Origin of the sequence: Flavobacterium sp. N2820 (genome assembly GCF_025947285.1) — a bacterium.
GTDB lineage: Bacteria > Bacteroidota > Bacteroidia > Flavobacteriales > Flavobacteriaceae > Flavobacterium.
This window is the reverse complement of the sequence record NZ_CP110008.1, coordinates 2,174,417-2,289,759: the sequence shown is the minus strand read 5'-3', so window position 1 is coordinate 2,289,759 and position 115,343 is coordinate 2,174,417. Positions and strand designations below refer to the sequence as shown.

Here is a 115,343-nt window from a genome sequence, read left to right as displayed (position 1 = left end):
TCGGTAAACGCAAAAGACAAAGTGGTTTTTCCAAATGCGCAAAATTTTGGGGCTTTAGAAGTTTTAGAATCGTATCCAATTGATACTATAAAAAACAATTCACAATACGAATTGATTAAAAAATATGGGTTAACCCAGTTTGATTCGGGCCGCTATTTGATTCCAAAATTAATCGTAAAAATCAACCAAAAAGATTTTCAAACCGATTCACTTTCCATCGTGGTAAACAATGTAAAAGTCGATACCACAAAACAGCAAATGTATGACATCAAAGACATTATTGCTACCGAAGAAGAACCAAGCAGCGAATGGTGGAAATTGTTGGTTTTACTAGCTTTGATAATTGCTTCAGGTTTTGCATCTTACTTCATTATTAAAAAATTACAAAAAGGGAAAGTAAAAGAAGAAGAGTTTTTTGCGTCACCTATTGAAAAAGCGATTGCTTATCTTCAAAATTTAGACAAAAAACAATTGGTTCAAAAAGGCGATGTAAAAGAATATTATTCTGAAATGACCGATATTGCTCGAACGTATATTGAAGAATCAATTCATATTCCAGCCATGGAAAGCACATCAAGCGAGTTAATGAATTCGTTGAAAAAAGCCATTTCAGACAAAAAAATGTTTGTAAGTCGTGAAGAATTGGACAAATTTCGTCAGGTTTTAGAAAATTCTGATTTAGTAAAATTTGCCAAATCAAAACCATTACAATTTGAAATCGAAAAAGACAAAAGTATTGTTGACAAATTCTTATTAATCGTTGACAAAGCATTACCAAGAACAGAAGAGCAAGCCGAAGCACTTTTTGCAGAAGAAGTAAGAAGAAAAGAGTTGAAGAAACAAAAATTCATGCGAACCGCAATTTCAGTCGGAATTGCTGTTGTTTTATTTGTAATTTCAGTCGGAATTTTTGCTTATACTTTTGGATTAGATTATTTAAAAGAGCATCACATTGGTTACACAACCGAAGAATTATTAGAAAAAGAATGGATTACTTCAGAATATGGTGAACCTGCAATTGTGATTGAAACGCCAAAGGTTTTGAAACGAAATAACGACGAAAAAATTCAAAATAACCTTCCTGAAAACGTAAAATCAACCAATAAATTTATCTACGGAAGCATTATTGATGATTTTTCGATTGTGTTAGTAACAACAGCTTTTAAAGACACTACAAAAATCGACTTAGAAGTTGCCTTAGAACATGATTTGAAAGAATTAGAGCGTTTTGGCGCTAAAAATATCATTGTAAAAACAGTTGATTTTGAAAACGTAAAAGGTCTTTCAGGTAAAAAATCATACGGAAGCTTTACCGCTTTTAATGAGATTACAAAAGAAGATCAAAAAATGAGCTACGAAATAGTGGTTTTTGCTCAAGCGGGTGGCGCACAAGAATTTTTCTTAACTTATAAGGAAGATGATGAACATGCGAAACAAATTATGGAGAAAATCCAGAATTCAATTGAACTAAGAAAAGCGAAACAATAATGGGAAAAGTAACCTTTTTAAATCCAGAATTTTTGTGGCTGTTTTTGGTTTTACCACTAGCAATGGCATGGTTATTTTATAAACGTAATCAGCTTTCGGCAACATTAAAAATGAGTTCTTTGGAGCCATTTAAACAAAATCGCACTTTTTTAGCCAAAGTAAAACCGTTTTTGAACATTTTACGATTAATCGCTTTGAGCTCTATCATCATTGCATTGGCACGACCAAGAAGTGTTGATGTAACGTCAAAATCAAAAACCACTAAAGGAATTGACATCGTAATGGCAATTGATGTTTCGAGTAGTATGCTGGCCAATGATTTAAAACCAAACCGATTACAGGCCTTGAAAAAAGTAGCTACTACTTTTATTCAAGATCGAATAAACGATAGAATTGGTTTAGTAGTTTATGCTGGCGAAAGCTATACAAGAACTCCTGTAACTTCTGATAAAGCCATCATTTTGCAATCATTAAAAACGGTAGAATATGACGATTCAATTATTGCCGATGGAACCGGAATTGGCGTTGGTTTAGCCACTGCAATTAATCGAATAAAAGACAGCAAGGCAAAAAGTAGAATCATTATTTTATTGACTGACGGTGTCAACAATTCGGGAACAATTGATCCTAGAACAGCTGCCGAAATTGCTAAAGAATATGGAATTAAAGTATATACGATTGGAATTGGAACCAACGGAAAAGCAATGTTTCCTGTAGCAAAAGACGCCAACGGAAAATTAGTTTTTAGAATGATGCCTGTAGAAATTGATGAAAAATTGATGCAAGAAATTGCAAAAAAGACCGATGCAAAATATTTTAGAGCCACATCAAATCAAAAATTACAAGCCATTTATAATGAAATCAATAAGTTAGAAACTACCGAAATTGACGAGAAAAAATTCTATAATTACGACGAAAAGTATAAAATTTTTGTACTCATTGCTTTTGGCTTGTTAGGAATTGAAATCTTGTTGCGAAATACAGTCTTTAGAGGAATCGTTTAGAAAAAGAAAAAATGTTTGAATTAGAAAGCCCAAAATATTTTTATTTAGCAGCACTCATTCCAATTGTAGTGGCACTTTTTCTGTTCAATTTATTTTGGAAAAGAAAAAAGCAAGCTGCTTTTGCCGATTTGGAATTGTTTAAAAAATTAAGTCCCGAAAAATCAACGTTTAAACCGGTTTTAAAATTGATTATTTTACTTTTGGCATTGGCTTGTGTGATAATTGCTTTGGTAAACCCAAAAATGGGAACCAAAATGGAAACCGTAAAACGACAAGGAATCGATATTGTTTTTGCGATTGATATTTCAAAAAGTATGTTAGCCGAAGACGTGGCGCCAAATCGTTTAGAAAAAACCAAGCAATTGGTTTCGCAAATTATCAACCAATTAGGAAATGACCGTGTTGGAATCGTAGGTTATGCTGGAAGTGCGTATCCTGTTTTACCAATGACTACCGATTATAGCATTGCCAAGATGTACTTGCAAAGTATGAATACAAATATGGTTTCTTCACAAGGAACGGCTTTTAACGATGCAATTAAACTTTCGGTGGATTATTTTGACATAAAAGACACAAGTAAATTGATTATTTTGGTTTCCGATGGAGAAGATCATGGCGACGGAGCTGATGAAGCAATTGAAATGGCACAAGAAAAAGGCGTTCGTATTTTAACCATTGGTGTGGGAACAGAAAAAGGCGCTTTAATTCCTTTAAAAGATGATAGAGGAAACATTTCGTCCTATAAAAAAGACCAAAACGGAGAAAACGTCATCACAAAATTATATCCAGAAGTTTTACAAAATATTGCGAATAAAACCAAGTCAAAATATATTATTGGTTCGTCTACAAAAGAAGTAGTTGAAGAAGTAAAAAAATCATTTGATAAAATAGAAAAATCTGAATTTGAATCACAACAAATTGCCGATTTTGAATCGCAATATCAATGGTTTTTAGGTTTAGGATTTTTATTGCTTTTAGTAGATATTTTTCTGTTGGAGAAAAAAACGAATTGGGTGCAAAAGTTGAATTTATTTAACGAAAAAAAACATGAATAAGATAGTTTACATAGTTGTTTTATTGATAAGCGGCGTTCTTTTTAGCCAAGAAAAAGATAAAAACCTGTACAACGGAAATCAATCTTTTGTACAAAAAAGCTATACTAGCGCAGAAGCGGATTATCGGGTAACTGAATCGAAAAAATCGCCTAAAAAAGCCATTGCAGGATACAATTTAGGAAATAGTATTTACCGACAAAATCAGCCTGGAGAAGCACAAATTAAATACATACAAGCTTTAGAATCAGCAAAATCTAAAACCGAAAAGCATCGTATTTATCATAATTTAGGCAATACGTTTATGTTGGATAAAAATTATGTAGCAGCTGCTGAAGCCTATAAAAATGCGTTACGGAATAATCCGCTAGATGAAGAAACGCGTTACAATTATGCTTTAGCAAAAAAGAAGAACAAAGAAAAGCCGGCAAAAGGAGACAACGACAAAAATAAAGGAGGGCAAAACGAGAAAAATCCACAGCCAGAAAACAATAAAAAAGACAAAGGAAACGATAAAAAAGAGCAAGATAAAAACAAAGGCGAAGACAAAAAAGAAGACGAAGACAAAAAAGACGATAAAAACGAATCGCCAAAACCAAGTGGTGCCGATAAACAACGCATCGACAATATTTTAGATGCCGTTAACAATGCCGAAAAGAAAATTCAGGACAAAGTGAATGAGAAGAAAGTAAAGCCTCGCGCAACTACAAATGAAAAAGATTGGTAATCAATGAAAAAAATAATTTTAGGGATAATCATTTTTATGTCGGTTTCTGTTTCTGCTCAAGTAAAATTTGAAGCATTAACCGATAGAGATACCTATGGTTTAAACGAACCATTTCAATTGGTTTTTTCTATAAACAATGAAGGAGACAATTTTCAACCACCAAAAATTCCAAATTTCAAAGTTGAAGGTCCAATTATCAATAAAGGATATGAAGACGAAACGCAATATATAAATGGGAGAACAACCTATAAAAGAAAAATATTTACTAAGCTAATTTTCTTTTTAACACCAACTAAAAAGGGAACGTTTACTATTGGTCCAGCATCCATCGAATATGACGGCGCGGTTTACAAATCGCAACCTATAAAAATCAAAATTACCGATCCAATTCAAAAGCCAAGTTATCCTGGTCAAAACCCAAGACAACAAAACTATAATTTTGGAGAAGGAATTCATTTAGTTGGCGAACTTTCTACCAAAAATCCCTATGTCAATGAGCCTGTAACGGTAGTTTACAAATTGTATTTTCCATATAATAGTTCGGTTTCCAATTTCAGAAACTTTCAAGCACCAAAATATGAAGATTTTTGGAGTCAATATATTGATATCAAACAACTTCGTGCCGAGAAAGGTAAATTTAATGGTAAAGATTACAGCATGGTCGTGTTACGAAAAGTGATTCTATATCCATTAGAAGCTGGAGCCAAAAAAATCGAACCGTTTAAAATTGATATTGACGCTGAGGTGCCAACTGGAAGAAGCGACTTTTTTGGAAGATTAGAAATGACTGCTCTCGAAAAATCACTTTCAACGGGTATTCAAACCATCAACGTAAAACCGTTACCAGAGAAGGATAAGCCAGCTGGTTTTACAGGAGCTGTTGGTGATTTTGATTTTAAAGTAACCCCTTCAAAAACCACTTTAAAAGCTGGGGAATCATTGGATTTAGAAGTGAGTGTTTCGGGTAAAGGAAATTTAAAATTGTTTACTTTGCCAAAACCAATTGTACCAAGTGCTTTAGAAATGTACGATCCAGCACACAATGAAAATGTACAAACACCTGTAACAGGAATGATTGGTAAAATTTCCGATAAATACACCATAATTCCACAGTTTAAAGGAAAATATACGATTAAACCTATCGCGTTTTCATATTATGATTTGGCAAGTAAATCATATAAAACGATCACGTCAAAAGAAATTATTATTGATGTAGCAGAAGGCGATGGAACTGTAGTTTCAAACAAAGAAAACGCAAATAAACAAGCCATTCAGAAAAAAGAAGTATTCCAATACAATAAGCTAAAAACCGAATTTGTTTCTACTGCTCAAGAAGATTTTTTAGGTTCAGGATTGTTTTATGGATTGTTAATCGCGCCTTTACTATTAATTCCCGCGGTGATTTTACTTCGTAAACAAAAAGAAGCTAAAGATGCTGATGCTTTTGGGAATAGAGTAAGAAGAAACAACAAATTAGTGAAGAAATATTTGCTAGAAGCCAAAAAACAAATGGGCGACAAAGTGCCGTTTTATATGGCAATGGAGAAAGCGTTACACAATTTCTTAAAAGCCAAATTGCATATCGAAACAGTGGAGATGAGCAAAGACAACATCATTGAATTGTTACAACAAAGAAATGCTTCTGAAACGAGCATTAATCAGTTTATGGAATTAATGAACGATTGCGAATTTGCACGATATGCACCAGCAACAGACACCGCCATGAACAACGATTTCGACAGAGCGATTACTATTATTTCTGAACTTGAAAAACAATTGAAATAATGAAAAATAAGATTATACTATTCCTTTTGTTTTTGGTTTCATTTGCTAATGCAAGCGAATCAATTGACGCTACATTCAAAAAAGCAAACGATTTGTACAATAAAGGCGATTATGAACAAGCGGTTCAATCATTCGAAAGCATTGTAAAACAAGGCAACGCATCGGCTGATTTGTATTTTAACATTGGTAATTGTTATTACAAATTAGGAAAAGTAGCGCCATCCATTTACAATTACGAAAAAGCATTGCTTTTAAACCCAGAGGACGAAGCCATTCAAACCAATCTATCATTTGCCCAAAAAATGGCTATAGACGACATTAAAATCGTTCCAGAAGTCGGTTTTAAGAAAATGGTAAAAGAATTCACAAGCACTTTTCATTATGACACTTGGGCTTGGATGGCTGTATTTATTGCTTTCCTGAGTTTACTTTCGTTTTTAGGGTATTATTTTGGAAATACGGTGTTGCTAAAACGCACCTTTTTCAGTTTATTTCTGCTGTTTTTAATCGGAATTGGTGTAACTGTTTTTTCTGCCTTTTTACAAAAGAAATATGATGCGAATTACAATCCAGCCATCGTTTTTGCAGAAGCAACAACTTTGAAAGCCGAACCAAAAAACAGTTCTGAAGATGTAGTAACGCTTCACGAAGGCACAAAAGTTTTCGTCTTAGAAGAATTAGGCAACTGGAAACAAGTAGAACTAACCGACAAAACCAAAGCGTGGATTGACAAAAAAGCGATTAGGGAAGTGAAGAAGTAGTATTCAGTGTTCAGTTATTAGTGTTCAGAATTTAATAGGCTTCTGAAGCTTTTACTGCTCACTTGCAACTTCCGATTTCAAACTATCATACCAACCTTCAATTGTAGGGTAAATCGCTTTTGAAATGTTCTGAATTGGATTATAAAAAATCGAATTTTCTTGTGTTTCTTTTGAAAGCAGCATGTTATTGATGTTGATTTTTTCAAAAATAAAAAGCACGACACTCAATGCTAAAATTGTTTTCAATACGCTAAAAACCACACCAGCAAATTTGTTAATCCAACCTAAAAAAGCAAAATCGACTAATTTGGTTAAAATTTTTGCACTCAAGTGAATGCCAATTACCACCACTATAAACGTAATGATAAAAGCGGTTATTTCAATGTATTTTGGATTCCATGAAGGGACAAATTCACTAAATACACTGCCAATTAAGCTCGAAAATTTAATTGCAACATAAATTCCTAAAATCAAAGCTACAAACGAAGCAACTTCAACAAAAAGGCCGTTTTTCAGTCCTTTATAAACCGCAAAACCCAATAAAACCGCAAAAACAATATCAATAAAACTCATGCAAAAAGAAAATAGATGAAAGAATAAAGAACAAAGACGATAGAATGCGTAAAAAACAAAACCATCGATTATCTTTGCAAAACTAATATAGAAAGTTGGGAATAGTCTTTTTTCTTTTCTCTTTTTTCTTTCATCTATATAAAATGTCTAGAGACGAACAATTAAAACAGCGTTGGGAAAGCGTTGTCAATATATTATCAGAAAAATTTTCAGGCGGAGAAGACCTTGATTTAGAAGGAATTATCTACCTAATTGGTGTGCAAGAATTGGGAAAAATTCATGCTACTTTCAAAAAAGATGAAAAAGTAAACCTGATGCACATTGCCATTTGCCGTTTGTTAGAACCTTATGGGTACTACGAGTTTGAGTATTTTGATAACGAAGGTTGGCCGCATTATAAAGTAAAAGAAGAATTGCCACCACTAAAAGCAGGCGAGCAAGCCGTGTTAATGAAAGAAGCAATTGTAGGCTACTTTTTAGAGAAAGAATTGATTGATTAAAACTAATTACTAATCACTTTTCACTAATCACTAAAAATAACTAAATTTGCATTTTACAAAACGAGCGATGACAGAAACGATTAAAGCCCACATTGAAGAAGTAAAAGCTTTTCAAACCGATAATAAAGAACAATTAGAAGCCTTCCGAATCAAGTATTTGGGAAGTAAAGGCTTGTTGAAAGACTTTTTTGCCGAATTCAAAAATGTTCCAAACGAACAAAAGAAAGAATTTGGACAAGTAATCAACGAATTGAAAACTTCAGCGGAAGAAAAGGTAAAAAATATTCAAGATGCTTTAGAAAATAAAGAAGAAGCAAAAGGAATTTATGACGATACAACGCGTCCTGGAGAAGCGATGAACATTGGTTCGCGCCATCCTATTTCGATTGTAAAAAACCAAATGATTGATATTTTTTCAACCATTGGTTTCAACGTGTCCGAAGGTCCAGAAATCGAAGACGATTGGCACAATTTTACTGCATTAAATTTACCAGAATATCATCCGGCAAGAGATATGCAGGATACGTTTTTCATTCAAACCAATCCTGATGTTTTATTGCGTACGCACACTTCATCAGTACAAGTGCGTTATATGGAAAACAACAAACCGCCGATTCGTACGATTTCTCCAGGAAGAGTATTTCGTAACGAGGCAGTTTCTTCGCGTTCGCACTGTATTTTTCATCAAGTGGAAGGTTTGTATATTGACAAAGACGTTTCGTTTGCCGATTTAAAACAGACGTTGTTGTATTTCACCAAAGAAATGTTCGGAAAATCGAAAATTCGTTTACGTCCGTCGTATTTTCCATTTACAGAACCAAGTGCTGAAATCGATATTTATTGGGGCTTAAAAACCGAAACCGATTACAGAATTACCAAAGGAACGGGTTGGTTAGAAATTGGTGGTTGCGGAATGGTAGATCCAAACGTATTGAAAAACTGCGGTATCAATCCAGACGAACACACCGGTTTTGCTTTCGGAATGGGAGTAGAGCGTATAGCAATGTTGTTGTACCAAATTGGTGATATCCGTATGTTTTATGAAAACGACGTTCGTTTCTTAGAGCAATTCAAATCGAGTATATAATTAAGTTAAAGTTTTAATAATTAATTCTTTAATCTTACTACTATTTCAATGAAAAAAGACATTATCATCCCAAAAGTAGCAAACGTTCACATTGTAGCTTTTCAAGAATGGAACGACGATTTTATGGAGAATTCTTGGTATGCTTATTTAATAAACGATACCGATGATTTGCTAGAAATGGCTATGGTAGTTTCACGCGCTTACGGTTTAATCAATGGCGAAGAACGCAAAACAGGAACATTCCGTCATGCGTTTGCTAAAGTTGAACCAAGAACCGCCGTTAAAGTTGAATTGTTAGAAAACAATGTTTTGCAATTGAATAACGAATTCATGTTGTCATACTTCGCAAACGGTCAATTATTCGATAAAACCTTTGTTTTTAGAACCAATTCCATCAACGAAAAAGCTACTGCCGATTTACCAATTATCAACAAAAGAGGCGTTTTTGCGAATTAGATTTTAAATATGGCTTCTGAAATACCAACAATTAGACAAACAGCTTGGATATCGGTAATTCCACAATTTTTATTTATGGGATTATTATTGCTTGTATTTCATCAAATTTCTCCTAAAAATGCTGTTTTATATGGAGCCATAACTTATTTATCTATAAGTTATTTTTTAAGATTTTTTATTCCTAAAAGTCATAGAAAAGGATTGTCTTTGTATAAAGAAAATCAATTTTTAGAAGGAATTGATTCATTTCAAAAAAGCTATAATTTTTTCGACCAAAATGAGTATTTGGATAAATATCGCTATTTATTATTGTTGAGTTCTTCAAAAATGGGGTATAAAGAAATGGCTTTAAACAATATTGCCTTTGGTTATAGTCAAATTGGAGATGGGAAAAATGCTAAAGAATATTACGAAAGATTACTTACTGAATTTCCAAATAATTCAATAGCCAAGGCAGCTATAAAAATGATTAATTCTGCTGAAAAATCAGAGTGAAAGATTAATTTCTGTATTTTTTTTCAACACATAGAAACATAGATTTATTTACTAAATGTTGAGGTATTTCATTTTTACATAGTCAACATAAGAAACTTTTATGAACTCATATATACAAAGAACTTTTCACACTTTCTTATATGACTTATATGTTTAAAATCAACCAAAAACAGCTTTATCCTTACAACAATTAGAAAATATTTTTACCTTTAAGAAATTTTTCATCCCAACAACATGAAACCATTTCTTATTGCTTTAGCTTTTTTAACTACTGTTTTTTCACAAGCCCAAGATTTCGCCAAACACGTTAACCCATTTATTGGAACAGGCGGTCACGGACACACATTTCCAGGCGCTACCGTGCCTTACGGAATGGTGCAACTTTCTCCTGATACGAGAATTGATGGGAGTTGGGATGGCTGTGGCGGGTATCATTATTCCGATAATTTGATTTACGGATTTTCTCACACGCATTTGAACGGAACCGGTGTTTCAGATTATGGTGATATCATGTTGATGCCAACTATGGGTGAGCCTTCGTTTGATAATAAAGTGTATTCTTCTACTTTTTCGCATACCAATGAAAAAGCTTCCGCTGGATTTTACTCCGTGAAATTAGACAAACACAATATCGATGTGCGTTTAACCACCTCAACACGTGTTGGTTTTCATGAATATACGTTTCATGAAAAGGGATTAGCCAATATTATTTTAGATTTGAATCATCGTGATAAATTGTTGGAAGGAAGAATTCGAGTAATTGATGATAAAACAATTGAAGTCTTACGAAGAAGTGAAGCTTGGGCAAGAGATCAATATGTGTATGCCCGAATTGAGTTCAATGTTCCAATGAAAATAAACAAAAATCAAGCTAATAGCCTTAAAAATAAAAATTATTATTCTGAGAAAGTACTGGCATTAAGTTTCTCAAAACAAGTCAAAAATGGTGAAAAAATTCTCGTAAAAGTATCGCTTTCACCAACGAGTTATGAAGGTGCGAAACTAAACAGTTCTGAAATTAAACATTGGGATTTTGATAAAGTACATCAAGCAGCCATCGCCCTTTGGAACAAAGAATTATCAAAAATTGAAGTCACTTCTAATGATAAAGACAAGTTAGCCATTTTCTACACGGCTTTGTATCACACGATGATGCAACCGAACATTGCACAAGATTTAGACGGAAAATACCGCGGTAGAGACAACAAAATTCATGTTGCGGAAGGATTTGATTATTACACGGTTTTTTCGTTGTGGGACACGTTTAGAGGTGCGCATCCATTGTATACTTTAATCGATAAAAAACGAACTGCCGATTACATTAACACCTTCATCAAACAATACGAACAAGGTGGTAGATTACCGGTTTGGGAATTGGCTTCCAATGAAACTGATTGTATGATTGGCTATCATTCTGTTTCCGTAATTGCAGATGCAATGGTAAAAGGAATTAAAGGTTTTGATTACGGAAAAGCCTTTGAAGCCAGTAAAGCTTCTGCCATGCGTGATGTGTTAGGTTTGGATGCGTACAAGAAAAACGGATTTATTTCGATTGACGACGAACACGAAAGTGTTTCCAAAACCTTAGAATATGCTTATGACGATTGGTGTATAGCTCAAATGGCGCAACTTTTAAACAAGCAAGAAGATTACCACTATTTCATGAAACGTTCTCAAAACTGGAAAAATATTTTCGATTGGGAAACCGGTTTTATGCGTCCAAAGAAAAATGGCGGTTGGGACAAACCATTTGATCCAAGAGAAGTCAACAATAATTTCACCGAAGGAAATGCTTGGCAATACACGTTTTTCGTGCCACAAGATATTGAAGGAATGATTGATGCTTATGGTGGACCTGAAAAATTTGAAGCCAAATTAGACGAAATGTTCAACAGCGAAAGCAAAACTACTGGAAGAGAACAAGTCGATGTAACCGGTTTAATTGGACAATATGCACACGGAAACGAACCAAGTCACCACATGGCGTACTTGTACAATTATGTGGGGAAACCAGAAAAAACGAATGAAAAAGTCAAGTTTATTTTAGATAATTTTTACACCAATACGCCAGATGGTTTAATTGGAAATGAAGACTGTGGACAGATGAGCGCTTGGTATGTGTTGAGCGTTATGAGTGAATATCCAGTTTGTCCAGGAAGTGTTATTCATCATTATGAAAACGATTTATATTTTGATAAAATAGTTGTAAACCTTGAAACTGGTGAGAAGGCTGTAATTAACGAAGAACAGAGAAAAATCAACAAACAAAAAGCGATTCAACAAGAGAAAGAAATCGTATCTTTTGAAGAAATTGATTGGGATTTAGGTTATGTTGTTAAAGATATCATAGAAGTTCCTGTAATTGTATCTGAAAGTAAATCATTCAAGGATAAATTATTAATTAGCTTTAATTCTTATCCAAATTATAGAGATGAAAAAATTAAATATCGTATAGTTGATAGTTCGCAAACAGGGGTTTTTAATGAGTATAAAGAACCTTTTTATATTTATTCAAGTTGTAAAATAGATTTTTATAAAGAATTAAATTTTGATAACTCTCTTTATAAAAGCAACACCATTTCCGCAACCTTTTTCAAAAAACCAAACAATTACAGCATCAATATCAAATCGGTTTACAATCCACAATATCATGCGGGTGGTCCAGAAGGCTTGTTAGATGGTATTTTAGGAACCGAGAACTGGAGAAAAGGCGATTGGCAAGGCTATCAAAGTCAGGATTTTGAAGCGGTAGCCGATTTAAAAGAAGTGAAAAATGTTACTGAAATTTCAGCACGTTTTTTACAAGACCAACGTTCGTGGATATTAATGCCAACGAAAGTCGATTATTATGTTTCGGATGACAATGTGAATTTTACTTATTTTGGTTCGGTAAACAATACCTTAGATCCAAAAGTAGAAGAAAATACGATTCTAAATTTCACTTCAAACGAAACCAAAGGCAAAAAAGCTCGTTACGTAAAAGTAATCGCCAAAAATTTCGGTAAATTACCAGAATGGCATCAAGGAGCTGGTGGTGATGCGTTTATTTTTGTGGATGAGATTATGATAAAGTAAAGCTTAATAAAAAAGGTTGTCTTAGCGGACAACCTTTTTTTATTTGATATATGTTTTGAAATTAATCCTTATCAGGAAACAACAAAGAAGCTACTACAGACAAGATTAACACACTTCCAACAACCATTAAAGAATAAGAAGTTTCTATGTGGTAAAACGGCGCTACAATCATTTTTACACCGATAAATGCCAAGATAAATGCTAATCCATATTTCAGTTTACTGAACATGTACATAAAGTTCGCCAGTAAGAAGTACAACGAACGCAATCCTAGAATCGCAAAAATATTTGACGTGTATAAAATAAAGGGGTCATCTGGTGCGATAGCAAAAATGGCCGGAATACTGTCTACCGCAAATAATAAATCAGTAAACTCAACAATTGCAACTACAACAAAAAGGGGAGTAGCCATTTTAATTCCGTTTTGAATGGTGAAAAATTTATCGCCATCAAAATTTGGGCTTACTTTAAAAAACTTATGTACAAATTTTGAACCAGCACTTTTACTGAAATCTTTACTTCCATCATCCTCTTCACTACTGAACCCAGATTTGATTCCCGCAACAATTAGAATAATTCCGAAAATGGTTAGTAAATAGTTGATTTTTACTACTTGACCGAACAATTCCATTTCGGGTAAATAGGTATAATTCAGCAACCAAACTCCGGTAAAAATAAAGATAGCTCTAAAAACAAGTGCACCAATTACACCCCAGAATAATACTTTATGTTGGGCTTCTTTTGCGACATTGAAATAGCCAAAAACCAAGATAAATACAAATAAATTATCCACCGATAGTGCCTTTTCAATCCAATAAGCGCCTTGAAATTGCATGAATTTTTCGGCACCCATATAATGATAAATAATTGCACTGAATCCCATAGCCAACGAAATCCAAACGGCCGACCAAAGTGCCGCTTCACGATTAGAAACTACGTGTCCTTTTTTGTTTAAAACGCCTAAATCAAGAATTAGCATTGCTAAAATAGTAATAGTAAATGCTGTTATAATTCCCGGATGATTGATAAGATTGTCCATATTTTTTTAATTATTTGGCGAAAATACTATTTCTATTTTACACCAAGGAAAAAGAGGTTATTTAATTGTAAATCAATGTTTTACAAAAGTTTGTTTTTTATAAAAAAAGATGTAAATAATTGAAAATCAAAAATTTACATCTTAATTTTTTATAAACGAGAAAAATTAAAAATTAATTCAATTCATCTGTTAATTCTTTAAAAACTGCTTTTGCGTCTTTATTTTCGTACAAAATTTTATAAACAGCATCAATAATTGGCGTATCAGCTCCATATTCTTGGTTGAGTTTGTAAGCACTTTTTACCGCATAATATCCTTCAGCAACCATGCTCATTTCCATTTGTGCTGATTTTACCGTGTAGCCTTTTCCAATCATGTTTCCAAACATTCTATTGCGAGAAAATACCGAATATCCTGTAACTAATAAGTCGCCCAAATAAGCTGAATTATTAATGTTTCGTTTCATTTTATGCACTTTACGAATAAATTTCTTCATTTCGCGAATGCCATTACTCATTAAAACCGCTTGAAAATTATCGCCATAGCCTAAGCCATGAGCAATACCAGCTGCGATAGCATAAATATTTTTTAAAACTGCGGCATATTCCGTTCCAATTATGTCATCAGTTGTTTTTGCTTTGATGTAATGCGAACTCAGATTTTTGGCCACATATTTGGCTTTTTTTCTATCGCTACAAGCAATGGTTAGATACGATAAACGCTCCATAGCTACTTCTTCAGCATGACATGGACCCGTAATTACGCCAATATTTTCAAAAGGAATATCGTATTTGGTATGAAAATGTTCCCCAACAATTAAACTGGATTCAGGAACAATTCCTTTAATGGCTGAAAAAATGATTTTTCCTTCTAAACTTTCGGTTAAACTTTCTAATTCTTTACTCAAAAAAGCAGAAGGAACCACAAAAATTAAATAATCAGCATAAGCCACAGCTTCGTTGATGTCATTTGTAAGGTGTAATTTGCTTGTGTCAAAAGTTACAGAACTCAAATAATTTGGGTTGTGCTTTTGGTGTTTTAAATGTTCAATAGCATAAGTACTTCGCATGTACCACGCAATTTCATCTTGATTTTCACAAAGCATTTTCGCAATTGCAGTTGCCCAACTTCCTCCTCCTATAACTGCAAATTTTGGCTTTTTTTCCATTTTACGATTTGATTTAGAATCATCAAAAATAGGTATTTAAAAAGGATTTACAAAAAACGTTTGCGAAACTCTTTTTTCAACTTGATTTATATCCAAAGTTCACTAATTAACACGAATAAATTTCAAGTAAAATTTAGTAAGTTTTATAGAAAAACTAAACTTTAAAGTTGAAAAAAACAGTGTTATTTAGTGAAATTTGTATAGTTTAATAGCTCATTTCTACGATTGCTTTTACTTTTTCTATGGTGATATTTTGCTTTTCTCCCAACACTTTCCAACCTCTTTCTTCAAATCGGTTGGCAATAAATTGGGCTGTATTTTCATAATTTTCTGTGTTTTCAGATAATTTGGTTTTCATGCCCATTTTATGGAAGAATTCAACTGTTTTTTCGATTGCTTTTTCAGCAATTTCTTCCGTTGAATTACCTTGGATGTTCCAAACACGTTGACCATATTGTGCTAATTTGTCTTTTTTGGTGTCAAACATTACTCTGTATAAATTTGGGCCAATGATTGCCAACGTTCTTGCATGGTCAATTTCATATAAAGCGGTTAATTCATGTCCAATCATATGTGTTGCCCAATCGGAAGGAACACCTTTTTGAATCAATCCATTCAATGCCATTGTTGCACTCCAAACAAAGTTGGAAGCCAATTTATAATCATTTGGATTTTCAACTACATCGGGACCAATTTCAATTAGTGTTTGCAAAATACTTTCGGCAATTCTATCTTGCAAAAAGGCATCGTGTTTGTAGGTTAGATATTGTTCCATTACATGTGTAAAAGCATCAACAACGCCATTTTGTAATTGTTTTTTTGGTAATGAGGTAATGACTAATGGATCTACAATTGAAAAAACGGGAAATAACGCACTTCCGCCTAAAGTTAATTTTTCTTGTGTTGCTTCAATCGTAACTACCGCACCCGAATTCATTTCAGAACCTGTTGCTGGTAAGGTTAAAACCGTTCCAAAAGGAATTACTTTGGCAACATCTTTAAACAAAATTCTTTTTTTAAGTATATCAGCTGCATCACCTTCAAAATTTACGGCTGCAGATATAAATTTTACACCATCAATAACACTTCCGCCACCAACAGCTATAATAAATCCGATTTTTTCTGTACGAATAATTTCAACAGCTTTCATTAAGGTTTCAAAACGTGGATTCGGTTCGATACCACCAAATTCTATAACTTCATTTGTAAGAAATTGTGCATTTAAAGCTGTTTTTACTTGGTTATAAACGCCGTTTTTAAAGATACTTCCTCCGCCATAAGCAATAAGGATTTTAGTGTTTGATGGCACCAACTCGGTAAGTTTTTCAATTTGTCCTTTACCAAAGACATAATTTACTGGATTGTATAGTTCGAAATTTAGCATAACATTTTTTTTAGAATTACAAAGTTACGCAATGTGTTAAGGAACAAATGGTAAAGTAATGTTAAGGTGCTAAATTATATTTTAATAATTTTTGTTTTTCTAAAGCTTTGCTTAATTCAATAATTAATTGATCAAATGGTAAATTAGGGTTTTTATTGATAACAAAAACATCATATTTATTGGATGAAGCTTCTGTATATGTAAGTTTTGAGTTTTTAGAAGTTGCATTATAATAGACGGAAAGCGTTTTAGAAACAGCATCAATACTAAAGTTTTTCACATAGATTACGGTATCATTTTGAGGAACAATTTTTATTGTTTTATCAAAATTAAAGAATGATTTTTTTGCCAATATAAGGGTAATATTTTTTGATTTTATTTCTGTTTTTTCTTCAACATTAGCACACGAAAAAAGGAAAAAACAAACGGCGAGTATCGAATAAATTTTCATAAAAATTTTTTTAAATCGCCACCGAAAATAGAAATTATTTATTGATAAAACAAGTTGTGTTTTACTTGATTATGCCATTTTTTCGATATGAAATCTTTCTAATGTGTACGAATTTTTAACCTAATGCGTAACTGATTTTTTAACTCATTGATATTTTTTTTTAACACATCACTTATAATTACTCGCTTTGTAATACATCTATTTATTTTCGCGCACAAATTAAGTAAATACAGCACAAATTACACAAATTCAGGGTTTTAGATTAAAGTTGGTTTTACACTTATTCTGAAAATCATTACAGTTATTCTCGCATTGTTGTAACTGTTAATTATGGTAGTAGCATTACTATATTACAGAATACATTTGTTAAAATTTTAAAAAATCGAATTCCCTAATTAGAAAAAAAATAAACGAAAATGACCTTTTAATAAATAATGCTTTAAGTAAGTAATAGAATGTCATCAAAAAAACAATACCCCTGTTCAACACTAAAAAGTTTCCCCTAAAATCATCAAGGTTTCTTTTTCCAAAAATAAGGGATTATGATAATGTTACAAATAAAAAAACTCTCACAAAATTAAATTACAACTATGAAACAAATTTTCAAAATTCTCTTTTTGTTGTTATACATCAGTATACAAGCGCAAGAGAAAAATGGCAAGCAAGCTGATAGTAAAGCTTACATTGTTACAGATTCAAATTCAACTTTATCAAGTTCTGACTTAAAGTTGAGTTCGGGATTAAATCAACCCATAAAGTATGATGGAAATTTCGAAAGTTTAAATCCATCTGTAATTTCTCAGATTTCTGAAATTAAATTTGAAAATAGAAATTTAATACATCTTTTAACAGATAAGAATAATGATTTTTATTTATTTAATCTATCCGTTTTAGAAGATAGTTTTGAAAGAATTTATTTTTTTAAAGGTATTGTTAAATTAAACTTTTTTATTCAAATCGACCATGGACTACCTTCAAATGTAGCATGGATTATTTCTGAAAATAAAAATAAAATCACTTACTCACAGATAGAAAAATTAATTACAGAAACTAAAGCAGTTTCTATAAAGATGAGTAAATCTGAAAAAGAGAATTGGTTATCAAATAAATCAAATTAAGAAGATGAAAAGAAAAATTATTTTATTAATAATCTTGTTTTTTGCATTTAAAAACAATTACGCACAAACAGCATTGTGTGCATCTACTTCAACAAGTTTTGGTTATGAAAGAGTAAATTCTGTTACGTTAAATGGTGTTTATTTTCAAGGGAACACCACTTATACTGGCCCAGGATATTATGATTATTCTAGTACACCTATGCCAATATTACAGGCTGGAACTATTGTGCCATTGAGTGTGGTTGTTCAAACAAATGGACCTTACCAGCAATACGTAAAGTTGTGGATTGATTTTAATAATAATGGGAATTTAGAAGATGCTGGTGAGTTAGTATTTGATCAAAATTATGTTGTAAATAATACAACATATACTTTTTCAGGAAATATAACTGTACCGCCTGGAGCATTTAATGGCCCTGTTAGAATGCGATTGATTATGCAGTATAGTGCTTCACCTCAATTGTGTGGTAATTATCCTTATGGTAATACATTTGATTTTGGTACATCTGTTCAAGGTGGAGTTGATCCTATACAGCTAACAGTTAATAAAACAGGTACTGGAAATGTTGTGAGTAACCCTTCAGGAATTAATACAGCAACAAATTTAAATTTTGCTAATTTTGGAGAAAACACAAATGTAACTTTAACTGCAACACCTATTGCTCCTCAAACTTTTATAGGTTGGTCTGGTGATGCTTCGGGAAGTACAAATCCCTTAACAGTTACTATAGATCAAGCAAAAACAATTACTGCTAATTTTGCTCAGAATTCACCACCACAACTGTCTAGCCTTAGTGCTTCTAATGTATCTTTTACATCAGCGACTTTAAATGCTAATGTTACAAGTGAGGGAAGTACAACTGTAACAAGTAGGGGTTTTTATTATGGATTAACTCCAAACCCAACATCTAATAATACTATAATTACTGGAACTACAGGTGCTATGTCAACAAATTTGACAGGACTTTTACCAGGAACAGTATATTATTTTAGAGCTTACGCAACAAATTCGATTGGAACTACAAATATTGGTGATGGTACATTTACAACATTACCCCCTTGTTCTTCATTAGTAGCTAGTGCGGTTTCACAAACAAATGTTTCGTGTAATGGAGGGACAAACGGTTCTGCTACAGTAAGTGCCTCAGGTACTACTGCGCCTTATTCATATTCGTGGTCACCATCTGGCGGAACTGCAGCAACAGCTTCAGGTTTATCCGCAGGAACATATACAGTTACTGTAACCGATGCCAACGGGTGTACAGCTACACAAAATTTTACCATAACACAACCAACAGCCATATCATTAACTGCTAATACACAAACGAGTGTTTCTTGTAATGGAGGTTCAAATGGGGCTGCTTCAGTTTCTGTTTCTGGCGGAACTGCAGGTTACACATATAATTGGACACCAGGCAACCCAACCGGTGATGGTACAGCTTCTGTAACCGGCTTAACATCAGGCACATGGACTTGTACAGTTACAGATGCCAACGGTTGTACAGCTACACAAAACTTTATCATAACACAGCCAGCTACTTTAGCTTTAACTGCTGCATCTCAAACCAATGTGGCTTGTAATGGAGGAGCAACAGGAGCTGCAAGTGTTAATACACCTACAGGAGGTACAGGGCCTTACAGTTATAATTGGACACCAGGTAACCCAACAGGTGATGGAACAGCTTCAATAACTGGATTAGTGGCAGGCACGTATACATGTACGGTAACCGATGCAAATTCTTGTACGGCGACTGTTAACTTTACTATAACTCAACCACCTGCTTTAGTATTGACTGCGGCATCTCAAACAAATGTTTCTTGTAACGGAGGTTCAAATGGAGCTGCAAGTGTTAATACAGCAACAGGTGGAGCAGGCTCTTATACCTATAATTGGACACCAGGAAATCCATCTGGAGACGGAACAGTTTCTGTAACTGGATTAACAGCAGGTACTTGGACTTGTACCGTCACAGATGCAAACGGATGTACAACTTCAAAAAATTTCACGGTAACACAGCCAACAGCTATATCATTAACTACTAATTCACAAACGAATGTTTCGTGTAATGGAGGTTCAAATGGAGCAGCAAGTATTAATACACCAACAGGAGGCACAGGCTCTTATACATATAATTGGACACCAGGTAACCCAACGGGTGATGGAACAGCTTCAGTTACGGGATTAACTGCTGGTACTTGGACATGTACAGTTACAGATGCTAACGGATGTACAGCGACACGAAACTTTACTATAACACAACCAACAGCTTTGGCATTGACAGCGGCTTCACAAACCAATATATCATGTAATGGTGGATCAAATGGAGCAGCTAGTGTAAATGCAGCAACAGGTGGAGCTGGAGGATATACATATAACTGGACACCAGGCAACCCAACAGGGGACGGAACAGTTTCTGTTTCTGGCTTAACGGCTGGTACTTGGACATGTACAGTTACCGATGCTAACGGATGTACAACTTCACAAAATTTCACAGTAACACAACCTACAGCTTTAGTGGTTGCATCAAATTCACAAACTCAAGAATCATGTCCTGGAGCTAATAATGCAACAGCTTCTGTTACTATTTCTGGCGGCAATGGTGCATACACCTATTCTTGGTTACCTTCTGTTAGTACTACTGCTTCTGCTACAGGATTAACTGCAGGTACTTACACTGTAACGGTTACAGATGCTAATGGTTGTGAAATTTCTAAAGTATTCACAATAACTGCAATTCCAGACCCAAATATTTCATACGCTCAAAGTACTTACACGCTATTCTCTGGAAATGCAATTACTCCTATTACACCTTCTAATTCAGGAGGTGCTGTAACTTCATGGACAATTTCTCCAGCGTTACCTGTAGGATTAACTATTAATGCAAGTACAGGTATAATTTCTGGAGCACCAACAAATGGTTTTAACAATACTACTTATACTATTACCGGGACTAACGGTTCATGTATTGATTCTACAACTTTAGAATTAAATGCTTTAACGTGTTATGGTTTTAATGCAGGTGATATGATTTTAAGAGGAAATGCCTCTATATCAGGTAGTGATGTGACTTTAACTTCAGCTACAGGAAATCAATTTGGTGCATTATGGAGCACTGACCGTTTAGATTTAACCAAAGATTTCAGAGTAAAATCTCAATTATATTTTGGAAATAGTGATGCAGGAGCAGATGGATTGGCTTTCGTAATTCAACCATTAAGTAGTAACGAAGGTTCTGCAGGTGGAGGTATTGGATATGCAGGCATTAACCCTTCTATTGCAGTTGAGTTTGATACTTATTATAACCCCCCAGGAGACCCTTATTCAAATGACCACATGGGCATAATGACTAATGGGGATACTAGTAATCATTCAAGTTATGCTAGCGCTATTGACCTTGGAAATATTGAAGACAATAACTGGCATGATTTTGAAGTGAGTTGGACAGCTAGCACAAATAATTTAAAAGTATATTACGATGGAAGCTTAAGATATAACCAAACTATTGATATTGTTAATAATATTTTTAGCGGTAATCAAAATGCTTATTTTGGATTTACTGCGGCTACTGGTGGTTCAGTAAACACACATGCTGTTAGATTAGTAGAAAGTTGTTTAACTAGAATATTAAATATACCTCCAACTGTAACTTCTATTAATAATTTTAACAGTTGTTTCAATCAAACAACTCCATCTACATCATTTACAATTAGCGATGATACAACTCCTATTGCCAATATCACCGTAACCGCTACTTCGTCAAATACAGCTTTAGTTCCTAATAATCAAATTACAATTACGGGTGTTGGTGCTACTAAAGATATCACCTTAACTCCTGTTACTGGACAATTTGGAACAACAACAATTACAGTATTAGTAGAGGACCAAGAAGGATTAACTGTTACTGAAACTTTCACGGTAACAATTGATGATGTAGTTGTACCTACAGTTGTTACACAAAACGCTACTGTTCAACTTGATGCAAGTGGGAATGCTAGTATTACTACTACAATGATTGATAATGGTTCTTCTGATAATTGTGACATTGATACAATTACTTTAGATATCACTACATTCAATTGCTCAAATGTTGGTAACAACACAGTAATTTTAACAGTTACAGATGTTAAAGGAAACTCTAACTCTAATACTGCCATAGTAACTGTTGAAGATAATATTGTTCCAACTGTAATAGCTCAAGATATAACTATAACTTTAGATAGTTCTGGTCAAGCTGTTATCACTTCAAGTATGATTAATAATGGTAGTTTTGATAATTGTAACATCGCTTCAATTTCAGTATCTCAAACTAATTTTGATTGTACAAATTTAGGTGCTAATACAGTAACATTAACTGTAACCGATGTTAATGGAAATTCAAATACTGCATCAGCTACAGTAACAGTTATAGATACGACTAACCCAGTTGCTATTGCGCAAAATATTACTTTGCCTTTAGATGCTAATGGACAACTTGTTATTACTCCTGCTCAAATAGATAATGGTTCTTATGATAATTGCGATTTTACATTATCAGTAGCGCCAAATTCATTTAGTTCTGTTAATGTTGGAGATAATACAGTAATTTTTGTAATTGCTGATGCATCAGGTAATTCTCATTATACTACTGCTACAGTAACAATTTTAGATACTATTGACCCTATCGTTATAACTCAGAATATAACTGTGAACTTAGATAGTAATGGTTCTGTAAGTATAACTCCAAGTCAGGTAAACAATGGGTCTACTGACAATGTACAAATTGCAAGCATGAGTGTATCTACTAATTCTTTTACATGTAGTGAATTAGGTGCTAATGTTGTAACATTAACAATAACAGATACTTCAGGCAATTCAGCATCAGAAATAGCAACAGTTACTGTTGCTGATGTAATTTTACCTACAATTTCTGCTCCTGCAGCAGTTAACACAACTACAAATACAGCTTGTACTGCAACCTCAGTTGTATTAGGCACACCAGTAACGAATGATAATTGTGCGGTAGCAAGTGTAACCAACGATGCACCAGTAGCGTTCCCATTAGGAACTACTACGGTAACATGGACGGTAGTTGATGCTTCAGGTAATGTAGCCACAGCCACACAATTAGTAACCATAACAGATACTATTTTACCAAGTATTACAGCTCCATCAGCTATTACAATCGACACGAATGATGATTGTTATGCAATTAATGTAGCATTAGGTACTCCGGTAACAAGTGACAACTGTTCAGTGGTAAGTGTAACCAATGATGCACCAGCATCTTTCCCAATCGGCGCTACTACAGTAACGTGGACGGTTGTTGATGGATCGGGTAATGTATCAACGGCTACACAAGTAGTAACGGTTGAGGACAACCAATTGCCTACTATTGTAGCTCCAATTGCAATCAACACGACTACAAACACAGGATGTACCGCAACAGGATTAGTATTAGGTAATCCAGTAACAACAGATAATTGTTCTGTAGTTAGTGTAACCAACGATGCACCAGTAGCGTTCCCATTAGGAGCTACTACGGTAACATGGACGGTAGTTGATGCTTCAGGTAATGTAGCTACAGCGACACAAATAATTACGGTAAGTGATATGACTTTACCTACCATTACTGCTCCAGTAGCTGTAAGTGAGGTATTGACAAGTGGATGTACTTTAACAGGTGTTGTATTAGGCACACCAGTAACGAATGATAATTGTGCGGTAGCAAGTGTAACCAACGATGCACCAGTAGCGTTCCCATTAGGAACTACTACGGTAACATGGACGGTAGTTGATGCTTCAGGTAATGTAGCCACAGCCACACAATTAGTAACCATAACAGATACTATTTTACCAAGTATTACAGCTCCATCAGCTATTACAATCGACACGAATGATGATTGTTATGCAATTAATGTAGCATTAGGTACTCCGGTAACAAGTGACAACTGTTCAGTGGTAAGTGTAACCAATGATGCACCAGCATCTTTCCCAATCGGCGCTACTACAGTAACGTGGACGGTTGTTGATGGATCGGGTAATGTATCAACGGCTACACAAGTAGTAACGGTTGAGGACAACCAATTGCCTACTATTGTAGCTCCAATTGCAATCAACACGACTACAAACACAGGATGTACCGCAACAGGATTAGTATTAGGTAATCCAGTAACAACAGATAATTGTTCTGTAGTTAGTGTAACCAACGATGCACCAGTAGCGTTCCCATTAGGAGCTACTACGGTAACATGGACGGTAGTTGATGCTTCAGGTAATGTAGCCACAGCGACACAAATAATTACGGTAAGCGATATGACTTTACCTACCATTACTGCTCCAGTAGCTGTAAGTGAGGTATTGACAAGTGGATGTACTTTAACAGGTGTTGTATTAGGCACACCAGTAACAAATGATAATTGTTCGGTAGCAAGTGTAACCAACGATGCACCAGTAGCGTTCCCATTAGGAACTACTACGGTAACATGGACGGTAGTTGATGCTTCAGGTAATGTAGCCACAGCCACACAATTAGTAACCATAACAGATACTATTTTACCAAGTATTACAGCTCCATCAGCTATTACAATCGACACGAATGATGATTGTTATGCGATTAATGTAGCATTAGGTACTCCGGTAACAAGCGACAACTGTTCAGTGGTAAGTGTAACCAATGATGCACCAGCATCTTTCCCAATCGGCGCTACTACAGTAACGTGGACGGTTGTTGATGGATCGGGTAATGTATCAACGGCTACACAAGTAGTAACGGTTGAGGACAACCAATTGCCTACTATTGTAGCTCCAATTGCAATCAACACGACTACAAACACAGGATGTACCGCAACAGGATTAGTATTAGGTAATCCAGTAACAACAGATAATTGTTCTGTAGTTAGTGTAACCAACGATGCACCAGTAGCGTTCCCATTAGGAGCTACTACGGTAACATGGACGGTAGTTGATGCTTCAGGTAATGTAGCTACAGCGACACAAATAATTACGGTAAGCGATATGACTTTACCTACCATTACTGCTCCAGTAGCTGTAAGTGAGGTATTGACAAGTGGATGTACTTTAACAGGTGTTGTATTAGGCACACCAGTAACAAATGATAATTGTGCGGTAGCAAGTGTAACCAACGATGCACCAGTAGCGTTCCCATTAGGAACTACTACGGTAACATGGACGGTAGTTGATGCTTCAGGTAATGTAGCTACAGCCACACAATTAGTAACCATAACAGATACTATTTTACCAAGTATTACAGCTCCATCAGCTATTACAATCGACACGAATGATGATTGTTATGCAATTAATGTAGCATTAGGTACTCCGGTAACAAGCGACAACTGTTCAGTGGTAAGTGTAACCAATGATGCACCAGCATCTTTCCCAATCGGCGCTACTACAGTAACGTGGACGGTTGTTGATGGATCGGGTAATGTATCAACGGCTACACAAGTAGTAACGGTTGAGGACAACCAATTGCCTACTATTGTAGCTCCAATTGCAATCAACACGACTACAAACACAGGATGTACCGCAACAGGATTAGTATTAGGTAATCCAGTAACAACAGATAATTGTTCCGTAGTTAGTGTAACCAACGATGCACCAGTAGCGTTCCCATTAGGAGCTACTACGGTAACATGGACGGTAGTTGATGCTTCAGGTAATGTAGCTACAGCGACACAAATAATTACGGTAAGCGATATGACTTTACCTACCATTACTGCTCCAGTAGCTGTAAGTGAGGTATTGACAAGTGGATGTACTTTAACAGGTGTTGTATTAGGCACACCAGTAACAAATGATAATTGTGCGGTAGCAAGTGTAACCAACGATGCACCAGTAGCGTTCCCATTAGGAACTACTACGGTAACATGGACGGTAGTTGATGCTTCAGGTAATGTAGCTACAGCCACACAATTAGTAACCATAACAGATACTATTTTACCAAGTATTACAGCTCCATCAGCTATTACAATCGACACGAATGATGATTGTTATGCAATTAATGTAGCATTAGGTACTCCGGTAACAAGTGACAACTGTTCAGTGGTAAGTGTAACCAATGATGCACCAGCATCTTTCCCAATCGGCGCTACTACAGTAACGTGGACGGTTGTTGATGGATCGGGTAATGTATCAACGGCTACACAAGTAGTAACGGTTGAGGACAACCAATTGCCTACTATTGTAGCTCCAATTGCAATCAACACGACTACAAACACAGGATGTACCGCAACAGGATTAGTATTAGGTAATCCAGTAACAACAGATAATTGTTCTGTAGTTAGTGTAACCAACGATGCACCAGTAGCGTTCCCATTAGGAGCTACTACGGTAACATGGACGGTAGTTGATGCTTCAGGTAATGTAGCTACAGCGACACAAATAATTACGGTAAGTGATATGACTTTACCTACCATTACTGCTCCAGTAGCTGTAAGTGAGGTATTGACAAGTGGATGTACTTTAACAGGTGTTGTATTAGGCACACCAGTAACGAATGATAATTGTGCGGTAGCAAGTGTAACCAACGATGCACCAGTAGCGTTCCCATTAGGAACTACTACGGTAACATGGACGGTAGTTGATGCTTCAGGTAATGTAGCCACAGCCACACAATTAGTAACCATAACAGATACTATTTTACCAAGTATTACAGCTCCATCAGCTATTACAATCGACACGAATGATGATTGTTATGCAATTAATGTAGCATTAGGTACTCCGGTAACAAGTGACAACTGTTCAGTGGTAAGTGTAACCAATGATGCACCAGCATCTTTCCCAATCGGCGCTACTACAGTAACGTGGACGGTTGTTGATGGATCGGGTAATGTATCAACGGCTACACAAGTAGTAACGGTTGAGGACAACCAATTGCCTACTATTGTAGCTCCAATTGCAATCAACACGACTACAAACACAGGATGTACCGCAACAGGATTAGTATTAGGTAATCCAGTAACAACAGATAATTGTTCTGTAGTTAGTGTAACCAACGATGCACCAGTAGCGTTCCCATTAGGAGCTACTACGGTAACATGGACGGTAGTTGATGCTTCAGGTAATGTAGCTACAGCGACACAAATAATTACGGTAAGTGATATGACTTTACCTACCATTACTGCTCCAGTAGCTGTAAGTGAGGTATTGACAAGTGGATGTACTTTAACAGGTGTTGTATTAGGCACACCAGTAACGAATGATAATTGTGCGGTAGCAAGTGTAACCAACGATGCACCAGTAGCGTTCCCATTAGGAACTACTACGGTAACATGGACGGTAGTTGATGCTTCAGGTAATGTAGCCACAGCCACACAATTAGTAACCATAACAGATACTATTTTACCAAGTATTACAGCTCCATCAGCTATTACAATCGACACGAATGATGATTGTTATGCAATTAATGTAGCATTAGGTACTCCGGTAACAAGTGACAACTGTTCAGTGGTAAGTGTAACCAATGATGCACCAGCATCTTTCCCAATCGGCGCTACTACAGTAACGTGGACGGTTGTTGATGGATCGGGTAATGTATCAACGGCTACACAAGTAGTAACGGTTGAGGACAACCAATTGCCTACTATTGTAGCTCCAATTGCAATCAACACGACTACAAACACAGGATGTACCGCAACAGGATTAGTATTAGGTAATCCAGTAACAACAGATAATTGTTCTGTAGTTAGTGTAACCAACGATGCACCAGTAGCGTTCCCATTAGGAGCTACTACGGTAACATGGACGGTAGTTGATGCTTCAGGTAATGTAGCTACAGCGACACAAATAATTACGGTAAGTGATATGACTTTACCTACCATTACTGCTCCAGTAGCTGTAAGTGAGGTATTGACAAGTGGATGTACTTTAACAGGTGTTGTATTAGGCACACCAGTAACGAATGATAATTGTGCGGTAGCAAGTGTAACCAACGATGCACCAGTAGCGTTCCCATTAGGAACTACTACGGTAACATGGACGGTAGTTGATGCTTCAGGTAATGTAGCCACAGCCACACAATTAGTAACCATAACAGATACTATTTTACCAAGTATTACAGCTCCATCAGCTATTACAATCGACACGAATGATGATTGTTATGCAATTAATGTAGCATTAGGTACTCCGGTAACAAGTGACAACTGTTCAGTGGTAAGTGTAACCAATGATGCACCAGCATCTTTCCCAATCGGCGCTACTACAGTAACGTGGACGGTTGTTGATGGATCGGGTAATGTATCAACGGCTACACAAGTAGTAACGGTTGAGGACAACCAATTGCCTACTATTGTAGCTCCAATTGCAATCAACACGACTACAAACACAGGATGTACCGCAACAGGATTAGTATTAGGTAATCCAGTAACAACAGATAATTGTTCTGTAGTTAGTGTAACCAACGATGCACCAGTAGCGTTCCCATTAGGAGCTACTACGGTAACATGGACGGTAGTTGATGCTTCAGGTAATGTAGCTACAGCGACACAAATAATTACGGTAAGCGATATGACTTTACCTACCATTACTGCTCCAGTAGCTGTAAGTGAGGTATTGACAAGTGGATGTACTTTAACAGGTGTTGTATTAGGCACACCAGTAACAAATGATAATTGTGCGGTAGCAAGTGTAACCAACGATGCACCAGTAGCGTTCCCATTAGGAACTACTACGGTAACATGGACGGTAGTTGATGCTTCAGGTAATGTAGCTACAGCCACACAATTAGTAACCATAACAGATACTATTTTACCAAGTATTACAGCTCCATCAGCTATTACAATCGACACGAATGATGATTGTTATGCAATTAATGTAGCATTAGGTACTCCGGTAACAAGCGACAACTGTTCAGTGGTAAGTGTAACCAATGATGCACCAGCATCTTTCCCAATCGGCGCTACTACAGTAACGTGGACGGTTGTTGATGGATCGGGTAATGTATCAACGGCTACACAAGTAGTAACGGTTGAGGACAACCAATTGCCTACTATTGTAGCTCCAATTGCAATCAACACGACTACAAACACAGGATGTACCGCAACAGGATTAGTATTAGGTAATCCAGTAACAACAGATAATTGTTCCGTAGTTAGTGTAACCAACGATGCACCAGTAGCGTTCCCATTAGGAGCTACTACGGTAACATGGACGGTAGTTGATGCTTCAGGTAATGTAGCTACAGCGACACAAATAATTACGGTAAGCGATATGACTTTACCTACCATTACTGCTCCAGTAGCTGTAAGTGAGGTATTGACAAGTGGATGTACTTTAACAGGTGTTGTATTAGGCACACCAGTAACGAATGATAATTGTGCGGTAGCAAGTGTAACCAACGATGCACCAGTAGCGTTCCCATTAGGAACTACTACGGTAACATGGACGGTAGTTGATGCTTCAGGTAATGTAGCCACAGCCACACAATTAGTAACCATAACAGATACTATTTTACCAAGTATTACAGCTCCATCAGCTATTACAATCGACACGAATGATGATTGTTATGCAATTAATGTAGCATTAGGTACTCCGGTAACAAGTGACAACTGTTCAGTGGTAAGTGTAACCAATGATGCACCAGCATCTTTCCCAATCGGCGCTACTACAGTAACGTGGACGGTTGTTGATGGATCGGGTAATGTATCAACGGCTACACAAGTAGTAACGGTTGAGGACAACCAATTGCCTACTATTGTAGCTCCAATTGCAATCAACACGACTACAAACACAGGATGTACCGCAACAGGATTAGTATTAGGTAATCCAGTAACAACAGATAATTGTTCTGTAGTTAGTGTAACCAACGATGCACCAGTAGCGTTCCCATTAGGAGCTACTACGGTAACATGGACGGTAGTTGATGCTTCAGGTAATGTAGCTACAGCGACACAAATAATTACGGTAAGTGATATGACTTTACCTACCATTACTGCTCCAGTAGCTGTAAGTGAGGTATTGACAAGTGGATGTACTTTAACAGGTGTTGTATTAGGCACACCAGTAACGAATGATAATTGTGCGGTAGCAAGTGTAACCAACGATGCACCAGTAGCGTTCCCATTAGGAACTACTACGGTAACATGGACGGTAGTTGATGCTTCAGGTAATGTAGCCACAGCCACACAATTAGTAACCATAACAGATACTATTTTACCAAGTATTACAGCTCCATCAGCTATTACAATCGACACGAATGATGATTGTTATGCGATTAATGTAGCATTAGGTACTCCGGTAACAAGTGACAACTGTTCAGTGGTAAGTGTAACCAATGATGCACCAGCATCTTTCCCAATCGGCGCTACTACAGTAACGTGGACGGTTGTTGATGGATCGGGTAATGTATCAACGGCTACACAAGTAGTAACGGTTGAGGACAACCAATTGCCTACTATTGTAGCTCCAATTGCAATCAACACGACTACAAACACAGGATGTACCGCAACAGGATTAGTATTAGGTAATCCAGTAACAACAGATAATTGTTCCGTAGTTAGTGTAACCAACGATGCACCAGTAGCGTTCCCATTAGGAGCTACTACGGTAACATGGACGGTAGTTGATGCTTCAGGTAATGTAGCCACAGCGACACAAATAATTACGGTAAGTGATATGACTTTACCTACCATTACTGCTCCAGTAGCTGTAAGTGAGGTATTGACAAGTGGATGTACTTTAACAGGTGTTGTATTAGGCACACCAGTAACAAATGATAATTGTGCGGTAGCAAGTGTAACCAACGACGCACCAGTAGCGTTCCCATTAGGAACTACTACGGTAACATGGACGGTAGTTGATGCTTCAGGTAATGTAGCCACAGCCACACAATTAGTAACCATAACAGATACTATTTTACCAAGTATTACAGCTCCATTAGCTGTAACATGGCCTGCAAATATTGGATGTTATGCTGTTAATGTAGTATTAGGTGCTCCGGTAACAAGTGACAACTGTTCAGTGGTAAGTGTAACTAATGATGCATTAGTTGTTTATCCAGTTGGAACAACAGTAGTAACGTGGACGGTTGTTGATGGATCGGGTAATGTATCAACGGCTACACAAGTTGTAACAATTATCGATGCTACTTTGCCTACTATTGTAGCTCCAATTGCAATCAACACGACTACAAACACAGGATGTACCGCAACAGGATTAGTATTAGGTAATCCAGTAACAACAGATAATTGTTCTGTAGTTAGTGTAACCAACGATGCACCAGTAGCGTTCCCACTAGGAGCTACTACGGTAACATGGACGGTAGTTGATGCTTCAGGTAATGTAGCCACAGCGACACAAGTAATTACGGTAAGCGATATGACTTTACCTACTATTACCGCTCCAGTAGCAATTAATACAACAACAAACACAGGATGTACTGCTACGGGAATTGTATTAGGTAGTCCAATAACAAATGATAATTGTGCGGTAGCAAGTGTAACCAACGATGCACCAGTAGCGTTCCCATTAGGAACTACTACGGTAACATGGACGGTAGTTGATGCTTCAGGTAATGTAGCTACAGCCACACAATTAGTAACCATAACAGATACTATTTTACCAAGTATTACTGCACCAGCAGTAGTGACTATGCCTACAAATAACGGTTGTTATGCTGTTAATGTAGCATTAGGTACTCCGGTAACAAGCGACAACTGTTCAGTGGTAAGTGTAACCAATGATGCACCAACATCATTCCCGTTAGGTAATACAATAGTTACTTGGACGGTAGTTGATGGATCGGGTAATGTTGCAACGACTACACAATTGGTAACAATCATTGATATTTCATTACCAACAATAGTAGCGCCATATACGATATACACGACTACAAATACTGGATGTACAACAACAGGATTGTTTTTAGGTACTCCAGTAACAAATGATAATTGTTCGGTAGCAAGTGTAACTAATAACGCTCCAGTAGCGTTCCCATTAGGAACTACTACGGTAACTTGGACAGTAGTTGACGGTTCTGGAAATATAGCAACTGCCACTCAAATAGTAACAGTTACAGACGCAACATTGCCTACTGTTTTAACTCAAGCAATTACGGTAGCATTGAATGCTAATGGTCAAGCAAGTATTACTGCAGTAAACGTTAACAACGGTTCATTTGATAATTGCGGAGTAGCAACATTAAGTGTTAGTCCATCAACATTTACTTGTGCTAACGTTGGCGTAAATACGGTTACTTTAACTGTAACAGACGTTAATGGAAATGTAGCTACAAACACTGCTTTAGTGACAGTTGTAGATTTGATTTCACCAATTGTTCTAACACAAAACATAACCATTACATTAGATGATTATGGCGATGCATCAATAACAGCAGATATGATTGATAACGGTTCGTTTGATAATTGTGGAATAGCTAGTATTACTGTAAATGTAGAAGACTTTAATTGTAATGATTTAGGTTCAAATACTGTAATTTTAACCGTAACAGATGTTAATGGAAATGTAGCAACAGGAACGGCAACAGTAACAGTGATTTCTACTGCAGGTGATAACGACAATGATGGTATGAATGATAATTGTGATGATGACGATGATAATGATGGTATTATTGACGAAGACGATAATTGTCAATTTGAATACAATCCAAACCAAGCAGACAATGATGATGATGGATTAGGAGATGTTTGTGATGAAGATGATGATAACGATGGTGTGTTTGATGTATTTGATAATTGTCCGTTTGTTTATAATCCAGAGCAAGAAGATAGGGATAATGATGGAATTGGAGATGTTTGTGATACCATTGAAATTAATATTTCTGATGCGATTACTCCAAATGGAGATGGAATTAACGATACTTGGATGATTTATAACATTGAAAACCATCCAAAAAATAATGTAAGAGTTTATAGTCGTTGGGGTGATTTAGTTTTTGAAGCTAGAAATTATCAAAACGAATGGGATGGACATTATAAAAATCGTACACAATCACTTCCTGATGGCGGTTCATATTATTACCAAGTTGACTTGGATGGCAATGGAACAGTGGACTATGATGGATGGTTATATATCTCAAGAAAATAAGTTATCACATTTAGGAAATGAAAAATATGAAAAAAACAATTATTCTAATAGGCTTACTGCTTTTAACAAGCAGTAGCCTTTTAGCTCAGCAAGAAAGTTTAATTACATTCTATAGAAATCATCTAAACCTAGTAAATCCTGCATATGTAGGAGTAGGAGAATCGACAAGTTTTCAGTCAACAATTAGACAACAATGGACAGGTATTGCAGAAGCCCCTTCTACTCAGGCTGTGTCATTAACCACACCAATTGGCAGCAAAAACCTTGCTTTAGGTATTTCATTTATACAAGACAAAGTATTTATAGAAAAGCAATCTTTTGTAGCAATAGATTTCTCATATAAAGTAAAACTTTCAAGTGCATTAGACTTGCATATGGGGATAAAAGCTGGAGGAAATAACTATGAGGTAAATACAAAGGGCTTAGAAACTTATAATGTTGTTATGGATCCAAGTTTGGAGCCAATCTCTAGATTCAATCCAAACATTGGTGTAGGTTTTTATTTAAAACATGATAAATATTATATTTCGTTATCAACACCAAAAATGTTGAATACGGAGCGTGCTAAAAATGAAAATGGTTATGCTACAGTAGCAACTGATAGAGTGCATTATTACCTATCAAGTGGTTATAATTTCACATTGAGCCCTATGGTTGAGTTAGTACCTTCTTTTATGGTTCGATATGTAAATGGAGCACCATTTTCAACAGATTTTACAGCAACTACAATTGTTAATAAAACTATTCATTTAGGAGCAACTTACCGTACAGATAAATCGGTAGCAGGTATGGCACAGTTTGATGTTAGTAAAAAAATGACCTTAGGATATGCATATGAATATAGTTTAAGAAGCGAACTTTTAGGCAGAGCTAATGGTTCTAATGAATTCTTTATACGTTTTAGATTTAGATAAATAATATAATATTCTAAATTTTTATAAAAAAAGACCCACTATTTAGTGGGTCTTTTTTTATACAATGCTAATTACTTTTTATAAAAGTTATTATGCTCCACATATTCCCAAACTTTATTCGGTAACATAGGAACTACATTTTTACTATTTTTAATGCTTTCGCGAATAAATGTTGAAGACAATTCTATAACAGGTGCACCTACACGATGAATTTTACGATGATTCACAAATTGCGCATCGATTTCTCCTGAATTTAGTCGCGGATAGACATAAATATCATGGTTTTGAAGAATGATTTCGTAGTTTTTCCACTTATGTAGCGAGTTCAAATTATCTTCACCCATGATTAATGAAAATTCATGTTTTGGGAATTTTTCTTGTAAATGCGCTAAGGTATTTACGGTATAATTTGGTTGCGGTAATTTGAATTCGATATCCGAAGGTTGGATTTTCGGATAATCTTCGGTTGCCAAATGCACCATGTGCAAACGATGATAATCATCTAACAACGAACTTTTCTGTTTGTGTGGATTATGAGGTGTAACGACCATCCAAATTTGATCCAAATCAGCATGCTCTGCCATGTGATTGGCAATAATTAAATGCCCAATGTGAATGGGATTAAACGTTCCGAAATACAATCCGATTTTCATAATTATTTCTTGTACAGACGCGATTAATCGCGTCTGTACGGTTTATTTATTTATAAAATCCTTTACCAATTTGTATGCATCTTCTTTGGCCACATCTAAATCATAATTTTTGATGATGGTGTCAAATTGTGGTGCGGTTGCTAATTCCACAGATGCTTTTGCAATACGCATGTTGATTTTGTCTTCGCTTTCAGTAGAACGTTGTTTTAAACGACGTTTTAATTCGTCAACACTTGGTGGTTTTACAAAAACAGCTAAGGTTTCGTTTGGAAATTTGCTTTTGATACGCAATCCGCCCGCAACGTCAATATCAAAAATTACGTGTTTTCCTAAAGCCCAGATGCGTTCTACTTCGGCTTTTAAAGTGCCGTAGAAATTATCGGTGTACACTTCTTCCCATTCTACAAAATCTTCCGCTTTAATATGCTTTTTGAATTCGTCCCAAGAAATAAAATAATAATCTTTTCCGTGTACTTCTTCACCACGTGGTTCACGCGTGGTACACGAAATCGAAAATTCTAAATTCAAATCGGGTTGGGCTAATAAATGTCTTACTATAGTGGTTTTTCCTGAACCTGATGGCGCAGAGAATACTAATAATTTTCCGTTGGTCATTGTGTTGTGTTATTGATGTTCTGTCACCCTGAACTTGTTCTAGGGTCTTAATTTTTAGATTCTGAAACAAGTTCAGAATGACAAAAAATTATAAAACGTTTAATACTTGCTCCTTAATCTTTTCCAATTCATCTTTCATCATTACTACCAATTTTTGCATTTCGGTATGGTTGGATTTTGAACCCATTGTATTGATTTCTCTTCCCATTTCTTGGGTGATGAAACCTAATTTTCTTCCGTTGGCTTCTGTTCCGTTTAAGGTTTCTAAGAAATAGTTCAAATGGTTACCCAAACGCACTTTTTCTTCGGTAATATCGTATTTTTCTAGATAAAAAATCAATTCTTGCTCGAAACGATTTTCATCAACATTTACTTTTAATTCGTCTAAAGCAGTACGTAAACGAGTTTTTACGGTTTCAACGCGTTCAGCATCGTAAGAAACCGCTTCGTTCATTAAATTATTGATGTTTGAAATACGCAATTGGAATTCTTTTTCTAATGAAGCACCTTCGTCTTTTCTAAAATTCGCGATGTTTTCCAAGGCTTCATCAATCACGGTTTGGATTTGTTTCCATTCGTTTTCATCAATTTCGTCGCGCTCGGTTTTTAATGCGTCGGGCATACGAACAGCCATTTTCATTAATTCCGTTTCATCAGCAGTTGGAATAACCGCTTTCATTTGGTTGATATATCCTTTTACAATCGGCACATTTATTTTTGAAGTCGTTTCTTCGCCTGTAACTTCCACATAAAGCGAAAAATCTACTTTTCCACGCTCTAAACGTTGCGAAATTTGATTGCGTAAACCCAATTCCATTTCACGAAAAACCGATGGCATACGTGTATTTAAGTCTAAACCTTTACTGTTTAGCGATTTGATTTCTACGGTAATTTTTTTGGTTGGTAATTGCAAAGAAGCTTTCCCAAAACCTGTCATGGAGTGTATCATATTGTTATAAAATGTCTTCAAAGATATGAAAAAGTTTTCAGTCACAGTCGCAGTTTTCAGTCCTATACTGTGACTGACAAACGAGACTACCTACTTTTTCTGGGTAACCAAATAAACTCCAACAAATATTAGCACAGCCGAAATCAATTTTATCAAAGTCAAATCGTCTTTTCCTAAACTTACGGCAAAAATAGTAGCAAAAAGCGGTTGTAAATAAATGAAAACTGCTACAGTTGTAGGTTTTAATTCTCGCATCGAAACTAAATTTAGTAAATAGGTTAAGAAGGTTGAAAACACGACTACAAAAGCAATTTTCCAGAAAATAGCAGTTGGTAAATGAGCAAAATCTACGGCTTGAAATTCGTTCCAACCAAAAGGTAATACCATCAAGAAACCAAAAGTATAAATCCATTTTACAAAGGTAAATGCGTTGTATTTATCCATTAATTTCTTCACAATAATCAAGTAAAATCCATACGAAACGGCATTGATGAACACTAATAAATTTCCTAATGATGCATTAGGAGCATTGACCATTGATTTTCCATAGAGAATTAATGTTGTTGTTCCAGCTAAACCTAAAATAATTCCTATAACTTTTCGGTTTTCCATGCGTTCCTTCATAATGAAAGCCGATAAAACCAGCACTATCATTGGAGTGGTTACCATTAAAACGGCTCCCATAATGGGCGAAGTGTAACTTAATCCTTTGAAAAAAGTTAGCATGTTTAAAGCTACTCCAAAAAAGGCTGCTGCAATAATTCTAGGAAAATCTTCTTTAGCAATTTTTTCTTTGGGTCCAAAAAATGAAATTAACCAAAATAATAGAACAGAACCACCAACGCGCATCACGATAAATCCGAATGCATCAACGTATTTAGGCATTACATCTTTAGCAATTGTAAAGGTTACACCGTAAATGATGGAAACTAAGGTAGCGGCAAATAACGCCCAACTTCTTTTAGACACTTTGAAGAGCTTTCGTTAATTTAAGGACATTGGGTTGCGTGTTTCCAATAAAAATTTCATTATTAAAAAGAACAACAGGACGACTCAAAAATGTGTAATGTTCTAAAAGGTATTTTTTGTAATCGGCTTCGGTTAGATTTTTATCTTTTAATCCTAATGATTTATATAATTGTGCTTTTTTACTAAAAAGTGCTTCGTAGCTTCCTGAAAGTTGGTACATTTCTTCCAAATCGCTTTCTGAGATTGGATTTTGACGAATATCAATAAATGTTAACTGATTAGAATTTGGCAACGATTTGATGATTTTTCGGCACGTATCACACGAAGCCAAGTAATATATTTTGTTCATTTTATTAGTTTTTCATTTTCTGGCACAAAAATACAGCCTTTTGAATTCTAAAAATCAGTAATTTTATAAAAAATTAAGCCATGGAAGCAACTTTTAGAATTTGGGAAACCAGTAGAAGTATTTATTTAAAATTTTTAGAGAATTATTCATTAGAGCAATTGAATACAATTCCAGTAGGAATGAGCAATAATTTGATTTGGAATATGGGTCACGTTTTGGTTTCACAGCAAAAATTAGTGTATGCCTTATCAGGATTACCGATGCATATTTCGGATTCACTTTTTGAGAAATATCAAAATGGTTCTCGACCAGATGGAAAAACTACGCAAGCCGAGGTTGATGAAATTAAGAAGTTACTTTTAGAAATGATTGAAAAAACCAAATCTGATTTTGAAGCAAGAATTTTCAAAGAATTTCATCCATATCAGACAAAAACAGGGTTTTATTTAGGAACATTAAAAGAAGCAATGGAATTCAACAATTATCACGAAGGGATTCATCTAGGAATTATGATGTCGATAAAAAAATTTCTATAAAAAATCCCGAGTTTCAATAGATTTTGAAACTCGGGAAAACACTACATGAACAAATTCTTAGGAGGCAATAGATTCTTCTTTTTCACGATTTAATTTTATATAACTTCCAAGATTTTCGATGTGTAATCTTCTTGCGTTTCTTTGTATGAAGAAGCGTTTTACTCTTAATTTGTATAAATCATAAAAGATAACTACGACCAAGACAACACTTACAGCGTAAAACATTTTGAAACCAAGATACATGTAGGTAAATCCGGCTAAAATAGCACCAAACAAATAAGAACCAGCAATTGATAATAATAATTTTGCTTTTCCTTTTAAGGCTTCATTATTTCGATATTCTGCTTTAGTAAACATGGAAAATAAAATACCTAAATCGGTTGTTGTACCTGTTAAATGGGTGGTTTTTACAGTAAAATTAGAAATACTTGCAGTTAATCCGTTTTGTAATCCCATGGCAAACAACATTAGAGCTAAAAGGGTTTCCGTTTCGGTTAAGGTTTCTTTGTAATAGAATTGACCATAGATGCCCACAGCAACCAAACAAATGATTTCTAAAATTAAAGGTAAAGCGTGTGCCAAATAAGCGTTTTTTTGGTTAAAATGAATTACCATTAAATTAGATACAAAACTGCCAAAAAAGAATAAGAAAATCCACGAAAAGACCACAGCAATTTGGTAAAAGTTTCCCTTTACAATTTCTGAAGCTAAAATAGCGTAATGCCCTGTTACATTAGAGGAAAAGGAAAAAAACAATAACAGCGAGCCGATATTTACCATTCCAGCAGTAAATGCGGTAAGCGTTCCTAGTTTTATATTGTCTGATAGTGATCGACTGTTACTATATTTTCTCAGCATAATTATTCGTTTTAACAAAGGTTAATCTTGCAATTCCTCTGGTGTGTGTATCGGTATCAAAGTTTAGCACCAATTTGTTGTTTGAAAGTTCTGTCAAATTATAGTGTTCTACATTTTGATTGTCGTATTTTATTTCTAAAATATTTCCTCGCCCTTTCATGCTCCACGACACTTCTTTTTTATACCCGTTTCCTTCTAAAATTAGTTTTCCATTGGGATAGAATTTCCATTTTTCGGCCTTGTGAATTACTAAATTTTCACCTATTAAGTCTTTTACATAATTTGAAATTGTTGTAAAATCTTTTGTAGTGGTTTCGTTAATGTCTGCTTTTTCATATTCCCAAGTAAGTTCGCTCCATTCCCCTTCAATTTCTAATTCAGGATTTTTTGACATATGTATTAAGGTCGTAAAAAGCACAATTCCCAATCCCAAAAAAAACAAGTATTGGATCCATATTGTTTTCATATCGTTGTTTTTATCCCACCGAAACCTGATTAAAAAACACTTCCGCTAATTTTCCTTTTTCTGGAATATTTAACTGATTTGCAATTTCAATAGTTGTATTTTCGGCTTTACATTTGTTGAAATAACGACTAAAATCAAAACTTTTTGACGTATTAAATTTTAGTTTGTAGTTGGAGTTAATTATTTGATTAATTTCATTTCCTTCGATGAAATTATTAAAAGCAGCTTGGTTGCTTCCAGTGAAAAAATCAATTTTTATTGCATTTATTTGAGAATCGAATTTATTTTTAATGACTTCAAATGCTTCAATAAAAGCGTCATTTGCTAAATCTTGAAGTTGTTTGTTTTTCGAAAAAAAAAGTAAATCTCGAATGGAATCGCCAATATTGATTCCATGTACAAGAATAATATGGTATTGATTATTTGGATTTTGGTTTAAGAATGTTTTTAAAATGTTTAATGATTGAATTGTAAAATCTGTCGGAATTAAAACTGTTTTTTTCATAGCTTCATTTTTTCTATTTGTTACAATACAAAATTAGAAGCGTGAAATTAGAAGTAAATAAAACTGAGATTAGAATGCAATTAAAATAAGAAGATTGAGATTAAAATCAGATTAGAAAAGCTTAATTTTTAGTTAATTATCTTAAAAAAATTAAAACTCTCAACTGATTTCAGGTTGCCAAACAGGAAGTGTAATTTGAACAGTTGTTCCTTTGTTTTCGATTGAATTTACTAGCAAAGTTCCTTTGTGCATTCTAATGATGTTTCGGGTAAGAGGAAGTCCAATTCCATATCCTTCAAAATTTTTAGTATTAGTTGCTCTAAAAAACGGATCATAAATGTATTTGATTTCGTTTTCTGGAATCCCAATTCCATTATCTTTAATTACAATATAAACAAAGTCATCTGAAGCGCCAATTGACACGGTAACCATTTCAAAGTTTGAGTATTTACAGCCATTGTTGATAATGTTGCTCAATGCCAAGTGGAGTAATTGAACATTTCCGTTTACTTTAAGTTTCATAGGATTTTCGGGAAGTAATTCCATATCCAAGTAAATTTTACTTTTCGGATTTAAACTTTCAAGGTTTTCTTTAACATCCCAAAGTAATTGATCAATTCGAACTTTATCAAATTTTTGTACTTTTCCATTAAAACCCGTTTGTGCCAAGAACAATAAAGCTTTGGTTTTGTTGTCTAATTTATCAGCTTCTTGAAGAATAATTTTCAATGTTTCCACATATTCTTCATTCGCTCTTGGTTTGGTTAAAACAACATCAGCTTCGCCAATAATGGCAGTTAAAGGCGTTCTTAATTCGTGCGAAGCGTTGCTAATAAAGTTGTTTTGTGTTTCAAAGGAAGTTTCAATTCGGTCGAGCATGTTGTTAAAAGTTCTTGCTAATTCATTTAATTCATCACTTCTATTGCTATCATTTAATCTAAGGTGTAAATTTTCGGAACTAATTTCTTTTACTTGTTCTGTAATTTCAGAAATGGGTTTAAAAATATTTTTAGAAAAGTATAATGCGATATAAAGGATTAAAATAATAGAAGCCAAAATAGCAAATAATAAAGTTCGGATTAAATTATCGGCTTGATTGATTTCGAAGTAATTTTCAGCAGCAGTAATTACAATATAATCTCCAGAAATAGATTGGTATCGAATTCCTTTGTATAAATATTTTTCTGAGACAAATTCTGCACTACGATTATTAATTACCGATTCAAAAAACGAAGCGGGAATTCCAATTTTTTGTACTTGTTCAGTTAAATTTAACGAATTATCTATGGGAATAAAAAAGTCTTTTTCATGAGGTAATTTTTCCGGCGAATTTGGATCTGATTTTGTAATTTTTTCGTCCAAACGTTCTTTTGCCACTTTATAGGCTCGGGCTTCCAATAATTTAAAAAAATTCTTTTCGGAATAATTTGAAACCGAGAAATAAATAAAAATACTAAACAAAAAGATAACTATTAAAAAAGGAATTAATAGCAATAAAACGGTTCTCGATTGTTTTTTTAAATTGGCTATAATCATTTAGTTTTCTTTTAAAACATATCCCATTCCAATTACAGTATGGATTACTTTTTCGTTGACATTAGTATCTATTTTTTTTCTTAAATAATTTACGTACACATCTACCACATTGGTGCCTAAATCAAAATCAACTCCCCAAACGGCTTCTAAAATGTTGGTTCTAGAAAGCACTCTGTTTTTATTTTGTAAAAAGTAAAAAAGCAACTTGTATTCGGTTGTTGTTAACGAAATTTCATCCATATTTTTAGTGACTTTTTTTGTGTAATCGTTTAATACAATATCACTAAAGGAGTAAATGTATTCTTGTTGGATGTTTTGCTCTTTATTTTGTGGATTTTTGTCTGCTGTTCTTCGCAATAAAGATTTTATTCTAGCTACTAATTCAATAAATTTAAAAGGTTTTACTAAATAGTCGTCTGCACCGCTTTCTAAACCAAGTACAATATTTTCTGAAGTTCCTAATGCGGTTAAAAATAAAATGGGCACTTTTTTATTTTCTTTTCTGATGTTTTTACATACTTCAAGTCCATTCATTTCGGGCAGCATAATGTCCAAAATGATAAAATCAAAAACATTGGTAAGCGCAAGCTGAAGTCCAGTTTTACCATCAAAAGCAACACTTACTTCGTAACCTTCTTCTGTTAATCCTTTTTTAATAAATGAAACAACATGCGCCTCATCTTCAACAACTAATATTTTTTTCATGAATAGTTATGGTAAAATGTAAAAACTTCAATTTTTTGCCTAGTAAATTATTAAAGTCTTGCTAAACTTCTTCGCAAATTAAATAAAATCGTTTAAACTTAATACCTTTGTAACTTAAATTTAAGAAAATGAAATTCAATACTAAAACCATACATGGTGGGCAACATCATGAAAAAGTAACCGGAGCAGTAATGCCACCAGTGTTTCAAACTTCGACTTATGTGCAAAGTAGTCCTGGAAAACCAATTGGGGATTATGAATACAGTAGAGCAGCAAACCCAACAAGAACTGCTTTAGAAGAGGCTTTAGCAAGCATTGAAAACGGAGCAAGAGGTTTGGCTTTTTCTTCCGGATTAGCAGCAACAGACTGTTTGTTGCGACTGTTCAAAGCGGGTGACGAAATCATAGCAATGGACGATTTATATGGAGGAACATATAGATTGTTTACAAGACTATACAAAGATAGTGGTATCAAATTTCATTTTGTAGATATGAATGATTTGGAAAAATTCCAATCGTTAATCAATGAAAATACAAAATTGGTTTGGGTAGAAACACCAACTAATCCATTAATGAAATTAGCGGATATTGCTGCTATTGCACAAATTGCTAAAAAGCATAGCATTTTGTTTGCAGTTGATAATACTTTCGCAACACCTTATTTGCAAAAACCATTAGATTTAGGTGCTGATATTGTAATGCATTCAGCTACAAAATATTTAGGAGGACATTCAGATGTTATTGCGGGTGCTTTAATTATCAAAGACAAAGCATTAGGCGAAGAATTACATTTCAAACAATTTGCAACGGGTGCAACATTAGGGCCAATGGATTCTTTCTTGGTTCTAAGAGGAATAAAAACATTGCATTTGCGTGTACAACGTCATTGTGAAAATGGTGAAAAAGTAGCAGCATATTTAGATAATCATTCATTAGTAGAAAGAGTATATTATCCTGGATTAACTTCGCATCCGTTTCATGAAATTGCAAAAAAACAAATGAGCGGTTTTGGTGGAATGGTAACGTTTACTTTTAAATCAGGTAAAAAAGAAGACGCCATTAAATTTTTAGAAAATTTAAAAGTATTTACATTAGCAGAATCATTAGGAGGAGTTGAATCATTAGCCAATCATCCTGCATTAATGACACACGCTTCTATTCCAGAAGACAAAAGAAAAGAAGTGGGCATTTCAGATGATTTGGTGCGTTTGAGTGTTGGAATTGAAGATATTGAAGATTTATTGGCTGATTTAGAACAAGCCTTTAAATTATAGTAATAACAAAAACAAAAAATCCCGAATCATACGATTCGGGATTTTTTTATGTTGTAAAATAGGTGTTAATCTAAATAATATATGTAGCCAAAATGCAACCAAGCGTTCCAATCATTTGCTTTATTTTCTGTATAAACTTCTGGATCAGGATTTAAACCATCAACCCAGTCAGAAAAATAATATTGCCATCTTAATTCAACAAATAAGTCGGACAATTCAGTTAATTTATAGCGAGTACCAACACTAGATACTACAGACCAAGCACTACCACCTTCATCAGACCAAGCACCATAATATTTAACGGGAGTTGAAATAGGAGTATCCATTGGACCTAATTCTGAATATGTTCCATTTTGAAAGAAAGTATAATGTGCACCTAAGCCAATAAAAGGAGCCCATTTGCCATTAGAAGCAGTAAATTCACGAATACTCAATGGATAGTATTCCAATTGCATACCGATATCGGTTACTTTTGCTTCACCTCTCATCGCTTTCAATTGATTTCCTGTGATAGAATTTTTATCAACCCATTTTCCAAAATGCTGTAACTGAGTGCTATTATAAGAAAGTTCTGAGCGAACTTTAAAATGGTCATTAAAATAAGTTTCGGGGGTGTAACAATTACATTCTGCTCTGTAGGCAAAATTCATATAGTGTACTAAACCAACTGCAAATCCAGTGTTTCCTGCGTTAGTTTCAAAATCATGTCTTACTCCAAAATCAGATTGCATTGCAACACCTCCAACAAATGCACCAACTTCATGCGAGAAACCAAACTGGGCAGTCATAGTGAAATTAGCTCCTAAAAGCAAAATTAGTAGGGATTTAATTTTTTTAGTCATTGCTAAATTTTTTCCATTATCTGACAAATATATAAAAACTAAGTTCACTTCAAAAAAAAAACTATTTTTTCTTCTTTAAATAATTGTCAATTATTGCTTTAAAAAATTTATTTTTCACACTCATTATAAAGTTTTATTAAAAATATAACAAGTAATATTTAAAATGTATATTTGTAACGTGAACGAAAACGTTTGCATTAAAACTAAAACTAAAGAATAAAATTAATTTTTTAAAATTGATTTCAACACAAGATGGAACAAAAAATTAATGATTTTATGGCGCAAGTAGCGGCCAAAAATCCAAACGAACCAGAGTTTTTACAAGCTGTAAAAGAATTTGCAGAAACAGTTATCCCTTTCATAGCTGACAATAAAAAATATGATGGAAAAAATTTATTGTTAAGAATTGCAGAACCAGAAAGAGCTGTTATTTTTAGAGTGCCTTGGGTAGATGATAAAGGAGAAATTCAAGTTAATAGAGGTTTTCGTATTCAAATGAACTCTGCTATTGGTCCATACAAAGGAGGAATTCGTTTTCATAACACTGTAAACTTATCTGTTTTAAAGTTTTTAGCTTTTGAACAAGTTTTCAAAAATAGTTTAACAACACTACCAATGGGTGGTGGAAAAGGAGGGTCTGATTTTGATCCGCAAGGAAAATCTGACGGCGAGGTAATGCGTTTTTGTCAATCATTTATGACAGAATTATGTCGTCATATTGGTCCAGATTTAGATGTGCCTGCTGGAGATATTGGTGTAGGAGCAAGAGAAATTGGTTACATGTTTGGTCAATATAAAAGAATTAGAAACGAATTTACAGGAGTTTTAACTGGTAAAGGTTTGGCTTATGGAGGTTCGCTAATTCGTCCTGAAGCTACAGGTTATGGAGTAGTATATTTTACAGAGCAAATGTTGAAAACTAAAGGAGAAAAAATCGCTGGTAAAACAGTTGCTATTTCTGGTTTCGGTAACGTTGCTTGGGGAGTTGCTTTAAAAGTTAACGAATTAGGAGGAAAATTAGTTACAATTTCTGGTCCTGATGGATATATTTATGATGCAGACGGAATTTCAGGCGATAAAATCGATTTCATGTTAGACATGAGAGCAAGTGGAGACAACAGAGCTGAAGCTTATGTTGAAAAATATCCTACGGCTGTTTTTCATAGAGGAAAAAGTCCTTGGGAAGCTAAAGTAGATATTGCCATTCCATGTGCAACACAAAATGAGTTACATGAAGAAGATGCTAAAAAGTTAATTGCAAATGGAGTAATGTGTGTTACTGAAGCAGCTAATATGCCTTGTACACTGGATGCTATTAAACAATTTTTAGATGCAAAAGTATTATTTGCTCCAGGAAAAGCAGCAAATGCTGGTGGAGTAGCAGCTTCTGGATTAGAAATGACACAAAATTCAATTCGTTTAAATTGGACAAGTGAAGAAGTGGATATGCGTTTAAAAGATATTATGGTTGGAATTCACAGCCAATGTAAAAAATATGGAACAGACGCAGATGGTTATGTAAACTATGTTAAAGGAGCAAATATTGCTGGTTTCGTAAAAGTAGCCGATGCTATGTTGGCACAAGGCGTAGTTTAATAATTTAAATATAATTTAAAAGCTCTTTCATTAATTTGAAAGAGCTTTTTTTGTTTCTCAACATATCAAAAGTAAAATTAATGCGTTTATACTATATTTGTATTAAATATTTCAAATGAAAAAATCGTTTTATATTGCTATTTTCTTTTTAACCCAATTGTTATTTGCACAGCAAAATAATCAAATGTGGAAAGGCTATTTTTCTTACAACGAAATCGTCGATGTAGAGAGTGCTTCTGGAAAAGTATTTGCAGCTACTCAAAATGGTATTTTTTCAAAAATAATAGCTTCATCAGATTTAACTATATACAATTCAGTAACAGGTTTTAAGCCAGAATCGATAACTACAATACATCATTCAGATGCTTTCAATAAAACAATTGCGGGAAATTCAAACGGATTGCTTTTAATAATCAATGGAGATGGTTCGGTCACAACAAAAGTTGATGTTATTGAAGATGTTCCCGTTCCTCCAAATAAAAAGAAAATAAACGATTTTTATGAGCATAATGGTAGATTGTATATTGCTACTGATTACGGAATTTCTGTCTTAGATTTAGCAACTTCTGAATTCATAATAACCTATTTTATTGGAACCTCTGGCGAAGAAACGCAAGTGCTACAAACTACTGTTTTGGGGGATGAAATTTATGCAGTAACAAGAGATTTTGGAATAAGAAAAGGGAATTTAACCAATCCTAATTTGTTTGATTTTAGTCAATGGCAAAGTTTTGATACTGGTTTTTGGTCTGGAATAATTACAATTGATAATCAATTGGTTGCAATGAATAATAATGCACGAACTTATCGTTACAACGGAACAGCATTTCAAGAAATTTTAAATCACATTCAGCCGGGATTAAAATTAAAAACTAACGGAACTGAGGTAATTGTTACTACTCAAAATCATGTTTATGTGTTGAGTCAAACATTTTCTCAATTAGCACATATTACCAATATCCCAGATTATTCTGTGAATTTTACAGCAGCAACAGTTGTGGATAATTTTATTTTCTTGGGCACAGAAAAAAATGGTTTGTTTTCAACACTACTATCAAACCCAACAACATTTGAAAATTTATCACCAAACGGACCTATTCGAAATTATATTTTTAGAGTAAAAAAAGCCACAAATTTTTTATGGGCAGTTTATGGAGACTATAGCTTACAATACAACCCTTACGCTTTGGATGAATTTGGTATAAGTAAATATTCTGACAACAATGGTTGGGAAATAATTCCTTATGATGATTTGTTTCAAGCAAAATCAATTTCTGACTTGGTAATAAATCCAAACAATCAAAACCAAGTATATGCAACCTCTTATTTTTCAGGATTATTAAAAATTGAAGGCGAAAATATTGAACTTTTCAATCAAGCAAATACAGGGCCAAATGGGTTAGAATCATTAGTGCTTTCTCCACCCAATCCATCATACATTGATGTTAGGATAAATAGTCCGGCTTTTGATAAAGACGGTAATTTGTGGGTAACAAATGCTTTTGTAGAAAAGGCAATTAAAGTTTTAAGAACAAATGGTCAATGGCAATCTTATAGTTTAGCAGGTGTTGCTCCAACTGTAGCTACCGGAAGATACGGTCCTATGGCTATTGATAAGAACAAAACAAAATGGGTTCCGTCTATCAACGACGGTTTGATTGCTTTTAATGAAGAATATAACAATAAATTCATAGTTTTAAATTCAACAGTTGGAAACTTACCTAGTAATGATGTAAGATGTGTAGCAATTGATAACAGAAATCAACTTTGGATAGGTACTTTTTCAGGATTAAGAGTTATTTCAAGTGTAGATCGTTTTATTTCTGAAACAGAATTGACCTCCAATTCAATTATTATTCAAGAAGGTGATTTAGCTCAAGAATTATTTTTTCAACAAACTATTTTAGATATAGCTGTTGATGGTGCCAATAGAAAATGGGTGTCCATAGCTGATGGTGGTGTGTTTTTAGTTTCAGCAAATGGGCAACAAACAGTTTTTCAGTTTACCAAAAACAATTCTCCTTTACCTAGTGACAATATTAATGACATAGAAATTGATGGTGTTACAGGCGAAGTTTTTTTTGCTACAGATAAAGGAATGGTTTCGTTTTTAGGAACTTCGACCAAACCTAGCGATAGTTTAGGTGATGTTTTTGTGTATCCAAATCCAGTACGACCAGAATTTTTAGGAACCGTTAAAATTAGCGGATTAACTGATAAAGCCAATGTAAAAATTACCGATATAGAAGGAAATTTAGTTTATGAAACCACTTCATCTGGAGGAACTATCGAATGGGATACTAAAGCTTTTGGAAAACACAAAGTTGCCTCTGGAGTTTATATGGTTTTTGTTGTGTCTGAAGATGGATTAGATTCTACTGTAAAAAAAATAATGATTATTAGATAAGTGTGAATTGTGAATTTCAACACAATTACCATTCAGCATTAAAATGTTAGTAAAAACCAAAGCCATCGTTCTTTCTTCCCTAAAGTTTCAAGAAAAAAGCTTGATAGTAAAGTGTTTTACGGAATCAGATGGTTTAAAAAGTTATTTTGTGCAAAGTGCCTATTCTAACAAAAAAGCGAATCAAAAAATCGCTTATTTTCAGCCATTAACTATTATTGAAATCGAAGCCAATCACAAAAATAAAGGCACACTCGAACATTTTAAAGAAATTCGATTAGCACACAGCTATTATTCCATAAATACAGACATTGTTAAAAGCACGATTGTAATTTTTCTCTCCGAAATTTTGCATCACGCGATCAAAGAAGAAGAAAAAAATCAAAACTTATTTTCTTTTTTAGAGACGGCTTTACTTTGGTTAGACACGCACGATGAAATGACAAACTTTCATCTAATTTTAATGATGGAAGTAACAAAATACCTAGGTTTTTATCCAGATGTAACGGAAATTGATTTTCCTTTTTTTGATACTAAAGAAGGATATTTTACACCATTTCAAAGTGTAAATTCCTTAACCGAACACGAAACGCATTTGTTTAAAAAACTATTAGAATTAAAATTTGATGCCGACCAAAAAGTATTTGCTGGAATTGAACGCCAAATATTATTAAAAATCCTCCTAGATTTTTACACATTACATCTTGATGGCTTCAAAAAACCAAAATCGTTAGAAGTTTTAAAAGAAGTTTTTTCCTAACGATTAACTTTTGCCTTATACCTTTTGCCTTTTACCTTTAAATCATTACTTTCGCAAATTGATTTAAGAAAGCGACAAAATGAGTACAAAATTTACTGAATACAAAGGACTTGACTTGCCAACAGTAGCATCAGAAGTTCTTGATTTTTGGAAGAAAAATAACGTCTTTGAACAATCTGTATCTTCTCGTGAAGGAGCTACACCTTACGTGTTTTTTGAAGGGCCACCATCAGCTAATGGTTTGCCGGGAATTCATCACGTAATGGCGCGTGCGATTAAAGATATTTTTTGTCGTTATAAAACTCAAAAAGGCTATCAAGTTAAGCGTAAAGCGGGCTGGGACACCCACGGTTTACCTGTAGAATTAGGTACCGAAAAAGAATTAGGCATCACCAAAGAAGACATCGGAAAAACCATTTCAGTTACCGAATACAACGAAGCGTGTAAAAGAACCGTTATGCGTTACACAGACGTTTGGAACGATTTGACTGAAAAAATGGGGTATTGGGTAGATATGGAAGATCCATATGTGACGTACAAATCCAAATACATGGAAACCGTTTGGTGGTTGCTAAAACAAATTTACAATAAAGATTTACTATACAAAGGATACACCATTCAGCCCTATTCTCCAAAAGCAGGAACAGGTTTGTCTTCGCATGAAGTAAATCAGCCAGGTTCATACCGTGATGTTACAGATACTACGATAGTTGCGCAATTCAAAGCAAAAGAGGAAACATTACCTAGCTTTTTACAAGGTTTTGGAACGGTTCATTTCTTGGCTTGGACGACAACTCCTTGGACGTTGCCATCAAATACAGCATTGACTGTTGGCCCAAAAATCGATTATGTTTTAGTTAGAACATTCAATCAATATACTTTTGAAGCGGTGAATGTAGTTTTGGCTAAGAATTTAGTTGGAAAACAATTTGGTGGAAAGTATTTTGTTGCGGAATCAGAAGCTGATTTTGCAAATTATAAATCGGACGATAAAAAGATTCCATATCAAATTTTAGCCGAAACAAAAGGCTCTGATTTAGTAGGAATTCGTTACGAACAATTATTACCATTAGCCTTACCGTATCAAAATCGAGAAAATGCGTTTAGAGTAATTTCAGGAGATTTCGTAACTACGGAAGATGGAACTGGAATTGTACACACCGCACCAACATTTGGAGCAGATGATGCAAAAGTGGCTAAAGAAGCAACTCCAGAAGTACCACCAATGTTGGTTTTAGACGAAAACGAAAATCCAGTACCATTGGTTGATTTACAAGGAAGATTCATCCAAGGTTTAGGAGCTTTTTCAGGTAAATACGTTAAAAACGAATATTATAACGATGGTGAAGCGCCAGAACGCTCTGCTGATGTAGAAATTGCTATTCAATTAAAAGAAGAAAATAAGGCGTTCAAAGTCGAAAAATACGTACACAGTTATCCACATTGTTGGAGAACCGATAAACCAATTTTATATTATCCATTAGATTCTTGGTTCATTAAAGTAACCGAAATCAAAGATAGAATGTTCGATTTGAACGAAACCATCAACTGGAAACCAAAAGCAACGGGAGAAGGTCGTTTCGGAAATTGGTTGAAAAATGCTAACGATTGGAATTTATCGCGTTCAAGATATTGGGGAATTCCATTGCCAATTTGGAGAAGTGAAGACGGAACCGAAGAAATGTTGGTTGGTTCAGTTGAAGAATTGTATAACGAAATCGAAAAATCAATCGCAGCAGGTTTCCAAACAGAAAATCCGTACAAAGGATTCAAAATTGGTGACATGAGCGAATCCAACTACGATTTAGTGGATTTACATAAAAATGTAGTGGATAACATCGTTTTAGTTTCTCCATCAGGAAAACCAATGAAACGTGAAACAGATTTGATTGACGTTTGGTTCGATTCAGGCGCAATGCCTTATGCTCAATGGCATTATCCATTTGAAAATAAAGATTTAATCGACGAAAACAAAGCCTTTCCAGCTGATTTTATTGCAGAAGGTGTGGATCAAACGCGAGGTTGGTTTTATACTTTACACGCTATTGGAACATTAGTTTTTGATAAAATTGCTTATAAAAATGTAGTTTCAAATGGATTAGTTTTGGACAAAAACGGACAGAAAATGTCGAAACGTTTAGGAAATGCGGTGGATCCATTTACCACTTTGGCTGAATTCGGTCCAGATGCTACACGTTGGTACATGATTTCCAATGCAAACCCTTGGGATAACTTAAAATTTGATATCGAAGGTGTTGCGGAAGTTCGTAGAAAATTCTTTGGAACGTTATATAATACGTATTCGTTCTTTTCGTTATATGCTAATATTGATGGATTTACTTATTCTGAAGCAGAAGTTCCATTACAAGAAAGACCAGAAATCGACCGCTGGATTTTATCTGAATTAAACACATTGATTCAAGTAGTAGATGAAGCCTACGCCGATTATGAACCAACAAAAGCAGCAAGAGCAATTTCTGATTTCGTTCAGGAAAACTTAAGCAACTGGTACGTTCGTTTGTGTAGAAGAAGATTCTGGAAAGGCGAATATGCACAAGATAAAATCGCGGCTTATCAAACACTTTATACCTGTTTGTTGACTGTTTCTAAACTTGGGGCACCAATTGCACCGTTTTTCATGGATAAACTTTACAGAGATTTAACGTTAGCAACATCGTCAGAAAATTACGACAGTGTACATTTGGCGCAGTTTCCAGTTTCGGTTGAAAACTTTGTTGATAAGTCATTAGAGAGCAAAATGTTGAAAGCACAAACAGTTTCATCGTTGGTTTTATCGCTGCGTAAAAAGGAAATGATTAAAGTGCGTCAACCGTTGCAAAAGGTTATGATTCCTGTACTTGACGCTAATCAACGTGCTGAAATCGAGGCAGTTTCTGACCTAATTAAAGCAGAGGTAAACGTAAAAGAAATTGAACTTTTAGACGATGCTTCGGGTATTTTAGTGAAGCAAATTAAGCCTAATTTTAAAACACTTGGTCCGCGTTTTGGTAAAGATATGGGATTGATTTCCAAAGAGATACAAGGTTTTGGACAAGAAGAAATTGCGAAATTAGAGCGTGACAGCGAGTTGGTTATTGATATTGCAGGAAAAAGTATAACTTTATCATTAGATGATGTTGAGATTTCTTCGCAAGATATTGAAGGTTGGTTGGTCGCAAATTCTAACGGAATTACCGTTGCTTTAGACATTACCATCTCTGAAGAATTGAGAAAAGAAGGTATAGCGAGAGAGTTAGTCAATCGTATTCAGAACATTAGAAAAGATTCAGGATTTGAAGTTACGGATAAGATTGTTGTAAAGATGGAAAAAAATCCACAGTTAGAGGAAGCCGTTTTAGCCAATTCAGCGTATATTAAATCAGAAACGTTAACACAATCATTGATTTTTGAAGAAAAAATCGAAAATGGTATAGAAATTGAGTTTGATGATATTAAAACAAGTATATTAATTTCAAAATAAGAGCTGAAAGGTTTTTAAAAGTCGTATAATTATAAAAATATTGAAATTATGGTAGATGAGCAAATTAGATATTCAGACGCTGATTTGGCTGAATTCAAAGCGTTAATTCAGGCTAAATTAGAAAAAGCTAAAGGTGATTTAGAGCTTATTAAAAGCGCTTATATGAATGACTTAAATAATGGAACTGATGATACATCACCAACGTTTAAAGCATTTGAAGAAGGCAGTGAAACAATGAGTAAAGAAGCCAATTCACAATTAGCTATTCGTCAGGAAAAATTTATTAGAGATTTAAAAAATGCCTTAATTCGTATCGAAAACAAAACCTATGGTTTGTGTAAAGTTACAGGCAAATTAATAAGTAAAGAGCGTTTAAAAATCGTTCCTCATGCAACTATGAGCATCGAAGCAAAAAACTTGCAACGTTAATCTTTTTACAAAATTTTACTAACGCTCCCTTTGGAGCGTTTTTTATTTGATAAAAACCACTATTTTTGCCAAAAATAATTGTAAATGTCTCTCAAAAAAGCCTATTTGTTAATCATTAGTATTTTGCTAATTGATCAAATTTCGAAAATTTATATCAAAACTAATTTCTACATTAATGAAGAAGTTAAAGTTTTTGAATGGTTTCGTATTCATTTCATCGAAAATGAAGGCATGGCTTGGGGCGCAGAAATTCCGGGAACATATGGTAAGTTAATCTTAACTTTGTTCAGAATTGTTGCCGTTGGTGGTATTGCATGGTGGTTGTGGGATTCGGTTAGAAAAAACAGTTCTAATTTCCTTATTGTAGCGATTGCATTAATTTTTACAGGTGCTTTGGGAAACATCATCGATTCGGTTTTTTATGGTGTAATTTTTAACGATAGTTACAATCAAGTAGCAACAGCGTTTTCAAACGACCCATATGGCACTTGGTTTCACGGCGAAGTCGTAGATATGTTTTATTTTCCAATATGGGAAGGTAATTTACCGTCTTGGTTACCAATTTGGGGTGGAAAGCATTTTACATTTTTCAATGCGATTTTCAACGTAGCCGATGTAGCAATTTCAACTGGTGTTGGGATTTTGATTGTATTTAATAAAAGAGCTTTTGGCGAAAGTCATATTATGGCAAAATAATTAAAAACGAAAAACTTCTTCAGGCGTCACACAAAAATCCAATTTCACATCCTTCACGGAAACACCGTCAATTTTTTCTTCTGGAGGAAAGAAGGATAATCCAATTTTAATCGTTTCGGGCTTGCATTTGCTTAAAAAGTTATCGTAAAAGCCTTTTCCATACCCAACACGATTTCCTTGTGTGTCGTAAGCTAAAAGTGGCACAAAAACCACATCAATTTTTGCATCAGGCACTTCTAAACCATCAACGGGTTCAGGAACGTTGTAGCTGTTTTTTTTGATTTTAGTATTATCCGTCAATAAAAAATGCGTCATGCCTACAGTAGCAAATTCGCACTTCGAAATAACGATTTCTTTATCTTTTCCCGCTAAAATTTGAAGAATATATTCGGTATTGATTTCTTTTTGTTCCTCAATTGTTAAAAACAAATGATAATACAATTTGTCCCAAATATTCATTCGCAACAATTGGTTCGCAATCGCCAAACTTTTGTCTTCGATTTCCTCTTGAGAAAGTTGTTTTCTTGCTTCTTTGCTCTTTTTTCTTGCTTCTTTTTTATCCATTTACAGACGCTTTCAATTCGTCTATAAATTTAGTCAAATGTTCTACTTCTACGTGGTCCATTAACACAATTTTGTACCATTTGTTGTTTACATTGTGTTGTTGAGGTACTAAATCATATTTTTCAGCAATTTCTTCTGGAATGGATTCCGCATGAATAGTGACGATATTCATAAACGGTTCACGGAAATATTGGATGTTTAAATGGTCTAATTCGTTACATAAAAATTGCGTTCGCATTTGTAAAACACTTACTTTTTCAAACCAACCATAAGCACCATATGTGAATAAAATCATCCAAACGGCAACGGCATTCGCTCCAGAACGACTTCCGCAAAGGGTTAAATCCATTCCTTCTACATATTCTGCTTCTTTGGTTAATACGTTTTCGATTAAACCTTTTCGGCAAATAAAAATTCCAGTTCCATACGGTGCTTGCAACATTTTATGAGCATCAATTGTAATGGAGCTGATTTTTGGATTACTAAAGTTTATCACCGATTTTTGATTGCTAAACGGATACACAAATCCGCCATAAGCACCATCAATATGTAAGCGATAAGTAACGTTGTGTTGCTCTAATACCGAAATATAATCATCGGGGTTATCAACTGAGCCAAACATGGTTGTTCCCATATTTGAAACTGCAATGAAGTATTTTTTACCTTTATTTTTAGCTTCCGAAATGATTTTGTCTAATGCATTTACATCGATTTCACGATTTTCAAAGCCAACAGGAATTTTCAACCAATCAATTTGTAATAAATTCGAAGCTTTCGGAATAGAATAATGCGTGTCTTCTGATGCTAAAATGGCAATTTCGTTTAGTTTTGCATCAAAATTATGCATGAATTCATTTCTAAAAACCCAAATCGCTTGAATATTTGCTTCCGTTCCACCAGGCGCAATGTAGCCATCAAATTCGTTTTCTGTAGCTTTAAAAATATCAACTGCGATTACGTTTAAAACTTCACGCTCAATTTCTTGTGTGCCATAAAAAGCCTTTTCGGAAGTACCAAAAGTGTGACATCCAATGTTATTTGGATTGGCAACATAGGTTTGAAGTGTTGGCGCATCTTTTAAAAATGGCGCATCATCATAAAAAACGCGTCCGTCTAACTTTGATGCAGGATAGCCCAAAGAGGCATCTTTAGAAAAGTTGACGTTTCCTTTTAAAGCAAATTGTATTTTTTGTTTTCGTTCTTCTTGCGTAAGTTTTTTCCAAAATTGCATACCTAAAAATTTTAGCGAAAATACGCCGAGCCAAATCAATAAAATATGACAATTGTTAGCTTTTATGCTAAATGTGTAGAAATATGAAAAATAGCATCACCTTGATAGATAATTGGAGCATCGTTTACATTAATAATATACCCTTCATGAGGTGCTTTTACTTTATGTTCGATTTTTCCATAAGGGTCAGAAATAGTAGCCAATAATTCCCCTTTTTTGACAAAACTACCAATCGTAGTTAAACCATGAAACATGCCCGAATATTTTGCTCTAATCCAATTTGATTTTTCGATATAAATGGTTTTCTTTTTCGGAATACTCGTTTTTTTTCTCGGATTTAGCATTTCTAAATGCTCTAAAAAACGTTTTGTTCCTTCCACGGCTTCTTCAGTAACTTGAAGATTTAGGTCTAATGATTTCCCACCTTCAAAAAGCAACATTTTGACATCTAATTTATCGCAAGAATTTCGAAACGAACCCGTAATATTTTTTGAATAAAGGGTAAAAGGCGCATTAAAAACATCAGAAAGTTCTTTTAATTCTAGATTTTCAGGAACAATTCTAATTTGTGGGGCATTAAAACGACTGGCACCACCTGCATGAAAATCAATTGCATAATCCACGTGTGGAATAATATCTTTCAAAATATAATAAGCAAATCTACTCGCCAAAGAACCTGTTTTGCTTCCCGGAAACACTCGATTCAAATCGCGACCATCTGGAAATTCACGTGTTTGATTCACAAATCCAAAAACATTAATAATGGGAATACAAATAATGGTTCCGCGTTTGGGTTTATTGATTTTTTGAATGATTAACTGACGCACAATTTCGGTACCGTTGATTTCATCGCCGTGTAAACAAGCGGTAAATAAAACCGTTGGGCCATCTAATTTTGAACGTTCCACAATAACCGGAATTTTCAATTTTGTCATGGTGTGCAATTTGGCAATTTCCATGTTAATGGTTTTGCTTTCTCCAGCTAAAATGGTCTCTTTAAGGATTACAAGTGGTTTTTTGGCGGTCATTTTTTAAAATCTAAAGTGTTAAAAATACGAAAAGTTCAAGAACAAGGGCAAGTTCAAGATCAAAAAACATTATTTTTTGGAGTATAGATTCGAAAAATTCGGAAAATAGTTGTGTGCTTTGTGCATTCTTTGCGTCTTGAAGCTTCGGGATTAGTGGTTAAAACTTTAAGAATTCAAAGACAAATCTATTATCTTTGTTCTTTTATCTCTTTTTTAAAAAATGCAAACACCATTAGAACTTCAAATCCAAACTTTACCCGATAATCCAGGGGTGTATCAATATTATGATAAAGATGGGAAAATTCTATATGTTGGAAAAGCGAAAAACTTAAAAAAACGCGTTCAATCGTATTTTACTAAGAATCATGATAATTATAAAACATCCGTTTTAGTTAAGAAAATTGTTGCCATAAAACACATTGTTGTTCCTACAGAAACCGATGCGTTATTGTTGGAAAACAATTTGATAAAAAAACTACAACCACGTTATAATGTGTTGCTTCGCGATGATAAAACGTATCCGTGGATTTGTATCAAAAATGAACGATTCCCTAGGATATTTTCTACTAGAAAAATGATTAAAGATGGTTCGGAATATTTTGGACCGTATACCAGTTTTAAAACCGTTCACACAATTCTAGATTTAATCAAAGAATTGTATCCACTTCGAACATGTAATTATGATTTATCAAAAACAAATATCGATTCGGGAAAATTTAAAGTGTGTTTAGAATATCATATTGGAAATTGCAAAGGGCCTTGCGAAGGTTTTGAGTCGTTAGAAAATTACCAAAATCAGATTGAAAAAATTCGTCAAATTTTAAAAGGAAATTTCAAAGAAAGTTTAAAAGATTTCAAGAAATTGATGACCGATTTGGCAATAGATATGAAGTTTGAAGAAGCGCAAAAAATCAAAGAAAAAATCGAGGTTTTAGAAAATTATCAATCGCGTTCCACAATTTTGAATCCTAAAATTTCGAATTTGGACGTGTTTTCAATTATTTCTGATGAAACAATGGCGTATGTGAACTTTTTACAAATTTCGCATGGAGCAATCGTTCGTTCGCATACATTGGAATTAAAGAAAAAATTAGACGAAACCAACGAAGAATTGTTAGAATTAGCCGTAGTTGAGTTACGCGAACGTTTTCATTTAAATGCGCGAGAAATTGTAGTTCCATTTGCAATTGATTTGGGCGAAAATATTAAAGTTACTGTTCCACAATTAGGCGATAAAAAGCAAATTTTAGAATTATCAGAACGTAACGCAAAATATTACCGATTAGACCAATTAAAGCAAATTCAAATCGTTGATCCAGAGCGACACACCAATCGCATCATGGCACAAATGCAAAAAGATTTGCGTTTGTCAGTAGAACCAAGACATATTGAATGTTTTGATAATTCAAATATTCAAGGAACTAATCCTGTAGCGGCTTGTGTGGTGTTTAAAGATGGAAAGCCAAGTAAGAAAGATTACCGTCATTTTAATATTAAAACTGTTGAAGGACCAAATGATTTTGCCTCAATGGAAGAAGTAGTGTATCGAAGATATAAACGAATGTTAGATGAAAATCAGCCATTGCCTCAATTGATTATTATTGATGGAGGAAAGGGGCAATTATCATCAGCATTAAAAAGCATTGATGATTTAGGTTTACGAGGCAAAATTGCCATTATCGGAATTGCAAAACGTTTGGAAGAATTGTTTTATCCAGGTGATTCTGCACCATTGTATTTAGATAAAAAATCGGAAACCTTGAAGGTAATTCAGTTTTTAAGAAACGAAGCTCATCGATTTGGCATCACGCACCATCGCGACAAGCGAAGTAAATCGGCACTAACCAATAGTTTAGAAAGTATTCCTGGAATTGGCGAAAAAACCATGATTACATTGATGAAACATTTCAAAAGTGTTAAAAGATTGCAAGCTGCAGAAGAAAAAGCAATTTCTGAAGTTGTAGGTGTTTCAAAAGCCAAAAAAATTTCCGACTTTTACAAGAACAATCCCCAAAAAAATTAAATGAAGCAGTTTTTCTTGTTTGCGAGTTTATTCTTCTTAAGCCAAGTTGCCCTCGGACAAGAGAAAACTATTGAAAATACCCGGCCAAAAGTTGGGCTTGTTTTAAGTGGTGGTGGAGCAAAAGGCTTAGCTCATATTGGCGTTTTAAAAGTAATCGATTCACTTGGAATTCAAGTAGATTATATTGGAGGAACTAGTATGGGAGCTGTTGTTGGAGGCTTGTATGCCTCTGGTTACACAGCCAATCAATTGGATTCTATTTTTTCTAAAATAGATGTAGACGCTTTACTTCAAGACTATACACCACGCGAATCAAAATCATTTTATGAAAAACGAAATGACGAAATTTATGCATTGACACTTCCTTTTAATAATTTTAAATTAGGATTGCCCTCTGGACTTTCAAAAGGGTTGTATAATTTCAATTTGATGTCAAAATTAACACAGCATGTTAGTGATGTGAGAGATTTTGATAAACTCCCAATTCCTTTTCTTTGTATAGCAACTGATGTAGAAACAGGCGAACAAATTGTTTTAGATGAAGGCATTTTAGCACAAGCTATAATTGCAAGTGGAGCATTGCCCACATTATATAGTCCTGTTGAAATCAATGGGAGATTGTTTATAGATGGAGGAGTAGTTAATAATTATCCTGTTGAAGAACTCAAAAATAGAGGTGTTGATTTTATTATAGGAATTGATGTTCAAGATGGTTTAAAAAACAGAGAGCAATTAAAAGATGTAACTGCTGTTTTAGCTCAAATCAACAATTTTTCTATGATTGAAAAAATGGAAGGAAAACGAAATTTGACAAATATTTACATAAAACCAGACATTAAAGGGTATTCTGTCGTGTCTTTTGATAAAGGAAAAGAAATTATTAAAAAAGGAAACGAAAAAGCCAATGAGTTTATCAAAGAATTATTGCCTCTTAGAAATATTGATGAAAGACCTGTTTATAAAGTGGTTCAAAATGATTCTATTTTTATTCGAGACATCACTTTTAATAAGCTAGAAAATTTCACAAGAGCATATATAGTTGGAAAGTTAAAAATTAAAAGAAATACTAAAGTTCCCATTGCACAGATTGAAAAAGGAATTTCAAATTTAAACGCTACGCAAAACTTTAGTGCGATAAGTTATTCGTTTGAAAAAACACAATCAGGTGAAAGATTGGCATTGCAGCTTAAAGAGAATAAAAACAATACTTTTTTAAAGTTTGGACTTCATTATGATGATTTGTATAAAAGTGGCGTTTTGGTAAATTATACCCATAAAAAGCTAATCGCAAAAAATGATGTTGCTTCTTTAGATGTTATTTTAGGAGATAATTTTAGGTATAATTTTGATTACTATATAGATAATGGATTTTATTGGAGTTTTGGTTTTAACTCAAAATTTAATTCGTTCAATAGAAATATTGCTACTGATTTTTCAAACGGAATTGTTTTTACCGATTTAGGAATTAATTCAATTAATATAGACTTTACAGACATCACAAATCAAGCATATGTTCAAACTATTTTTGCTCAAAAATTTTCTTTTGGGGCAGGTTTAGAATTTAAATATTTGAATATCGAATCTGAAACCTTAGAAAATACGACTCCAATTTTTGATAAAAGTAATTATGTGTCTGCTTTTGGATATCTGAAGTACGATTCTTTTAATCAAAAATACTTTCCAAAGAAAGGATGGTCTTTTTCAGGGGATTTAAAAACATTTTTATACTCCTCTGATTACACCAATGAATTTGAGCGTTTTTCAATTGCAAAAGCCGATGTTGGAATTGTTTTTGAGCCTTTAAAAAGAGCTACTATTAAATTGCAAAGCGAAGGAGGTTTTGCTATTGGCGAGCGTTCTATTTCCTTTTTTGATTTTGTATTAGGCGGTTATGGATTTGTTTCAGCAAATAACATTAGACCTTTCATGGGGTATGATTTTTTGAGTTTGGCTGGAGATAGTTATGTAAAAGGGACGGTTACTTTAGATTATGAGTTTTACAAAAAACATCATGTAAATTTCACAGGAAATTTTGCCAATTTAGGAAACAGAATTTTTGAGCATATTGAAGGTTGGTTAACAAAGCCAAAATATACCGGCTATGGATTTGGTTATGGAATGGAATCAATCATTGGTCCACTTGAAATAAAACATTCGTGGTCACCCGATACAAAAGATCACTACACTTGGTTTTCCGTTGGTTTTTGGTTTTAATTGCAGTTTAAATTTTTTTTCCGATATTTGTGTAATGAAAAATTGGAGCGGATTATTAGCTTATTTAAAATTCCTCATCAAGAGAAATCCTGAGTGAGGAAATCTTTTTTGATTAATGAGTAAGGTTTTTAGGAACTACTTTAAACTTTTAAACGTTAAACTTTTAAACAAAAAATAATGCCAATATATCATAAATTAGGAGAAATCCCTCGCAAACGTCATACACAATTCCGTAAACCAAACGGCGATTTGTATTATGAACAATTGTTTGGAACAGTAGGTTTTGACGGTATGTCAACCAACATGTATCATGAACAACGTCCTACTCAAGTTAAAGAAATTAGAAAAAAATACAGTGTTGCACCAAAAATTGCCAACGCCAACAACATTCAATCTTACAAACTAAGAGGGTTTGAAGTGGCACCACAAGACGATTTTTTAGAAAGTAGAAAAATTGTATTGACTAATTCAGATTGTCATATTGTATTAGCAGCACCAAGAAAGTCTACAACCGATTATTTTTATAAAAATACCGATTCAGACGAAGTAATTTTTATTCATAAAGGGACAGGAAAATTAAGAACCATGCTTGGAAATTTAGATTTCAGCTACGGTGATTATTTGGTTGTGCCTCGTGGAATGATTTATAAAATTGACTTCGATACAGAAGACAACAGATTGTTTATTGTAGAATCGCGTCGTCCAGTGTATACACCAAAACAATACAGAAACTGGTTTGGCCAATTATTAGAACATTCTCCATTTTGCGAACGTGATATTCGCCGTCCAGAAGAATTAGAAACTAATAATGAAAAAGGAGAATTCATCATCAAAATCAAAAAGAAAGATGAAATTTTCGAAATGGTATATGCTTCACATCCTTTTGATGTTGTAGGTTATGACGGATACAATTATCCATATGCTTTTTCAATTCATGATTTCGAACCAATTACTGGTAGAATTCATTTACCTCCACCCGTGCACCAAACATTTGAAACAGATGCTTTCGTAATTTGTTCCTTTGTACCAAGATTATATGATTATCATCCATTAGCTATTCCTGCACCATATAACCATAGTAATATTGATGCCGATGAGGTTTTGTATTATGTGGATGGAGATTTTATGAGTAGAAACGATGTAAAACCAGGAAATATTTCGTTACATCCTGCCGGAATTCCTCACGGACCCCACCCAGGAGCAGCAGAAAGAAGTATTGGTAAAAAAGAAACATTGGAATTAGCCGTAATGGTTGATACATTCAAACCTCTAATGGTGACTGAAGAAGCTATGAAAATAGCTGATGATACGTATTACCAATCTTGGTTAGAAGAATAATTGATTAAACACAACTTAGGTAAATTTTACCCAAAAATAGAACAATATGTCACAGGAATTAAAATCAGTCGAATACGGCTTAGAAAAAATATTTGAAGGCGCTCAAGATTTCTTGCCTTTATTAGGAACAGATTACGTAGAATTTTACGTTGGAAATGCAAAACAAGCAGCTCATTTTTACAAAACAGCTTTTGGTTTTCAATCACATGCATACAAAGGTTTAGAAACAGGATCAAAAGATTCAGTTAGTTATGTGTTAAAGCAAGATAAAATCCGTTTGGTATTAACAACGGCTTTAAGAAGCGATTCACCAATTGGTGAACACGTAAAAAAACATGGTGATGGGGTAAAAATTGTAGCACTTTGGGTAGAAGATGCAAGAAAATCTTTTGAAGAAACTACAAAACGTGGCGCTAGAGTTTTTATGGAACCAACAGTTGAAAAAGATGAATTTGGTGAAGTAGTACGCGCTGGAATTTATACTTATGGAGAAACTGTTCACATGTTTGTAGAGCGTAAAAATTATACTGGCGTGTTTATGCCAGGATTTGTGGAGCAAAAATCTGACTACAATCCAGCTCCAGTTGGATTGAAATACATTGACCACATGGTTGGAAATGTTGGTTGGAACGAAATGAATACTTGGGTAAAATGGTATGAAGACGTAATGGGATTTGTAAATTTCTTATCCTTTGACGACAAACAAATTACTACAGAATATTCAGCCTTGATGTCTAAAGTAATGAGTAACGGAAACGGAAGAATAAAATTCCCAATCAACGAACCAGCTGAAGGGAAGAAAAAATCTCAAATTGAAGAATATTTAGATTTTTATGAAGGCCCAGGTGTGCAACATATAGCGGTTGCTACAGATGATATTATTACTACAGTAGCAGAAATGCGTGCACGAGGAATCGAGTTTTTAAGCACACCACCACAAGCGTATTATGATGCAATTCCTGAGCGTTTAAAAGATCATATGTCAAAATTTAAAGAAGATATTAATGAACTTCAAAAATTAGGAATCATGATTGATGCCGATGAAGAAGGTTATTTATTACAAATTTTTACAAAGCCAGTTGAAGATCGTCCAACACTTTTCTTTGAAATTATTCAAAGAATGGGCGCACGAGGATTCGGTGCAGGAAACTTTAAAGCGCTTTTTGAGTCCATTGAACGCGAGCAAGCTTTGCGAGGAACGCTATAAAAATACAATTTTATTAAACAATCATCAAAATACAACGTTGTAGTAGTGCTATTTTTGATAAAAAAATGTTAAAGTTGAAATTTAACTAAGAATAATTCAAAAACACATATACCTTTGCACTCGCAAAACAAGGAGGTAGTTTGCCTTGAATTGTAATAAATTTTCATAATTTATAGTTTTTTGGTTGGTTAATAGCATAAAAACTCAGTCATATTTTTGACTGGGTTTTTTTGTTTTAGTATTTTTGGAACAGAAATTGCATTTTCATTTCTAAAATGAATAAACTATGAAAAAAATTATCTTACTTCTCGTTCTTTTTGTCTTCACAAATTCGTTTGTTCAAAGAGAAAATGCATACACAACTGGCGAATGGTTTAAACTCCGAATCCATTATGGAATGGTCAATGCAGGTTACGCCACTTTAGAAATCAAAGATGCAGTTAAGAATAATAAAAAAGTACACCATGTAATTGGTAAAGGTTGGACAGTTGGAATGACTAAATTTTTCTTTAAAGTTGATGATAATTATGAAAGTTATATCGACAAAGAAACAGGAAAACCTTATCAATTTGTTAGAAAAATAGACGAAGGTGGGTATACTAAAAATCAAGAAGGTTTTTTTAATCAAAATAAAAACACCGTTTTAGTCAAAGATTATAAAAAGAAAACCGAAAAAACATTTAGTGTACCTGAAGAGGTTCAAGATATTGTTTCTTCTTTTTATTATTTGAGAAATCATCCAAAAATTGATAAACTTAAAGTTGGAGAGTCAATCGCGATTGATATGTTTTTTGATAATGAGACTACAAAGTTTAAGTTAAAATTTTTAGGTAGAGAAGATATAAGCACTAAATTTGGAAAAGTTTCTTGTTTGATGTTCAGACCTTATGTACAAGCAGGTAGAGTTTTTAAAGAAGAAGAAAGTTTAACTGTTTGGGTATCAGATGACGACAATAAAATTCCTATCCGATTAAAAGCAAGTTTAGCGGTTGGGTCTTTAAAAGCAGACATAGAGGCATTTAAAGGTTTAAAACATTCGTTTAAAATAAAAGTAAAATAACATAAATGGAAATTACTCCAAAAATCCAAGAACAATTAAATCAATTGAATGATAAGTTCGAAGCTATCAATCAAAATACATCTACGCATTTAGAAGGCTTACTTTGGTCAAAACCAATAACATATTGGGATTATATTCAAACAGATGCTTTGTTAAACCTACAAATTCAGCGCACCACTTTGCCTGATGAAATGGTTTTTGTGATGTATCATCAAGTGAATGAATTGTTGTTCAAAATGATTCTTTGGGAAATGAACCAACTTTGTCATACTGAGCAACCTACGACAGCCTATTTTACTGAGAAATTAGGAAGAATTAGTCGTTATTTTGACATGTTAACAACGTCATTCGATATTATGAAAGACGGAATGGAACCTGAGCAATACTTGAAATTTAGAAATACATTAACACCCGCAAGTGGATTTCAGTCAGCTCAATACCGTTTAATTGAATTCAGTTCAACCGATTTAATTAATCTAATAGATAACCGATTTAGAGCTACTATAGATAGAAACACACCATTCGAACACGCTTTTGAACATTTATATTGGCAAGCCGCAGGGAAAGATTACCATACTGGTGAAAAGTCATATCTTATTTTAGAATTTGAAAAAAAATATAAAAAAACGTTCTTGGAATATATGGAAGAATATAACACCATCAATTTGTGGCGAAAATTCAAACAACTTCCAGAAGTAGATCAAAAAAACCCTGATTTAATTGCAGCCATGCGTCATTATGATGTAACCGTTAATATTACTTGGGTAATGGGACATTTCAATGCTGCCAAAAAATACATTGAAAGTGTACCAGGAAATCATGAGGCAACAGGCGGTAGCGATTGGAAAAAATACATGTTGCCAAAATATCAAAAACGAATTTTCTTCCCAGAATTATGGACTAAAGAAGAATTAGATAATTGGGGAGAATAACAACATTTGCAAAAACAAACAACATTGAGATATTTAATAACAGCACTTTTCTTTGTTACTTTTTTTACAGCATGTAATTCAAAAGAAGAGAAAGAAATTAAAAACCAAACAGTAAAAAAAGAGCCTATAATCAAAGAATATGGGTTCACTTTTAATGATTATAAAGTTGTAAAAGACACCATTCGTTCAGGGGATACTTTTAGCGCAATTTTACAAAAACACCCTTTAAAAGATAGTCTTAAAATTCACGATATTACAGAAAAAGTTAAAGATTCATTCAATGTTAGAAAAATAAGAGCTGGAAAACCATATATCTTATTTTTAGACAAGAAGAAGCCTAATAAACTACAAGCTCTAGTTTATATTGAAGACCGAATCAATTATACGGTTATTGACTTTAGAGATTCATTAGTGGTTTCCAACAAGCAAAAACCAACAATTGTTAAGCGAAGAATTGTTGCAACAGAAATCGAAGGCTCGCTTTCTGAAACACTAAGCAACTCAGGAGTTAGTCCGGCGTTGGCACCTAAATTAGCCAATATTTATGCCTATACAATAGATTTCTTTAAAATTCAAAAAGGAGATAAATTTGCCGTTATAATCAATGAACGATTTATTGATGATTCTATATATGTTGGTGTTGAAAGTATTGAAGCTTCTTATTTTGAACACAAAGGGAAAAAAATATTTGCTTTTCCATATAAACTGAATGAAAATCAGAAAAGAGAAGATTTTTATGATGAAAACGGAAAAGGCTTAAAAAGTATGTTCCTAAAAGCACCATTAGATTATTTTAGAATTTCATCTCGCTTTTCAGGTAAACGATTTCACCCGGTTCAAATGCGATTCAAAGCGCACAACGGAACAGATTATGCCGCACCACACGGAACACCAATTAAAACAACAGCTTCAGGTGTAGTTGAACGAACAGGATATACGGCAGGAAATGGAAATTTTGTAAAAGTTAGACACAGTTCAACGTATTCTACACAATATTTACACATGTCTAAGATTTTAGTTCGAAATGGGCAAAGCGTTTCACAAGGTCAAATCATCGGAAAAGTTGGAAGTACTGGTTTAGCAACTGGTCCACATGTTTGCTATCGTTTTTGGAAAAATGGGGTTCAAGTTGATCCATTACGATTAAAATTACCCAATACTGAACCTATGGGGAAAACAGATAAGCAAAAATATTTAAAGTATATTGAACCACTTAAAAAAGAGTTAGATAGTATCACTGCAATAAAATTTAAAGAATAATGGCACTTCATAGTAAAAATCCATCTCAAACAGATGCTTGGCAAAAAATTCAATCGCATTTTGAAACAATGAAAAGCGTTCAGATGCAAGAATTATTTGCAAACGATAATAATAGGGCAGAAAAAATGCACATGCAATGGAATGATTTTTTGGTAGATTATTCAAAAAATATTGCAACCCAAGAAACAATCGATTTGTTACTAGAATTAGCGCATCAAGTTGATTTAAAAGATGCTATTTCAAAATACTTTAAAGGAGATTTAATCAATCAAACTGAAGACAGAGCTGTTTTACATACTGCTTTGAGAGCAACTGAAAATTCGGCCGTAATGGTTGATGGAATCAATGTAATGCCTGAAATTTTTTCGGTTAAAAATAAAATTAAAAACTTTTCAAATGAAGTAATTACAGGAGAAAGAAAAGGTTTTTCTGGTAAACAATTTACAGATATCGTAAATATCGGTATTGGTGGTTCAGATTTAGGACCAGCTATGATAGTTGAGGCATTGCAATTTTACAAAAATCATTTAAATGTACATTTTGTTTCTAATGTAGATGGTGATCACGTTAATGAGGTTATCAAAAAATTAAATCCAGAAACAACACTTTTTGTAATAGTTTCAAAAACGTTTACCACGCAAGAAACCTTATCAAATGCAGAAACCATTAGAAGTTGGTTTTTACAATCAGCAACACAAGAAGATGTAGCCAAACATTTTGTAGCTGTTTCAACAAATATCAAAAAAGTAACCGAATTCGGAATTAACCCTGTTAACGTTTTTCCAATGTGGGATTGGGTTGGCGGTCGTTTTTCATTATGGAGCGCGGTTGGATTATCAGTTAGTTTAGCAGTAGGATTTGACAACTTTGATAAGTTGTTAAAAGGTGCAAATGACATGGATGAGCATTTCAAGAACGAATCTTTTGATAAAAATATCCCAGTAATATTGGCTTTATTGAGTATTTGGTATAACAATTTTTTTGGAGCTGAAAGTGAAGCTTTAATTCCTTATACTCAGTATTTACAAAAGTTGGCTCCGTATTTACAACAAGGAATAATGGAAAGTAATGGAAAAAGTATCGGTAGAGATGGTAAACCAGTTAATTATCAAACAGGAACAATTATTTGGGGTGAGCCTGGAACTAATTCACAACACGCATTTTTTCAATTAATTCATCAGGGAACAAAGTTAATCCCAACAGATTTTATTGGTTTCAAAGAAGCATTGTATGGCAATAAAGACCATCATGATAAATTGATGTCTAACTTCTTTGCTCAAACCGAAGCGTTATTAATGGGAAAAACCGAAGCACAAGTAAAAACCGAGTTTGAAACGCAAGGAATAACTGCTGAAAAAGCAGCATTTTTAGTACCATTTAAAGTTTTTTCTGGAAATAAACCAACAAACACCTTATTAATAAACAAGCTTACACCGGAATCTTTAGGCGCTTTAGTAGCTTTATATGAACATAAAATCTTTGTACAAGGCGTTATTTGGAATATCTTTAGTTATGATCAATGGGGTGTAGAACTCGGTAAACAATTAGCCAACACAATTTTAGAAGAAATAGTGACTAAAAAAGTGACACAACATGATAGTTCAACTACGTTTTTATTGAAAAAGTATCTAAATTAAAGTAAAATTACTAAGAATTATAAAATTCCTCAATTGAAAAATTGGGGAATTTGTTTTTTTTAGCACTTTTAATCCATGAAAAACCAAAAAAAACGTTAAAATGTTAAACGATTGTTTTTTAATGCCTTGAATGGTTTTGTTAACATTAACTTAACACTAGAAATAAATTCTTGTGTGAAATTTGCTGAAAATATTTTAAAAAACACAGCAAATGAAAATTTTTAAAAATGCATTACTTTTTGGGTTTATTTTTTTAACTAGCCTAACGGTATTTTCACAATCAAAAATTACAGGAGTAGTAGTTGATGGTGAGTTTAATCAACCATTAGCAGGTGCAAGTGTTGTTGTAAAAGGAACAACAGCTGGAACCGCTACAGATTTCGATGGAAAATTTGAAATTTCAACTTCAGAGAAAGCTGGAGTTATTGTAGTTTCTTTTTTAGGTTATGAAACTAAAACAGTTTCATATACAATTACGGGTAATTCACTTAATTTAGGAAACATCGTTGTTTCACCAGATGCTGGTCAATTAGATGAAGTAGTTGTTGTAGGTAGAGGTATTATTGACCTTGCAAAAGAACGTAAAACACCTATTGCAGTTTCTACAATTAAAGCAGCAGAGATTCAAGCTAAAGTAGGTACAGCGGATGTAACTCAAGCTATGGTTAACACTCCATCAGTTTATGTTGCTGGTCAATCTGGAGGTTATGGAGATTCAAGAATAACAGTTCGTGGTTTTCAACAAGACAATACAGCATTCTTATTGAATGGTCAGCCAATTAATGGAATGGAAGACGGAAAAATGTATTGGTCAAACTGGTCTGGAATGTCTGATATTGCAAACTTTATTCAAGTACAAAGAGGTTTAGGTTCTTCTAAATTAGCAATTTCTTCTGTAGGAGGAACGGTTAACTTTGTTACAAAAGCAACAGATAAAAAAGAAGGTGGTTTTGTATCAATGGGTGTTGCTAATAGCGATTATTTTAAGTCAACTGCGGCATACAATACAGGTATGAATGCAAAAGGATTTGGTATGAGTATTATGATGTCTCACTGGCAAGGTGATGGATACAACCAAGGAACAAGAGGTGAAGGTCAAAATTATTTTATTTCTTTTGGATACAAACCAAATGAAAAACATAATTTCAACTTCTTAATCACTGGTGCTCCGCAATCTCACGATCAAAATTTCACAAAAAGAATTTCTGATTATTTAGGTTTTGGTAGAAAATATAATAACAATTTTGGTTATTTAAACGGACAATATATTTCTGAAAGAACGAACTTCTATCACAAACCAGTAGCTAATTTAAACTGGGATTTCAATATCAATAGTACAACTTCATTATCTACTGTTTTATATGCATCATGGGGTCGTGGTGGTGGAACTGGTAACTATGGTGGAGGAAAAAGAAGTATTTCTCAGTTAAACCCTTACACTGGATCAAACCAAAGTACATATATTGACTTTGATCAAATTTATGCAAATAATTTAGCAGACGCTGATGGAGTTGGTACTGGATCAAACTATGCCATAAGAGCCTCTATGAATAACCATGCATGGTACGGAATTGTATCTAATTTCAAAAAAGAGTTAAACGAAAACTTAAATTTAAATTTTGGCTTAGATTTAAGAACTTATAATGGTGATCACTACCGTCAAATTTCAAACTTTGTAGGATTAAATGGTTGGTCAGAAAGTAGATTTTTAAGAGATAACAATCACGTTATTCCTAATCCAAACACATTACCAAGTGCAACTAATACTGTAAATCAATCCTATAATATTAATCCTTGGTATGCCTTTTTTAATGTTGCAGATGATAATCAAAAAATTGATTATGATTACAGTGAAACTATCTCTTATGGAGGAGTTTTTGGTCAATTAGAATATTCAAACGACAATTTTTCAACTTTCTTCCAAGGGTCAATTTCTAATCAAACTCACCAACGTTTTGATTATTATGATTACCAAAAAGAATTCCAAGATTCTGAAAAAATTTCTAACGTAGGGTATAATGTTAAAGGTGGGGCTGCATATAATTTTGCTGAAAAGCATTCTGTTTATGCAAATGCTGGATTCTATTCTCGTCAACCATATCATGATAACATTTACTTAAACTTTACAAATCAAGTTAATCCATTAACTGAAAATGAAAAAGTATTAGGTTTAGAAGCAGGTTATACTTATAAATCAAAAATATTTACAGCAAGTTTAAATGGATACAGAACGACTTGGGAAGATAGAGTTGTAACTACTTCAACTGTACAAGCTGCAGATGGAACTATCGGAACTACTCCTGTACTTGCTGGTGATGTAATTTTCACTTCTAATCAAGGAGTAAAACAAGTTCACTCTGGTTTAGAGTTAGATTTTGTAGTTAAACCTTTAGCTACTTTAGATATCAAAGGTTTTGCTTCATTTGGAAATTGGGAATATGAAGGAAAAGCGTTCAGCAGAAGATTTGATGAAAATCTTAACCTTTTAGTTGAAAATGAAACTGATCTTGACGGAGGAAAAGTAGGTGATGCTGCTCAAACAACATGGGGATTAGGCGCTAGATACGAAATTTTTGAGCGTTTTTCAATCGATGCAGATTGGAGAAACTACGATAAATTATATTCAAATGTAGCTGCTAAAGATAATTTAGAATTACCAAGTTATGATTTAGTTGATGCGGGTATTTCATATAAAATGTTAGTTGGTAAAGAAAAACAAAATTCAGTTAACTTTAGATTTAACATGAACAATGTTTTTGATGAAGTATATTTATCAGAATTAACTTCTAACATTAAAACTACTGATAATATAAGCTCTTCAAACCCAGGTTTAGGAACTTATCAATCAAATGGTAGAGTTTATAAAGGAGTAGCAGATGGTAACTTTGGTTACTTCGGTTTAGGTAGAACTTGGAATTTTACTATCCGTTATAATTTCTAATTTATAGTAGAAAATAGTTTTAAAAAACCTCTTACTCACTTTTTTGAGTAAGAGGTTTTTAATTTTTACTATATTTGTAATTCACCAATAAAAATAAACTATGAATCAAGCACTTCTTAACGTTCACTCTTATTTAGCTTATGCTGCATTGGCTTTGTTAGTTTTAGCCTCTATTAATGCGATTTTAGGACTAACATCTAAAAAATTATTCACAGACAAAGACTTGCGTATTTCGCTTTTCACAATGATTATTTGTCACATTCAGTTATTAGTTGGTTTAATTGTTTATTTCGTTTCTGAAAAAGGATTTAAAGCATTTGCAATCGAAGGCGCAATGAAAAATTCAGAATTGAGATTAACCATGTTAGAACATCCTCTTATCAACATTATCGCCTTAGCATTAATTACAATTGGTTGGTCTAAACACAAAAAAGAAGAAAGTAATAATGGTAAATTCAAAAAAATTGCCATTTTCTATACGTTAGGATTAGTATTGATTTTATCACGTTTGCCTTGGAGTAGCTGGTTAAATTAATCGTTTGGTACACTATTTGGTAATAGGTTTAACAAAAACAGAAAATAATGAACAAAAATATCATCATCGTATCGTTTGTGTTGCTTATTACAATTCTATTGAGCTTTTCTAATAAGACTAAAACCAGTTTTATTAGAGAAGCTTCTTTATTTGACACAGTAAAGAAAAAAGATTCGCTGCGCATCCTTGATTCGGTAAAAGCGGTAGATTCAATTAAAATTGCAGATTCAATTGCTAATTTAAACACACGCCTCTTCAAAAAAAATGTAGAAGCGTCACATTATTCGGATAAATTAAACGGAAGAAGAACAGCAAGTGGAAAAGTATTTCACAACAACAATTACACTGCAGCTCACAAAACATTAAAGTTTGGAACTAAAGTCAAAGTCACTAATATTGCAAATAATAAAAGTGTAATTGTAACCATCACAGATAGAGGCCCATTCACCAAACATCGAGAAATTGACATGGCAAAAAAACCTTTTTTAGAAATCTCTCATAACAAAGGTAGAGCACCTTTACGTGTTAATATCGAAATTGTCGAGTAATTATCTCCAAGTACAAAAAGGATGTTCGCTTAAATACGAATTGTAGTATTTTTTGTCGCCAGTAACTTCTTTACCTAACCATTTTGGTTGCTCAAAAAACTCATCTTCAGAGGAAAGTTCCACTTCGGCAATAATTAATCCTTGATTTTCACCTGAAAAAACATCAACTTCAAACGTGTGTTTTCCAAGCGGAATTTCATATCTAATTTTGTCGATAATACCGCTTTCACATAATTGGAGTAAGGCTTCGGCTTCAAAAAGGGTAATTTCTTTTTCCCACTCAAATCGAGAGGTTCCACTTTCGTTTCCTTTTCCTTTTATGGTTAAATAGCCATTGTTTCCTTTAATTCGTACTCGAACAGTTCGCTCAGGATTTGAGTTCAAATAACCTTGTACAATTCTATTATTTACTGTGCTTTCTTTGATAAAATCTGTTGATTCAACTAAAAATTTGCGTTCTATTTCTTCCAAAATTTAGGATTTATTTAGGTAACTAAAGTACGAAAAAAATGTTTCTATTCGTATATTTACAATTATTAGAAGAAAAGTATGAATATAGCCAGAAGAAAAAACACCAATACATTTGAAGAAATTTGTCATACCTATTTTAATGAACTTCAACTATGGAAAAATGAAGAATATAACGAAGACATCGTTGTTGCTTTAGTAAATACCATTAGACCAAAAAAGCCTAAGGCCGTTGAAGTTGTAGATGTTTCAAATGTGTTACATTTTTTTATCGAATATCCACAAATAAAAGAAAATTTCGTAGTTTTTTTAAAATCAATTTTACAAGGAAGAAACTTTGATTCTATTTTAACTGATGCTGGAATTTTACAAGACACCGATTTTATTTACGAAGTGAAAAAGCGAATTTTCGCAAAAATTTTACCATACCAAGCACCAAAAGAAACGCTGCAATATTTACTAAATCAGATTTTCTTTCTAGATTCTGATCCTATTTGGGTGAATAAAATTCCAAAAAAACAACTTGAAGAACTTTTCGAAATATTTGGTTTTTCTGGAATTTATGAAGCAATCGACGAAGGCTCAGTTTTGTTTGAAGTCATGCAAGCCATGAATTTATTATCACAACGAACCAGCGGAAGAGCCTTAGAATCTGAAGTATTAAAAATGGTGCCTGAATATGCCAATTTAGAAAGTCCGTTTGCCGCTTTTGAAAAAGAATTATTTGCTATTGAAAAAACCATAAAACAGAAAGACAGCAATTTTTATATTGCTTCAACAGACATCAACTACAAGCAATTATTGGTTTTGTATAAGCAATGTAACGAATTTGTAGAAAAAGCGTTTCAAAACTCTTCTAAATACGGAATTTCGCTACGTGTAAACCAAAACTTGTTGCGCATCAAACAACAATTGTATCGTTTAGGTGTTTTATTGCCCCTTTTAGTGATTGATAAACCTGATGAAAAGAAAACCAAAAGCATCGAATTAGCCATAAAATTGATTAAATACAATTGTCAAAAAACAAATGTTCGAAAATTAATCAACGAAAGCACGCAATTATTATCATACGAAATTACGCAACACACTGCAAAAACAGGCGAGCATTACATTACTGAAAGTAAAACAGAATATTTCAAAATGTTGTATGCTGCACTTGGTGGTGGTTTAATTGTGGGTTTTTTGTGTGTTTTTAAATTATTACTCTCAAAAATAGAAACCAGCGATTTTGGGCATGCTTTTTTTTATAGCTTAAACTACTCGTTTGGCTTTATTGTAATTTATTTGCTGGGATTTACTTTAGCAACAAAACAACCGGCAATGACAGCTGCCGCGTTAATAACAGCTTTAGAAGATGGATTGAAAAAAAATTCCCTTTCGGCAGATGAAAAACATAAAAGTTTTGCCAAATTATTTGCCCGTTTATTTCGTTCACAGTTTATCGCCTTTGTCGGAAACGTTGCCATGGCTTTTCCAGTTTCGTTGTTAGGCATTTGGTTAATTGACATCACGTTTCATTATAATATTGCCGAAGTTAAATGGAATAAGTTAATTGGAGATTTGAATCCAATTCATTCCATGGCGATTTTTCATGCTGCAATTGCTGGATTTTTCTTGTTTTTATCTGGAATAATTTCAGGAAGTATTTCTAACCGAGACAAACATTTTGAAGTAAAATACAGGATCGAAGAACATCCATGGTTAAAAATGACATTCGGAAAAGAACGAACTAAAAAAATGGCCAATTGGTATGATAAAAAATGGTCGGGTGTGATTTCAAATTTTTGGTTTGGTATTTTTTTAGGAAGCACCGCTTCGGTTGGCTTATTTTTAGGCTTAAATTTAGACATTCGTCACATCACTTTTGCTAGCGGAAATTTAGCGTTAGGACTTTATGGTGCAAATTATGAGGTAAGCAACACCATGTTATTTTGGGGAATTTTCGGTATCGGAATCATCGGATTAGTTAATTTTTTAGTTAGTTTTGGATTGTCTTTAGGATTGGCTTTTCGCTCCAGAAATATTCCAATAGCTGAATTAAAACCTATTTTTGCATCCATTAAGAGAAGATTTTTAAGTAAACCGATGAGTTTCTTTTTTCCAACGGAGTAAAATTATGGAACAGCAACCTTTGCAACGGAAAATTATTCACATCGATATGGATGCGTTTTATGCATCTGTGGAACAATTGGATAATCCCCAACTCAAAGGAAAGCCATTGGCAGTAGGAGGAAGCGAAGTGCGAGGTGTAGTTTCGGCAGCAAGTTATGAAGCGCGAAAATTTGGTGTACGAAGCGCCATTAGCGGTATTCAGGCAAAGAAATTATGTCCTGATTTAATTTTTGTGCGCCCACGATTTGACCGCTATAAAGAGATTTCTAAAAAAATCAGAAAAATTTTCCTCGATTATACGGATTTAGTAGAACCCTTATCGCTTGACGAAGCATATTTAGACGTAACCGAAAACAAAAAAGGAAATCCCAGTGCAACTCTAATTGCTCAAGAAATCAGAAAGCGCATTTTTGAAGAAGTTGGACTTACAGCTTCGGCAGGAATTTCGGTAAATAAATTTGTAGCAAAAATTGCGTCCGATTACAACAAACCCAACGGACAAAAAACGGTAAATCCGGATGAGGTTGAACCCTTTTTAGAAAAATTAGATGTTAAAAAGTTTTATGGCATTGGCAAAGTCACCGCTGAAAAAATGTATCAATTAGGACTTTTTACCGGTTTTGATTTAAAACAAAAACCATTAGAATATTTAGAAAAGCACTTTGGAAACAGCGGTTTACATTATTACCAAATTGTACGGGGCATTCACAACAGTGCAGTAAAACCCAATCGGAAAATAAAATCAGTGGGAGCCGAACGCACATTTAATGAAAATTTGTCTTCCGAAATTTACATGGAAGAACGCTTGCTAAACATTGCCAAAGAACTCGAAAAGCGCATGCAAAAAAGCAAAATATCTGGAAAAACGATTACATTAAAAATCAAATATTCCGATTTTACCCTGCAAACCCGAAGTAAAACGTTGCCTTATTTTGTAAATGATAAAGCCATTATAGCTGATGTTGCAAAAGATTTGTTGTACCAAGAACGCTTAAAAAACTCCGTACGATTATTAGGAATTTCGGTACATAATTTAAACAACGAAGAAAAAACCAAAACCATTTTACCACAAAAAAGCGTTTCAGTACAATTGCGGTTTGAGTTTTAAATTTTAACTAAAAGGTTAGAAAAACTCCAGCAATGGGTTTTTATGCTATTTAATATTAGAATAGAATTCTTGAAAATTATTTGTTATTTCTTTTAAAATTTTCGTTGATAAATTTACAAATTCATTTAAAATTTTTTGGGTATCTAAGACTAGATTAAATATTTCATCACATTTTAAATCGTTTATTGAATTAAAGAATTCTTCAGAATTTTCATTTCGATGCCCTATAACATCATTTCTTAAACCACTTAGAATTGATTTGCGTTTGTTTATTTCTTTGTATGATTTTCTGTTTTCCAAAATTTCTTCTTCTAGATGAGAAAACATATTGTTTGAATCAATAAACATGTAGAATTTTGATTTCATTAGTTTGTGTACTTTTTCAAGATGCTCATTCAGTATTAAGATCATCGATCGCACATAAAATCTTTTCTGCCAATCAAATTTTGAATTTAAATAACCATCTATGACAACGTCTAAATCTAAACTTGTTATGGAATTGAAAACACATATATCATAAAACTCTTCAAGAGATTTAATCTTCAATGATTTTGATAATTTTTTATTATCGATTTGCTTTAGTAAATCAATTATTTTTAAATCATAATTTGCCTCAATCATAATTATTTTATTTTTTGTAAATGTATATAATTGCTCTTTATAAAATGTTTTAAAAATTGAGCTAAGTCATTGATTTTTTAAATTCTCCCCACTTAAACAAGCGTTAAAGTTCATTTTAAATCGTTGTTGATTTGTTTTTCTTTTTAGTTTTGACAAAAATAGTATCGAATATGGAGTTTAAAGTGTATGACGCTGCTTTCGCAAAGCAACACAATACGGCAGCAATTATTGGAATGCCTTTGGTGTCTTGGGATATTTATTCACAATTTTTATTTCAAACCAATGCGCTAATTAATGATGTGAATTCATTAAACCAAATTGCAACTAAAAACCAATGGAAATCAGTTTGGGATTTTAAAGAAAACCTACAAGATAAGACGGTAATTGTGGTTACTGATGCGCAGTTGAAAATTGTTTTTGCAACCAAAAACATCAAAAAAATGAACGGATATACTCCAAACGAAATTGTTGGAAAGTCTCCAAAAATGTTTCAAGGTGAAGAAACCGATTTACAAGTAAGTAGCGAAATAAGACAAGCGATTATTAATAAAGTTCCTTTTGAAAAAAATGTTATTAATTACTGCAAAGACGGTTCGTTATATAAATGTCACATCAAAGGTTTTCCTGTTTTTAATCACAAAGGAGAAGTAACAAACTTTATTGCTTTTGAAAAAATAGCAGCTTAAAACTAACTCAATAGTTAAACGACAACGTTTGTTAAACTGAACTCGTTTAACTACGTAGAATCTTCTATTTCAGCTTCTAGTTAATTTGATTTCAAGTGGAGAGATTCTGAATCGAGCTCAAAATCACAACTATGATAAAATAAAAACGAGTGCTAAATTTCTTAGCACTCGTTTTTTTATTCTATAAAGTGAGCTTATTCTATTTCAGAAACCCTCAAAGTGTTTACCATTCCTTTATCAACTACTGGCATGGCAGCTAAATTGATTAACATATCACCTTTGTTAACGTATTTTTTTTCTAAACATATTTTATTAATGTCTTCGATAGTGTCATCAGTACTTACTAATTTGTCGTAAAAGAAAGCTCTCACACCCCATAAAAGGTTTAATTGTGTTAAAATTCTTCTATTAGATGTAAATACTAAAATATGTGACTTTGGTCGCCAAGCTGAAATTTGAAATGCAGTGTAACCCGAATTTGTTAGAGTGGTTACTGCTTTTGCATTAATTGCATCGGCCATAACTGCAGCATGATAACAAATTGATTTTGTAATAAAACGTTTTGTTCTTACATGCGGTTGTGTTAATGGTACTTTAATTAATGGTGAATCTTCTACACTTTCAATAATTCGTGTCATTGTTTCAATTACTTCTACAGGATAATTTCCTACGGAAGTTTCACCAGATAACATCACTGCATCAGCTCCGTCCATTACCGAATTGGCAACGTCGTTCACTTCGGCACGTGTTGGTGTTAAGCTTGTAATCATAGTTTCCATCATTTGTGTGGCCACAATTACTGGAATTCGAGCTGTTTTTGCTCTATGAATTAGTTTTTTCTGAATTAACGGAACTTCTTCCGCAGGAACTTCTACTCCTAGATCACCACGAGCAACCATCAATCCGTCACAGAAAGCAACAATTTTGTCGATGTTTTCTACGGCTTCTGGTTTTTCAATTTTGGCAATAATTGGAATTTTATGATCTGAATGTTTTGCAATTAAATCTTGTAATTCTTCTAAGTCTTTTGGTGTTCTCACAAATGAAAGCGCAATCCAATCTACTTTATTTTCTATAGCAAAAATAGCGTCTTTAATGTCTTTTTGAGTTAAAGCGGGTAACGATACCTTTGTATTAGGTAAGTTAACTCCTTTTTTAGATTTTAACGGACCTCCTTGAACAACTACGGCTTCAACCTCGGTATTTTTATCGGTTTTGGTAACTTCAAAAATTAATTTACCATCGTCCAATAAGATTCTTTCTCCTGGATTTACATCTTTTGGAAACTCTTTGTAGTTCATGTATACTCTAGAAGCAGTTCCTAAAATATCTTCGGCAGTGGTGAACGTAATGATATCTCCTTTGCTTACCACAACATCTTCTTTCATAACTCCTACGCGAAGTTTAGGCCCTTGTAAGTCGCCTAATATTGAAGTAGTATAGCCAAATTCCTCGTTTAATTCTCTAATGATACTAATTCGCTCAGAAACATCTGTGTAGTCTGCGTGAGAAAAGTTAATTCTAAAGACATTAACTCCAGCATCAATCATATTTTTTATTACTTCTTTTGAACTACAGGCAGGACCTAGTGTAGCTACAATTTTAGTTTTTTTATTCGTTGGCATTTTATTAAAAAATTAAATTATTTTTAGATTTTAAGTTGGTTGTGTCAATGGTATAAACGGTGGTGATGTTTTTTATAGATAAAATTTTTTCAATCATTTCATCTTCATCAAAGTCATGATCAATGTTTTCAATTTTTAAGAGATAGTCAGCTTTTTTAAATTCGGGTAATAAAAAAACAGTTATTTCTACATTGTCAAACAGTTGGGAAGCCTTGTTTTTAGAAGTTAAAATGGTGGTTTTGTTTTCTATTAAACTCCAAACAACATCGTTTTTATCATCATCAAATAAAAAATTACCAAACGAGCTTTTTCCTTCCGGAATTGCGATTTCGATATTTGAATTGTTTTTTTTAAGCTGAGTGCCCAAAACGCTATTCAATAAAAAAGCCAATTTGTAATCTTCTAAAGTTGAATGAATTGCAATTAACTCATAATCATCTGAAATAAAATCGTTTATTTGAATTTTATGAATTGCCATTTTTTCACAATTAGATTGTAAATATAGTATTAAAATCGGTTAGAATTTAACAGTTTAGCTGTTCTTAACGTTAATTTAGTAACTCAAACGTTTGAGTATTGAATTATTTTTGAGAAATTTTTTCTTGCAAGGCAAAATAGGCTCTTTGTGATGCTTTTTCTTCTGCTTTTTTCTTTGAAGTTGCTCTTGCTCGAGCAATAATTTTTTGGTCAATTATCAATTTCACGCCAAAATATTTTTGCCCTTCAATGCCGTTATCTTCCACAAAATCAAATGCAAAAGAAATTTTTTCTTTTTGACACCATTCGATAATTAAACTTTTGTAGCTAATTACTTTTCCTTCTAATTTGGCAATATCAACATATTGTTTGATGATTTTTGTACGAATAAATTTCTCGCAATATTCAAATCCTCTATCCAAATAAATGGCTCCTATGAATGCTTCAAATAAATTTCCATGAATATTTTCGCCAAACTGACTCGAATTGACTTTACTTTCTACAAAACTGACCAAATTAAAATCGCGACCTAATTCGTTTAAGTGTTCTCTACTCACAATTTTAGAACGCATTTTTGTCAAATAACCTTCATCTCCCGAAGGTACTTCATTGTATAAATGAGCGGCAATCACGCTTCCTAACATGGCGTCGCCAAGAAATTCTAATCGTTCATAGTTAAACGGGTTTCCTTTATCGTCAATTTTATTTGTAGAACGATGTGTAAAGGCTTTTTGGTAATATTTCAATTCTTTAGGTTCGAAACCAAGAATTTTGGTGATTTTTTCAAAAAAAATCCCGTCTTCTGGAGAACGGGAATTTTTTGTTATTTTTTTGAATAAACGACGCATGTAATTAGTCTTCTAATTTTTTAAATAAAACACACGCATTATGACCTCCAAAACCAAAAGTATTACTCATAGCAACTTTGATTTCACGATTTTGTGCTTTGTTCAAAGTTAGATTTAATGAAGGATCAATGTTTTCATCTACCGTGGTATGGTTAATCGTTGGAGGAACAATGCTGTTTTTCATGGCTAAGATAGAAGCAATAGCTTCAATAGCACCAGCTGCTCCAAGTAAGTGACCTGTCATTGATTTTGTAGAATTGATGTTAATGTTTTTAGCATGATCACCAAAAACATGGCTAATAGCTTTCAACTCAGCAACATCTCCAAGAGGCGTTGAAGTTCCGTGTGTATTGATATGATCAACCATTTCAGGTGTCATTCCAGCATCACGTAACGTGTTTTCCATAACGGCAATAACGCCAATACCTTCAGGATGTGGTGCGGTTAAATGGTAGGCATCAGATGACATTCCACCACCGCCAACTTCACAATATATTTTAGCACCACGTGCTTTTGCATGTTCATATTCTTCTAAAACTAATGCGCCTGAACCTTCACCTAAAACAAACCCATCACGAGTTGCATCAAAAGGTCTCGAAGCTGTTTCTGGACTATCGTTTCTAGTTGATAAGGCATGCATTGAGTTAAATCCGCCCATTCCTGCAATAGTTACAGCTGCTTCAGAACCACCTGAAATAATTACATCACACATTCCTAAACGAATATAGTTAAATGCATCAATCAAGGCATTTGCAGAAGAAGCACAAGCCGAAACAGTTGTATAATTTGGACCCATGTAGCCATTTCTCATAGAAATATGAGCTGGAGCAATATCGGCAATCATCTTAGGGATAAAAAATGGATTAAACTTTGGTGTTCCATCACCTTTAGCATAATACATTACTTCGTCTTGGAACGTTTCTAAACCACCAATTCCAGCTCCCCAGATTACACCAACACGTTGTTTATTAACGTTTTCACTTGTAATTCCAGCATCTTTAATAGCTTCGTCACTGGCAGCAATGGCATATTGCGCAAATTTATCCAATCTACGAGATTCTTTACGATCCATATAATCCTCAATGTTGAAGTTTTTAACCTCACAAGCAAATTTGGTTTTATGTTTTTCAGTATCGTAATAAGTTATTGGAGCAGCACCGCTTTTTCCAGTAATTAAACCTTCCCAATATTCTTGGATATTATTTCCGATTGGAGTTAATGCCCCAAGACCGGTTACAACAACACGCTTTAATTGCATAGTTTTTAATTTTCAATTGATATAAAAAAACCCATAGTGCTTTTAATAATAACTAAAAGAAACAATGGGTATTACATATTTTTTTATTTTATGATTGTAATACAATCAATGTTTGCAAAATCTTACTAAAAAGATTTAAAACTGAAAGTAAAAAATAATAACATCCATGAAAGTTTCCTCTCATGGATGCCTTAGATATTATTTTTTAGCTTCCTCGATGTAAGAGATAGCTTGACCTACAGTAGCAATGTTTTCAGCTTGGTCGTCTGGAATTTGAATATCAAATTCTTTTTCGAACTCCATAATAAGCTCAACAGTGTCTAATGAATCAGCTCCTAAATCGTTTGTGAAGCTTGCTTCTGTTACAACTTCGTTTTCGTCAACACCTAATTTGTCTACGATAATCGCTTTTACTCTTGATGCAATGTCTGACATAATCTTTTAATTTTTAATTTAATTTGTTGGCAAAAATAAAAAACTTTATTTTAAAACAACCTTTTTGTTACTAAATATGACTACGAATTTAAAAAAAATAATTCATAAAGGCTTCTTTTTTTTATTTTTTACCAAATATTATTCTTTTTTTTGTGGGAAGAAATCAATAAGAAATGAAAAATATTGTGCTTTTTGCTTCCGGAAACGGTTCAAATGCCGAAGAAATAATCAGGTATTTTAAAAAAAATAACCAAGGAACGGTAGTCGCTATCTTTTCTAACAAACCAGATGCCAAAGTGTTAGATAGAGCAAAAAATCATAACATTCCTTCAGTGGTTTTTTCAAAAAGCCAATTAAATGAAGGTTTTGTATTGGAAAAATTACAACAGTATCATCCCGACTTAATTGTTTTAGCTGGATTTCTTCTAAAATTTCCCGAGTCTATATTAAAGGAATACCCAAAAGTGATCAATATTCATCCTGCGTTATTGCCAAAATATGGTGGAAAAGGCATGTATGGGATGAATGTGCATCAAGCGGTTTTGGAAAATAATGAAAAAGAAACCGGAATTACCATTCATTATGTAAACGAACATTATGATGAAGGCGAATTTATTTTTCAAAAATCAGTCAATATCGAAGATTGCAAATCGGCTGAAGAAATTGCGAATAAAATACACGAATTAGAACATCAGCATTTTCCTGAAGTAATAGGAGGATTATTACAAGATTAGATTTTTAGACTTCTTAGAAAGTCAAACATCACACTTCTATATCTTAAGGAATCTAATAAGCCAACAATCAAAAAATCTAAAATGTCACACGAAGTCCACATATATACAGACGGCGCTGCCAAGGGAAATCCTGGTCCGGCTGGCTATGGCGTGGTGATGGAAATGGTAGGAACGCCTTATAAAAAAGAATTTTACGAAGGTTTTCGATTGTCGACCAATAATAGAATGGAATTGTTAGCAGTAATTGTCGGTTTAGAAAAATTAAAAACACCAAAAACAAAAGTTTTAGTAGTTTCTGATTCTAAATACGTGGTGGATGCAGTAGAAAAACGCTGGGTCTTTCAGTGGGAAAAAATAAACTTCAAAGCCAAGAAGAATCCTGATTTATGGATTCGTTTCTTAAAAATCTATCGCAAACACCAAGTCGATTTTCAGTGGGTTAAAGGACACAACAGTCATCCTCAAAATGAACGTTGCGATGAATTAGCTGTTATGGCTTCGCAACAAAGCAAATTATCGATTGATGAGTTTTATGAAAGAGAGGAAGGAAAGTTGTTGTAGAAAAGATGAAAACTTTCAGCTTATAACCTTTTGCAACTCTGCAACTAAAAGATTATCTTTGCACCTTATTTCAAATTCAATTTAATGAACAAACTATTAATAGTAGGAACAGTAGCTTTTGATGCTATTGAAACGCCTTTCGGAAAAACAGATAAAATTTTAGGTGGAGCTGCAACTTATATTGGTTTAGCGTCTAATTTTTTTAATGTAGATGCAGCAGTAGTTTCTGTAGTAGGAGAAGATTTTCCAAAGGAATATTTAGATTTATTAGAAAATAAAGGAGTAAATATCGAAGGAATTGAAATCGTAAAAGGAGGAAAAACATTCTTTTGGAGTGGAAAATACCACAACGATTTAAATTCCCGTGACACTTTAATTACAGAATTAAATGTTTTGGCCGATTTTAATCCAGTTGTGCCTCAAGCGTATAAAAATTCAGATGTAGTTTTATTAGGAAACTTACATCCAATAGTTCAATCAGGCGTTTTAAATCAAATGACCGAACAGCCAAAGTTGATTGTTTTAGATACAATGAACTTTTGGATGGATTGTGCGTTGCCAGAATTATTAGACGTTATCAAACGTGTTGATGTAATCACAATCAATGATGAAGAAGCACGTCAGTTATCTGGAGAATATTCTTTGGTAAAAGCAGCGGCTAAAATCCATACTATGGGACCAAAATATGTGGTTATCAAAAAAGGAGAACATGGAGCGTTATTGTTTCACAACAAAGACGTATTCTTTGCTCCAGCATTACCACTAGAAGAAGTGTTTGATCCAACAGGTGCTGGTGATACATTTGCAGGTGGTTTTGCAGGTTATATTGCGCAATCTGAAAATATCTCGTTTGACAACTTGAAAAACGGAATTATTCATGGTTCAAACTTAGCCTCTTTTTGTGTGGAGAAATTTGGAACAGAAAGAATGGAAAATTTAGATAAAAAAGAAGTGAATGCGCGTTTGCTACAATTCAAAGCATTAACGCAATTTGAAATCGAATTAGAAGAATAAAAACGTGCCTCGAAATTTCGGGGCATTTTTTGTTTCAAAAAGAATAAGAATTACAACAACCTACAATAACACAACAACTTATGAGTGACGCTATACAACACGAATGTGGAATTGCATTACTACGATTAAAAAAACCGTTAGAATTTTATAAAGAAAAATACGGAACCGCTTTCTATGGTGTACAAAAAATGTATTTACTTATGGAAAAGCAACACAACCGCGGTCAAGACGGAGCTGGTTTAGCGAGTATTAAATTGGATGTAAATCCAGGTGAAAGATACATCAGCCGTATTCGTTCTAACGACCCGCAACCTATTAAGGATATTTTTGCTCAAATTAACGATAGAATCAGTCGCGAGTTAGAAGAACATCCAGAATATCAAAACAATGTGGCGCTTCAAAAACAAAATATTCCGTATTTAGGAGAAGTGTTTTTAGGTCACGTTCGTTATGGAACTTTCGGCAAAAATAGTATTGAAAGTGTTCACCCTTTTTTACGTCAAAACAATTGGATGCATCGTAATTTAATTGTTGCTGGTAATTTCAATATGACTAATGTTAAAGAGTTATTTCAAAACTTAATTGATTTAGGACAACATCCAAAACAAATGGCCGATACTGTTACCGTAATGGAAAAAATCGGACATTTCTTAGATGATGAAGTTACTGAATTATACAAACAATGCAAGTTGGAAGGATTTTCTAAACAAGAAGCATCCCCAATTATTGGTGAACGATTAAATGTGCAACGTATTTTAGAACGTGCTTCTCGTAATTTTGACGGAGGATATGCAATGGCTGGACTTTTTGGTCATGGCGATTCATTTGTATTACGCGATCCTGCCGGAATTCGTCCAGCGTATTTCTATGAAGATGATGAAATTGTGGTGGTTGCTTCGGAACGTCCTGTAATTCAAACGGTTTTCAATGTGCCTTTCGAAAAAGTACAAGAATTAACACCAGGAAGTGCCATCATTATCAAGAAAAATGGAAATGTTTCCATTCAAGAAGTCAGAACACCTTTAATCAAAAAAGCTTGTTCATTTGAACGCATTTATTTTTCTCGTGGAAGCGACGCCGAAATCTACAGAGAGCGTAAAGAATTAGGAAAATTAATTTTTCCAAGTGTTTTAAAAACAATTGATAACGATACGGATAATACGGTTTTTTCGTTTATTCCAAATACAGCAGAAACTTCTTTTTATGGAATGTCTGAAGCGGCTCAAGATTTTTTAAATCAGCGAAAAGCAAAAATGATTATCGAGCAAAAAGATACCTTAACGGAAGATTCATTGAAAGAATTACTTTCGGTTAAAATTAGAACTGAAAAAATCGCGATTAAAGACGCCAAATTAAGAACGTTCATCACCGAAGATAGCAGTCGCGATGATTTAGTTGCGCATGTTTATGACGTTACGTATGGTGTAGTAAAACCAACCGATAATTTGGTAATTATTGATGATAGTATTGTACGAGGAACTACCTTAAAGCAAAGTATCATTAAAATGATGGATCGTTTGCATCCTAAGAAAATTGTTGTGGTTTCTTCAGCACCTCAAATTCGTTACCCAGATTGTTACGGAATTGACATGGCTAAATTAGAAGGATTAGTTGCGTTTAGAGCGGCTTTAGATTTGTTGAAAGAGCGCAATTTATATCATATTGTAGAAGAAGTATACCAAAAATCAAAAGCACAAGAAGACTTTAATGATGCTGATGTAGTGAATTATGTAAAAGAAATCTATGCACCATTCACGGATCAAGAAATTTCTGATAAAATTGCACAAATGCTTACACCTGAAGGCACAAATGCTGAAGTAAAAATCATTTATCAAACAGTAGCTGATTTACACATTGCTTGTCCTAAGAATTTAGGAGATTGGTACTTTACAGGAGACTATCCAACCAATGGTGGAAATAGAGTTGTAAACCGTGCTTTTATGAATTTTTATGAAGGAAAAGATGCTCGCGCCTATTAAAAAGTGCATTTCATCGACTTTTTATTTCGTTTAACAATTTTTTTATAAAATAATAATATCTCGATATACTTTAGCTCTACCAGAAAATTAGTAGGTTAAGTTTTATGGTAGATTTGGGGCAAAAAGGGTGAAAGCAATTTCTCCCTTTTTTTTATTTTAAAAATGTTAATTTCATTGTAAAAGTTTCATTTTTAAGGTGTTTAATACTGCAAAAAGTGTAGTTCATCGATTATTTGTGTTGTTTAACAATTTTTTTATGCTTGCATACTATCTTACCATAATTTAGTTAAACCAGAAAATTAGTAGGTTAAGTTTTATGGTAGATTTGGGGCAAAAAGGGTGAAAGCAATTTCACCTTTTTTATTTTCAAAACACAAATTGGTAAAATACAACAAAAGCCGAAGAGTCGCCATACTCTTCGGCTTTTTAGTTATACTATAATAGTGATTTCTATTTTTCTGTTGCGTATCTTCTTGCAACTTCTGTCCAGTTAATCACGTTAAAAAAAGCTTCAACATAATCAGGACGACGGTTTTGATAGTTTAAATAATAAGCATGTTCCCAAACGTCAAGTGCTAAAACAGGTGTTCCTCCACAACCAATCCCTGGCATTAATGGATTGTCTTGATTAGCCGAACTGCAAATTTCTAATTTTCCTCCTTTGTGTACGCACAACCAAGCCCAGCCAGAACCAAAACGAGTTGCAGCTGCTTTAGCAAATTGCGCTTTAAATTCTTCAAACGATTTGAAATCTCTTTCAATTGCTTCTGCTAATTCACCTGTTGGTAAACCACCACCGTTTTGCGACATAACAGTCCAAAATAAATTGTGATTGTAAAAACCTCCACCATTATTTCTAACTGCTGCATTGTTTGGATCTAAGTTGATTAAAAGGTTCTCAATAGTCATGCCTTCTAAATCCGTTCCTGCAATAGCAGCATTTAAATTTGTAGTGTAAGCATTGTGATGTTTTGAATGGTGAATTTCCATTGTTCTAGCATCAATATGTGGTTCTAATGCATCATATGCATAAGGTAATTGTGGTAATTCAAAAGCCATAATATTTTATTTTTAGATTAGTAATATTTTCACCAAATTTACAAATTAAACTTCGGAATCAAAAATAGATAGTTTCTATAGCACTATTATTAAGATAAATATAACATTTGAACACAACTGCTTTTACCATATACGACGCTTCGGCTGGCTCCGGAAAAACCTACACGCTAACAAAAGAATATCTAAAAATTCTTTTCTTGGCTACGAATGATGATGCGTATCGAAAAATTCTTGCCATTACGTTTACCAATAAAGCGGTTGAAGAAATGAAAAGCAGAATTGTATCGAGTTTGTACGAGTTTTCCATTGATTCTACTTCTGATAAAGCGATGGAATTGCTAAAAGATGTTGCCTCGGAAACCCAATTAAGTCTTGCTACTTTAAAAGATAAATCAAAAGCAATTATTAAGAATATCATTCACAATTATGCGGCATTTGATATTTCTACGATTGATAAATTCACGCACAAAGTTATCAGAACGTTTGCACAAGATTTGAATTTACCACCCAATTTTGAAGTTTCATTAGAAACGGATTCACTTTTACAAGAAGCCATCGATTTGGTGATTTCTAAAGCGGGTGATGATGTAAATCTAACCAAATTATTAATCGAATTTTCAAAAGAAAAAACTGACGACGATAAAAATTGGGATATTTCGGCCGAATTATTAAAGGTTGCCCAATTGATTACCAACGAAAACAATTCGGAAGAAATCAAAGAAATGTCCGATAAAAGTTTGGATGATTTTGGCGTAATCAAAAAGAAATTGCAAGAAGAAATTAAGCAATTAAAAGTCGAAACTAGCGAAGATGGAAAAAAAATCAAGCATTTTATTGAATCAAATGGCGCGAGTTTAAGTTCTTTTCCAAAGTATTTCAATGATCATTTGAATAACATTGAGTCTAATCAGTTGAAAGACTCACAAAAAAAATATTTTTCTTCTGATGATATTAAGGTTTTAAAATCGGCTAAAGATGTTGCTATTATTGAGTCGATTATTGATGAAATTGTATCGCAATTAAAATCAATTTATGATAAGCTAGGAAAAATTTCAATGTACGAAGCTTTTCTGCAAAACTTAAATCCGCTTTCGTTACTAAATACCATTTATCAGGAGTTCAAACAAATTCAGGAAGAACAAAATTTAGTTTCGATTTCCGATTTCAATAAAATTATTCACAACGAAATTCAAAACCAGCCAGCGCCTTTTATTTACGAGCGTTTGGGTGAAAAATACCGTCATTATTTTATCGATGAATTTCAGGATACTTCGGTGATGCAATGGCAAAATTTAATTCCGTTAATTGATAACGCTTTATCAGGTCAAGACGATTTTGGTCAACAAGGGACGTTGATGTTGGTAGGTGATCCAAAACAAGCCATTTACCGTTGGCGTGGTGGAAAAGCGGAACAATTTATCGATTTAGCAAAAGAAGACAAAAAGTATAATCCGTTTTCTAATAAAGACAAAGAAACGCTTCGTTTGGGAACAAATTACCGCAGTTATAGCGAAGTAATTGAGTTTAACAATGGGTTTTTCAAGCAATTAGCTACTAAATTTCTGAATGAAGATTATAAAAATCTGTATGAGAATCTTTCGCATCAAGAATTCAATTCTAAAAAAGGTGGTTATGTGAACTTGTCGTTTATCGAAGTGCCAGAAGATGAAACCGAAGTTGAAGGTTTTGATTCGGATAATGATTCGATTACAATAAAAGATAAATTTTATTTGAATCAAACCTTAAGAACGATTGAAAAATGTATCTCAAACGGATTTGAATATAAAGATATCGTGTTGCTTACGCGAACAAAAGCACCTGGAATTAAGTTAGCGAATTTCTTAACCGAAAACAGTGTTCCGATTTTATCTTCGGAAACGTTATTGATTCAAAATGCGACCGAAGTGAAGTTGTTGATTGCGTTGCTTCGTTATTTAAAAAATCCAAAAGACGACGAATCAAAAGTCTATTTCTTGTATTTTATTGCGAAATATTTGCAATCGGAAATAGCAATTCATGATTTTATTGTAGCTGCAAAAGATAAAAACGCAGAAGAATTAGAATCCTTTTTGAAAAACATCGGAATTGAAATTTCGTTCAAAAATTGCAAGAAAAAATCCTTGTATGAAGCTGTCGAAATTTTAATAGCGACGTTTTTAAATGATAAAGTGAATACTTCGTATTTGCAATATTTCTTGGATTTGGTATTAGAAAAAGATGTAAAAGTGCAATCGAGTATTGCTGATTTCTTGGAGTATTGGGACAAAATTGGCTACCAAAAAAGCATTCCATCTCCAGAAGGAACAAATGCAGTTCGTATCATGACGATTCATAAATCAAAAGGATTGGAATTTCCTGTGGTCATTTTTCCGTTTGCCGAAGAAGATTTTTCGAGAAAAATTAAAGACAAATTATGGATTCCGCTTGAAGATTCGAACATTGATTTACCAAAAGCGTTAATCAATAACAAAAAAGAAGTTGAAAGTTACGGAAACGAAGCCAAAACCATTTTTCAAACCAAAAATCAAGAAGAAGTTTTAGATACCATAAACGTTTTGTACGTAGCATTAACTAGAGCTGAAGAACAATTGTATGTAATTTCAAATAAATTATTGACCAAAAAAGGCGATTTGGTTACTAATAATTTATCGTACTATTTTATTGAATTTTTGCAGAATTCAGGCAAATATGAAGATACAAAATTGGAATACGAATTCGGAAATCCATCCCGAATTTCAACCAACAAAGCGCACGAAGGTAAAAACAATCAAATTGGTATTGTAAAGCATAAATTAAATCCAAAAAACATCAAAATTGCACAACGCGAAGCTTTAATGTGGGGAACTGTGCAACAAGATGCGATTAATTTTGGAAATATTTTGCATGAAATAATGGCGTTTATTCATACGATAGGAGATGTGGATTTATCCATTCAAAAAGCAACCGAATTGGGATTGATTACGTTTTCTCAATATCAAATTTTTAAGGAAACGATAACGAAAATTGTGCTTCATGAAGAATTGATTCCGTTTTTTGATGCGGATGCCAAAGTATTCAATGAGCAAAATATCATTAAAAAAGCATTTAAAAACATAAAACCAGATAGAGTTGTAATTAAAGATAATATGGCGTATTTGTTAGATTATAAAACAGGAGAAAAACACAATAAACACAAAGCGCAATTAGAAGAATATGAATTGGCTTTGCAAGAAATGAAGTACACGGTTGCAAAAAAAGTATTAATATACATAGGTGAAAGTATAGAAATAGTAACTTTGTAACCATAAACTAATAACAACAAACAACAATAATATGTACGGAAAAATCCAACAACACCTACAAAACGAATTAAATACGATTCAAGAAAACGGATTATTTAAAAAAGAACGCATTATTACTTCACCTCAAGGAGCAGAAATTACGATTTCGACTGGTGAAACAGTTTTAAACTTTTGTGCCAATAATTATTTAGGACTTTCCTCACATCCAGAAGTGGTTCAAGCAGCGAAAGATGCTTTGGATTCTCATGGTTTCGGAATGTCATCAGTACGTTTTATTTGTGGGACACAAGATATTCACAAAGAATTAGAACAAAAAATCGCAAATTTCTACGGAACAGAAGACACCATTTTATACGCAGCCGCTTTTGATGCCAATGGTGGCGTTTTCGAACCTTTATTAGGAGAAGAAGACTGCATTATTTCTGATAGTTTAAATCATGCTTCCATTATCGACGGGGTTCGTTTGTGTAAAGCAGCACGTTATCGTTATGAAAATAACAATATGGAAGATTTAGAAAATCAATTAAAGAAAGCTACCGAAGCGGGTCATCGTTTCAAACTTATAGTAACTGACGGCGTTTTTTCAATGGACGGATTAGTGGCTCCATTAGACAAAATTTGTGATTTGGCCGATAAATACGATGCTTTAGTGATGGTTGATGAATGTCATGCTGCCGGTTTTATTGGAGCAACAGGAAAAGGGACATTAGAAGCAAAAGGGGTTATGGGCCGTGTAGATATTATAACAGGAACTTTAGGAAAAGCACTTGGTGGAGCAATGGGCGGTTATACAACAGCTAAAAAAGAAGTAATTGAAATTTTGCGTCAACGTTCGCGTCCATATTTGTTTTCTAACTCGTTAGCCCCTTCAATTGTAGGAGCTTCATTAAAAGTTTTTGAATTATTAGAAAAAGACACTACTCTAAGAGATAAACTAGAATGGAATACAAATTATTTTAAAGCTGGGATACGAAAAGCAGGACTTGATTTTATTGATGGAGATTCGGCTATTGTTCCAGTAATGTTGTATGACGCTAAGTTATCGCAAGTAATGGCAGAAAAACTTTTAGCAAAAGGGATTTATGTAATAGGATTTTTCTTTCCAGTTGTTCCTAAAGATAAAGCTCGAATTCGTGTGCAATTATCAGCGGCACATACACAAGAACATCTAGATAAAGCAATCGCAGCATTTGCCGAAGTAGGACAAGAATTAGGCATAGTCAAGTAAAATCCGACAAAAAAACGTTTTTTTTTAACAAAACTTTTTGTAGTTAAAAAAAAATAGTACTTTTGTTCCAATTATAACGCATTGTAATTAAATAAATAAGTATGAAACATTTAAACAAATTATTTGCTGTTGCTTTATTGTTTGCTGGATTAACATCGCAAGCACAAGATAACAACAACCCATGGGCAGTGTCTTTTGGGGTAAACGGAGTTGACACTAAAGTTAGTGCTGCAGGGAACGATAGTCCAAAGTGGATTCAATTAGCAAATGCTAAAGAAAATTGGAATATTTTGCCTTCAGTATCTTATTTAAGCGTATCTAAGTACGTTGGAGATGGTTTTTCTTTTGGATTAACAGGATCTGTAAACAAAATTGATAGATGGGTTTCTAGAGTTCCGGGAACACAATCTACTGACATGGTATCTAATCCAGGTGATTTATCTTACTACGGAGTTGATGCTACAGTTAAGTATAGCTTCATGGAATTATTAAAATCTAAGTGGTTAGAGCCATCTGCTCACGTTGGTGGAGGTTATACTTTCTTTGGTGATGCTTCTGCTGGTACAGTTAATGGAGGTTTAGGTTTAACTTTCTGGTTAACAGAAGGTGTTGGATTACAATTCCAATCTACTTACAAACATTCATTTGATGATACTAGAGTAGCTGATTTTGATGTTCCATCTCACATTCAACATTTTGCTGGGTTAACTTTCAAATTTGGAGGTAAAGACACAGATAATGATGGAATTTATGACAAAGATGACGCTTGTCCTGAAGTTGCTGGTTTACCAGAATTCAAAGGATGTCCTGATACTGATAAAGACGGAATCCAAGATTCAGCAGATTCTTGTCAAGATGTTGCTGGTTTAGCTGAATTCAATGGTTGTCCTGATACTGACGGAGACGGAATCATCGATTCAGAAGATGAGTGTTTTGATGTTAAAGGAACTAAAATCATGAAAGGTTGTCCAGATGCAGACGGAGACGGTGTAGCTGATAAAGATGACAATTGTCCATCTGTTAAAGGAGCTAAAGAAAACGCTGGTTGTCCTTGGCCTGATACAGACGGAGACGGTGTAGCTGATAAAGATGACAAATGTCCAACTGTAGCTGGAACTGTAGCTAATAATGGTTGTCCAGAAGTTTCTGACGAAGCAATCAAAAAATTAAACGATTACGCTAAAACAATTTTGTTTAATTCTGGAAAATCAACTTTCCAAAAACAAACTTACCCAGTTTTACAAGCTATTACTGCTATCTTAAAAGAGTATCCATCTGCTAAGTTCTCTATTGAAGGACATACTGATAGTGATGGTTCTGAAGAAATGAACCAAAAATTATCTGCTTCAAGAGCTGATGCTGTTAAAGCATACTTAATTGAAAATGGTATTTCTGCTGATAGATTATCTGCAACAGGTTTTGGAGAAAAATATCCAATTGACTCTAATAAAACTTCAAAAGGTAAAGCAAACAACAGAAGAGTTGAAGTGAAATTAGTAAAATAATTTCTTTCAAAAATATATTAGGAAACGCCTCGATTTATCGGGGCGTTTTTTTATTTTTATAAAATGAATTCAACTACTTTTTTAGAAAAATTAAGCCAAAACATTTTATCACAATCCGATATTCAATTGTCGAATTGTTTGATTATTTTACCCAATAAAAGAGCTAAAGTGTTTCTTTTAGAAAGCTTGAAAAATCAATTAGAAACCACTTCTTTTGCGCCTAATATAATTAGTATTGAAGATTTTATTCAGGAAATTTCAGGTTTGCGCACGATTGATCCTATTGAATTGTTATTTGAATTCTACGAAGTCTATCTTTTAATTACAGAAAAAGCCAAACAACAAACGTTTGAAGAATTTGCCACTTGGGCAAAAACAGCTATTCAAGATTTTAATGAGATCGATAGGTATTTATTATCACCTAATCATGTGTTTTCGTATCTAAAAGATATTGAAGCTTTAAAACGATGGAATTTAGAACCGTCAAATACTACCAAATTAATCGACACACATTTAGAGTTTTGGGCTAAATTACCTTTATATTACGAATCTTTTTATAATCATTTATTACAAAAAGGAATCGGTTACCAAGGGTTGTTATATAGAGAAGCAGTTAAAAATTTAGGTTCGTTTACCGCAACAATTACCAATCAAATCTATTTTGCAGGGTTTAACGCCTTAAATCAAGCGGAAGAAAAAATATTTAAACATTTAGCAAACGAGAATAAAGCTAAAATTTATTGGGATATAGATGAAGTTTTTCTAAATGATTCCTATCATGATGCGGGCTTGTTCATTAGAAAGTTTAAAAAAGAATGGAAACCATTTGTTAATCAAGATTTTGAATGGGTTGTAAATCATTTCAGCGAAGCTAAAAACATTGAAATTATTGGGACGCCTAAAAGCATTGGTCAAGCCAAAATTGTGGGAACCATTATTGAAAAAATTCAATCTGAAAACCCAAATTTAGAGAAAACAGCAGTTGTTCTAGGCGATGAAAACCTGTTGCTACCTGTTTTATATGGTTTGCCAGAATCGGTGGATGCGTTGAATATTACGATGGGGTATCCAAGTAAAAATAATCCTGCGCAATTGTTGATTAGCAAGTTGTTCAAGTTGCATACTAATGCCAAACAACGTAATGAAAAAAGCTACACATTTTACTACAAAGAAGTTTTAGATGTTTTAAATCATCCTTTGGTAGAACCCTATTGCAAAGTAGAAGAAGTGGTAAAAGTGATTAACAATAACAATTTTACATTCTTTTCCAACCAAAAATTGTTTAGTTTATACGAAGAAAAATATCCAAATTCAGAAAACAAATTCTTCCAATTGTTGTTCACTCGTTGGGAGGATTCGATTTCCGATATTTTAGCAAATTTACAAGCGATATTACTCACCATAAAATCCTATTTAAGCAATGACGATGCCGAAGAAAAAGTGACGAAAGCTTTTGTGTATTCGGTTTTTAAAACCATTAATAAATTAACCAATTATCATGAAACCTATAATCAAATCGAAAGTCTGCAATCACTTCAGGCAATTTACAAGCAAATCATCGATTTAGCGGAAGTTTCTTTCGAAGGCGAACCTTTGAGTGGTCTTCAGGTGATGGGGGTTTTAGAAAGCCGCGTATTGGATTTTGAAAATGTGATTATCACATCGGTAAATGAAGGTAAGTTTCCAGCTGGAAAATCGCAGAATTCATTCATTCCTTATGATGTAAAGAAAGAATTAGGCTTACCTACGTACAAAGAAAAAGATGCGATTTATTGCTATCACTTTTATCATCTGTTGTTACGCGCGAAAAACGTTTGGTTGCTTTATAACACCGACAACGAAGGAATCGATGCCGGTGAAAAAAGTCGTTTTATTACCCAATTAGAAATCGAGAAACAACCAAAGCATAGTATTTCAAGCACGATTTATAACGCTGTTTTACCCGAAAAGGCATATGAACCCGTAACTATTCCAAAAACGGATAAAATTCTAACGCGTTTGCACGAAATCGCAACCGATAAAGGATTTTCGCCATCGTCTTTAACGAATTATATTCGTAATCCGTTACAGTTTTATATGCAACGCATTTTACGTATTAATGAAGCCGATGAAGTGGAAGAAAACATTGCGGTAAATACATTGGGAACTATCATTCACAATGCGTTGGAAGAATTGTATACGCCCTATTTGAATCAGTTTTTGGCTTTGCATCATATTGAAGCGATGGAAACAAAAATTGACGAGGTCATTCTAAAACATTTCAAAGAAATTTACAAAGAAGGCGAGATTACCAAAGGGAAAAACTTGTTAGCTTTTGAAGTAGCGAAACGAAATGTTTACAATTTTCTTCAATTGGAAAAGAAAGACATCGAAGAAGGTCAAGCCATAAAAGTAGTATTGTTAGAAGCGAGTTTATTTTGTGAAATTGAACTAAAATCGTTGCCTTTTCCAATAAAAATTGCAGGTAAAGTTGACCGAATCGAAGAACGAAACGGTGCCATCCGAATCATCGATTATAAAACGGGAAAAGTACTCGGCAATAGTTTAAAAATTAACGATTTCACCGATTTGACTTCCGATATTAAAAACGAAAAAATTATTCAGTTGTTGTGTTACGCGTTGATGTTTGAAAATCATGAATTGAAACAAAACCGAGAAGTTTCAGCCGGAATTATTTCGTTTAAAAATATGAAAAGTGGTTTTTTGCCATTCGGATTAGGAAAAGGAAAAGACACCGAATTAGCGATTTCAACCGAAATTTTAGAAGATTTTAAAGCAGAATTAGAAACGTTGATTGTAGAAATTTTTAATGCTGAAATTCCGTTTAAGGAAAAGGTATAGTTTGCCACGGATTAAAGGATTTCAACAGATTTAAAATCCTGCGAACCTCTGAAATTTATGGCTTTGATTATTTGCGAACTTTGCGAAAAAACTTTGCGTGCTTTGCGGTTAAATAACTAAACCTTTTTCAAAAATCCATTCAAAACCGCCAATAATTCCGCTTGATTTTCAAAATGACTCATGTGACCGTCTTCAAAAGTAGTGAGTTGTACTTGCGTGCCTTCAATTTGTTCTATATTTTCATTGTAATTTAAAACGGGATCTTTTTTGCCTAAAATGATTTGAATTGGATAAGGCGCAAAATGCAAAATGACTTCACGGTCTTTTCTAATTTTCATGCCTTCTAATGACGCAACAATACCTTGAAGTGGCGTTTTTAAAGCTTCTAATTTCACTTCTTCGATAATATCCGCTAAACGTTCACGATTGTCTTCACTAAATAAATTGGCAATACTCATGCGAATAAAAGCCGAATAGTTTTGCTTCACCGCCACAATAGCACGGTCACGATTTGCTTTTCGTTCGTCGCTATCAGCTCTTGAAGTAGAGTTTTGCAACACAATTCCCTTGACGTTATCAGGATACAATTCGGCGAAAGCCAACGCTACATAACCACCCATCGAATGTCCAATCAAAACCGCTTTCCTGATTTTTAATTCGTGCAACACATGATGCACCATATCGGCTTGGTCTTCCATCGTGTGGACATAACCTAGACATTCTGTTTCGCCATGACCTAATAAATCGATAGTGATGATACGGTGTTTTTTAACCAATTCAGGAACAAACGCCTTCCACATCGATTGATTTTCCAAAAAACCATGCAATAAAACCACAGCCGTTCCTTTTCCTTGTTCGGTGTAACTGATTTTAGTGTTTTTGAAGTTCGTGGTTTTCATATAGGCAAAGGTAGAGTTTAAACGCAAATTTCGAAACTTCGGAACCAAAGTTTTTTCGTTTTGTTTGTCATGCTGAAATCGGCTCTTTGTAATGCAAGTTTGTTAAAAAAACGTATTTTAGCACTATAAAATTATTCTCTCATGTTCACCATCCAACAAATCCATGAAGCGCACGCCAAAGTAAAAAGCGGTGCCGATTTTCCAAAATACATGCAAGACATTATTGCGCTTGGTGTTACTTCTTTCGAAACGTTTGTATTTGACAATCATACCCATTATTATGGTGCCAATGATTTTCAAATTGCTTCAGAGGGCTTTTCAGAAACCTTAACTATTGCTGATGAAAGTAACGTTGAGCAATTCAAATCCGACTTAAAATCGCACCAACAAGGCAACACCGATTACATGACGTTTTTAAACGATTGCGCCAAATCGGGTGTTGAAAAATGGATTGTAGTGATGGATAAAATGACTTGCAGTTATTATGACAAAGCCGGGAATGAAATGGTTGTGGAAGTGATTCCGTTGGTTTAATATTTTAGGAACACAGATTTAAGAAATTATATAAATTTTAAAAATTTCTTAAATCTGTGTTCCTAAAAAAAACGGCTCACATTTCTGCAAGCCAAAGTTTTAAGGTATATTTTTTATCTTTAAAATAATTAATTGTAAAAAACCTATTATCCAATATGTCGGAAATCTTAGGTATGTATATATGACTTCGAATCCATCCATCCAACCACCATTTAATTTTACTCTTTGTAATTCTATAATAATAGAAATTATTGGCAAAATAAATCCAAATAGCCCAATTGAAATCAAACAACCTTCTTTAAAATTAAAATTCTTCTCCCAGAATTTAATATTCAGAAAGATTAGAATGCCAATAATTAAATAGTCAAAATAACCGATTAACATTTTAAAGTTTTTAATAGTATTTAAATTAATTAAGCATTCATTATCGCTTCAATTTCCTCAATTTCAATCGGAATATTGCGCATTAAGTTGAATGCTGCGCCATTTTCTTGAATCACCATATCGTCTTCTAAACGAATACCAAAACCTTCTTTCGGAATGTAAATTCCTGGCTCAACTGTGAATACCATGTTGGCTTGCATTGGTTCGTGTAATAATCCGTAATCGTGAGTATCTAATCCCATGTGGTGTGAAGTACCGTGCATGAAATATTTTTTATACGCTGGCCAATCTGGATTTTCGTTTTGCACATCGGCTTTATCGATTAATCCTAAACCAAGCAATTCAGAAGTCATGATTTTGCCCACTTCTACATGATATAGTTTCCATAATGTGCCTGGAACCAACATTTTTGTAGCTTCGTTTTTCACATTTAATACCGCTTGATAAACCGCTTTTTGTCTATCCGTAAAACGACCCGAAACCGGAACCATACGTGTCATATCACTTGAATAATTAGCATATTCTGCACCAACGTCTAATAAAATCAAATCGCCAGCTTTACATTGTTGGTTGTTTTCGATATAGTGCAATACATTCGCGTTATTACCTGAAGCAATGATTGGCGTGTAAGCAAAACCTTTCGAACGATTTCTTAAGAATTCATGCGCAAATTCAGCTTCAATTTCATATTCCATAACGTTTGGTTTTACGAATTGCAACACTCTTCTAAAACCTTTTTCGGTAATATCACATGCTTTTTGGATTAAATCCAATTCTTCGCTTTCTTTTACCGAACGCAATCTTTGTAAAATAGGATTTGATTTTTCTACTTTGTGTGCTGGATAATTTTCTTTCCACCATTTGATAAAACGCGCTTCACGAGTTTCTGTTTCAATAACAGCTCTGTAATGTTCGTTGGTGTTGATGTAGATTGTTTCAGCATACGCCATAACTTCTTTCAACGTTTTGTGGAAATCTTGCAACCAAATCACCGATTTAATTCCAGAAACTTCAAACGCTCGTTCTTTGGTAAGTTTTTCACCTTCCCAAATCGCAATATGTTCGTTGGTTTCTTTTAAAAATAAAATTTCTTTCAAATGTTCGTAAGGCGCATCTGGAAAAAGCAATAAAATACTTTCTTCTTGATCCACACCCGATAAATAGAAAATATCTCTGTGTTGTGCAAAGGGTAAAGTACTATCAGCACTCACCGGATAAATATCGTTTGAATTAAAAACCGCAACACTATTAGGTTTCATTTGAGCCGTGAATTTTGCTCTGTTCTTAATGTACAAATCGCGGTCTATTTGATGGTATTTCATAATGTAATATTTTGTTCTTCAAAATTAATAAGATAAAAATGAAAAGTTGTTAAATACTTTAGAAATTTTGTAGAAGCGTAATATTTTGGCTAATTTTCAGCAAAATTTTTCAAGATGAAGCAAATTACGCTACTGTTTTTATTGATTATACAATCAACAATTGCTCAAAACACTTTGTTTAATCAAGTGGAAGCTAAGAATATCGGACCAACTATTATGAGTGGTCGTGTGGTAGATTTGGCAGTAAATCCGAAAAATCCAACCGAATTTTATGTCGCTTATGCTACAGGCGGACTTTGGTATACCAACAACAATGGAACTTCTTTTTCACCAGTTATGGATGCATCCGAAACCGTAAATTGTGGTTCGGTTACGGTGGATTGGAATTCTGGAACTATTTGGGTTGGAACAGGTGAGGTAAATGCTTCGCGCTCTTCGTATGCTGGAGTTGGGGTTTTAAAATCTTCGGATAAAGGCAAAACTTGGGAAAATTTAGGATTGAACGATTCACATCATATTAGTCGAATTTGGGTGAACCCAAGTAACTTGAATGAAATTGTAGTTGCGACTGTTGGACATTTGTATACAACGAATAAAGAACGCGGTATTTACAAATCAACTGATGGCGGAAAATCGTGGAAACAAACTTTGTTCGTTGCGGAAGATACTGGAATTATTGATTTAGCGGTTTCGAAAAATAATCCAAAAATCATGTTTGCGGCTTCTTGGCAAAAAGATAGAAAAGCGTGGCATTTTGATGGTGATGGCGAAAAATCGGGTATTTATAAAAGTGAAGATGGCGGAACTTCTTGGGAATTAGTCACTACAAAAGAAAGTGGATTTCCAGCGAATGAAGGTGTGGGAAGAATTGGTTTGGCACTATTCAATGATAACGTAATTTATGCTGTTGTTGATAATCAGAACAAACGACCAAAAACAGCTTCAAAAAATAAATTGACCACAATGTTATCAACTCCAGGAGCTGATTTCATGGAAATTTCAAATAAAGAGCTGAATATTGCTTTGAAAGAAAGCGGTTTTAGAGATAAATATCGAGCCGAAAATATTAAAAACTGGGTTGCCAATAATAACATGGAACCAAAAGAAGTTTTAGCAATCCTTTCTGATGCGAATAAAGCGTTATTTGAAACAGAAGTAATTGGTTGCGAAGTTTACCAATCGGAAGATGGCGGAAAATCATGGAAAAAAACGAATCAGAATTACATTGACGATATGTTTTATACCTACGGCTATTACTTTGCGAACATTTCGGTTGATGAGAAAAACCAAAATCGTGTTTATATTGGTGGCGTTCCGTTATTATTTTCGGAAGATGGTGGAAAGACATTTACTGCTATTTCAAAAGAAAACGTTCATGCCGATCATCATGTAACTTGGGTAAATCCCGAAAATCCAAATCATATTATCAATGGTAATGATGGTGGTGTGAATATTTCGTATGACAATGGAGCACATTGGATTAAATGCAATAACGAAGCTGTGAGTCAGTTTTATGCGGTAAATGTCGATTATCAAGAAAATTATAATGTCTATGGCGGGATGCAAGATAACGGCGTTTGGTTTGGACCAAATAATTACTCACACAATGTAGCTTGGCATCAAGAAGGAAAATATCCGTATCAAGAATTGATTGGTGGTGATGGTATGCAAATTCAGATTGATAGTCGCAATACAGATGTAGTTTTTACAGGTTATCAATTTGGGAATTACTACAAAATCAATCAAAAAGAAGGTAAGTTTGATTACATCACGCCAAAAGCACCAAAAGGTGAAAAACCCTATCGTTTCAATTGGCAAACCCCTATCTTATTGTCTTCGCACAACCAAGATATTTTGTACATGGGTTCGGAATTTTTACACCGTTCTATGAATCAAGGGGAAACTTGGGAAAAGATTTCAGAAGATTTGACCAATGGAGCAAAAGAAGGAAATGTAGCTTTTGGAACGTTAACTACCATTTCAGAAAGTAAATTCCAATTTGGATTACTTTATGCAGGTTCTGATGATGGAAAAATACATGTTTCGAAAGATGGCGGTGTTTCATGGCAATTGATTTCGGGTAATTTGCCTCAAAATTTATGGGTTTCGAGAGTTCTTGCATCAACTCACAAAAAGGAAAGAGTTTACGCGACTTTAAATGGTTATAGAAATGATGTTTTTGAAAGTTATGCGTTTGTTTCCGAAGATTTTGGAGCAACTTGGATATCGATTTCAAATGGATTAACAAATGCGGTAAACGTAATTGTAGAAGATTCGTCAAACGAGAATATTTTATATGTTGGAACCGATAATGGTTTATTTATTTCGTTAGATAAAGGGGCAACTTGGCAAGATTTTTCAAATGGAATGCCAAAAGTTGCGGTTCATGATTTGGTAATTCAAACCAAAGCGAAAGAATTAATTGTTGGAACCCATGGTCGTTCTATTTACAAGATTGACATTTCAAAAGTGCAAGAACTGACGAACGAGGTTTTAGCTAAAAGCATTCATTTGTTCAAAGTGAATGATCGAATCAAATCAGACCGATGGGGAAGTCAAAATTATGCTTGGGGAAAACCGAGTGAGCCATCTCAAGAAATTTGGTTCTATTCAAATGCCGATGGAGTTGTGAATTTTACCATTGCAAATGAAATAGGAATGGTCGTTCATACTCAAAAAATAGCCGCAAAAAAAGGATTAAATTCGTTTACGTATGATTATTTGCTGGCAAAAGAAGATGCTGAAAAGTGGAATAAAAAAGACAAAAAAATCAAAATCATAGCGTCGGAAAACAAGAAATTTTATGTGCCAATTGGAAAATATAAAGGAGTTCTTTCAAAAGATAAAGCAACAGAAAATAGTTCGTTTGAAATTAGTGCGCCAAAAAAATAAATTATGAAAAAAATAATAACAAGTATCCTTTTATTTGCTACGATTATAAGTGCTGCACAAGACAAAAAGGCCTATCAAATTTTTGATAAGAACGGCAAAAAAACTTCGTATGAAAAACTGTTAAAAGCAGGAGAAAAAGCTGAAGTTGTATTGTTTGGAGAATATCATGACAATTCTGTAGTGCATTGGTTGCAACTGGAATTTACTAAAGATTTAGCAGAAAAAAAACCGTTAGTTTTAGGCGCAGAAATGCTCGAAGCAGATAATCAAATGCAACTTGACTTCTATTTAAAAGGTGAAATCAATCAAAAACAATTGGATTCATCAGCGCGACTTTGGAAAAATTACAAAACCGATTACAAACCTTTGGTCGATTTTGCAAAAGAAAAGAAATTCAGTTTTATCGCAACAAATGTACCTCGAAGATATGCTTCTCTGGTATTTAAGAAAGATTTGGAGGCTTTGGATTCGCTTTCTGCTCAAGAAAAGTCTTGGATAGCGCCGTTGCCAATTGAATTTGACATTAATTTACCAGGTTATAAAAGCATGATGGGAATGCAAGGCGGGCATGCAGGGGATAAAATGCCAAAAGCACAAGCCATAAAAGACGCAACAATGGCTTATTTTATTCATAAAAACAGAAAAGAAAACAGCACTTTTGTGCATTACAATGGAACCTATCATTCGGATAATTATGAAGGAATCAATTGGTATTTGAAAAAATTAGATGCTGAAATAAAAATTATTACCATTGCCACTGTAGAACAAAAAGATATTACAAAATTAGAAGCCGAACACTACAATAAAGCCGACTTTATTCTCGTTATAGATGAAGATGTAACAAAAACCTATTAAAATCGTCTTATTTTGAAACCAAGCGATATGGTTTTGTTTAAAGTTGGGTTCCTGCTTTCCGTTATAGTCCCGATAAATCGGGAGCTATCACTCCAATCAGGGTTAGATAACAATCGATAGTATGAAAAAATTAGTAGTTTTATTCACTTTAGTCATTGGTGCTTTTACTTTTTTCTCTTGTGAGGATGCAGATGACAAGGCAGAAGAGCCTTATTTAATTGTGAAATTTCAATTCGATCCTAATCAAGTTCGCTTGAATAATCTAGGACAGCCTTCAAGTGTTGCGCCAGGAAATGCAGCACAATCTCCTGATTTTAATGCAATTTCTGCACATTATTTCGAATTATCCCCAACAGCCTACACGCAATTAGGTGATGGAACTGTTTTATATCACGCAGCAGAAACTATCGAAGGCGGTTCGGTGGCCATTGATTTTGATCAAGCAATACTTGTGAGTGAAGGTGAAACTTTTTTAAAAATCCCATTGAGTCAAGTGGCACAAGGCAATTACGAATATGTGCGAGTTTCTCTTGCGTACCAAGATTATAATATTTCTATCAGAAATAATGGAATAGATTATCAGGGTAGATTAGCGAGTTTTGTAGGTTATAATACATATATTAATACACATTTTATCGGTAGTAATTCTTTTCCAGTAAATGCTAACCGTTCTCAAGGATATTGGGCATTTGCATTGAATGATTTTCCTTATGCTACATCAGGTCAAGCACCTGCTGGGGCAACAACTGTTCCCAATCCTATTGCGAGTACATCCCCAATTCCATCTGGGTCTTGTGTAGTTACAGGAAAATTTGCTGAAAACTTAGTAATCAATGGTAGTGAAACCCAAGATGTAGTGGTTACATTGTCGCTTTCTGTCAACAATAGTTTCGAATGGCAAGAAGTAACTGTAGATGGAAAATATGAGCCTTCAATTGGAGAAAACGTTGTGGATATGGGATTAAGAGGATTAATTCCTAGCTATGTAAAATAATTATTTCGCAAAATTAATATACATTTTTTATTTTTAAAGAGTGTAAAGTCTTGATATTCAACGAAAGTTGGATTATTTTAAATTCATTATAAATTAGCTACAAAAGGTTGTAGTTAATTTCAAATAGCTGTATTTTTGTTTGATTTTTATAAAACTATTACAATCAAATAAAATTATGGCAAAATCAGCACTTTTAAAGTCATCTATTGCAAAGAAATATTGGATGGCTCTTACAGGTTTATTTTTATGCTTGTTTTTGGCGGGTCATTTAGCAGGAAATCTTCAATTGCTTGTTCCAAACAACGCATTGAATTTTAATCAGTATGCATTGTTTATGACTACCAATCCAGCGGTAAAATTACTTTCTTATTTAACGTACATTTCAATTTTATTCCACGCTATTGATGGAATATTATTAACAATCCAAAACAAAAAAGCTAGACCAATAGGTTATGCAAAAACAAATCCATCAGCAAATACAAGTTTTGCTTCAAGAAACATGGCTGTTTTAGGAACCGTTATTTTAGTTTTCATTGCTACGCATATGGTGAATTTTTGGGCAAAAATGCATTTTGACAAAAACATGCCATTAATGACAAAAACTATTGATGTACAAGGTCAAAAACAAGTTTTTTATGTTGGAACTCAGGTTGGACAGTATTTTCCATTTGATCAAGTAGCTAAAGAAGGTGAAAAAGAGGAACAAGGAATGATGCCAAAGCAGTTTGTTATTAAAAACAAAACAGAATTACACTTCAAACAAGCAGATGTTAAAACAGCAGATTTGTACAAAGATTTATACAAACTAACATTAGATTTTTTTAAAGATGCTAAATACGGTTTATTGTTTACAATTGGGTATGTTTTAGCAATGTTAGCTTTAGCGTTTCACTTATGGCATGGTTTTCAAAGTGCCTTTCAATCATTAGGAGCTAATAGTTCAAAATTAACTCCGGTAATCAAGTTTTTCGGAAAAGCATTTGCAATCGTAGTTCCACTATTATTTGCAATTATTCCAGTTATCTTACACTTTAAAAAATAATCAACATCAGTATATATTATGAAGTTAGATTCTAAAATACCAGCTGGTCCATTAAAAGACAAATGGACCGATCATAAAAATCACTTGAAATTAGTTGCTCCAAATAATAGACCAAAAATCGATATTATTGTTGTAGGAACTGGTTTAGCAGGTGCTTCTGCTGCCGCTTCTCTTGGAGAAATGGGGTACAACGTAAAAGCATTTTGTTTTCAAGATTCTCCACGTCGTGCGCACTCAATTGCGGCTCAAGGAGGTATCAATGCAGCAAAAAATTATCAAAATGATGGCGATAGTGTTTACCGTCTTTTCTATGATACTATAAAAGGTGGTGACTACCGCGCTCGTGAAGCAAACGTACATCGTTTAGCAGAAGTTTCAGGAAATATTATTGACCAATGTGTAGCACAAGGAGTTCCTTTTGCTCGCGAATATGGTGGAATGTTAGACAACCGTTCGTTTGGAGGAACACAAGTACAACGTACTTTTTATGCCGCTGGGCAAACAGGACAACAATTGTTATTAGGAGCTTATTCAGCTTTATCAAGACAAATTGGATTAGGTCGTGTTAAAATGTACAGCCGTCACGAAATGCTAGACTTAGTAAAAGTAGATGGAAAAGCACGTGGAATTATAGCCCGTAACTTGGTTACTGGGGAAATCGAAAGACACTCTGCACATGCTGTTGTTATTGCTTCTGGAGGTTATGGAAATGTATATTTCCTTTCTACAAATGCAATGGGAAGTAATGTAACTGCTGGGTGGAAAGTACACAAACAAGGCGCTTTGTTCGCAAATCCATGTTATGTTCAAATTCACCCAACCTGTATTCCAGTTCATGGAACCAATCAGGCCAAGTTGACATTGATGTCTGAGTCACTTAGAAATTCAGGTCGTATTTGGGTACCAAAGAAAAAAGAAGATGCGGAAGCAATTCGTGCTGGTAAATTAAAACCAACAGAATTGGCTGAAGAAGATAGAGATTACTATTTAGAAAGAAAATACCCTGCGTTTGGTAACTTGGTTCCTCGTGACGTTGCCTCTAGAGCAGCAAAAGAGGTTTGTGACGAAGGACGTGGTATTGAAGCAAATGATACTAATGAAGGTGTTTACTTAGATTTTTCTACAGAAATTCAAACCAAAGGAAAACAAGCTGCTTTTGCAAAAGGAAATCACAATCCATCTCCTGAGGAAATAACTGCTTTAGGAAAACAATGGTTAGAAGAGAAATATGGTAACTTGTTTACGATGTATCAAAAAATTACAGATGAAAATCCGTATGAAACACCAATGAAAATTTATCCAGCAGTTCACTATACTATGGGAGGTGTTTGGGTTGATTATAATTTACAGTCAACAATTCCAGGTTGTTTTGTTGCAGGTGAAGCAAATTTTTCTGACCACGGCGCAAACCGTTTAGGAGCATCAGCTCTAATGCAAGGTTTAGCAGATGGTTATTTTGTATTACCTTATACAATTTCAAACTATTTAGCGGATGAAATTAGAACAGGTAAAATAGCTACAGATGCTCCAGAATTTATCGAAGCAGAAGCTAGAGTTAAGGATGCAATAAGTAAGTTCTTAAACAATAAGGGAACAAAATCTGTTGATCATTTCCATAAACGTCTTGGACTAATTATGTGGAATAAAGTTGGAATGGGAAGAAACGAAAAAGGATTAAAAGAAGCTATTGCAGAAATTGCAGCTTTGAAAGAAGAATTCTATAAAGAAGTTAATGTTCCAGGAAGTGCAGACGAATTGAATCCACAATTAGAAAAAGCATTAAGAGTTGCAGATTTAATAGATTTAGGTCAATTAATGGCAATGGATGCTTTGCAACGTAATGAATCATGTGGAGGTCACTTCCGTGAAGAATACCAAGATGCAGAAGGAGAAACACTTCGTGATGATGAGAATTTCTCTTTTGTAGGTGCTTGGGAATATAAAGGTGATGATATCACTAAAGAAGAGCTTCACAAAGAAGAACTGAAATACGAATTTATTAAAATTGCAGCTAGAAATTACAAATAAAAAATTATGAGTGCAGCAAAAAATATCAATATAAATCTTAAGATTTGGCGTCAAAAGAATGCTGATTCTAAAGGAAGCATGGAAACATATAAATTAAATGATGTTTCAACAGCAAGTTCATTTTTAGAAATGCTTGACCAATTAAATGAGCAATTAATTAACGATAATATAGAGCCAGTTGCATTTGATCACGATTGTCGTGAAGGAATCTGTGGAATGTGTTCGCTTTATATTAACGGTCGTGCTCACGGACCAGATACTGGAATTACAACCTGTCAGTTACACATGAGAATGTTTAAAGATGGTGATACTATTTTTGTAGAACCATGGAGAAGTAAAGCATTTCCAGTAATCAAAGATTTAGTAGTTGATAGAAGCGCATTTGATAGAATTCAACAAGCGGGTGGTTTCGTTTCAGTAAACACTTCTGGAAATACTATTGATGCCAATTCAATTCCAGTGCCTAAAGACGATGCAGACAAAGCCTTTATGGCTGCTGCATGTATTGGATGTGGTGCTTGCGTTGCAAGTTGTAAAAATGGTTCAGCAATGTTGTTTGTAGGAGCAAAAGTATCACAATATGCATTGTTACCTCAAGGAAAAGTTGAAGCAGCTCAACGTGTTCAAAACATGGTTCGCCAAATGGATGAAGAAGGTTTTGGAAACTGTACCAATACTGGAGCATGTGAAATCGAATGCCCAAAGGGTATTTCGTTAGAAAACATTGCTCGTATGAACAGAGAATTTTTAAAAGCATCTGTGAAATAATTCATATAAGCTTACAAAATAGAAACGCATTCATTTATTTGAATGCGTTTTTTTTTAAATAATTCTTAAACCGTCTTGCAACATAAATTAAAATGGTATTTTTAACTTCAAAAATAATAAGTATGAAATTTGTATTAGCTTTGTTCTTATTTCTAGTTTCTGCTCTCTCTGTAGCGCAGAATAATGTGTTAGTTATGCAAAAAAAAGATTCCGAGTTTTTTAAAGAAATAAAAGAAAACAAAAGAATTAAAATTGAAACCAAACAAGGACAAAAAATATATGGTAGATTCACTATAATTGATTCTTCAAGTATATTGATTAATGAAAAAGTAATTTTATTGAACGATATTGAAAAAATTAAAAAGAAATCACTATTTGCAAAGATTACTAACCCTGTTTTTATTGCAACGGGTTTGCTTTTTGTTACTGGTGGTATTGTTGGAATTTCGGCTGGTGGATATGGATATATTACAGGTATTGCCTTATTGCCTTCAGGAACAGTAATTACATTGGTTTCAATATTATCAAATAATCACCCATCTCATAAATGGAACTATTCAATTCAAGTAAATGAAAATAGCCGTATTTCAAACTAAGTTAGCTTGGGAAAATCCCGCAGTAAATCGAAAATTCATTGAAGAATATTTTCTAAATGAAGATGAACCGTTTGATTTATTTATTTTGCCAGAAATGTTTACTTCAGGTTTTACCATGAATCCATCGGCTGTAGCGGAACCTATGGATGGAGAAACGATGACTTGGTTAAAAGGCTTAGCCAAAGCAAAAAATTGCGGCATTACAGGAAGTTTGGTAATTAAAGAAGATGGAAATTTTTATAACCGAATGGTTTTTATTTTTCCGTCAGGCGAAGTGCAGTTTTACAATAAAAGACATTTGTTTACTTTGGCAGGAGAAGAAAAAGTCTATACAAAAGGAACCAAAAAAGTTATCGTAAATTACAACAATTGGAACATCTGTCTTCAAGTTTGTTACGATTTGCGCTTTCCTGTTTTTGTCCGAAATGTTGAAAATTATGATCTAATACTTTATGTTGCGAATTGGCCAAAGCCAAGAATTAATGCTTGGGATTCACTTTTAAAAGCTCGTGCCATAGAAAACATGTGCTATACTATTGGTGTAAATAGAATAGGTGAAGATGCAAATCAATTAGAATATCCAGGACATTCGCAAGTAATTGATTTCCTAGGAAATAACATGCTTAATTGCGAAAGTGATTTGGGAGTTTTCGTATGCGAATTGGATAAAGATCAACAATTAGCAACGCGTCAAAAATTGAATTTTTTAAATGATAAAGACGATTTTTCTTTAGTCTAAACCAAATTCTTGTTCTACATCCCAATTAGCTCTTACGTCAATTTGTTTTGGAAAATAGATTATTTCTTCCGCTTGTTTTCTAGCTAAATAATCTCCAGTGTCCCAAATACCGTTGGCATTATCGTCATAAATAACACGCAATGTGTATAATTTTGGTTCAATCGTTTCGAAAAGTAGCGTCGTTTCTTGTGTCGATGTTTGCGAATACATTACTTCTTCTTTATCATCTAAAACTTCTAAAATCAGTGGAAACCTTTTTGCACCAATTAAGTTAACCTTTAAATTTCCATAATCAGACAATAATCGAGTGCTAAAATCAAATTTTAAAGAATCATTTTGGGTTTCATAAAAATCTATAATTGCACCTGGTAAAACTTCCATCGAATATTTTTGATCTTCTTCTTTTGCAAAATCAAACTGAATCTCTTGATTGAATTCATCGTATTTAGTGGTAAATTTAACTAAAGTTGAATCTTTTTTTCTAATGAAAATTTTAGAATCGTCTATACTGTTTATTGGAGTTTTTGTTTTTAAAATAAATGGATTTCTAAACGATAAAAGACTTCCAGTTTTGTTGTCTATTGATAACGTATCAGCTTCTTTAAAATCCTTTAATTTAGCGGTAAATTGTTTGTTGTAATTTCCATTTTCGACTAAAATTTCGATAGAATCTTTACTAGTTAACGGAAAGAAAACTTGTAAGCTATCTTTATTCTTTTCGGTAAATTTAGTCAATCGAATAGGAATTTCTTTTCCATTATTTTTTGCAGTAACTTTTGTGTTTTTTGCTTCTCCCGAATACGCTAGAAACAATTTATTATTGCTTTCTTGTGTTGGTTTTTCTGCTTTGAAAGGTAATTTTTCTGCAAATAACTCTAATTCATAAATGGTTTCAGTAGGCACAGAAATGGGCTCGTTAAAGAAGGCAATTTTATCACTTTTTGGATCAAATTTATTGTTTCCAGCTTTGTCTTTTAATGCAATAATTTGATATTGGCCTTCTTTTAAATTTTCTAGTGAAAATATTTTTAAACTATCTAAGGTATTTGTAATATATAAAGGCGTTTCTTTATAAACTGTAGAATCAGTAAAAGTTTTTGCATCATACAACAAAACAGAAACAAAATTATCTGGTTTTTGACTGTTTGCATCTTTAATTTTTCCAACTACAGTTAATGAATCAATCAAATTCCCCGTTGAAAAAACATACTTGAATTGCGAATACGGATTATTCTCGTTGTGATCTGAAATACTTTGCCCAAAATTGAAGCTATAAGTTGTGTTTTCTTGTAACGTATCTAAAATTTTGATAGAAATAAATTTACTCGCACTTCCTTGAGGAACAATTACAGGTTGTTTTTTCATAGGTGGCGAAATAATTAATTGTTTAGAGATGTCTTTGACCTTAATTAATTCATCAAAATTAATTTTGATTTCATTTCCTTTAAAATTGGTGCTAAAGTTTTCGGGAAAACTTCCTGTAATTTTTGGTGCAATCGTGTCTTTTGCGCCACCAGTTATTGTGCCTCTTTTTGCACAATTTACAAAAAAAGAAGCGGCAATAAGTAGCACCAATATGTGTTTTAACTTTGTCATCATAATTAAATAAAGAAGTTACAAAATAACAACTATAATTGGAGCAAACATACAATTTTTAGTATTTTTTATGAATCTGTGTACGCAATTGTAACAATGCTAATTTTTGCATTTGGAATTTTTAATAGGGCTTTGGCACAAGCTTCTAATGTAGCGCCAGAAGTCATTACATCATCAATTAAAAGAAAATGTTTTCCGTAGTCAGCTTCGCTGTAAATTACATCAAATAGTGATTTGTTAATATCGCTGCGTTGATCTTTTGTTTTTTTGGTTTGGGTTTTAGAATATAAGTTTCTGTAAAGTAACTTTTCGTTGTAGTTAATTTGTAGATTTTTTGCCACAGCTACACAAAATGTTGTAACTTGATTATAACCACGTTCTTTAAGTCTTTTTTTGTGTAATGGTACAGGGATAATTTCTGAAAAAGCATATTTTTTTGTAATTTCTTTTAAATCTTCTGCATACCAATTTCCTAATAAAGTTCCAATTTCTTGCTGATTTCTATACTTAAGATTGTGAATTATATTTTGAACTATACCTTTTTTGTGAAAATATAGCATTGATGCGCAAAATTCAACTGGAATTATGCCATAAAATTTTTTTGTTGTATAATTGTTCTCTAAATAATGGTGTTGCGTTAAAGGTAATCCGTGTCGACATTTCGAGCAGATTATGGTTTCGCTTTTTAGCAATAGTGAATTGCATCCGTTGCATAATTTAGGATAAAGTAAGTTTAACAGATTTTTCAGCATTTCGTCGATTTATTAGGCTAAAATTAACATATTTATATAAATTTATAAAAAACTATATAACAAATGACAATAAAAAAGAATAAAATCACAAAAATTAGCATCGTTATTTTGATGTTACTATTGTTGTTTTTTAGTGTCAAATATTTTAAAGTAAAAGATGAATTGACTCAATTTAAGGCGAATTCTGAATTAGAAATTCAGATTTTAGAGAGTCAACTTGGAGAAATTCTTCACAAATATGATTCATTAAGCGAAGAATCAAAACGAAATGCAGAATTATTAGCTATAAATGTTGACTCTCGATCAATAAATGACGAATCTAAAATTCAAAATACTTTAGAAGCAAGTACTGTTGATGATTCTATTGTTTTTTATGCCAAAAGAGCGCAAGAATTAAATGCTCAAATTGCACATAAAACACAAGCTCTTTCAAAAAAATCAAATGGTTCAACGTTAAGTGAAGCCAATCCATATCGATTATCAGTTTCCAATATTAATGCAAAGGGAGTGAAAATTTATTCAGATTTGTATAAATCATCCAATTCTCAAATCCAACAGTTAAGAGTCTGTTATACTTTGCAAAAAAGTGATATTTTAAAAGCGGGTTCAAGAAAAGTTTACATACAAGTTGTAAATCCAAAAAACCAAATCATTTCTAAAGGAAATTCTTATGTTGAAAATGCATTAGGAGCAAAACTTCAATACAGTGCGCTTTCAGAAGTTAATTATGACAAAAATGATACGGATGTTTGTGCTTATGTAGATTTAGAGAAACATAAAACAGTAAAAGGAAATTATATCATTAATATTTATAGTGATTTTACTAAAATTGGTTCCACAACATTCGAATACAAATAATTTGTATTTAATTCTTTAAAAACTTTTCTTTATTCCATTCCTATTTTTACTTTTGCACTATGGCAAAACAAGATGATATATTTAAAAATGTAGTTTCGCATGCAAAAGAGTACGGATTTATTTTTCCGTCAAGCGAAATTTACGATGGACTTAGTGCGGTATACGACTATGCACAAAATGGTGTGGAGTTAAAAAAGAACATCCGCGAATATTGGTGGAAAGCAATGGTGCAAATGCACGAAAATATTGTAGGTTTAGACGCCGCAATTTTAATGCATCCAACCACATGGAAAGCTTCTGGTCACGTAGATGCATTTAACGACCCATTAATTGATAATAAAGATTCCAAAAAAAGATACCGTGCCGATGTTTTAATTGAGGATTATGCCGAAAAATTAAATCAAAAAGCACAAAAAGAAATTGACAAAGCACGCGAACGTTTTGGCGCTTCCTTTGATGAAGAGCAATACAAAACTACAAATCCACGTGTGATGGAATATTTGTCTAAAAAGAAGGAAATTCTAGAAAGAATGGCACGCTCTTTAGAAACAGAAAACCTTGCAGATGTAAAAGCTTTAATCGAAGAATTAGAAATTGCTTGTCCAGATAGTGGTTCAAAAAACTGGACCGATGTTAAGCAATTCAATTTAATGTTCGGAACAAAATTAGGTGCTTCTGCTGAAAGTGCAATGGATTTATATCTTCGTCCTGAAACCGCTCAAGGGATTTTTGTAAATTTCTTGAATGTTCAAAAAACCGGTCGTATGAAAATTCCGTTCGGGATTGCTCAAACAGGTAAAGCGTTTAGAAACGAAATCGTAGCAAGACAATTTATTTTCCGTATGCGCGAATTTGAACAAATGGAAATGCAGTTTTTTGTGAAACCAGGAGAAGAAATGAAATGGTACGAATACTGGAAAACCACACGTTTAAATTGGCATTTATCACTTGGTTTAGGTGCAGCAAATTACCGTTTTCACGACCATGAAAAACTAGCACATTATGCAAATGCTGCTGCTGATATCGAATTCAATTTCCCATTCGGATTTAAAGAGTTGGAAGGCATTCACTCTAGAACCGATTTTGATTTGAAAGCACACGAAAAATTTTCGGGAAAAAAGCTACAATATTTTGATAACGACACCAATTCAAACTACACACCTTATGTGGTTGAAACTTCAGTTGGTTTAGATAGAATGTTCTTAGCTGTTTTTTCAAAAGCATTACAGGAAGAAACGTTAGAAGATGGTTCTACAAGAACAGTTTTACGTTTGCCTTCCGTTTTAGCACCCACAAAAGCAGCTGTTTTACCATTAGTTAAAAAAGACGGTTTGCCAGAAGTTGCGAATAAAATCATCGAAGATTTAAAATGGGATTTCAATGTAGCCTATGATGAAAAAGACGCAGTAGGAAGACGTTACAGAAGACAAGACGCACTAGGAACACCATTTTGTATTACTGTAGATCATCAAACATTAGAAGATGAAACTGTAACTATTCGTCATAGAGATTCAATGCAACAAGATAGAGTGAAGATTTCTGAATTACGAAATATCATCAATAGCGAAGTTTCTATGCGAAACTGGTTGATGAAAATGTAATAAACGAATCAAAATAAGTAATAAGACCTTCTTTTTGAAGGTCTTATTTTTTTAACTTTGTTCAAAATAGTATATGAATTGGATAATTGTATATAGTGTTGTTTTAGTTCTATTAATTATAGGCTTATTGTGGCTTTGGAATCACAACAGAAAACTAATGCAAGCACTTCAAGATTTTCAAAAGCAAAATGCTGAAGTTTATGAAAAAGCCAAGTTTTTAGAACTTGAAAATATTAGCTCTAAACTGAATCCACACTTATTTAAAAATATTTTAAATTCGATTCAATCGCACGCATACCAAACGTATTATGCCATTGATAAAATGTCGGGTGTTTTGGATTATATTTTATACGAAAGTCAGAAAAATAGAGTCACTCCAAAAGACGAATTATATTTTACACAACAACTTATAGAGGTCAATAAAATCAAATTAAGTCCGCTGTTTGAATTATCGGTAAAGACAAAAATAGATACCGAAGATTCGTTTTATAATATGCCAGTAATTCCGCCCTTAATTACAGTGGATTTAATTGAAAACGCTTTCAAACATGCCGATATTCAAAGTCCGGATTCGTTTATAAATATTGTTTTAGAATGTCGAAATGCTTATTTCAAGATTACGGTTTCAAATAAAATTTCTTCACAGCCTAAATTATTGAAAGAAAAAAGTGGTATCGGTTTACAAAATCTAGAAAAACGCTTGAATTTAATATACGGAAATAACTACAAACTCAATATTGGTATTGATGGCGATTCTTATGTGGCACAATTAAAAATAGATTTCAAAGATGCAACAACTTAAATGTGTTTTGTTAGATGATGAAATTCCAGGGTTGACTTATTTGAAGTTGCTCTGCGAACAAGTTCCTGAAATTGAAATCGTAAAGTCATTTAATGATCCATTACTTTTTATCAAAGAACAAGAAAAATTAGAGTACGATTTATGTATTTGCGATATTGAAATGCCAGGTTTAAAAGGTACAGAAGTAGCGCAATTAATTCAATCTAAAATGATTTTGTTTACAACGGCTTACAAAGAATTTGCAGTTGAAGCCTTTGAATTAAATGCTGTTGATTATTTAACTAAGCCATTAAAAAAAGAACGTTTGCAAGTTGCCATAGAAAAAGCACTATTGCGTAAAGAACAAATAACACCAATTGCTCAAACCATTCAATGGCAAACCGAAAAAGGAAAAGCGGTTTTACAAATTGAAAATATTTTGCACATCCAAACATCAGCAATTGATAGTCGCGACAAGCAAATGATTTACGATAATCAGATCATTACTTTGAAAAACATTACGTTTGAAAAATTAAAGCACTTATTGCCTTCAAATTCGTATTGTCAAATCAATAAAAACGAAATGATTCGCTTGCATTGTGTG

Annotated in this window: 88 protein-coding genes (2 of these 88 running past the window's edge); 57 read left to right on the top strand and 31 right to left on the bottom strand. The window is 33.7% G+C overall.

From position 1 onward, the window contains the following. The 6 genes in view from OLM52_RS10755 to OLM52_RS10730 are tightly spaced (at most 11 nt apart) and all read left to right on the top strand, a layout consistent with a single transcriptional unit that may run on beyond the window. Positions 1 to 1,488 carry the 3' portion of a cytochrome P450 gene (locus OLM52_RS10755; RefSeq protein ID WP_264548512.1) on the top strand. It extends 129 nt beyond the left edge of the window, so the window shows 1,488 of its 1,617 coding nt (coding positions 130–1,617); its start codon lies off the left edge, out of view; its stop codon occupies positions 1,486 to 1,488. Next, on the top strand, positions 1,488 to 2,492 hold the full coding sequence (locus tag OLM52_RS10750; protein ID WP_264548511.1) for a vWA domain-containing protein: 1,005 nt from the start codon (positions 1,488 to 1,490) through the stop codon (positions 2,490 to 2,492). The genes OLM52_RS10755 and OLM52_RS10750 overlap by 1 nt, the downstream gene beginning before the upstream one ends. A gap of 11 nt (positions 2,493 to 2,503) precedes the next feature. Continuing rightward, the gene (locus tag OLM52_RS10745; protein ID WP_264548510.1) at positions 2,504 to 3,547 is read left to right on the top strand and encodes a vWA domain-containing protein; all 1,044 of its coding nucleotides are present in this window, start codon (positions 2,504 to 2,506) and stop codon (positions 3,545 to 3,547) included. Further along, positions 3,540 to 4,271: a tetratricopeptide repeat protein gene (locus OLM52_RS10740; RefSeq protein ID WP_264548509.1), complete on the top strand. Its 732-nt coding sequence runs from the start codon at positions 3,540 to 3,542 to the stop codon at positions 4,269 to 4,271. Before OLM52_RS10745 ends, OLM52_RS10740 begins: the two co-directional genes overlap by 8 nt. Before the next feature lie 3 nt (positions 4,272 to 4,274). Further along, positions 4,275 to 6,056 carry a BatD family protein gene (locus OLM52_RS10735; RefSeq protein WP_264548508.1) on the top strand — a complete coding sequence of 594 codons (1,782 nt, stop codon included), beginning with the start codon at positions 4,275 to 4,277 and terminating at the stop codon, positions 6,054 to 6,056. Further along, positions 6,056 to 6,817 carry a tetratricopeptide repeat protein gene (locus OLM52_RS10730; protein ID WP_264548507.1) on the top strand — a complete coding sequence of 254 codons (762 nt, stop codon included), beginning with the start codon at positions 6,056 to 6,058 and terminating at the stop codon, positions 6,815 to 6,817. The genes OLM52_RS10735 and OLM52_RS10730 overlap by 1 nt, the downstream gene beginning before the upstream one ends. Before the next feature lie 51 nt (positions 6,818 to 6,868). Here the strand turns inward: OLM52_RS10730 and OLM52_RS10725 are convergent, their stop codons facing one another. Beyond that, entirely contained in the window at positions 6,869 to 7,390 is a 522-nt protein-coding gene (locus OLM52_RS10725; RefSeq protein WP_264548506.1) for a CvpA family protein, read from the bottom strand. Positions 7,391 to 7,533: 143 nt separating this feature from the next. Between OLM52_RS10725 and OLM52_RS10720 the strand changes: the two genes are divergently transcribed. From OLM52_RS10720 to OLM52_RS10700, 5 genes are all read left to right on the top strand, one after another. Then, positions 7,534 to 7,890 (top strand): hypothetical protein, encoded by a 357-nt coding sequence (locus tag OLM52_RS10720; RefSeq protein ID WP_264548505.1) that lies wholly within the window; start codon positions 7,534 to 7,536, stop codon positions 7,888 to 7,890. A 67-nt stretch (positions 7,891 to 7,957) separates the two neighbouring features. Then, complete coding sequence (gene pheS, locus OLM52_RS10715) at positions 7,958 to 8,977, top strand: phenylalanine--tRNA ligase subunit alpha (protein ID WP_264548504.1); 1,020 nt, start codon at positions 7,958 to 7,960, stop codon at positions 8,975 to 8,977. Between the two features lie 48 nt (positions 8,978 to 9,025). After that, positions 9,026 to 9,433: a hypothetical protein gene (locus OLM52_RS10710; protein WP_264548503.1), complete on the top strand. Its 408-nt coding sequence runs from the start codon at positions 9,026 to 9,028 to the stop codon at positions 9,431 to 9,433. A 9-nt stretch (positions 9,434 to 9,442) separates the two neighbouring features. After that, positions 9,443 to 9,928: a tetratricopeptide repeat protein gene (locus OLM52_RS10705; protein WP_264548502.1), complete on the top strand. Its 486-nt coding sequence runs from the start codon at positions 9,443 to 9,445 to the stop codon at positions 9,926 to 9,928. Positions 9,929 to 10,162: 234 nt separating this feature from the next. Next, positions 10,163 to 13,003, top strand: a complete 2,841-nt coding sequence (locus OLM52_RS10700; protein ID WP_264548501.1) for a GH92 family glycosyl hydrolase — start codon at positions 10,163 to 10,165, stop codon at positions 13,001 to 13,003. 61 nt (positions 13,004 to 13,064) lie between these two features. Here OLM52_RS10700 and OLM52_RS10695 read toward each other — a convergent pair whose 3' ends face one another. The 4 genes from OLM52_RS10695 to OLM52_RS10680 all read right to left on the bottom strand — a co-directional run bounded on the left by OLM52_RS10695 (position 13,065) and on the right by OLM52_RS10680 (position 17,045). After that, positions 13,065 to 14,042, bottom strand: a complete 978-nt coding sequence (locus tag OLM52_RS10695) for a TerC family protein (protein WP_264548500.1) — start codon at positions 14,040 to 14,042, stop codon at positions 13,065 to 13,067. 172 nt (positions 14,043 to 14,214) lie between these two features. Next, positions 14,215 to 15,210 carry an NAD(P)H-dependent glycerol-3-phosphate dehydrogenase gene (locus OLM52_RS10690; RefSeq protein ID WP_264548499.1) on the bottom strand — a complete coding sequence of 332 codons (996 nt, stop codon included), beginning with the start codon at positions 15,208 to 15,210 and terminating at the stop codon, positions 14,215 to 14,217. A gap of 205 nt (positions 15,211 to 15,415) precedes the next feature. After that, entirely contained in the window at positions 15,416 to 16,594 is a 1,179-nt protein-coding gene (locus OLM52_RS10685; RefSeq protein WP_264548498.1) for an iron-containing alcohol dehydrogenase, read from the bottom strand. A gap of 61 nt (positions 16,595 to 16,655) precedes the next feature. Further along, a complete protein-coding gene (locus OLM52_RS10680) occupies positions 16,656 to 17,045 on the bottom strand; it encodes a hypothetical protein (protein ID WP_264548497.1) in 390 nt (129 codons plus the stop codon). A gap of 590 nt (positions 17,046 to 17,635) precedes the next feature. Here OLM52_RS10680 and OLM52_RS10675 point away from each other — a divergent pair. The 3 genes from OLM52_RS10675 to OLM52_RS10665 are packed head-to-tail and all read left to right on the top strand — an operon-like array spanning position 17,636 to position 34,117. After that, entirely contained in the window at positions 17,636 to 18,163 is a 528-nt protein-coding gene (locus OLM52_RS10675; RefSeq protein WP_264548496.1) for a hypothetical protein, read from the top strand. A gap of 4 nt (positions 18,164 to 18,167) precedes the next feature. Further along, entirely contained in the window at positions 18,168 to 33,203 is a 15,036-nt protein-coding gene (locus tag OLM52_RS10670) for an HYR domain-containing protein (RefSeq protein ID WP_264548495.1), read from the top strand. Positions 33,204 to 33,229: 26 nt separating this feature from the next. Continuing rightward, complete coding sequence (locus OLM52_RS10665; protein WP_264548494.1) at positions 33,230 to 34,117, top strand: type IX secretion system membrane protein PorP/SprF; 888 nt, start codon at positions 33,230 to 33,232, stop codon at positions 34,115 to 34,117. A 71-nt stretch (positions 34,118 to 34,188) separates the two neighbouring features. Here OLM52_RS10665 and nadD read toward each other — a convergent pair whose 3' ends face one another. From nadD to OLM52_RS10640, 5 genes are all read right to left on the bottom strand, one after another. Further along, positions 34,189 to 34,770, bottom strand: coding sequence for a nicotinate (nicotinamide) nucleotide adenylyltransferase (gene nadD / locus OLM52_RS10660; protein WP_264548493.1), 582 nt, complete (start codon positions 34,768 to 34,770; stop codon positions 34,189 to 34,191). A 42-nt stretch (positions 34,771 to 34,812) separates the two neighbouring features. Beyond that, entirely contained in the window at positions 34,813 to 35,385 is a 573-nt protein-coding gene (gene gmk / locus OLM52_RS10655) for a guanylate kinase (protein ID WP_264548492.1), read from the bottom strand. 88 nt (positions 35,386 to 35,473) lie between these two features. Next, the gene (locus tag OLM52_RS10650) at positions 35,474 to 36,334 is read right to left on the bottom strand and encodes a YicC/YloC family endoribonuclease (protein ID WP_264548491.1); all 861 of its coding nucleotides are present in this window, start codon (positions 36,332 to 36,334) and stop codon (positions 35,474 to 35,476) included. 90 nt (positions 36,335 to 36,424) lie between these two features. Continuing rightward, positions 36,425 to 37,303 (bottom strand): DMT family transporter, encoded by an 879-nt coding sequence (locus tag OLM52_RS10645; RefSeq protein WP_264548490.1) that lies wholly within the window; start codon positions 37,301 to 37,303, stop codon positions 36,425 to 36,427. Continuing rightward, a complete protein-coding gene (locus tag OLM52_RS10640; RefSeq protein ID WP_264548489.1) occupies positions 37,296 to 37,652 on the bottom strand; it encodes an arsenate reductase family protein in 357 nt (118 codons plus the stop codon). The genes OLM52_RS10645 and OLM52_RS10640 overlap by 8 nt, the downstream gene beginning before the upstream one ends. Positions 37,653 to 37,732: 80 nt before the next feature. On the opposite strand from OLM52_RS10640, the gene OLM52_RS10635 reads away from it, so the two are divergent. After that, positions 37,733 to 38,188 carry a DinB family protein gene (locus tag OLM52_RS10635; RefSeq protein ID WP_264548488.1) on the top strand — a complete coding sequence of 152 codons (456 nt, stop codon included), beginning with the start codon at positions 37,733 to 37,735 and terminating at the stop codon, positions 38,186 to 38,188. A 57-nt stretch (positions 38,189 to 38,245) separates the two neighbouring features. On the opposite strand, the gene OLM52_RS10630 is transcribed toward OLM52_RS10635, so the two are convergent. The 5 genes from OLM52_RS10630 to OLM52_RS10610 form a co-directional block, all read right to left on the bottom strand. After that, positions 38,246 to 39,046: a YoaK family protein gene (locus OLM52_RS10630; RefSeq protein ID WP_264548487.1), complete on the bottom strand. Its 801-nt coding sequence runs from the start codon at positions 39,044 to 39,046 to the stop codon at positions 38,246 to 38,248. Further along, positions 39,030 to 39,512 (bottom strand): hypothetical protein, encoded by a 483-nt coding sequence (locus OLM52_RS10625; protein ID WP_264548486.1) that lies wholly within the window; start codon positions 39,510 to 39,512, stop codon positions 39,030 to 39,032. The genes OLM52_RS10630 and OLM52_RS10625 overlap by 17 nt, the downstream gene beginning before the upstream one ends. Positions 39,513 to 39,522: 10 nt before the next feature. Continuing rightward, positions 39,523 to 40,017, bottom strand: a complete 495-nt coding sequence (locus OLM52_RS10620; protein ID WP_264548485.1) for a hypothetical protein — start codon at positions 40,015 to 40,017, stop codon at positions 39,523 to 39,525. 159 nt (positions 40,018 to 40,176) lie between these two features. Continuing rightward, the gene (locus OLM52_RS10615; protein WP_264548484.1) at positions 40,177 to 41,553 is read right to left on the bottom strand and encodes a sensor histidine kinase; all 1,377 of its coding nucleotides are present in this window, start codon (positions 41,551 to 41,553) and stop codon (positions 40,177 to 40,179) included. After that, on the bottom strand, positions 41,554 to 42,258 hold the full coding sequence (locus tag OLM52_RS10610) for a response regulator transcription factor (protein WP_264548483.1): 705 nt from the start codon (positions 42,256 to 42,258) through the stop codon (positions 41,554 to 41,556). It abuts the gene before it with no gap. 128 nt (positions 42,259 to 42,386) lie between these two features. Here OLM52_RS10610 and OLM52_RS10605 point away from each other — a divergent pair, with 128 nt between their 5' ends. Further along, positions 42,387 to 43,532, top strand: a complete 1,146-nt coding sequence (locus tag OLM52_RS10605) for a cystathionine gamma-synthase (RefSeq protein WP_264548482.1) — start codon at positions 42,387 to 42,389, stop codon at positions 43,530 to 43,532. Positions 43,533 to 43,597: 65 nt separating this feature from the next. On the opposite strand, the gene OLM52_RS10600 is transcribed toward OLM52_RS10605, so the two are convergent. Continuing rightward, positions 43,598 to 44,374 carry a THC0290_0291 family protein gene (locus OLM52_RS10600; protein WP_264548481.1) on the bottom strand — a complete coding sequence of 259 codons (777 nt, stop codon included), beginning with the start codon at positions 44,372 to 44,374 and terminating at the stop codon, positions 43,598 to 43,600. A gap of 252 nt (positions 44,375 to 44,626) precedes the next feature. Between OLM52_RS10600 and gdhA the strand changes: the two genes are divergently transcribed. The 6 genes from gdhA to OLM52_RS10570 all read left to right on the top strand — a co-directional run bounded on the left by gdhA (position 44,627) and on the right by OLM52_RS10570 (position 53,740). Beyond that, entirely contained in the window at positions 44,627 to 45,970 is a 1,344-nt protein-coding gene (gene gdhA, locus OLM52_RS10595; RefSeq protein ID WP_264548480.1) for an NADP-specific glutamate dehydrogenase, read from the top strand. A gap of 115 nt (positions 45,971 to 46,085) precedes the next feature. Further along, positions 46,086 to 48,377, top strand: coding sequence for a two-component regulator propeller domain-containing protein (locus OLM52_RS10590; protein WP_264548479.1), 2,292 nt, complete (start codon positions 46,086 to 46,088; stop codon positions 48,375 to 48,377). A 43-nt stretch (positions 48,378 to 48,420) separates the two neighbouring features. Beyond that, positions 48,421 to 49,134: a DNA repair protein RecO gene (gene recO / locus OLM52_RS10585; RefSeq protein ID WP_264548478.1), complete on the top strand. Its 714-nt coding sequence runs from the start codon at positions 48,421 to 48,423 to the stop codon at positions 49,132 to 49,134. A 79-nt stretch (positions 49,135 to 49,213) separates the two neighbouring features. Further along, positions 49,214 to 52,615 carry an isoleucine--tRNA ligase gene (gene ileS / locus OLM52_RS10580; RefSeq protein WP_264548477.1) on the top strand — a complete coding sequence of 1,134 codons (3,402 nt, stop codon included), beginning with the start codon at positions 49,214 to 49,216 and terminating at the stop codon, positions 52,613 to 52,615. 48 nt (positions 52,616 to 52,663) lie between these two features. After that, positions 52,664 to 53,044 carry a TraR/DksA family transcriptional regulator gene (locus OLM52_RS10575; RefSeq protein ID WP_153199963.1) on the top strand — a complete coding sequence of 127 codons (381 nt, stop codon included), beginning with the start codon at positions 52,664 to 52,666 and terminating at the stop codon, positions 53,042 to 53,044. Between the two features lie 84 nt (positions 53,045 to 53,128). Then, positions 53,129 to 53,740 (top strand): lipoprotein signal peptidase, encoded by a 612-nt coding sequence (locus OLM52_RS10570; protein ID WP_264548476.1) that lies wholly within the window; start codon positions 53,129 to 53,131, stop codon positions 53,738 to 53,740. Here OLM52_RS10570 and OLM52_RS10565 read toward each other — a convergent pair whose 3' ends face one another. The 3 genes from OLM52_RS10565 to OLM52_RS10555 all read right to left on the bottom strand — a co-directional run bounded on the left by OLM52_RS10565 (position 53,741) and on the right by OLM52_RS10555 (position 56,563). Next, entirely contained in the window at positions 53,741 to 54,304 is a 564-nt protein-coding gene (locus OLM52_RS10565) for a 5-formyltetrahydrofolate cyclo-ligase (RefSeq protein WP_264548475.1), read from the bottom strand. Further along, entirely contained in the window at positions 54,297 to 55,535 is a 1,239-nt protein-coding gene (locus OLM52_RS10560) for a pyridoxal-dependent decarboxylase (RefSeq protein WP_264548474.1), read from the bottom strand. The genes OLM52_RS10565 and OLM52_RS10560 overlap by 8 nt, the downstream gene beginning before the upstream one ends. A 62-nt stretch (positions 55,536 to 55,597) precedes the next feature. Further along, positions 55,598 to 56,563 (bottom strand): succinylglutamate desuccinylase/aspartoacylase family protein, encoded by a 966-nt coding sequence (locus OLM52_RS10555; RefSeq protein ID WP_264548473.1) that lies wholly within the window; start codon positions 56,561 to 56,563, stop codon positions 55,598 to 55,600. Positions 56,564 to 56,783: 220 nt separating this feature from the next. Here OLM52_RS10555 and uvrC point away from each other — a divergent pair, with 220 nt between their 5' ends. The 11 genes from uvrC (at position 56,784) to OLM52_RS10500 (ending at position 72,258) form a co-directional block, all read left to right on the top strand. Next, a complete protein-coding gene (uvrC, locus tag OLM52_RS10550) occupies positions 56,784 to 58,586 on the top strand; it encodes an excinuclease ABC subunit UvrC (RefSeq protein WP_264548472.1) in 1,803 nt (600 codons plus the stop codon). After that, positions 58,587 to 60,800 (top strand): patatin-like phospholipase family protein, encoded by a 2,214-nt coding sequence (locus tag OLM52_RS10545; protein ID WP_264548471.1) that lies wholly within the window; start codon positions 58,587 to 58,589, stop codon positions 60,798 to 60,800. 177 nt (positions 60,801 to 60,977) lie between these two features. After that, positions 60,978 to 62,138: a homogentisate 1,2-dioxygenase gene (locus tag OLM52_RS10540; RefSeq protein ID WP_264548470.1), complete on the top strand. Its 1,161-nt coding sequence runs from the start codon at positions 60,978 to 60,980 to the stop codon at positions 62,136 to 62,138. 46 nt (positions 62,139 to 62,184) lie between these two features. Continuing rightward, positions 62,185 to 63,345 carry a 4-hydroxyphenylpyruvate dioxygenase gene (hppD, locus tag OLM52_RS10535; protein WP_264548469.1) on the top strand — a complete coding sequence of 387 codons (1,161 nt, stop codon included), beginning with the start codon at positions 62,185 to 62,187 and terminating at the stop codon, positions 63,343 to 63,345. Positions 63,346 to 63,631: 286 nt separating this feature from the next. Further along, entirely contained in the window at positions 63,632 to 64,405 is a 774-nt protein-coding gene (locus tag OLM52_RS10530; protein WP_264548468.1) for a DUF3108 domain-containing protein, read from the top strand. A gap of 5 nt (positions 64,406 to 64,410) precedes the next feature. Further along, positions 64,411 to 65,337, top strand: coding sequence for a tryptophan 2,3-dioxygenase family protein (locus OLM52_RS10525; RefSeq protein ID WP_264548467.1), 927 nt, complete (start codon positions 64,411 to 64,413; stop codon positions 65,335 to 65,337). 24 nt (positions 65,338 to 65,361) lie between these two features. Beyond that, complete coding sequence (locus tag OLM52_RS10520; protein ID WP_264548466.1) at positions 65,362 to 66,597, top strand: M23 family metallopeptidase; 1,236 nt, start codon at positions 65,362 to 65,364, stop codon at positions 66,595 to 66,597. After that, positions 66,597 to 68,234 (top strand): glucose-6-phosphate isomerase, encoded by a 1,638-nt coding sequence (gene pgi, locus OLM52_RS10515; RefSeq protein WP_264548465.1) that lies wholly within the window; start codon positions 66,597 to 66,599, stop codon positions 68,232 to 68,234. The genes OLM52_RS10520 and pgi overlap by 1 nt, the downstream gene beginning before the upstream one ends. A gap of 211 nt (positions 68,235 to 68,445) precedes the next feature. Then, positions 68,446 to 71,175, top strand: coding sequence for a TonB-dependent receptor (locus OLM52_RS10510; protein WP_264548464.1), 2,730 nt, complete (start codon positions 68,446 to 68,448; stop codon positions 71,173 to 71,175). 100 nt (positions 71,176 to 71,275) lie between these two features. Next, the gene (locus tag OLM52_RS10505; protein WP_264548463.1) at positions 71,276 to 71,710 is read left to right on the top strand and encodes a hypothetical protein; all 435 of its coding nucleotides are present in this window, start codon (positions 71,276 to 71,278) and stop codon (positions 71,708 to 71,710) included. A 47-nt stretch (positions 71,711 to 71,757) separates the two neighbouring features. Next, positions 71,758 to 72,258, top strand: coding sequence for a septal ring lytic transglycosylase RlpA family protein (locus OLM52_RS10500; protein ID WP_264548462.1), 501 nt, complete (start codon positions 71,758 to 71,760; stop codon positions 72,256 to 72,258). Here the strand turns inward: OLM52_RS10500 and OLM52_RS10495 are convergent, their stop codons facing one another. Next, positions 72,259 to 72,729, bottom strand: coding sequence for a CYTH domain-containing protein (locus OLM52_RS10495; protein ID WP_264548461.1), 471 nt, complete (start codon positions 72,727 to 72,729; stop codon positions 72,259 to 72,261). Between the two features lie 78 nt (positions 72,730 to 72,807). Between OLM52_RS10495 and OLM52_RS10490 the strand changes: the two genes are divergently transcribed. Continuing rightward, positions 72,808 to 74,838 carry a site-specific recombinase gene (locus tag OLM52_RS10490; RefSeq protein WP_264548460.1) on the top strand — a complete coding sequence of 677 codons (2,031 nt, stop codon included), beginning with the start codon at positions 72,808 to 72,810 and terminating at the stop codon, positions 74,836 to 74,838. A 4-nt stretch (positions 74,839 to 74,842) separates the two neighbouring features. Beyond that, positions 74,843 to 75,946 (top strand): DNA polymerase IV, encoded by a 1,104-nt coding sequence (dinB, locus tag OLM52_RS10485; RefSeq protein WP_264548459.1) that lies wholly within the window; start codon positions 74,843 to 74,845, stop codon positions 75,944 to 75,946. 45 nt (positions 75,947 to 75,991) lie between these two features. Here the strand turns inward: dinB and OLM52_RS10480 are convergent, their stop codons facing one another. Then, positions 75,992 to 76,567, bottom strand: a complete 576-nt coding sequence (locus OLM52_RS10480; RefSeq protein WP_264548458.1) for a hypothetical protein — start codon at positions 76,565 to 76,567, stop codon at positions 75,992 to 75,994. Positions 76,568 to 76,737: 170 nt separating this feature from the next. On the opposite strand from OLM52_RS10480, the gene OLM52_RS10475 reads away from it, so the two are divergent. Next, positions 76,738 to 77,253: a PAS domain-containing protein gene (locus OLM52_RS10475; protein WP_264548457.1), complete on the top strand. Its 516-nt coding sequence runs from the start codon at positions 76,738 to 76,740 to the stop codon at positions 77,251 to 77,253. 194 nt (positions 77,254 to 77,447) lie between these two features. Here OLM52_RS10475 and pyk read toward each other — a convergent pair whose 3' ends face one another. The 5 genes from pyk to OLM52_RS10450 form a co-directional block, all read right to left on the bottom strand. Then, complete coding sequence (gene pyk / locus OLM52_RS10470; protein ID WP_264548456.1) at positions 77,448 to 78,878, bottom strand: pyruvate kinase; 1,431 nt, start codon at positions 78,876 to 78,878, stop codon at positions 77,448 to 77,450. Positions 78,879 to 78,882: 4 nt separating this feature from the next. Next, a complete protein-coding gene (locus OLM52_RS10465; RefSeq protein ID WP_264548455.1) occupies positions 78,883 to 79,356 on the bottom strand; it encodes an IPExxxVDY family protein in 474 nt (157 codons plus the stop codon). 103 nt (positions 79,357 to 79,459) lie between these two features. Further along, positions 79,460 to 80,203, bottom strand: a complete 744-nt coding sequence (gene rnc, locus OLM52_RS10460; RefSeq protein WP_264548454.1) for a ribonuclease III — start codon at positions 80,201 to 80,203, stop codon at positions 79,460 to 79,462. Positions 80,204 to 80,207: 4 nt separating this feature from the next. Continuing rightward, on the bottom strand, positions 80,208 to 81,461 hold the full coding sequence (gene fabF, locus OLM52_RS10455) for a beta-ketoacyl-ACP synthase II (RefSeq protein ID WP_264548453.1): 1,254 nt from the start codon (positions 81,459 to 81,461) through the stop codon (positions 80,208 to 80,210). 198 nt (positions 81,462 to 81,659) lie between these two features. Next, the gene (locus OLM52_RS10450; protein WP_007137004.1) at positions 81,660 to 81,896 is read right to left on the bottom strand and encodes an acyl carrier protein; all 237 of its coding nucleotides are present in this window, start codon (positions 81,894 to 81,896) and stop codon (positions 81,660 to 81,662) included. A 173-nt stretch (positions 81,897 to 82,069) separates the two neighbouring features. Between OLM52_RS10450 and purN the strand changes: the two genes are divergently transcribed. The 4 genes from purN to OLM52_RS10430 all read left to right on the top strand — a co-directional run bounded on the left by purN (position 82,070) and on the right by OLM52_RS10430 (position 86,184). Continuing rightward, on the top strand, positions 82,070 to 82,630 hold the full coding sequence (gene purN, locus OLM52_RS10445; RefSeq protein WP_264548452.1) for a phosphoribosylglycinamide formyltransferase: 561 nt from the start codon (positions 82,070 to 82,072) through the stop codon (positions 82,628 to 82,630). 81 nt (positions 82,631 to 82,711) lie between these two features. Beyond that, complete coding sequence (gene rnhA / locus OLM52_RS10440; RefSeq protein ID WP_264548451.1) at positions 82,712 to 83,191, top strand: ribonuclease HI; 480 nt, start codon at positions 82,712 to 82,714, stop codon at positions 83,189 to 83,191. 84 nt (positions 83,192 to 83,275) lie between these two features. Next, positions 83,276 to 84,205: a PfkB family carbohydrate kinase gene (locus OLM52_RS10435; protein ID WP_264548450.1), complete on the top strand. Its 930-nt coding sequence runs from the start codon at positions 83,276 to 83,278 to the stop codon at positions 84,203 to 84,205. Positions 84,206 to 84,285: 80 nt separating this feature from the next. Continuing rightward, positions 84,286 to 86,184: an amidophosphoribosyltransferase gene (locus OLM52_RS10430; RefSeq protein WP_264548449.1), complete on the top strand. Its 1,899-nt coding sequence runs from the start codon at positions 84,286 to 84,288 to the stop codon at positions 86,182 to 86,184. Positions 86,185 to 86,634: 450 nt separating this feature from the next. Here the strand turns inward: OLM52_RS10430 and OLM52_RS10425 are convergent, their stop codons facing one another. Next, entirely contained in the window at positions 86,635 to 87,243 is a 609-nt protein-coding gene (locus tag OLM52_RS10425; protein WP_264548448.1) for a superoxide dismutase, read from the bottom strand. Positions 87,244 to 87,350: 107 nt separating this feature from the next. Here OLM52_RS10425 and OLM52_RS10420 point away from each other — a divergent pair, with 107 nt between their 5' ends. The 4 genes from OLM52_RS10420 (at position 87,351) to OLM52_RS10405 (ending at position 96,098) form a co-directional block, all read left to right on the top strand. After that, on the top strand, positions 87,351 to 90,524 hold the full coding sequence (locus tag OLM52_RS10420; protein WP_264548447.1) for a UvrD-helicase domain-containing protein: 3,174 nt from the start codon (positions 87,351 to 87,353) through the stop codon (positions 90,522 to 90,524). Between the two features lie 31 nt (positions 90,525 to 90,555). Continuing rightward, entirely contained in the window at positions 90,556 to 91,752 is a 1,197-nt protein-coding gene (gene kbl / locus OLM52_RS10415; protein ID WP_264548446.1) for a glycine C-acetyltransferase, read from the top strand. Between the two features lie 101 nt (positions 91,753 to 91,853). Then, the gene (locus OLM52_RS10410) at positions 91,854 to 93,257 is read left to right on the top strand and encodes an OmpA family protein (RefSeq protein ID WP_264548445.1); all 1,404 of its coding nucleotides are present in this window, start codon (positions 91,854 to 91,856) and stop codon (positions 93,255 to 93,257) included. Positions 93,258 to 93,320: 63 nt separating this feature from the next. Then, positions 93,321 to 96,098 (top strand): PD-(D/E)XK nuclease family protein, encoded by a 2,778-nt coding sequence (locus OLM52_RS10405; protein ID WP_264548444.1) that lies wholly within the window; start codon positions 93,321 to 93,323, stop codon positions 96,096 to 96,098. A gap of 116 nt (positions 96,099 to 96,214) precedes the next feature. Here OLM52_RS10405 and OLM52_RS10400 read toward each other — a convergent pair whose 3' ends face one another. Next, positions 96,215 to 96,997: an alpha/beta fold hydrolase gene (locus OLM52_RS10400; protein ID WP_264548443.1), complete on the bottom strand. Its 783-nt coding sequence runs from the start codon at positions 96,995 to 96,997 to the stop codon at positions 96,215 to 96,217. A 141-nt stretch (positions 96,998 to 97,138) separates the two neighbouring features. Here OLM52_RS10400 and OLM52_RS10395 point away from each other — a divergent pair, with 141 nt between their 5' ends. Then, on the top strand, positions 97,139 to 97,531 hold the full coding sequence (locus tag OLM52_RS10395; RefSeq protein WP_264548442.1) for a DUF1398 domain-containing protein: 393 nt from the start codon (positions 97,139 to 97,141) through the stop codon (positions 97,529 to 97,531). 413 nt (positions 97,532 to 97,944) lie between these two features. Here the strand turns inward: OLM52_RS10395 and OLM52_RS10390 are convergent, their stop codons facing one another. Then, complete coding sequence (locus tag OLM52_RS10390; RefSeq protein ID WP_264548441.1) at positions 97,945 to 99,237, bottom strand: aminopeptidase P family protein; 1,293 nt, start codon at positions 99,235 to 99,237, stop codon at positions 97,945 to 97,947. A 114-nt stretch (positions 99,238 to 99,351) separates the two neighbouring features. Here OLM52_RS10390 and OLM52_RS10385 point away from each other — a divergent pair, with 114 nt between their 5' ends. The 8 genes from OLM52_RS10385 to OLM52_RS10350 all read left to right on the top strand — a co-directional run bounded on the left by OLM52_RS10385 (position 99,352) and on the right by OLM52_RS10350 (position 109,151). Then, the gene (locus OLM52_RS10385) at positions 99,352 to 102,129 is read left to right on the top strand and encodes a VPS10 domain-containing protein (RefSeq protein WP_264548440.1); all 2,778 of its coding nucleotides are present in this window, start codon (positions 99,352 to 99,354) and stop codon (positions 102,127 to 102,129) included. Positions 102,130 to 102,132: 3 nt separating this feature from the next. After that, positions 102,133 to 102,984, top strand: a complete 852-nt coding sequence (locus OLM52_RS10380) for a ChaN family lipoprotein (protein WP_264548439.1) — start codon at positions 102,133 to 102,135, stop codon at positions 102,982 to 102,984. A gap of 121 nt (positions 102,985 to 103,105) precedes the next feature. Beyond that, a complete protein-coding gene (locus tag OLM52_RS10375; RefSeq protein WP_264548438.1) occupies positions 103,106 to 103,978 on the top strand; it encodes a hypothetical protein in 873 nt (290 codons plus the stop codon). A 175-nt stretch (positions 103,979 to 104,153) separates the two neighbouring features. Continuing rightward, positions 104,154 to 105,020, top strand: coding sequence for a succinate dehydrogenase cytochrome b subunit (locus OLM52_RS10370; protein ID WP_264548437.1), 867 nt, complete (start codon positions 104,154 to 104,156; stop codon positions 105,018 to 105,020). Between the two features lie 18 nt (positions 105,021 to 105,038). Then, on the top strand, positions 105,039 to 107,048 hold the full coding sequence (locus OLM52_RS10365) for a fumarate reductase/succinate dehydrogenase flavoprotein subunit (protein WP_264548436.1): 2,010 nt from the start codon (positions 105,039 to 105,041) through the stop codon (positions 107,046 to 107,048). Between the two features lie 6 nt (positions 107,049 to 107,054). Further along, positions 107,055 to 107,816 carry a succinate dehydrogenase/fumarate reductase iron-sulfur subunit gene (locus OLM52_RS10360; RefSeq protein ID WP_264548435.1) on the top strand — a complete coding sequence of 254 codons (762 nt, stop codon included), beginning with the start codon at positions 107,055 to 107,057 and terminating at the stop codon, positions 107,814 to 107,816. A gap of 122 nt (positions 107,817 to 107,938) precedes the next feature. Beyond that, positions 107,939 to 108,412 carry a hypothetical protein gene (locus OLM52_RS10355; RefSeq protein WP_264548434.1) on the top strand — a complete coding sequence of 158 codons (474 nt, stop codon included), beginning with the start codon at positions 107,939 to 107,941 and terminating at the stop codon, positions 108,410 to 108,412. Continuing rightward, positions 108,387 to 109,151: a nitrilase family protein gene (locus OLM52_RS10350; protein ID WP_264548433.1), complete on the top strand. Its 765-nt coding sequence runs from the start codon at positions 108,387 to 108,389 to the stop codon at positions 109,149 to 109,151. Before OLM52_RS10355 ends, OLM52_RS10350 begins: the two co-directional genes overlap by 26 nt. On the opposite strand, the gene OLM52_RS10345 is transcribed toward OLM52_RS10350, so the two are convergent. Both OLM52_RS10345 and OLM52_RS10340 read right to left on the bottom strand, forming a co-directional pair. Next, complete coding sequence (locus OLM52_RS10345; protein WP_264548432.1) at positions 109,143 to 110,750, bottom strand: Ig-like domain-containing protein; 1,608 nt, start codon at positions 110,748 to 110,750, stop codon at positions 109,143 to 109,145. The two genes, OLM52_RS10350 and OLM52_RS10345, sit on opposite strands and share 9 nt — an antisense overlap. Before the next feature lie 65 nt (positions 110,751 to 110,815). Beyond that, on the bottom strand, positions 110,816 to 111,307 hold the full coding sequence (locus OLM52_RS10340) for a ComF family protein (protein ID WP_319800209.1): 492 nt from the start codon (positions 111,305 to 111,307) through the stop codon (positions 110,816 to 110,818). A gap of 255 nt (positions 111,308 to 111,562) precedes the next feature. Here OLM52_RS10340 and OLM52_RS10335 point away from each other — a divergent pair, with 255 nt between their 5' ends. From OLM52_RS10335 to OLM52_RS10320, 4 genes are all read left to right on the top strand, one after another. Continuing rightward, positions 111,563 to 112,357, top strand: a complete 795-nt coding sequence (locus OLM52_RS10335) for a hypothetical protein (protein WP_264548430.1) — start codon at positions 111,563 to 111,565, stop codon at positions 112,355 to 112,357. A gap of 59 nt (positions 112,358 to 112,416) precedes the next feature. Next, positions 112,417 to 113,958 carry a glycine--tRNA ligase gene (locus tag OLM52_RS10330; RefSeq protein ID WP_264548429.1) on the top strand — a complete coding sequence of 514 codons (1,542 nt, stop codon included), beginning with the start codon at positions 112,417 to 112,419 and terminating at the stop codon, positions 113,956 to 113,958. A 73-nt stretch (positions 113,959 to 114,031) separates the two neighbouring features. Then, positions 114,032 to 114,760 (top strand): sensor histidine kinase, encoded by a 729-nt coding sequence (locus OLM52_RS10325; RefSeq protein ID WP_264548428.1) that lies wholly within the window; start codon positions 114,032 to 114,034, stop codon positions 114,758 to 114,760. Further along, positions 114,747 to 115,343, top strand: partial view of a LytR/AlgR family response regulator transcription factor gene (locus OLM52_RS10320; protein WP_264548427.1) — the 5' portion only. The gene runs 117 nt beyond the window's last position; only the first 597 of its 714 coding nucleotides appear in the window; it begins with the start codon at positions 114,747 to 114,749; its stop codon lies off the right edge, out of view. Before OLM52_RS10325 ends, OLM52_RS10320 begins: the two co-directional genes overlap by 14 nt.

Bases quoted from the DNA above. Each gene is read 5' to 3' on its own strand.
- pheS (WP_264548504.1), top strand. From the start codon at position 7,958: ATGACAGAAACGATTAAAGCCCACATTGAAGAAGTAAAAGCTTTTCAA.
- ileS (WP_264548477.1), top strand. From the start codon at position 49,214: ATGAGTACAAAATTTACTGAATACAAAGGACTTGACTTGCCAACAGTA.
- rnc (WP_264548454.1), bottom strand. From the start codon at position 80,203: ATGCGTCGTTTATTCAAAAAAATAACAAAAAATTCCCGTTCTCCAGAA.
- purN (WP_264548452.1), top strand. From the start codon at position 82,070: ATGAAAAATATTGTGCTTTTTGCTTCCGGAAACGGTTCAAATGCCGAA.
- OLM52_RS10385 (WP_264548440.1), top strand. From the start codon at position 99,352: ATGAAGCAAATTACGCTACTGTTTTTATTGATTATACAATCAACAATT.
- OLM52_RS10330 (WP_264548429.1), top strand. From the start codon at position 112,417: ATGGCAAAACAAGATGATATATTTAAAAATGTAGTTTCGCATGCAAAA.
- OLM52_RS10530 (WP_264548468.1), top strand. From the start codon at position 63,632: ATGAAAAAAATTATCTTACTTCTCGTTCTTTTTGTCTTCACAAATTCG.
- OLM52_RS10325 (WP_264548428.1), top strand. From the start codon at position 114,032: ATGAATTGGATAATTGTATATAGTGTTGTTTTAGTTCTATTAATTATA.
- OLM52_RS10465 (WP_264548455.1), bottom strand. From the start codon at position 79,356: ATGGCAATTCATAAAATTCAAATAAACGATTTTATTTCAGATGATTAT.
- OLM52_RS10590 (WP_264548479.1), top strand. From the start codon at position 46,086: ATGAAAAAATCGTTTTATATTGCTATTTTCTTTTTAACCCAATTGTTA.
- OLM52_RS10480 (WP_264548458.1), bottom strand. From the start codon at position 76,567: ATGATTGAGGCAAATTATGATTTAAAAATAATTGATTTACTAAAGCAA.
- OLM52_RS10435 (WP_264548450.1), top strand. From the start codon at position 83,276: ATGAACAAACTATTAATAGTAGGAACAGTAGCTTTTGATGCTATTGAA.
- OLM52_RS10575 (WP_153199963.1), top strand. From the start codon at position 52,664: ATGGTAGATGAGCAAATTAGATATTCAGACGCTGATTTGGCTGAATTC.
- OLM52_RS10670 (WP_264548495.1), top strand. From the start codon at position 18,168: ATGAAAAGAAAAATTATTTTATTAATAATCTTGTTTTTTGCATTTAAA.
- OLM52_RS10390 (WP_264548441.1), bottom strand. From the start codon at position 99,237: ATGAAATACCATCAAATAGACCGCGATTTGTACATTAAGAACAGAGCA.
- OLM52_RS10570 (WP_264548476.1), top strand. From the start codon at position 53,129: ATGTCTCTCAAAAAAGCCTATTTGTTAATCATTAGTATTTTGCTAATT.
- OLM52_RS10650 (WP_264548491.1), bottom strand. From the start codon at position 36,334: ATGATACACTCCATGACAGGTTTTGGGAAAGCTTCTTTGCAATTACCA.
- OLM52_RS10430 (WP_264548449.1), top strand. From the start codon at position 84,286: ATGAGTGACGCTATACAACACGAATGTGGAATTGCATTACTACGATTA.
- nadD (WP_264548493.1), bottom strand. From the start codon at position 34,770: ATGAAAATCGGATTGTATTTCGGAACGTTTAATCCCATTCACATTGGG.
- OLM52_RS10355 (WP_264548434.1), top strand. From the start codon at position 107,939: ATGAAATTTGTATTAGCTTTGTTCTTATTTCTAGTTTCTGCTCTCTCT.
- OLM52_RS10625 (WP_264548486.1), bottom strand. From the start codon at position 39,512: ATGAAAACAATATGGATCCAATACTTGTTTTTTTTGGGATTGGGAATT.
- OLM52_RS10345 (WP_264548432.1), bottom strand. From the start codon at position 110,750: ATGATGACAAAGTTAAAACACATATTGGTGCTACTTATTGCCGCTTCT.
- fabF (WP_264548453.1), bottom strand. From the start codon at position 81,461: ATGCAATTAAAGCGTGTTGTTGTAACCGGTCTTGGGGCATTAACTCCA.
- OLM52_RS10690 (WP_264548499.1), bottom strand. From the start codon at position 15,210: ATGGAAAAAAAGCCAAAATTTGCAGTTATAGGAGGAGGAAGTTGGGCA.
- OLM52_RS10375 (WP_264548438.1), top strand. From the start codon at position 103,106: ATGAAAAAATTAGTAGTTTTATTCACTTTAGTCATTGGTGCTTTTACT.
- gdhA (WP_264548480.1), top strand. From the start codon at position 44,627: ATGGAACAAAAAATTAATGATTTTATGGCGCAAGTAGCGGCCAAAAAT.
- OLM52_RS10560 (WP_264548474.1), bottom strand. From the start codon at position 55,535: ATGCAATTTTGGAAAAAACTTACGCAAGAAGAACGAAAACAAAAAATA.
- OLM52_RS10665 (WP_264548494.1), top strand. From the start codon at position 33,230: ATGAAAAAAACAATTATTCTAATAGGCTTACTGCTTTTAACAAGCAGT.
- OLM52_RS10365 (WP_264548436.1), top strand. From the start codon at position 105,039: ATGAAGTTAGATTCTAAAATACCAGCTGGTCCATTAAAAGACAAATGG.
- hppD (WP_264548469.1), top strand. From the start codon at position 62,185: ATGTCACAGGAATTAAAATCAGTCGAATACGGCTTAGAAAAAATATTT.
- OLM52_RS10370 (WP_264548437.1), top strand. From the start codon at position 104,154: ATGGCAAAATCAGCACTTTTAAAGTCATCTATTGCAAAGAAATATTGG.
- OLM52_RS10620 (WP_264548485.1), bottom strand. From the start codon at position 40,017: ATGAAAAAAACAGTTTTAATTCCGACAGATTTTACAATTCAATCATTA.
- OLM52_RS10400 (WP_264548443.1), bottom strand. From the start codon at position 96,997: ATGAAAACCACGAACTTCAAAAACACTAAAATCAGTTACACCGAACAA.
- rnhA (WP_264548451.1), top strand. From the start codon at position 82,712: ATGTCACACGAAGTCCACATATATACAGACGGCGCTGCCAAGGGAAAT.
- OLM52_RS10525 (WP_264548467.1), top strand. From the start codon at position 64,411: ATGGAAATTACTCCAAAAATCCAAGAACAATTAAATCAATTGAATGAT.
- OLM52_RS10680 (WP_264548497.1), bottom strand. From the start codon at position 17,045: ATGAAAATTTATTCGATACTCGCCGTTTGTTTTTTCCTTTTTTCGTGT.
- OLM52_RS10510 (WP_264548464.1), top strand. From the start codon at position 68,446: ATGAAAATTTTTAAAAATGCATTACTTTTTGGGTTTATTTTTTTAACT.
- OLM52_RS10675 (WP_264548496.1), top strand. From the start codon at position 17,636: ATGAAACAAATTTTCAAAATTCTCTTTTTGTTGTTATACATCAGTATA.
- pgi (WP_264548465.1), top strand. From the start codon at position 66,597: ATGGCACTTCATAGTAAAAATCCATCTCAAACAGATGCTTGGCAAAAA.
- dinB (WP_264548459.1), top strand. From the start codon at position 74,843: ATGGAACAGCAACCTTTGCAACGGAAAATTATTCACATCGATATGGAT.
- OLM52_RS10735 (WP_264548508.1), top strand. From the start codon at position 4,275: ATGAAAAAAATAATTTTAGGGATAATCATTTTTATGTCGGTTTCTGTT.
- OLM52_RS10725 (WP_264548506.1), bottom strand. From the start codon at position 7,390: ATGAGTTTTATTGATATTGTTTTTGCGGTTTTATTGGGTTTTGCGGTT.
- OLM52_RS10500 (WP_264548462.1), top strand. From the start codon at position 71,758: ATGAACAAAAATATCATCATCGTATCGTTTGTGTTGCTTATTACAATT.
- OLM52_RS10395 (WP_264548442.1), top strand. From the start codon at position 97,139: ATGTTCACCATCCAACAAATCCATGAAGCGCACGCCAAAGTAAAAAGC.
- pyk (WP_264548456.1), bottom strand. From the start codon at position 78,878: ATGCCAACGAATAAAAAAACTAAAATTGTAGCTACACTAGGTCCTGCC.
- OLM52_RS10610 (WP_264548483.1), bottom strand. From the start codon at position 42,258: ATGAAAAAAATATTAGTTGTTGAAGATGAGGCGCATGTTGTTTCATTT.
- OLM52_RS10605 (WP_264548482.1), top strand. From the start codon at position 42,387: ATGAAATTCAATACTAAAACCATACATGGTGGGCAACATCATGAAAAA.
- uvrC (WP_264548472.1), top strand. From the start codon at position 56,784: ATGCAAACACCATTAGAACTTCAAATCCAAACTTTACCCGATAATCCA.
- OLM52_RS10600 (WP_264548481.1), bottom strand. From the start codon at position 44,374: ATGACTAAAAAAATTAAATCCCTACTAATTTTGCTTTTAGGAGCTAAT.
- OLM52_RS10545 (WP_264548471.1), top strand. From the start codon at position 58,587: ATGAAGCAGTTTTTCTTGTTTGCGAGTTTATTCTTCTTAAGCCAAGTT.
- kbl (WP_264548446.1), top strand. From the start codon at position 90,556: ATGTACGGAAAAATCCAACAACACCTACAAAACGAATTAAATACGATT.
- OLM52_RS10695 (WP_264548500.1), bottom strand. From the start codon at position 14,042: ATGGACAATCTTATCAATCATCCGGGAATTATAACAGCATTTACTATT.
- OLM52_RS10410 (WP_264548445.1), top strand. From the start codon at position 91,854: ATGAAACATTTAAACAAATTATTTGCTGTTGCTTTATTGTTTGCTGGA.
- OLM52_RS10700 (WP_264548501.1), top strand. From the start codon at position 10,163: ATGAAACCATTTCTTATTGCTTTAGCTTTTTTAACTACTGTTTTTTCA.
- OLM52_RS10705 (WP_264548502.1), top strand. From the start codon at position 9,443: ATGGCTTCTGAAATACCAACAATTAGACAAACAGCTTGGATATCGGTA.
- OLM52_RS10565 (WP_264548475.1), bottom strand. From the start codon at position 54,304: ATGGATAAAAAAGAAGCAAGAAAAAAGAGCAAAGAAGCAAGAAAACAA.
- OLM52_RS10360 (WP_264548435.1), top strand. From the start codon at position 107,055: ATGAGTGCAGCAAAAAATATCAATATAAATCTTAAGATTTGGCGTCAA.
- OLM52_RS10380 (WP_264548439.1), top strand. From the start codon at position 102,133: ATGAAAAAAATAATAACAAGTATCCTTTTATTTGCTACGATTATAAGT.
- recO (WP_264548478.1), top strand. From the start codon at position 48,421: ATGTTAGTAAAAACCAAAGCCATCGTTCTTTCTTCCCTAAAGTTTCAA.
- OLM52_RS10340 (WP_319800209.1), bottom strand. From the start codon at position 111,307: ATGCTATATTTTCACAAAAAAGGTATAGTTCAAAATATAATTCACAAT.
- OLM52_RS10335 (WP_264548430.1), top strand. From the start codon at position 111,563: ATGACAATAAAAAAGAATAAAATCACAAAAATTAGCATCGTTATTTTG.
- OLM52_RS10540 (WP_264548470.1), top strand. From the start codon at position 60,978: ATGCCAATATATCATAAATTAGGAGAAATCCCTCGCAAACGTCATACA.
- OLM52_RS10425 (WP_264548448.1), bottom strand. From the start codon at position 87,243: ATGGCTTTTGAATTACCACAATTACCTTATGCATATGATGCATTAGAA.
- OLM52_RS10405 (WP_264548444.1), top strand. From the start codon at position 93,321: ATGAATTCAACTACTTTTTTAGAAAAATTAAGCCAAAACATTTTATCA.
- OLM52_RS10740 (WP_264548509.1), top strand. From the start codon at position 3,540: ATGAATAAGATAGTTTACATAGTTGTTTTATTGATAAGCGGCGTTCTT.
- OLM52_RS10555 (WP_264548473.1), bottom strand. From the start codon at position 56,563: ATGACCGCCAAAAAACCACTTGTAATCCTTAAAGAGACCATTTTAGCT.
- OLM52_RS10475 (WP_264548457.1), top strand. From the start codon at position 76,738: ATGGAGTTTAAAGTGTATGACGCTGCTTTCGCAAAGCAACACAATACG.
- gmk (WP_264548492.1), bottom strand. From the start codon at position 35,385: ATGACCAACGGAAAATTATTAGTATTCTCTGCGCCATCAGGTTCAGGA.
- OLM52_RS10490 (WP_264548460.1), top strand. From the start codon at position 72,808: ATGAATATAGCCAGAAGAAAAAACACCAATACATTTGAAGAAATTTGT.
- OLM52_RS10750 (WP_264548511.1), top strand. From the start codon at position 1,488: ATGGGAAAAGTAACCTTTTTAAATCCAGAATTTTTGTGGCTGTTTTTG.
- OLM52_RS10745 (WP_264548510.1), top strand. From the start codon at position 2,504: ATGTTTGAATTAGAAAGCCCAAAATATTTTTATTTAGCAGCACTCATT.
- OLM52_RS10450 (WP_007137004.1), bottom strand. From the start codon at position 81,896: ATGTCAGACATTGCATCAAGAGTAAAAGCGATTATCGTAGACAAATTA.
- OLM52_RS10630 (WP_264548487.1), bottom strand. From the start codon at position 39,046: ATGCTGAGAAAATATAGTAACAGTCGATCACTATCAGACAATATAAAA.
- OLM52_RS10635 (WP_264548488.1), top strand. From the start codon at position 37,733: ATGGAAGCAACTTTTAGAATTTGGGAAACCAGTAGAAGTATTTATTTA.
- OLM52_RS10640 (WP_264548489.1), bottom strand. From the start codon at position 37,652: ATGAACAAAATATATTACTTGGCTTCGTGTGATACGTGCCGAAAAATC.
- OLM52_RS10615 (WP_264548484.1), bottom strand. From the start codon at position 41,553: ATGATTATAGCCAATTTAAAAAAACAATCGAGAACCGTTTTATTGCTA.
- OLM52_RS10720 (WP_264548505.1), top strand. From the start codon at position 7,534: ATGTCTAGAGACGAACAATTAAAACAGCGTTGGGAAAGCGTTGTCAAT.
- OLM52_RS10350 (WP_264548433.1), top strand. From the start codon at position 108,387: ATGAAAATAGCCGTATTTCAAACTAAGTTAGCTTGGGAAAATCCCGCA.
- OLM52_RS10730 (WP_264548507.1), top strand. From the start codon at position 6,056: ATGAAAAATAAGATTATACTATTCCTTTTGTTTTTGGTTTCATTTGCT.
- OLM52_RS10505 (WP_264548463.1), top strand. From the start codon at position 71,276: ATGAATCAAGCACTTCTTAACGTTCACTCTTATTTAGCTTATGCTGCA.
- OLM52_RS10710 (WP_264548503.1), top strand. From the start codon at position 9,026: ATGAAAAAAGACATTATCATCCCAAAAGTAGCAAACGTTCACATTGTA.
- OLM52_RS10685 (WP_264548498.1), bottom strand. From the start codon at position 16,594: ATGCTAAATTTCGAACTATACAATCCAGTAAATTATGTCTTTGGTAAA.